Annotated in this window: 126 protein-coding genes, 2 tRNA genes and 9 pseudogenes (1 of these 137 running past the window's edge); 130 read left to right on the top strand and 7 right to left on the bottom strand. The window is 35.5% G+C overall.

From position 1 onward, the window contains the following. The 7 genes from tcpF to BQ7400_RS05140 all read left to right on the top strand — a co-directional run. Positions 1–1,903, top strand: the 3' portion of a protein-coding gene (gene tcpF / locus BQ7400_RS05170) for a conjugal transfer ATPase TcpF (protein WP_002368314.1). The gene continues 545 nt to the left of window position 1, outside the view; only the last 1,903 of its 2,448 coding nucleotides appear in the window; the start codon falls outside the window, past its left edge; its stop codon occupies positions 1,901–1,903. A 2-nt stretch (positions 1,904–1,905) separates the two neighbouring features. Continuing rightward, the gene (locus BQ7400_RS05165; RefSeq protein ID WP_000804748.1) at positions 1,906–4,083 is read left to right on the top strand and encodes a CD3337/EF1877 family mobilome membrane protein; all 2,178 of its coding nucleotides are present in this window, start codon (positions 1,906–1,908) and stop codon (positions 4,081–4,083) included. Positions 4,084–4,085: 2 nt separating this feature from the next. Then, positions 4,086–5,081, top strand: coding sequence for a bifunctional lytic transglycosylase/C40 family peptidase (locus BQ7400_RS05160; RefSeq protein WP_425445224.1), 996 nt, complete (start codon positions 4,086–4,088; stop codon positions 5,079–5,081). Next, the gene (locus BQ7400_RS05155) at positions 5,078–6,013 is read left to right on the top strand and encodes a conjugal transfer protein (RefSeq protein WP_001224320.1); all 936 of its coding nucleotides are present in this window, start codon (positions 5,078–5,080) and stop codon (positions 6,011–6,013) included. The genes BQ7400_RS05160 and BQ7400_RS05155 overlap by 4 nt, the downstream gene beginning before the upstream one ends. 274 nt (positions 6,014–6,287) lie before the next feature. Then, positions 6,288–6,374, top strand: a complete 87-nt coding sequence (locus tag BQ7400_RS05150; protein ID WP_011058339.1) for a tetracycline resistance determinant leader peptide — start codon at positions 6,288–6,290, stop codon at positions 6,372–6,374. Positions 6,375–6,389: 15 nt separating this feature from the next. Then, positions 6,390–8,309 (top strand): tetracycline resistance ribosomal protection protein Tet(M), encoded by a 1,920-nt coding sequence (gene tet(M), locus BQ7400_RS05145; RefSeq protein ID WP_000691736.1) that lies wholly within the window; start codon positions 6,390–6,392, stop codon positions 8,307–8,309. 118 nt (positions 8,310–8,427) lie between these two features. Then, positions 8,428–8,595, top strand: coding sequence for a cysteine-rich KTR domain-containing protein (locus BQ7400_RS05140; protein WP_000336323.1), 168 nt, complete (start codon positions 8,428–8,430; stop codon positions 8,593–8,595). Positions 8,596–8,654: 59 nt separating this feature from the next. Here BQ7400_RS05140 and BQ7400_RS05135 read toward each other — a convergent pair whose 3' ends face one another. Continuing rightward, complete coding sequence (locus BQ7400_RS05135; protein ID WP_001227347.1) at positions 8,655–9,008, bottom strand: helix-turn-helix transcriptional regulator; 354 nt, start codon at positions 9,006–9,008, stop codon at positions 8,655–8,657. A 504-nt stretch (positions 9,009–9,512) separates the two neighbouring features. On the opposite strand from BQ7400_RS05135, the gene BQ7400_RS05130 reads away from it, so the two are divergent. The 4 genes from BQ7400_RS05130 (at position 9,513) to BQ7400_RS05110 (ending at position 12,129) form a co-directional block, all read left to right on the top strand. After that, positions 9,513–9,938 (top strand): sigma-70 family RNA polymerase sigma factor, encoded by a 426-nt coding sequence (locus BQ7400_RS05130; protein WP_005957428.1) that lies wholly within the window; start codon positions 9,513–9,515, stop codon positions 9,936–9,938. Continuing rightward, positions 9,935–10,165 (top strand): helix-turn-helix domain-containing protein, encoded by a 231-nt coding sequence (locus BQ7400_RS05125; RefSeq protein WP_001224508.1) that lies wholly within the window; start codon positions 9,935–9,937, stop codon positions 10,163–10,165. Before BQ7400_RS05130 ends, BQ7400_RS05125 begins: the two co-directional genes overlap by 4 nt. A 461-nt stretch (positions 10,166–10,626) precedes the next feature. Then, positions 10,627–10,830, top strand: coding sequence for an excisionase (locus BQ7400_RS05115; protein WP_072469709.1), 204 nt, complete (start codon positions 10,627–10,629; stop codon positions 10,828–10,830). Positions 10,831–10,911: 81 nt separating this feature from the next. Beyond that, complete coding sequence (locus tag BQ7400_RS05110) at positions 10,912–12,129, top strand: tyrosine-type recombinase/integrase (protein WP_001291569.1); 1,218 nt, start codon at positions 10,912–10,914, stop codon at positions 12,127–12,129. 471 nt (positions 12,130–12,600) lie between these two features. On the opposite strand, the pseudogene BQ7400_RS10455 reads toward BQ7400_RS05110, so the two are convergent. Beyond that, a pseudogene (locus BQ7400_RS10455) lies at positions 12,601–12,672 on the bottom strand (IS200/IS605 family transposase); the annotation flags it as partial. 317 nt (positions 12,673–12,989) lie between these two features. Between BQ7400_RS10455 and BQ7400_RS10915 the strand changes: the two are divergent. From BQ7400_RS10915 to BQ7400_RS05075, 7 genes are all read left to right on the top strand, one after another. Then, positions 12,990–13,121 (top strand): hypothetical protein, encoded by a 132-nt coding sequence (locus tag BQ7400_RS10915; protein WP_094230611.1) that lies wholly within the window; start codon positions 12,990–12,992, stop codon positions 13,119–13,121. A gap of 36 nt (positions 13,122–13,157) precedes the next feature. Continuing rightward, entirely contained in the window at positions 13,158–13,298 is a 141-nt protein-coding gene (locus tag BQ7400_RS10610) for a hypothetical protein (RefSeq protein ID WP_156101873.1), read from the top strand. A 315-nt stretch (positions 13,299–13,613) separates the two neighbouring features. Beyond that, entirely contained in the window at positions 13,614–13,928 is a 315-nt protein-coding gene (locus tag BQ7400_RS05095; RefSeq protein WP_034439112.1) for a PadR family transcriptional regulator, read from the top strand. Then, positions 13,925–14,527, top strand: coding sequence for a DUF1700 domain-containing protein (locus BQ7400_RS05090; protein WP_052099115.1), 603 nt, complete (start codon positions 13,925–13,927; stop codon positions 14,525–14,527). Before BQ7400_RS05095 ends, BQ7400_RS05090 begins: the two co-directional genes overlap by 4 nt. Beyond that, positions 14,524–15,234: a hypothetical protein gene (locus tag BQ7400_RS05085; RefSeq protein ID WP_034439109.1), complete on the top strand. Its 711-nt coding sequence runs from the start codon at positions 14,524–14,526 to the stop codon at positions 15,232–15,234. The genes BQ7400_RS05090 and BQ7400_RS05085 overlap by 4 nt, the downstream gene beginning before the upstream one ends. Positions 15,235–15,285: 51 nt before the next feature. Then, the gene (trmL, locus tag BQ7400_RS05080) at positions 15,286–15,747 is read left to right on the top strand and encodes a tRNA (uridine(34)/cytosine(34)/5-carboxymethylaminomethyluridine(34)-2'-O)-methyltransferase TrmL (RefSeq protein ID WP_034439106.1); all 462 of its coding nucleotides are present in this window, start codon (positions 15,286–15,288) and stop codon (positions 15,745–15,747) included. Between the two features lie 8 nt (positions 15,748–15,755). Beyond that, a complete protein-coding gene (locus BQ7400_RS05075; RefSeq protein ID WP_034439103.1) occupies positions 15,756–16,388 on the top strand; it encodes a class II aldolase/adducin family protein in 633 nt (210 codons plus the stop codon). Between the two features lie 99 nt (positions 16,389–16,487). Here BQ7400_RS05075 and BQ7400_RS05070 read toward each other — a convergent pair whose 3' ends face one another. After that, a complete protein-coding gene (locus BQ7400_RS05070; RefSeq protein WP_034439100.1) occupies positions 16,488–16,841 on the bottom strand; it encodes a class II SORL domain-containing protein in 354 nt (117 codons plus the stop codon). 199 nt (positions 16,842–17,040) lie between these two features. Between BQ7400_RS05070 and BQ7400_RS05065 the strand changes: the two genes are divergently transcribed. The 34 genes from BQ7400_RS05065 (at position 17,041) to BQ7400_RS04910 (ending at position 44,401) form a co-directional block, all read left to right on the top strand. Beyond that, entirely contained in the window at positions 17,041–18,177 is a 1,137-nt protein-coding gene (locus BQ7400_RS05065) for a THUMP domain-containing class I SAM-dependent RNA methyltransferase (protein ID WP_034439096.1), read from the top strand. A 14-nt stretch (positions 18,178–18,191) separates the two neighbouring features. Next, positions 18,192–18,731 carry a cob(I)yrinic acid a,c-diamide adenosyltransferase gene (locus tag BQ7400_RS05060; RefSeq protein WP_034439094.1) on the top strand — a complete coding sequence of 180 codons (540 nt, stop codon included), beginning with the start codon at positions 18,192–18,194 and terminating at the stop codon, positions 18,729–18,731. Between the two features lie 23 nt (positions 18,732–18,754). After that, the gene (locus BQ7400_RS05055; RefSeq protein ID WP_072469707.1) at positions 18,755–19,861 is read left to right on the top strand and encodes a PP2C family protein-serine/threonine phosphatase; all 1,107 of its coding nucleotides are present in this window, start codon (positions 18,755–18,757) and stop codon (positions 19,859–19,861) included. A 290-nt stretch (positions 19,862–20,151) separates the two neighbouring features. Then, positions 20,152–21,297: an acyl-CoA dehydrogenase gene (locus BQ7400_RS05050; protein WP_072469706.1), complete on the top strand. Its 1,146-nt coding sequence runs from the start codon at positions 20,152–20,154 to the stop codon at positions 21,295–21,297. 22 nt (positions 21,298–21,319) lie between these two features. Beyond that, a complete protein-coding gene (locus tag BQ7400_RS05045) occupies positions 21,320–22,114 on the top strand; it encodes an electron transfer flavoprotein subunit beta/FixA family protein (RefSeq protein ID WP_034439090.1) in 795 nt (264 codons plus the stop codon). A gap of 27 nt (positions 22,115–22,141) precedes the next feature. Beyond that, positions 22,142–23,152 carry an electron transfer flavoprotein subunit alpha/FixB family protein gene (locus BQ7400_RS05040; protein WP_034439088.1) on the top strand — a complete coding sequence of 337 codons (1,011 nt, stop codon included), beginning with the start codon at positions 22,142–22,144 and terminating at the stop codon, positions 23,150–23,152. Positions 23,153–23,410: 258 nt separating this feature from the next. Next, a tRNA-Pro gene (locus BQ7400_RS05035) sits at positions 23,411–23,487 on the top strand. 9 nt (positions 23,488–23,496) lie between these two features. Continuing rightward, positions 23,497–23,573 (top strand) — tRNA-Pro (locus BQ7400_RS05030). Between the two features lie 188 nt (positions 23,574–23,761). After that, entirely contained in the window at positions 23,762–24,163 is a 402-nt protein-coding gene (locus BQ7400_RS05025) for a MaoC family dehydratase (RefSeq protein ID WP_072470452.1), read from the top strand. 20 nt (positions 24,164–24,183) lie between these two features. Then, positions 24,184–25,275, top strand: coding sequence for a poly(R)-hydroxyalkanoic acid synthase subunit PhaE (locus BQ7400_RS05020; RefSeq protein ID WP_245759437.1), 1,092 nt, complete (start codon positions 24,184–24,186; stop codon positions 25,273–25,275). An 11-nt stretch (positions 25,276–25,286) separates the two neighbouring features. Continuing rightward, positions 25,287–26,351: a class III poly(R)-hydroxyalkanoic acid synthase subunit PhaC gene (gene phaC, locus BQ7400_RS05015; protein ID WP_245759416.1), complete on the top strand. Its 1,065-nt coding sequence runs from the start codon at positions 25,287–25,289 to the stop codon at positions 26,349–26,351. A 136-nt stretch (positions 26,352–26,487) separates the two neighbouring features. After that, positions 26,488–27,372, top strand: a complete 885-nt coding sequence (locus tag BQ7400_RS05010) for an epoxyqueuosine reductase (protein WP_072469704.1) — start codon at positions 26,488–26,490, stop codon at positions 27,370–27,372. Between the two features lie 4 nt (positions 27,373–27,376). Then, positions 27,377–28,042 (top strand): endonuclease III, encoded by a 666-nt coding sequence (gene nth, locus BQ7400_RS05005; RefSeq protein WP_072469703.1) that lies wholly within the window; start codon positions 27,377–27,379, stop codon positions 28,040–28,042. Next, positions 28,030–29,400 carry a VanW family protein gene (locus BQ7400_RS05000; protein WP_072469702.1) on the top strand — a complete coding sequence of 457 codons (1,371 nt, stop codon included), beginning with the start codon at positions 28,030–28,032 and terminating at the stop codon, positions 29,398–29,400. Before nth ends, BQ7400_RS05000 begins: the two co-directional genes overlap by 13 nt. Before the next feature lie 12 nt (positions 29,401–29,412). Continuing rightward, on the top strand, positions 29,413–30,027 hold the full coding sequence (locus BQ7400_RS04995) for a hypothetical protein (protein ID WP_072469701.1): 615 nt from the start codon (positions 29,413–29,415) through the stop codon (positions 30,025–30,027). After that, positions 30,024–30,836: a CvfB family protein gene (locus tag BQ7400_RS04990; protein ID WP_072469700.1), complete on the top strand. Its 813-nt coding sequence runs from the start codon at positions 30,024–30,026 to the stop codon at positions 30,834–30,836. The genes BQ7400_RS04995 and BQ7400_RS04990 overlap by 4 nt, the downstream gene beginning before the upstream one ends. A gap of 7 nt (positions 30,837–30,843) precedes the next feature. Beyond that, entirely contained in the window at positions 30,844–32,184 is a 1,341-nt protein-coding gene (gene rlmD, locus BQ7400_RS04985; protein ID WP_072469699.1) for a 23S rRNA (uracil(1939)-C(5))-methyltransferase RlmD, read from the top strand. 250 nt (positions 32,185–32,434) lie between these two features. Then, a complete protein-coding gene (locus BQ7400_RS04980) occupies positions 32,435–32,806 on the top strand; it encodes a helix-turn-helix domain-containing protein (protein WP_002834913.1) in 372 nt (123 codons plus the stop codon). 2 nt (positions 32,807–32,808) lie between these two features. Then, positions 32,809–33,594: an ImmA/IrrE family metallo-endopeptidase gene (locus BQ7400_RS04975; RefSeq protein ID WP_002834912.1), complete on the top strand. Its 786-nt coding sequence runs from the start codon at positions 32,809–32,811 to the stop codon at positions 33,592–33,594. A gap of 72 nt (positions 33,595–33,666) precedes the next feature. Next, positions 33,667–33,831, top strand: a complete 165-nt coding sequence (locus BQ7400_RS10605) for a hypothetical protein (RefSeq protein ID WP_002834910.1) — start codon at positions 33,667–33,669, stop codon at positions 33,829–33,831. A gap of 334 nt (positions 33,832–34,165) precedes the next feature. Next, positions 34,166–34,684, top strand: a complete 519-nt coding sequence (locus tag BQ7400_RS04970; RefSeq protein WP_002834908.1) for a sigma-70 family RNA polymerase sigma factor — start codon at positions 34,166–34,168, stop codon at positions 34,682–34,684. Between the two features lie 194 nt (positions 34,685–34,878). Further along, the gene (locus BQ7400_RS10600; protein WP_002834906.1) at positions 34,879–35,043 is read left to right on the top strand and encodes a hypothetical protein; all 165 of its coding nucleotides are present in this window, start codon (positions 34,879–34,881) and stop codon (positions 35,041–35,043) included. Further along, the gene (locus tag BQ7400_RS04965; RefSeq protein WP_002834905.1) at positions 35,006–35,281 is read left to right on the top strand and encodes a hypothetical protein; all 276 of its coding nucleotides are present in this window, start codon (positions 35,006–35,008) and stop codon (positions 35,279–35,281) included. Before BQ7400_RS10600 ends, BQ7400_RS04965 begins: the two co-directional genes overlap by 38 nt. Continuing rightward, entirely contained in the window at positions 35,281–36,405 is a 1,125-nt protein-coding gene (locus BQ7400_RS04960; RefSeq protein WP_002834904.1) for a DUF2800 domain-containing protein, read from the top strand. The genes BQ7400_RS04965 and BQ7400_RS04960 overlap by 1 nt, the downstream gene beginning before the upstream one ends. Then, complete coding sequence (locus tag BQ7400_RS04955; protein ID WP_002834903.1) at positions 36,395–36,937, top strand: DUF2815 family protein; 543 nt, start codon at positions 36,395–36,397, stop codon at positions 36,935–36,937. The genes BQ7400_RS04960 and BQ7400_RS04955 overlap by 11 nt, the downstream gene beginning before the upstream one ends. A 9-nt stretch (positions 36,938–36,946) precedes the next feature. Next, the gene (locus BQ7400_RS04950) at positions 36,947–37,147 is read left to right on the top strand and encodes a hypothetical protein (RefSeq protein ID WP_002834902.1); all 201 of its coding nucleotides are present in this window, start codon (positions 36,947–36,949) and stop codon (positions 37,145–37,147) included. Further along, positions 37,122–39,053, top strand: a complete 1,932-nt coding sequence (locus tag BQ7400_RS04945) for a DNA polymerase (RefSeq protein ID WP_072469698.1) — start codon at positions 37,122–37,124, stop codon at positions 39,051–39,053. The genes BQ7400_RS04950 and BQ7400_RS04945 overlap by 26 nt, the downstream gene beginning before the upstream one ends. Positions 39,054–39,066: 13 nt before the next feature. Further along, positions 39,067–39,267 (top strand): hypothetical protein, encoded by a 201-nt coding sequence (locus BQ7400_RS04940; RefSeq protein ID WP_004835125.1) that lies wholly within the window; start codon positions 39,067–39,069, stop codon positions 39,265–39,267. Continuing rightward, on the top strand, positions 39,260–39,646 hold the full coding sequence (locus BQ7400_RS04935) for a DUF7768 domain-containing protein (RefSeq protein WP_002834899.1): 387 nt from the start codon (positions 39,260–39,262) through the stop codon (positions 39,644–39,646). Before BQ7400_RS04940 ends, BQ7400_RS04935 begins: the two co-directional genes overlap by 8 nt. Beyond that, the gene (locus tag BQ7400_RS04930; RefSeq protein WP_002834898.1) at positions 39,647–41,848 is read left to right on the top strand and encodes a phage/plasmid primase, P4 family; all 2,202 of its coding nucleotides are present in this window, start codon (positions 39,647–39,649) and stop codon (positions 41,846–41,848) included. A gap of 263 nt (positions 41,849–42,111) precedes the next feature. After that, a complete protein-coding gene (locus tag BQ7400_RS04925) occupies positions 42,112–42,369 on the top strand; it encodes a sterile alpha motif-like domain-containing protein (RefSeq protein ID WP_035109046.1) in 258 nt (85 codons plus the stop codon). Further along, positions 42,327–42,608, top strand: coding sequence for a VRR-NUC domain-containing protein (locus tag BQ7400_RS04920; protein WP_035109044.1), 282 nt, complete (start codon positions 42,327–42,329; stop codon positions 42,606–42,608). Before BQ7400_RS04925 ends, BQ7400_RS04920 begins: the two co-directional genes overlap by 43 nt. Further along, positions 42,609–43,952, top strand: coding sequence for a DEAD/DEAH box helicase (locus BQ7400_RS04915; RefSeq protein ID WP_002834893.1), 1,344 nt, complete (start codon positions 42,609–42,611; stop codon positions 43,950–43,952). A gap of 47 nt (positions 43,953–43,999) precedes the next feature. Beyond that, positions 44,000–44,401, top strand: coding sequence for a DUF1492 domain-containing protein (locus BQ7400_RS04910; protein WP_002834892.1), 402 nt, complete (start codon positions 44,000–44,002; stop codon positions 44,399–44,401). A gap of 76 nt (positions 44,402–44,477) precedes the next feature. Here the strand turns inward: BQ7400_RS04910 and BQ7400_RS04905 are convergent, their stop codons facing one another. Together BQ7400_RS04905 and BQ7400_RS04900 are read right to left on the bottom strand one after the other, a co-directional pair. Then, positions 44,478–44,744: a type II toxin-antitoxin system RelE/ParE family toxin gene (locus BQ7400_RS04905; protein WP_002834890.1), complete on the bottom strand. Its 267-nt coding sequence runs from the start codon at positions 44,742–44,744 to the stop codon at positions 44,478–44,480. Then, positions 44,744–45,001 (bottom strand): AbrB/MazE/SpoVT family DNA-binding domain-containing protein, encoded by a 258-nt coding sequence (locus tag BQ7400_RS04900; RefSeq protein WP_002834889.1) that lies wholly within the window; start codon positions 44,999–45,001, stop codon positions 44,744–44,746. Before BQ7400_RS04900 ends, BQ7400_RS04905 begins: the two co-directional genes overlap by 1 nt. Positions 45,002–45,147: 146 nt before the next feature. Here BQ7400_RS04900 and BQ7400_RS04895 point away from each other — a divergent pair, with 146 nt between their 5' ends. The 20 genes from BQ7400_RS04895 (at position 45,148) to BQ7400_RS10595 (ending at position 58,343) form a co-directional block, all read left to right on the top strand. Then, positions 45,148–45,546, top strand: a complete 399-nt coding sequence (locus tag BQ7400_RS04895) for an HNH endonuclease (RefSeq protein ID WP_002834888.1) — start codon at positions 45,148–45,150, stop codon at positions 45,544–45,546. 53 nt (positions 45,547–45,599) lie between these two features. Then, the gene (locus tag BQ7400_RS04890) at positions 45,600–46,247 is read left to right on the top strand and encodes a P27 family phage terminase small subunit (RefSeq protein WP_002834887.1); all 648 of its coding nucleotides are present in this window, start codon (positions 45,600–45,602) and stop codon (positions 46,245–46,247) included. 9 nt (positions 46,248–46,256) lie between these two features. Further along, positions 46,257–46,769 carry an NUMOD4 domain-containing protein gene (locus tag BQ7400_RS04885; protein ID WP_002834886.1) on the top strand — a complete coding sequence of 171 codons (513 nt, stop codon included), beginning with the start codon at positions 46,257–46,259 and terminating at the stop codon, positions 46,767–46,769. A 3-nt stretch (positions 46,770–46,772) separates the two neighbouring features. Continuing rightward, positions 46,773–47,555, top strand: coding sequence for an S-adenosylmethionine synthetase N-terminal domain-containing protein (locus BQ7400_RS04880; RefSeq protein ID WP_002834885.1), 783 nt, complete (start codon positions 46,773–46,775; stop codon positions 47,553–47,555). After that, positions 47,555–48,805 carry a site-specific DNA-methyltransferase gene (locus BQ7400_RS04875; RefSeq protein WP_002834884.1) on the top strand — a complete coding sequence of 417 codons (1,251 nt, stop codon included), beginning with the start codon at positions 47,555–47,557 and terminating at the stop codon, positions 48,803–48,805. The genes BQ7400_RS04880 and BQ7400_RS04875 overlap by 1 nt, the downstream gene beginning before the upstream one ends. A 43-nt stretch (positions 48,806–48,848) precedes the next feature. After that, positions 48,849–49,064, top strand: coding sequence for a DUF4314 domain-containing protein (locus BQ7400_RS04870; protein WP_002834883.1), 216 nt, complete (start codon positions 48,849–48,851; stop codon positions 49,062–49,064). A gap of 71 nt (positions 49,065–49,135) precedes the next feature. Continuing rightward, a complete protein-coding gene (locus BQ7400_RS04865; protein ID WP_035109042.1) occupies positions 49,136–49,504 on the top strand; it encodes a DUF7698 family protein in 369 nt (122 codons plus the stop codon). Between the two features lie 93 nt (positions 49,505–49,597). Continuing rightward, complete coding sequence (locus BQ7400_RS04860; RefSeq protein WP_072469697.1) at positions 49,598–49,885, top strand: transcriptional regulator; 288 nt, start codon at positions 49,598–49,600, stop codon at positions 49,883–49,885. 98 nt (positions 49,886–49,983) lie between these two features. Further along, positions 49,984–51,573: a terminase large subunit gene (locus BQ7400_RS04855; RefSeq protein ID WP_072469696.1), complete on the top strand. Its 1,590-nt coding sequence runs from the start codon at positions 49,984–49,986 to the stop codon at positions 51,571–51,573. A gap of 116 nt (positions 51,574–51,689) precedes the next feature. Then, complete coding sequence (locus BQ7400_RS04850) at positions 51,690–52,733, top strand: Fic family protein (protein WP_070699882.1); 1,044 nt, start codon at positions 51,690–51,692, stop codon at positions 52,731–52,733. Positions 52,734–52,917: 184 nt separating this feature from the next. Continuing rightward, entirely contained in the window at positions 52,918–54,033 is a 1,116-nt protein-coding gene (locus BQ7400_RS04845; RefSeq protein WP_245759415.1) for a phage portal protein, read from the top strand. Beyond that, a complete protein-coding gene (locus BQ7400_RS04840; protein WP_072469694.1) occupies positions 54,023–54,709 on the top strand; it encodes a head maturation protease, ClpP-related in 687 nt (228 codons plus the stop codon). The genes BQ7400_RS04845 and BQ7400_RS04840 overlap by 11 nt, the downstream gene beginning before the upstream one ends. Positions 54,710–54,711: 2 nt before the next feature. Then, the gene (locus BQ7400_RS04835) at positions 54,712–55,902 is read left to right on the top strand and encodes a phage major capsid protein (protein WP_072469693.1); all 1,191 of its coding nucleotides are present in this window, start codon (positions 54,712–54,714) and stop codon (positions 55,900–55,902) included. A 10-nt stretch (positions 55,903–55,912) separates the two neighbouring features. Next, positions 55,913–56,185, top strand: coding sequence for a head-tail connector protein (locus BQ7400_RS04830; RefSeq protein WP_068370105.1), 273 nt, complete (start codon positions 55,913–55,915; stop codon positions 56,183–56,185). Next, positions 56,185–56,517 carry a phage head closure protein gene (locus BQ7400_RS04825; protein ID WP_070611487.1) on the top strand — a complete coding sequence of 111 codons (333 nt, stop codon included), beginning with the start codon at positions 56,185–56,187 and terminating at the stop codon, positions 56,515–56,517. Before BQ7400_RS04830 ends, BQ7400_RS04825 begins: the two co-directional genes overlap by 1 nt. After that, a complete protein-coding gene (locus tag BQ7400_RS04820; protein ID WP_070611488.1) occupies positions 56,514–56,894 on the top strand; it encodes an HK97 gp10 family phage protein in 381 nt (126 codons plus the stop codon). Before BQ7400_RS04825 ends, BQ7400_RS04820 begins: the two co-directional genes overlap by 4 nt. Continuing rightward, complete coding sequence (locus BQ7400_RS04815; RefSeq protein WP_070611490.1) at positions 56,887–57,213, top strand: hypothetical protein; 327 nt, start codon at positions 56,887–56,889, stop codon at positions 57,211–57,213. The genes BQ7400_RS04820 and BQ7400_RS04815 overlap by 8 nt, the downstream gene beginning before the upstream one ends. Beyond that, positions 57,206–57,802 (top strand): major tail protein, encoded by a 597-nt coding sequence (locus tag BQ7400_RS04810; protein WP_009431460.1) that lies wholly within the window; start codon positions 57,206–57,208, stop codon positions 57,800–57,802. The genes BQ7400_RS04815 and BQ7400_RS04810 overlap by 8 nt, the downstream gene beginning before the upstream one ends. 2 nt (positions 57,803–57,804) lie before the next feature. Next, positions 57,805–58,161, top strand: a complete 357-nt coding sequence (locus tag BQ7400_RS04805; protein ID WP_072469692.1) for a hypothetical protein — start codon at positions 57,805–57,807, stop codon at positions 58,159–58,161. Positions 58,162–58,178: 17 nt separating this feature from the next. After that, positions 58,179–58,343, top strand: a complete 165-nt coding sequence (locus BQ7400_RS10595) for a hypothetical protein (RefSeq protein WP_004816339.1) — start codon at positions 58,179–58,181, stop codon at positions 58,341–58,343. Here the strand turns inward: BQ7400_RS10595 and BQ7400_RS04800 are convergent. Beyond that, positions 58,340–58,669 (bottom strand): type II toxin-antitoxin system RelE family toxin, encoded by a 330-nt coding sequence (locus BQ7400_RS04800; RefSeq protein ID WP_019125123.1) that lies wholly within the window; start codon positions 58,667–58,669, stop codon positions 58,340–58,342. The genes BQ7400_RS10595 and BQ7400_RS04800 overlap by 4 nt on opposite strands. Continuing rightward, a complete protein-coding gene (locus BQ7400_RS04795; protein WP_019125122.1) occupies positions 58,666–58,989 on the bottom strand; it encodes a type II toxin-antitoxin system Phd/YefM family antitoxin in 324 nt (107 codons plus the stop codon). The genes BQ7400_RS04800 and BQ7400_RS04795 overlap by 4 nt, the downstream gene beginning before the upstream one ends. An 89-nt stretch (positions 58,990–59,078) precedes the next feature. Between BQ7400_RS04795 and BQ7400_RS04790 the strand changes: the two genes are divergently transcribed. The 58 genes and pseudogenes from BQ7400_RS04790 to BQ7400_RS04495 all read left to right on the top strand — a co-directional run. Further along, positions 59,079–62,144, top strand: coding sequence for a phage tail tape measure protein (locus BQ7400_RS04790; protein WP_072469691.1), 3,066 nt, complete (start codon positions 59,079–59,081; stop codon positions 62,142–62,144). A gap of 101 nt (positions 62,145–62,245) precedes the next feature. Beyond that, the gene (locus tag BQ7400_RS04785) at positions 62,246–62,608 is read left to right on the top strand and encodes a hypothetical protein (protein ID WP_072469690.1); all 363 of its coding nucleotides are present in this window, start codon (positions 62,246–62,248) and stop codon (positions 62,606–62,608) included. Next, the gene (locus tag BQ7400_RS04780; RefSeq protein ID WP_072469689.1) at positions 62,608–64,473 is read left to right on the top strand and encodes a hypothetical protein; all 1,866 of its coding nucleotides are present in this window, start codon (positions 62,608–62,610) and stop codon (positions 64,471–64,473) included. The genes BQ7400_RS04785 and BQ7400_RS04780 overlap by 1 nt, the downstream gene beginning before the upstream one ends. Beyond that, positions 64,466–65,842 carry a hypothetical protein gene (locus BQ7400_RS04775; protein ID WP_072469688.1) on the top strand — a complete coding sequence of 459 codons (1,377 nt, stop codon included), beginning with the start codon at positions 64,466–64,468 and terminating at the stop codon, positions 65,840–65,842. Before BQ7400_RS04780 ends, BQ7400_RS04775 begins: the two co-directional genes overlap by 8 nt. Before the next feature lies 1 nt (position 65,843). Further along, positions 65,844–66,245 carry a phage holin family protein gene (locus BQ7400_RS04770; RefSeq protein ID WP_034439180.1) on the top strand — a complete coding sequence of 134 codons (402 nt, stop codon included), beginning with the start codon at positions 65,844–65,846 and terminating at the stop codon, positions 66,243–66,245. Then, a complete protein-coding gene (locus BQ7400_RS04765; protein WP_072469687.1) occupies positions 66,246–67,055 on the top strand; it encodes an N-acetylmuramoyl-L-alanine amidase in 810 nt (269 codons plus the stop codon). It begins immediately after the preceding gene. A gap of 208 nt (positions 67,056–67,263) precedes the next feature. Next, positions 67,264–67,473, top strand: coding sequence for an SHOCT domain-containing protein (locus BQ7400_RS04760; RefSeq protein ID WP_072469686.1), 210 nt, complete (start codon positions 67,264–67,266; stop codon positions 67,471–67,473). Between the two features lie 59 nt (positions 67,474–67,532). Next, complete coding sequence (locus BQ7400_RS04755; protein WP_072469685.1) at positions 67,533–69,095, top strand: recombinase family protein; 1,563 nt, start codon at positions 67,533–67,535, stop codon at positions 69,093–69,095. Continuing rightward, a complete protein-coding gene (locus BQ7400_RS04750) occupies positions 69,088–69,504 on the top strand; it encodes a recombinase family protein (RefSeq protein WP_072469684.1) in 417 nt (138 codons plus the stop codon). The genes BQ7400_RS04755 and BQ7400_RS04750 overlap by 8 nt, the downstream gene beginning before the upstream one ends. After that, positions 69,497–71,059: a recombinase family protein gene (locus tag BQ7400_RS04745; RefSeq protein ID WP_072469683.1), complete on the top strand. Its 1,563-nt coding sequence runs from the start codon at positions 69,497–69,499 to the stop codon at positions 71,057–71,059. The genes BQ7400_RS04750 and BQ7400_RS04745 overlap by 8 nt, the downstream gene beginning before the upstream one ends. A 71-nt stretch (positions 71,060–71,130) precedes the next feature. Continuing rightward, positions 71,131–71,769, top strand: coding sequence for a TetR/AcrR family transcriptional regulator (locus tag BQ7400_RS04740; protein ID WP_004835143.1), 639 nt, complete (start codon positions 71,131–71,133; stop codon positions 71,767–71,769). Positions 71,770–71,891: 122 nt separating this feature from the next. After that, positions 71,892–72,488 (top strand): MptD family putative ECF transporter S component, encoded by a 597-nt coding sequence (locus tag BQ7400_RS04735; protein ID WP_019125108.1) that lies wholly within the window; start codon positions 71,892–71,894, stop codon positions 72,486–72,488. Further along, entirely contained in the window at positions 72,478–73,191 is a 714-nt protein-coding gene (locus BQ7400_RS04730) for an energy-coupling factor transporter transmembrane component T family protein (protein WP_034439161.1), read from the top strand. The genes BQ7400_RS04735 and BQ7400_RS04730 overlap by 11 nt, the downstream gene beginning before the upstream one ends. After that, on the top strand, positions 73,176–74,645 hold the full coding sequence (locus BQ7400_RS04725; protein WP_019125106.1) for an ABC transporter ATP-binding protein: 1,470 nt from the start codon (positions 73,176–73,178) through the stop codon (positions 74,643–74,645). Before BQ7400_RS04730 ends, BQ7400_RS04725 begins: the two co-directional genes overlap by 16 nt. Further along, on the top strand, positions 74,635–76,425 hold the full coding sequence (locus BQ7400_RS04720) for an ABC transporter ATP-binding protein (RefSeq protein ID WP_072469682.1): 1,791 nt from the start codon (positions 74,635–74,637) through the stop codon (positions 76,423–76,425). The genes BQ7400_RS04725 and BQ7400_RS04720 overlap by 11 nt, the downstream gene beginning before the upstream one ends. Next, on the top strand, positions 76,418–78,163 hold the full coding sequence (locus BQ7400_RS04715; protein WP_072469681.1) for an ABC transporter ATP-binding protein: 1,746 nt from the start codon (positions 76,418–76,420) through the stop codon (positions 78,161–78,163). The genes BQ7400_RS04720 and BQ7400_RS04715 overlap by 8 nt, the downstream gene beginning before the upstream one ends. 26 nt (positions 78,164–78,189) lie before the next feature. Next, entirely contained in the window at positions 78,190–79,542 is a 1,353-nt protein-coding gene (locus BQ7400_RS04710) for an MATE family efflux transporter (protein ID WP_019125103.1), read from the top strand. 311 nt (positions 79,543–79,853) lie between these two features. Next, positions 79,854–80,269: pseudogene (locus tag BQ7400_RS04705) on the top strand (sigma-70 family RNA polymerase sigma factor). Between the two features lie 442 nt (positions 80,270–80,711). Continuing rightward, positions 80,712–81,485 (top strand): replication initiator protein A, encoded by a 774-nt coding sequence (locus BQ7400_RS04695; RefSeq protein WP_072469679.1) that lies wholly within the window; start codon positions 80,712–80,714, stop codon positions 81,483–81,485. Then, the gene (locus BQ7400_RS04690) at positions 81,482–82,309 is read left to right on the top strand and encodes an ATP-binding protein (protein ID WP_072469678.1); all 828 of its coding nucleotides are present in this window, start codon (positions 81,482–81,484) and stop codon (positions 82,307–82,309) included. Before BQ7400_RS04695 ends, BQ7400_RS04690 begins: the two co-directional genes overlap by 4 nt. Next, entirely contained in the window at positions 82,302–82,787 is a 486-nt protein-coding gene (locus BQ7400_RS04685) for a PcfB family protein (protein WP_000606597.1), read from the top strand. Before BQ7400_RS04690 ends, BQ7400_RS04685 begins: the two co-directional genes overlap by 8 nt. After that, entirely contained in the window at positions 82,784–83,518 is a 735-nt protein-coding gene (locus BQ7400_RS04680) for a phage antirepressor Ant (protein ID WP_000625112.1), read from the top strand. The genes BQ7400_RS04685 and BQ7400_RS04680 overlap by 4 nt, the downstream gene beginning before the upstream one ends. Further along, positions 83,511–83,849, top strand: a pseudogene (locus tag BQ7400_RS04675) (VirD4-like conjugal transfer protein, CD1115 family); the annotation flags it as partial. The gene BQ7400_RS04680 and the pseudogene BQ7400_RS04675, both read left to right, overlap by 8 nt. Positions 83,850–83,909: 60 nt before the next feature. Further along, positions 83,910–85,748, top strand: coding sequence for a recombinase family protein (locus tag BQ7400_RS04670; RefSeq protein ID WP_019134463.1), 1,839 nt, complete (start codon positions 83,910–83,912; stop codon positions 85,746–85,748). Between the two features lie 80 nt (positions 85,749–85,828). Beyond that, positions 85,829–86,020 (top strand): transposon-encoded TnpW family protein, encoded by a 192-nt coding sequence (locus BQ7400_RS04665; protein ID WP_070607654.1) that lies wholly within the window; start codon positions 85,829–85,831, stop codon positions 86,018–86,020. Between the two features lie 89 nt (positions 86,021–86,109). Continuing rightward, entirely contained in the window at positions 86,110–87,588 is a 1,479-nt protein-coding gene (locus BQ7400_RS04660; RefSeq protein ID WP_072469677.1) for an Lsa family ABC-F type ribosomal protection protein, read from the top strand. Positions 87,589–87,695: 107 nt separating this feature from the next. Further along, entirely contained in the window at positions 87,696–88,016 is a 321-nt protein-coding gene (locus BQ7400_RS04655; protein WP_019134460.1) for a DUF3847 domain-containing protein, read from the top strand. A gap of 241 nt (positions 88,017–88,257) precedes the next feature. Beyond that, the gene (gene mobQ / locus BQ7400_RS04645; RefSeq protein WP_072469675.1) at positions 88,258–89,718 is read left to right on the top strand and encodes a MobQ family relaxase; all 1,461 of its coding nucleotides are present in this window, start codon (positions 88,258–88,260) and stop codon (positions 89,716–89,718) included. Positions 89,719–89,799: 81 nt separating this feature from the next. Further along, a complete protein-coding gene (locus BQ7400_RS04640; RefSeq protein ID WP_070607958.1) occupies positions 89,800–90,603 on the top strand; it encodes a class I SAM-dependent methyltransferase in 804 nt (267 codons plus the stop codon). Between the two features lie 138 nt (positions 90,604–90,741). Next, positions 90,742–90,981: pseudogene (locus tag BQ7400_RS04635) on the top strand (type IV secretory system conjugative DNA transfer family protein); the annotation flags it as partial. A 54-nt stretch (positions 90,982–91,035) separates the two neighbouring features. Then, positions 91,036–92,706 carry a recombinase family protein gene (locus tag BQ7400_RS04630; RefSeq protein ID WP_072469674.1) on the top strand — a complete coding sequence of 557 codons (1,671 nt, stop codon included), beginning with the start codon at positions 91,036–91,038 and terminating at the stop codon, positions 92,704–92,706. Positions 92,707–92,774: 68 nt separating this feature from the next. Continuing rightward, positions 92,775–93,527 (top strand): alpha/beta fold hydrolase, encoded by a 753-nt coding sequence (locus tag BQ7400_RS04625; RefSeq protein WP_018370703.1) that lies wholly within the window; start codon positions 92,775–92,777, stop codon positions 93,525–93,527. 131 nt (positions 93,528–93,658) lie between these two features. After that, positions 93,659–93,979, top strand: coding sequence for a DUF3847 domain-containing protein (locus BQ7400_RS04620; protein WP_072469673.1), 321 nt, complete (start codon positions 93,659–93,661; stop codon positions 93,977–93,979). 242 nt (positions 93,980–94,221) lie between these two features. Further along, positions 94,222–95,682 (top strand): MobQ family relaxase, encoded by a 1,461-nt coding sequence (mobQ, locus tag BQ7400_RS04615; RefSeq protein WP_072469672.1) that lies wholly within the window; start codon positions 94,222–94,224, stop codon positions 95,680–95,682. A 71-nt stretch (positions 95,683–95,753) separates the two neighbouring features. Beyond that, on the top strand, positions 95,754–96,572 hold the full coding sequence (locus BQ7400_RS04610) for a class I SAM-dependent methyltransferase (protein ID WP_219306810.1): 819 nt from the start codon (positions 95,754–95,756) through the stop codon (positions 96,570–96,572). A 108-nt stretch (positions 96,573–96,680) separates the two neighbouring features. Next, the gene (locus BQ7400_RS04605) at positions 96,681–96,845 is read left to right on the top strand and encodes a transposon-encoded TnpW family protein (RefSeq protein WP_004831908.1); all 165 of its coding nucleotides are present in this window, start codon (positions 96,681–96,683) and stop codon (positions 96,843–96,845) included. A gap of 41 nt (positions 96,846–96,886) precedes the next feature. Then, positions 96,887–97,381, top strand: a pseudogene (locus BQ7400_RS04600) (type IV secretory system conjugative DNA transfer family protein); the annotation flags it as partial. 39 nt (positions 97,382–97,420) lie between these two features. Beyond that, positions 97,421–99,210, top strand: a pseudogene (locus tag BQ7400_RS04595) (DUF4368 domain-containing protein). Between the two features lie 200 nt (positions 99,211–99,410). Then, positions 99,411–100,121, top strand: a complete 711-nt coding sequence (locus BQ7400_RS04590; protein WP_072469671.1) for a lantibiotic protection ABC transporter ATP-binding protein — start codon at positions 99,411–99,413, stop codon at positions 100,119–100,121. Beyond that, complete coding sequence (locus BQ7400_RS04585; protein ID WP_072469670.1) at positions 100,114–100,863, top strand: lantibiotic immunity ABC transporter MutE/EpiE family permease subunit; 750 nt, start codon at positions 100,114–100,116, stop codon at positions 100,861–100,863. The genes BQ7400_RS04590 and BQ7400_RS04585 overlap by 8 nt, the downstream gene beginning before the upstream one ends. Positions 100,864–100,868: 5 nt before the next feature. Further along, on the top strand, positions 100,869–101,609 hold the full coding sequence (locus tag BQ7400_RS04580) for a lantibiotic immunity ABC transporter MutG family permease subunit (protein ID WP_072469669.1): 741 nt from the start codon (positions 100,869–100,871) through the stop codon (positions 101,607–101,609). A 124-nt stretch (positions 101,610–101,733) separates the two neighbouring features. Continuing rightward, a complete protein-coding gene (locus BQ7400_RS04575) occupies positions 101,734–102,396 on the top strand; it encodes a response regulator transcription factor (protein ID WP_040397490.1) in 663 nt (220 codons plus the stop codon). After that, positions 102,387–103,829, top strand: coding sequence for a sensor histidine kinase (locus BQ7400_RS04570; RefSeq protein ID WP_072469668.1), 1,443 nt, complete (start codon positions 102,387–102,389; stop codon positions 103,827–103,829). The genes BQ7400_RS04575 and BQ7400_RS04570 overlap by 10 nt, the downstream gene beginning before the upstream one ends. Before the next feature lie 310 nt (positions 103,830–104,139). Next, entirely contained in the window at positions 104,140–104,361 is a 222-nt protein-coding gene (locus BQ7400_RS04565) for a hypothetical protein (RefSeq protein WP_002839698.1), read from the top strand. A gap of 22 nt (positions 104,362–104,383) precedes the next feature. Continuing rightward, positions 104,384–104,473: a helix-turn-helix domain-containing protein gene (locus tag BQ7400_RS10970; RefSeq protein ID WP_232500932.1), complete on the top strand. Its 90-nt coding sequence runs from the start codon at positions 104,384–104,386 to the stop codon at positions 104,471–104,473. A gap of 1 nt (position 104,474) precedes the next feature. After that, positions 104,475–105,500: an alpha/beta fold hydrolase gene (locus tag BQ7400_RS04555; protein ID WP_002839676.1), complete on the top strand. Its 1,026-nt coding sequence runs from the start codon at positions 104,475–104,477 to the stop codon at positions 105,498–105,500. Positions 105,501–105,576: 76 nt separating this feature from the next. Further along, positions 105,577–105,866 (top strand): annotated as a pseudogene (locus BQ7400_RS04550) (DUF3847 domain-containing protein). Between the two features lie 241 nt (positions 105,867–106,107). Continuing rightward, positions 106,108–106,851 carry an ABC transporter ATP-binding protein gene (locus BQ7400_RS04545; RefSeq protein ID WP_002839679.1) on the top strand — a complete coding sequence of 248 codons (744 nt, stop codon included), beginning with the start codon at positions 106,108–106,110 and terminating at the stop codon, positions 106,849–106,851. Beyond that, entirely contained in the window at positions 106,832–107,557 is a 726-nt protein-coding gene (locus BQ7400_RS04540; RefSeq protein WP_002839700.1) for an ABC transporter permease, read from the top strand. The genes BQ7400_RS04545 and BQ7400_RS04540 overlap by 20 nt, the downstream gene beginning before the upstream one ends. Before the next feature lie 8 nt (positions 107,558–107,565). Beyond that, positions 107,566–108,333, top strand: coding sequence for an ABC transporter permease (locus tag BQ7400_RS04535; protein WP_002839692.1), 768 nt, complete (start codon positions 107,566–107,568; stop codon positions 108,331–108,333). A gap of 11 nt (positions 108,334–108,344) precedes the next feature. After that, the gene (locus BQ7400_RS04530) at positions 108,345–109,025 is read left to right on the top strand and encodes a response regulator transcription factor (RefSeq protein WP_002839685.1); all 681 of its coding nucleotides are present in this window, start codon (positions 108,345–108,347) and stop codon (positions 109,023–109,025) included. Continuing rightward, the gene (locus BQ7400_RS04525) at positions 109,015–110,091 is read left to right on the top strand and encodes a HAMP domain-containing sensor histidine kinase (protein ID WP_040397482.1); all 1,077 of its coding nucleotides are present in this window, start codon (positions 109,015–109,017) and stop codon (positions 110,089–110,091) included. The genes BQ7400_RS04530 and BQ7400_RS04525 overlap by 11 nt, the downstream gene beginning before the upstream one ends. A 79-nt stretch (positions 110,092–110,170) precedes the next feature. Then, on the top strand, positions 110,171–110,461 hold the full coding sequence (locus BQ7400_RS04520; protein ID WP_040397481.1) for a DUF3847 domain-containing protein: 291 nt from the start codon (positions 110,171–110,173) through the stop codon (positions 110,459–110,461). A 334-nt stretch (positions 110,462–110,795) separates the two neighbouring features. After that, positions 110,796–112,436, top strand: a complete 1,641-nt coding sequence (mobQ, locus tag BQ7400_RS04515; protein ID WP_072469667.1) for a MobQ family relaxase — start codon at positions 110,796–110,798, stop codon at positions 112,434–112,436. 429 nt (positions 112,437–112,865) lie between these two features. After that, positions 112,866–113,393 carry a PcfB family protein gene (locus BQ7400_RS04510; protein ID WP_072469666.1) on the top strand — a complete coding sequence of 176 codons (528 nt, stop codon included), beginning with the start codon at positions 112,866–112,868 and terminating at the stop codon, positions 113,391–113,393. Between the two features lie 74 nt (positions 113,394–113,467). Next, positions 113,468–113,791: pseudogene (locus BQ7400_RS04505) on the top strand (phage replisome organizer N-terminal domain-containing protein); the annotation flags it as partial. A 302-nt stretch (positions 113,792–114,093) separates the two neighbouring features. Continuing rightward, on the top strand, positions 114,094–115,167 hold the full coding sequence (locus BQ7400_RS04500) for a PDDEXK nuclease domain-containing protein (RefSeq protein ID WP_002839693.1): 1,074 nt from the start codon (positions 114,094–114,096) through the stop codon (positions 115,165–115,167). A gap of 71 nt (positions 115,168–115,238) precedes the next feature. Next, a pseudogene (locus BQ7400_RS04495) lies at positions 115,239–115,343 on the top strand (replisome organizer); the annotation flags it as partial.

The following is a 115,343-nucleotide window of genomic DNA, read 5'->3' as shown; positions in this document are numbered from 1 at the left end:
TAGACTGGATAAGGACGACTTCGGCTATCTGATTGAACATCTTTATGGACAGACAGGTACAGCTTATGAAGATTATGAGTACCATCTATCAAAGAAGAAGCTGGATAATGAAACGCTGATTAAATATTATGACCTTATTAAACCGACCCGTTGTCTGGTGGAAGAAAAACAGCGATACCTAAAAATTCAACAGGAAGACGAAACCGTCTATGTGGCGTACTTTACCATCAACAGCATTGTCGGCGAATTGGACTTTCCGTCCTCTGAAATCTTCTACTACCAGCAACAGCAATTTACATTCCCGATTGATACTTCTATGAATGTGGAAATCGTGGCAAACCGTAAAGCACTAAGCACCGTTCGTAATAAAAAGAAAGAACTAAAAGACCTAGATAACCACGCATGGCAAAGTGATAACGAAACCAGCTCTAATGTGGCGGAAGCTCTGGAAAGTGTCAATGAGCTGGAAAATAATTTAGACCAAAGCAAGGAATCCATGTATAAGCTCTCTTATGTGGTGCGTGTTTCCGCAAATGACTTGGACGAATTGAAACGTCGTTGTAATGAAGTGAAAGATTTTTATGACGATTTAAGTGTCAAGTTGGTACGACCATTTGGAGATATGCTGGGCTTACATGAAGAATTTTTACCATCAAGCAAGCGTTATATGAATGACTATATTCAGTATGTAACCTCTGATTTCTTAGCTGGACTTGGTTTCGGTGCTACTCAAATGCTTGGCGAAAATGAGGGTATTTATGTTGGCTATAGCTTAGATACAGGACGCAATGTCTACCTCAAACCTGCTCTTGCCAGTCAAGGGGTTAAGGGTTCAGTAACCAATGCATTAGCGTCTGCCTTTGTAGGTTCGCTAGGCGGTGGAAAATCCTTTGCGAATAACCTTATCGTCTATTATGCAGTGCTTTATGGGGCACAAGCAGTGATTGTTGACCCGAAAGCGGAACGTGGCAGATGGAAAGAAACCTTGCCAGAAATCGCTCACGAAATTAATATTGTCAATCTGACTTCTGATGAGAAAAATAAAGGCTTACTTGACCCTTACGTGATTATGAAAAATCCCAAAGATTCTGAATCACTGGCAATCGACATTTTGACGTTCCTTACGGGGATTTCATCACGAGATTCTGACCGTTTCCCTGTTCTACGAAAAGCCATTCGTGCTGTAACTAATAGTGAAGTGCGAGGTCTTCTGAAAGTGATTGAGGAATTACGGGTTGAGGGAACTCAAATAAGCACCAGCATAGCCGACCATATCGAAAGTTTTACAGACTATGACTTTGCACATCTGCTCTTTAGTGATGGATATGTGGAGCAGTCTATCAGTCTTGAAAAACAACTGAACATCATACAGGTTGCCGACTTGGTACTTCCCGATAAAGAAACCTCCTTTGAGGAATATACCACAATGGAGTTACTATCGGTGGCAATGCTGATTGTCATTAGTACCTTTGCGTTAGACTTTATCCATACAGACAGAAGCATTTTTAAAATTGTTGACTTAGACGAAGCGTGGAGCTTTTTACAGGTAGCACAAGGAAAAACACTATCTATGAAGCTGGTTCGGGCTGGTCGTGCTATGAACGCTGGGGTATATTTCGTGACCCAAAATACAGACGACCTCTTAGATGAAAAACTGAAAAATAACCTCGGCTTAAAATTTGCATTTCGTTCCACTGACCTTAACGAGATTAAAAAGACCTTAGCCTTTTTTGGTGTAGACCCAGAGGACGAAAACAATCAGAAGCGATTGCGTGATTTGGAAAACGGGCAATGCCTTATCAGTGATTTATATGGTCGTGTCGGTGTGATACAGTTCCACCCTGTATTTGAAGAACTGCTCCATGCCTTTGATACCAGACCACCTGTGCGAAAAGAGGTGTAAATGTGAAACCATCAATAGTAAACAGAATAAAATCAAACTGGACGCTGAAACGTCTAGGTAAAGTGGCAATGACAGTGGCTTTCACACTTGTGATTGCCATTTTTCTTTTAGCCATGCTGGGAACGGTGGTTCAAGCTGCGGGCTTGGTAGATGATACGGTCAATGTGGCAAATGAATACAGCCGATACCCACTTGAAAACTATCAACTGGATTTTTATGTGGATAATAGCTGGGGCTGGCTTCCGTGGAACTGGTCGGACGGGATTGGAAAACAGGTCATGTATGGACTATATGCCATTACCAATTTTATTTGGACAATCAGTTTGTATGTTTCCAATGCGACAGGTTACTTAGTACAGGAAGCCTATTCCTTAGACTTCATTTCCGCTACAGCAGATTCCATTGGTAAGAATATGCAGACCTTAGCTGGTGTGAGTGCAAACGGATTTTCAACAGAGGGTTTCTATGTTGGATTCCTCTTACTCTTGATTTTGGTTCTTGGGGTTTATGTTGCCTATACGGGACTGATAAAGAGAGAAACCACAAAGGCAATTCATGCCATTATGAATTTTGTGCTGGTGTTTATCCTATCGGCTTCCTTTATTGCCTACGCTCCCGACTACATTAAAAAAATCAATGACTTTTCATCAGACATCAGTAATGCCAGTTTATCACTTGGCACGAAGATTGTCATGCCCCATTCCGATAGTCAAGGCAAGGACAGCGTGGACTTAATCAGAGATAGCCTGTTTTCCATACAGGTTCAGCAACCGTGGCTACTGCTTCAATACAACAGTTCAGACATTGAAAGTATCGGTATTGACCGTGTGGAAAGCCTGCTCTCCACCAGCCCAGATTCCAACAATGGCGAAGACAGAGAAAAAATTGTTGCGGAAGAAATTGAAGACAGAAGCAATACCAATCTAACCATTACAAAGACCATTAACCGTTTAGGTACAGTCTTCTTCCTATTTGTCTTCAATATTGGGATTTCCATATTTGTATTCCTATTAACAGGAATCATGATTTTCTCGCAGGTACTTTTTATCATCTATGCTATGTTTCTGCCTGTGAGCTTTATTTTAAGCATGATTCCATCATTTGATGGTATGTCAAAACGAGCCATAACAAAGCTCTTTAATACCATTTTGACACGAGCTGGAATCACATTGATTATTACGACAGCATTTAGTATTTCAACCATGCTCTATACCTTATCGGCTGGTTATCCGTTCTTTTTGATTGCTTTTCTACAGATTGTGACCTTTGCAGGAATCTACTTCAAGCTGGGCGATTTAATGAGTATGTTTTCTCTACAGAGTAACGATTCTCAAAGTGTGGGAAGTCGTGTGATGAGAAAACCTCGTATGCTTATGCACGCTCACATGCACCGTCTACAGCGGAAACTTGGACGTTCCATGACTACTCTAGGGGCTGGGTCTGCCATTGTTACAGGTAAAAAAGGACAGTCGGGTTCGGGGAGTTCTGCAAGGACACAAGCAGATCACTCCCGACCAGACGGAAAGGAAAAATCAACACTTGGAAAACGTATCGGTCAAACCATCGGTACAGTAGCTGATACCAAAGACAGAATGGTAGACACTGCTAGTGGTTTGAAAGAACAGGTTAAAGATTTGCCGACCAATGCAAGATATGCAGTATATCAAGGAAAATCCAAAGTAAAAGAGAATGTCCGTGATTTAACCAGTAGTATTTCTCAAACCAAAGCGGACAGAGCCAGTGGACGCAAGGAACAGCAGGAACAAAGGCGAAAAACCATTGCGAAGCGTCGCTCTGAAATGGAACAGGTCAAACAGAAAAAACAGCCTGCTTCTTCTGTTCATGAAAGACCGACTACAAGACAAGAACAATATCATGATGAACAGACCTCAAAACAGTCTAATATTCAGACTTCATATAAGGAATCTCAACAAGCCAAACAAGAGCGTCCAGCAGTTAAGTCCGATTTTTCAAGTCCAAAAGTGGAACGCCAAGGCAATACCGTTCAAGAAAAAACCGTTCAAAAGCCAGCAACTTCAACCACTACAGCAGATAGAACTTCACAACGTCCAATCACAAAAGAACGTCCGTCTACTGTTCAAAGAGTACCACTACAAAATACAAGAAGTAGACCACCAATCAAAACCGCCACCATTAAGAAAGTCGGTAAGAAACCATGAAGTTGAAAACTTTAGTGATTGGTGGTTCTGGATTATTCTTGATGGTCTTCTCACTGCTTCTGCTTGTTGCCATTTTATTTTCAGATGAACAGGACAGCGGAATTTCCAATATTCATTATGGAGGTGTGAATGTTTCCGCAGAAGTGCTGGCTCATAAGCCTATGGTAGAAAAATATGCCAAAGAATATGGCGTTGAAGAATATGTCAACATACTTCTTGCGATTATACAGGTGGAATCGGGCGGTACTGCGGAAGATGTTATGCAGTCCTCGGAATCCCTCGGTCTTCCACCTAATTCATTGAGTACAGAAGAATCCATTAAGCAAGGTGTGAAGTATTTCAGTGAATTATTAGCCAGTAGCGAAAGGCTCAGTGTAGATTTAGAATCGGTTATCCAGTCCTACAATTATGGTGGTGGTTTCTTAGGGTATGTGGCTAATCGTGGAAATAAATATACCTTTGAACTGGCTCAAAGTTTCTCAAAAGAGTATTCAGGTGGCGAAAAAGTGTCTTACCCCAATCCCATAGCCATACCTATCAATGGGGGCTGGCGATACAACTATGGCAATATGTTTTATGTGCAACTGGTAACGCAGTATCTTGTCACAACAGAGTTTGATGATGATACGGTACAAGCCATCATGGACGAAGCACTGAAATATGAGGGCTGGCGATACGTTTACGGTGGAGCTTCCCCGACTACTTCTTTTGATTGTAGCGGACTGACACAATGGACGTATGGAAAAGCTGGAATTAACTTACCACGAACCGCACAACAGCAATATGATGTGACCCAGCATATCCCACTATCGGAAGCACAAGCTGGCGATTTGGTTTTCTTTCATTCTACCTATAACGCTGGCTCTTATATTACTCATGTTGGGATATACCTTGGCAATAACCGTATGTTTCATGCAGGCGACCCAATCGGTTATGCCGACTTAACAAGCCCCTACTGGCAACAGCATTTAGTGGGAGCAGGACGAATCAAACAATGAGAAAGGAAGATTTAATGATGAAATTTAGAAAAAATCAGAATAAAGAAAAACAGATACCAAAGGAAAAGAAACCTCGTGTCTACTATAAGGTCAATCCTCATAAAAAGGTTGTGATTGCCTTGTGGGTACTTTTAGGGCTTAGTTTCAGCTTTGCGATATTCAAGCACTTTACAGCTATAGATACTCATACTATTCACGAAACAACTATCATAGAAAAGGAATACGTTGATACTCATCATGTAGAAAATTTTGTAGAGAACTTTGCGAAAGTCTACTATTCATGGGAGCAATCCGATAAGTCCATTGATAATCGAATGGAAAGTCTAAAAGGCTATCTGACAGATGAACTTCAAGCTCTCAATGTTGATACAGTACGCAAAGATATTCCTGTATCGTCTTCTGTAAGAGGATTTCAGATATGGACGGTAGAGCCAACTGGCGACAATGAGTTTAATGTAACCTACAGTGTAGACCAGCTCATTACAGAGGGAGAAAATACAAAGACCGTCCACTCTGCTTATATAGTGAGTGTCTATGTAGATGGTTCTGGAAATATGGTACTGGTTAAGAATCCGACCATTACCAACATACCTAAGAAATCAAGTTATAAACCAAAAGCCATTGAAAGTGAGGGGACGGTTGATTCCATTACAACCAATGAAATCAATGAGTTTTTAACGACGTTCTTCAAGCTCTATCCTACAGCGACAGCCAGTGAACTTTCCTACTATGTGAATGACGGGATATTAAAACCAATCGGAAAAGAGTACATCTTTCAAGAACTGGTAAATCCTATTCACAATCGTAAGGATAATCAAGTCACGGTATCGCTGACAGTGGAGTATATCGACCAGCAGACCAAAGCAACGCAGGTATCTCAATTTGATTTGGTACTTGAAAAGAACGGGAGTAATTGGAAGATTATAGAATAACAAATATTGGTACATTATTACAGCTATTTTGTAATCACGTACTCTCTTTGATAAAAAATTGGAGATTCCTTTACAAATATGCTCTTACGTGCTATTATTTAAGTATCTATTTAAAAGGAGTTAATAAATATGCGGCAAGGTATTCTTAAATAAACTGTCAATTTGATAGTGGGAACAAATAATTGGATGTCCTTTTTTAGGAGGGCTTAGTTTTTTGTACCCAGTTTAAGAATACCTTTATCATGTGATTCTAAAGTATCCAGAGAATATCTGTATGCTTTGTATACCTATGGTTATGCATAAAAATCCCAGTGATAAAAGTATTTATCACTGGGATTTTTATGCCCTTTTGGGTTTTTGAATGGAGGAAAATCACATGAAAATTATTAATATTGGAGTTTTAGCTCATGTTGATGCAGGAAAAACTACCTTAACAGAAAGCTTATTATATAACAGTGGAGCGATTACAGAATTAGGAAGCGTGGACAAAGGTACAACGAGGACGGATAATACGCTTTTAGAACGTCAGAGAGGAATTACAATTCAGACAGGAATAACCTCTTTTCAGTGGGAAAATACGAAGGTGAACATCATAGACACGCCAGGACATATGGATTTCTTAGCAGAAGTATATCGTTCATTATCAGTTTTAGATGGGGCAATTCTACTGATTTCTGCAAAAGATGGCGTACAAGCACAAACTCGTATATTATTTCATGCACTTAGGAAAATGGGGATTCCCACAATCTTTTTTATCAATAAGATTGACCAAAATGGAATTGATTTATCAACGGTTTATCAGGATATTAAAGAGAAACTTTCTGCCGAAATTGTAATCAAACAGAAGGTAGAACTGTATCCTAATATGTGTGTGACGAACTTTACCGAATCTGAACAATGGGATACGGTAATAGAGGGAAACGATGACCTTTTAGAGAAATATATGTCCGGTAAATCATTAGAAGCATTGGAACTCGAACAAGAGGAAAGCATAAGATTTCAGAATTGTTCTCTGTTCCCTCTTTATCATGGAAGTGCAAAAAGTAATATAGGGATTGATAACCTTATAGAAGTTATTACTAATAAATTTTATTCATCAACACATCGAGGTCCGTCTGAACTTTGCGGAAATGTTTTCAAAATTGAATATACAAAAAAAAGACAACGTCTTGCATATATACGCCTTTATAGTGGAGTACTACATTTACGAGATTCGGTTAGAGTATCAGAAAAAGAAAAAATAAAAGTTACAGAAATGTATACTTCAATAAATGGTGAATTATGTAAGATTGATAGAGCTTATTCTGGAGAAATTGTTATTTTGCAAAATGAGTTTTTGAAGTTAAATAGTGTTCTTGGAGATACAAAACTATTGCCACAGAGAAAAAAGATTGAAAATCCGCACCCTCTACTACAAACAACTGTTGAACCGAGTAAACCTGAACAGAGAGAAATGTTGCTTGATGCCCTTTTGGAAATCTCAGATAGTGATCCGCTTCTACGATATTACGTGGATTCTACGACACATGAAATTATACTTTCTTTCTTAGGGAAAGTACAAATGGAAGTGATTAGTGCACTGTTGCAAGAAAAGTATCATGTGGAGATAGAACTAAAAGAGCCTACAGTCATTTATATGGAGAGACCGTTAAAAAATGCAGAATATACCATTCACATCGAAGTGCCGCCAAATCCTTTCTGGGCTTCCATTGGTTTATCTGTATCACCGCTTCCGTTGGGAAGTGGAATGCAGTATGAGAGCTCGGTTTCTCTTGGATACTTAAATCAATCATTTCAAAATGCAGTTATGGAAGGGATACGCTATGGTTGCGAACAAGGATTATATGGTTGGAATGTGACGGACTGTAAAATCTGTTTTAAGTATGGCTTATACTATAGCCCTGTTAGTACCCCAGCAGATTTTCGGATGCTTGCTCCTATTGTATTGGAACAAGTCTTAAAAAAAGCTGGAACAGAATTGTTAGAGCCATATCTTAGTTTTAAAATTTATGCGCCACAGGAATATCTTTCACGAGCATACAACGATGCTCCTAAATATTGTGCGAACATCGTAGACACTCAATTGAAAAATAATGAGGTCATTCTTAGTGGAGAAATCCCTGCTCGGTGTATTCAAGAATATCGTAGTGATTTAACTTTCTTTACAAATGGACGTAGTGTTTGTTTAACAGAGTTAAAAGGGTACCATGTTACTACCGGTGAACCTGTTTGCCAGCCCCGTCGTCCAAATAGTCGGATAGATAAAGTACGATATATGTTCAATAAAATAACTTAGTGTATTTTATGTTGTTATATAAATATGGTTTCTTGTTAAATAAGATGAAATATTTTTTAATAAAGATTTGAATTAAAGTGTAAAGGAGGAGATAGTTATTATAAACTACAAGTGGATATTGTGTCCTGTATGTGGAAATAAAACACGATTAAAGATAAGGGAAGATACTGAATTAAAAAAATTCCCCCTCTATTGTCCGAAATGCAGACAAGAAAATTTAATTGAAATAAAGCAGTTCAAAGTAACTGTGATTACAGAGCCAGACGCAAAGACGCAGAGCCGATAAAATGAGATTAATACAATCTCATTTTATCGGCTCTTTCCGTTATGTATGGATTCTTTTAATTAGTCTTCGATGTTTCTTGCTTCGTTGATACCGCTGGCTAAAGATTCCATTAAGGATAGTTCTTTGTCTGTAAAGCTATCCATGTATTTCTCTATCTGTAATCGTCGGGTGCTTTTTACCAAGTTATTAGCAGGTAAGAAAAATTCATCAACGGAAACATGAAGTAACGATACAAGGTCATAAAGAACTTGTATGCTGGGGTGTTGCCCTTTATTTTCAATATTAGTTAAGTACCGTGGGTCAATTTCAATCAATGCTCCCACTTGTTCACGAGTTAAACCTCGTTTCAATCGAGCTTCTTTAATGGCTAAACCAAAGGCTCTAAAATCATATTTATCTTCTTTTTTACGCATAGTAGACCACCTCTATACATTTTATTGTTCCTACTGAATTAAAAACAGGTATAGAAAAACGTGTTATATGGTTTATAGGTTTATATTTAATAAAAAGCACTACTAAACGCCAATAAAAAAAACCGTTATATGGTAGTGCTATTTACGCTGTTAAAATATTGTATATTACTTCCAAATGGCGGTTTGTTGGAGGTCAACGTCGCCATGAAGTACATCATATACAATAAATTTCCTTACATTGGGTTCTTGTCAAAAAAAGTCGTCTATCTGCAATAGATAAGTACGTCCACCAATGTGGTTTTATAAATCATATAGATAGAATAACAGAAGCATGTAAACAGAGAAATAAATCTGTTTATATGCTTTTTTGGCTATTCAGAACTTTTTTACAAAGTTTATTTATCAGTAATGCAACAAATCCCCCTTTCACATTGGGACTAAGAGTGAAAGGAGATAAACGAGCAAGGCTCACTTCCTTTCCTAGACAGAAAGGGGGTGAGAAACATGAAACCATCTTCTTTTCAGACCACAATAGAAAATCAGTTTGACTATATCTGTAAACGTGCTATGGAAGACGAGCGAAAGAATTATATGCTTTATCTTTCAAGGATTGCAAAGCGTGAGGTGTCCTTTTCGGATGTTGGCGATTATCTTGTTAGCCAGTTTGCGACAACAGATAACTATTCAACTGACTTTCAGATTTTTACACTCAATGGGTTATCAGTAGGCGTTGAAAATGATTTGTTGAGTGAAGCATTACGTGAGTTGCCAGACAAGAAACGTGAAATTCTACTGCTGTTTTACTTTATGGACATGAGCGATTCAGAAATTGCAGACCTGTTGAAATTGAACCGTTCTACTGTCTATCGGCATAGAACCAGTGGACTAGCCTTAATCAAGAAGTTTATGGAGGAGGAAAACGAAGAATGAGAAAAGAATATTCCAGAATTCCATTCCCATTGATTGTAAAGGCTTGTGATGGCGATACAGAAGCGATTAACCAGATTCTACATTATTACAGAGGGTACATTGCTAAACGCTCTCTACGGTTGATGAAAGATGAATATGGCAATCAAAGTATGGTCGTTGATGAGGTCTTACGTGGACGAATGGAAACCAGGTTGATTACAAAAATCCTGTCATTTGAGATTGAGTAGCACCGATTTATCTCTCTTTTCGTGGAAGTGCGGACGAGCTTTCCATACTTCCCGATTGGGGAGGTTTGTTATTCCATCAAAGCATATTGTCTTTCAGTATGTTTTGATAGGCTGACAAGCCATCTGTTCTTTGAAAACTGAATAACAGCAGTCGAATACATTTCGATAAGAAAAGAGCCAACGGAGCTGACCGCCATGACCTGCCCTGTAAAGATAGCGAGCGATTCATGTCAGTGATCCGAGAAGTAATCTTTAGCAGGATTGCCAGCGAAGACATTCTTATCGTAATAATGATACTCCTGTATCGTCATAGTCCGAGCGTTAAAAGCGTCGCAGGCAATGAGTACAGTTGGACGAGAACCGTGCAAGGGTGGAACTCCCGTGAGCTTTGCTAAAGCTGTTCGATTGCTTGTAAAACTACTTTTATGAAATCTAACGTGTGATTGGGAAAGGAGGATTTTATGAAGCAGACAGATATTCCTATCTGGGAGCGTTATACCCTGACCATTGAAGAAGCGTCTAAGTATTTCCGTATTGGCGAAAATAAGCTCCGTCGTTTGGCAGATGAAAATAAAAATGCTGATTGGCTGATTATGAATGGCAATCGTATTCAGATAAAGCGAAAACAGTTTGAAAAAATTATTGATACATTGGACGCAATCTAGCGTCGCCAAAGGGTCTTGGATATGATAAAATAGCATTAAGTCGTATCAAGGCTCTTTCCATTTTGGAAAGGAGCGAAAGCCATGTCAGAGAAAAGACGTGACAATAAAGGTCGCATTTTAAAGACTGGGGAGAGCCAACGAAAAGACGGAAGATACTTATATAAATATGTAGATTCATTTGGAGAACCGCAATTTATCTACTCATGGAAACTGGTGGCTACAGACAGAGTACCAGCAGGAAAGCGTGATTGTGTTCCTCTTCGGGAAAAAGTTGCGGAGCTACTGAAAGACATTCATGATGGCATTGATGTTGTAGGAAAGAAAATGACACTTTGTCAGCTTTACGCAAAGCAGAATGCTCAAAGACCCAATGTGAAGAAAGGCACGCAAACTGGACGGAAATATCTGATGGATATTTTGACAAAGGACAAGTTAGGTGCAAGGAGCATAGACAGCATTAAACCGTCTGACGCTAAAGAATGGGCGATTAGAATGAGTGAAGATGGATATGCTTATCAAACCATCAATAACTATAAGCGTTCTTTAAGGGCTTCATTCTATATTGCGATTGAAGACGATTGTGTTCGGAAGAATCCCTTTGACTTCCAGCTAAATACCGTCATTGATGATGATACTGTTCCTAAAGTCGCATTGACAACGGAGCAGGAAGAAAAGCTGTTATCCTTTGCGAAAGCTGATAAGACCTACAGCAAGAATTATGATGAAATCCTGATACTCTTAAAAACGGGTCTTCGTATTTCAGAGTTTGGCGGTCTGACACTTCCAGATTTGGATTTTGAAAATCGTCTTGTCAAGGTAGACCATCAGTTACTACGAGATACTGAAAATGGATACTACATTGAAACTCCCAAGACTAAAAGTGGCGAACGACAAGTTCCTATGGTTGAAGAAGCCTATCAAGCGTTTCAGCGAGTGCTGGCGAATCGGAAGAACCGTAAATGTGTTGTGATTGATGGTTATAGTAATTTCCTTTTTCTCAATGGGAAAGACTATCCTAAAGTGGCAAGTGATTACAATGGTATGTTGAAAAACCTTGTCAAGAAATACAATAAATATCATGAGGATAAGCTACCCCATATCACTCCACACATTTTGCGTCATACGTTCTGCACTAACTATGCAAATGCAGGAATGAACCCAAAAGCATTGCAGTACATTATGGGGCATGCGAATATAAACATGACGCTGAACTATTACGCACATGCTACATTCGATTCTGCTATGGCAGAGATGAACCGCTTGGAAAAAAAGAAACAGCAGGAACGTCTTGTTGCTTAGTAGTACAGATGAATTTACTACTAATTTACCACTTCTGACAGTCAATTCATGAGGAAATATATAAGGAAACGTGAAGTATCTTCCAACAGTAAAAATGCTCGAAGCCCTTTAGAATAAGGATTTGCGAGCATTTAATGAGATTTAAAAGGATAATTAGAAATCTATGTTTTGTTTATTTTTATAAATTAATTATGGATATGTATTCTGATAAGATAAATATAAGGACTTTTAAACAAAAATCCAAAATCTAACTTTTACATTACATAATTTTTGCTTGAATTGTTACGAATAAATTGCTTTAATTAAAATGAAAAAAGTGAAAGACAAGTTAAATTGTAAACTTTTATTATATGAATAAAACAGATATAATCATTTTGCTATTTTCGTAATAAACTCATCAACGGAGGAGAAGCGTGTATAGTTTATATCAGAAAAACGAGGTATTATTTGCAGTTGTCTGGATCATAACATTCTGTATTTCGGAGCAAATACTATATGATACTTACAATTCCAAGATGTATGTGATAAACTATTTTTATTCATGTGGATGCCTCCCTTTTCTAAATATGCTACTGCCAGTAACTTATTTAGTATATCATGGGAGGCTTTCTTACTTGAAGCTAAAGCTTATTTTCCTACCACCAGCATAGCTGGTGGTTTTTTCATGCTAAAGCGTACAATAAAAAAGAGGGATTGTCATTAATGACAATCCCTCTTCTGATAATAATGGCCAAACGTTAATTGTCCCCTTGGTACAGATCAAGGGCCATAAGAACAAGATTTTTTAAATAAACAAAAGAATAGGAAATGACTTGACAAGATATACCTGAGATCAGCCTATGACCATGGGGAGATAAAAAGTGATAGAAAGAGTAATAGCCCTAGCTATTGCAATCCTAACGATTTATCAAATGGTGCTAACAAACAAAAAGATAAAATTAGAGATTGAAAAGCTAAGGCTAGAAAACAAAAACCTTAAAGGCGATGGTTAATTCCATCCCTTTAAGGGATATTCTATCACAAAGTATATGTTAAATCAAATTTTAAATATCTTGCTTGCCCTTTCAGTAGTGGTGATGATTACACTTGCTATAAAGAACAGGCGACTAGAAAAGGAAAAGGAAGAAGTAGAAAGAGAGTTAAAAGATGGTAGAAAAGAAAACCAGTGAAGCACAAAGACGAGCATCAAAAGAGTGGAAAAAAAGGAATCCTGAACACGCAAGATATTTAAGTGTACGGTCGGCCGCTCGAACATTCTCCCGAAAATATGCTAAAAATAGGGAGGAGGTAGAAGAGTTATTGACTATTTTTGATACAGAAAACATAAATAGACAAAATTAGAGCCTAAAAAGGCTCTTTTTTATACAATTTTAAAAACTGGGATAAATTAAAAAGTCTAGGCCTAGGCAAAGTTTTTTCTAAAATATAAAAAGCTACCTTGCAATACACAGTAGATTGCAGTATACTATAGCAGAGGTGAGGAGATGAATGTTCAATTTAAAAAGGGTGTCTTAGAACTTTTAGTCTTACATTTACTATCCTTGAAGGATTTTTATGGCTATGAGTTGGTAGACCGGATCTCCCAGAAAATTTCAATTTCAGAAGGGACGATTTACCCCCTATTAAGGCGGTTTAAAACAGAGGGCTATGTCTTAACCTACTTACAAGAATCAGAAAGTGGACCGCCGAGAAAGTACTACCAATTAACCCCCCGGGGGAAATTGGAAGTGGAGAGTCAAAAGGAAGAGTGGAAATCTTTTCTAAAGGGCGTTGAAGAAATTTTAGGAGGGCAGGAATGAGTCAAAAAGAATACTTAGATTTACTCCGCTATTATTTAAGGAAGCTGCCGGACAATGTGGTGGAGGATATTATTGCTGATTATGAAGAACACTTTCGACTGGGAAAAGAGGCGGGAAAGAGTGAGGGGGTTATTTCAGCCGAACTAGGCAGCCCCATTGAAATTGCTCGAGACTTTAAGGCCTCGGAATACCAATTTACCCCTAGAGAGCCAGGAAAAACTTCCTCAGGAAGCCAGGTGGGCAAGGTTCTTTTACTTGTCTTGGGGCTTTTAGTCCTAAGCCCTGTTATTCTGACAATCCTGTCCTTGGTGTTTGCCGTATTTGCAACAGTCCTATCCCTAATTGTTGCAGCGGTGGTTTCTTTCTTTGCCATAGGGTCCAGCCTCTTTTTAAAGGGCCTGGGTTTTGCCACTCCCTGGGCGCAGCTAAATGTTAGCCTTCACCCCCTGACTCAAATTTTTACATCCCTGGCCTGTCTTTGCTTGGGCCTGTTGAGTCTGGTTATCTTTCTTTATTTTCTAAAGTTTATCTACTCAATTTGCAAACGGATTTTTGTTGCCATCCACTGGGAAATTAAAAAAAGGAGGGCCCGGAGATGAAAAAACTTTTAACCATTATGAGTATTTTGAGTCTGGTCTTTACGGCAGGGGCTATTCTTGCCTTTACTAGCCTAGACCTTCCAGGACTAAAGGCCCAGGCCCAAGAAAAAAATATCTCCCTTTGGGAGGTGGTTTTTCCCAAAGAAATTGACTTTTCTAGAAGAGTAGCGGACCAAGTCTTGGAAGATGACCTATCCGGCATTGAAAGAATTGAACTGGACGGGGGCAACTTAAATATCCGCCTGGTTAAGGGGGACCGCTTCCAAGTCAAGGCTTCAGACCCCAAGGCCAGTCGCTACTATACAATAGAGGATGGTTGCTTGGAAATTCAAGGGGGGAAAAAGGGCATTTCTTATGAAATCTCCAGCCCAAATCCGGAAAAGCTGACCCTGTCGGGGGACTTTGACAACGGGTCTTGCCAGATTGAAGCAAGTTTGGCCCAAGGAGATGTGAGTCTGGCCAATGGAGAAGTTAAGGTCAATGTGGACCAATCTTTTCCCCTGACGGTTGATGTAGACAATGGAAGTATCCAATACCACGCCCAGGAACTCAACGCCAAATTTACCACCAGCGTGGATGTGGGATCCATCAAATTCTTTGACAACACCCACTCCGGTATTGGCTTTGATGAAATTCGGGAAAGCTTCGGCCAAGGGAGAGATGACATCCAACTGACCCTGGATGTGGGAGAAATCTCTGTGGAATAAGATTGTCAGCAGGGGAAATATTTCCTATAATAAATAGGAAAGGAAGTGCCTATGTTAAATATAATTCTATACCAACCGGAAATTCCATATAACACGGGAGCCATTGCCAGGACCTGTGCCCTGACTAAGACCAGGCTCCACCTGGTAAAGCCTTTGGGCTTTTCTGTAGATGACAGCCACCTGAAAAGGGCAGGCCTGGACTATTGGCCCCTGGTGGACATCTCCTACTATGATTCCTTTGAAGATGTAGTGGACCTAATGGAGGGGGACATTTACTTTGCCTCTACCCATGGCCACAAACGCTATACCGATGTGACCTACAAGGATGGAGACGCCATTGTCTTTGGCCGGGAAACTTCCGGTCTTCCCAAGGAAATTATGGACAAGTATAAAGACCAACTCATCCGGGTCCCCATGCGGACAGAGTTGAGACGGTCTTTAAACCTGGCCAATTCAGCCAATATCGTCCTCTTTGAAGCCCTGCGGCAAAATGACTTTTTCGACTTGGACTAGGAGGGGCCATGGATCCTGTTATTGACTATTCAAAAACCATGTTAAAAGACGGGTTGACCTTTGGTACAGGAGGCAACATCAGTCGACGGTTAAGTCCCGAGACCTATCTGATTACTCCTTCAGGCCAAGCCTATGAGAGTTTGGAGGATAAGGACCTGGTAGAGATGGAAGTGGGAGGAGAAAAAAAGCCGGGACAAAACCCCTCTAGCGAATACCACCTCCACTCCCTGATCTATGAAAAATATAGCCAGGCCCAGGCCGTAGTCCATACCCATTCCAACTACATCAATGTTTTGGCAGCCTTGGAAAGGCCCTTGCCCACCATGCACTACCTTATGGCTTCTGCCGGTCCGGACCCCATCCAGGTGGCTTACTATGCCTCTTTTGGCACCCAGGACCTGGCCCGAGAAGCTTGTAAGGCCTTTGGGCGCAACAAGGCTGTCATCCTATCCCACCACGGCCTGGTGGCCTATGGGGCCAACCTGAAAGAGGCCTATGACCTGGCCAAGACCTTGGAGTTTTGTGCCTTTGTCTATGTTCAAGCCTCAGCCTTGGGGCCGGTGAAAAACCTCCCTAAAGAGGAAATGGAAAGGATGGTTTTGGCCTTTCAAGACTATGGAGTTCGGAAGAAACTGGATTAGGGGGACTTAAAAAATTTTCGGCTGGAAAGTAGATGTTTATAAGCAATAAAAAAAGGAAGGCAGTCAATCTACCTTCCTTTTTCTTATAAGCAACTGGTTTTAAAGTTCTTGAGAATTTTCCCATAGGCCATGGATGTTGCAATAGCTTAGGGCATAAATTGTTCCAGAATAAGTTCCGCTTAAGCAAGCATGAACACATGGTTTGGTACAAATTTCATCTTCGCCATGGGCAGAGAATTGGTAGGAGCCAATTTCAACAGGGAACTTGGATCCTTCTTTTTGTAAGAAAACCTTAATCCATTGGATGTGGTGTTCTAGGGTATTTGGATGTTCAGTTTCTTCGCCAACACGAACGTTAATCATGGTGTTGCCATCCTTGTTTTCAACATGGATTACAGGAACGTGTTTTTCATTTTTCCAATCGCCGGATTGGACGGTTTCAGTTAATTTCATAGTTAATAAGCCTCCTTAACATAACTTTCTTCGAACATCTTTATTTTAACAGATTTATATAAAATTTTAAAGTAAGAAAATAAAATCTTTCCAAGCCCGAGGAGAATCTCAGTTTTGAAAAGAAAAGACACCCAGGTCTTTTTTGAAAGGCCTAGAAGTCTTTATAAATATCTTGTATAATAGCTTACAGAGGTGAAGTGTGAAAAAATATACGTGTCTGGCGACGGCGAATTTTGGGGTCGAAGCCATTGTAAAAAGAGAGCTTGAAAAAATTGTGTCTTCTGAGATTCAAATCCAGGATGGCCGGGTCTATTTTGAAGCCAACCTGGAGGAAGTCTACCGGGCCAACCTTTGGCTTCGGTGTGCCGAAAGGGTCCACATCCAGCTGGCTTCTTTTCCGGCCAAGACTTTTGAAGAGCTCTACCAGGGGGTTCTAGCCCTGCCTTGGGGGGAAATCCTCCCCAAGGATGCCAACTTTATGGTCCAGGGCCGGTCGGCCAAGAGCAAGCTCTTTAGTGTGTCGGATTGCCAAAGAATCACGGAAAGGGCCTTGATTGACAAACTAAACCAAAGCTATTCCATGGCATGGTATCCCAAGAGTGGAGCCCGCTACAAGATAGAGGTCATCCTCTTTAAGGACCAGGCTCAAATTCTCCTGGATACTTCAGGAGAGGGTCTTCACAAGAGGGGTTACCGGCTAGAAACAGTGGAGGCACCCTTGACAGAAACCCTGGCAGCCTGCCTGGTGGACTTGAGCTATTACAACAAGGACCGGGTTTTGTGGGACCCCTTTTGCGGGTCGGGAACCATTGCCATTGAAGCCTGTATGAAGGCGAGAAATATTGCCCCGGGCCTTAACCGCCACTTTGATTGCGAATACTTTCAAGGTATGGATTCGGACCGGGTCAAGGAAATCCGCCGGGAGGCCTTTGCCGCCATTGATGCAGAAAGCGACCTTAAGGTTTATGCCTCGGACATCAACCCCCAGGCCATTCGGGCCGGGAAGAAAAATGCCGAAGCAGCCGGGGTAGATACCGACATCCACTTTGTCTGCGCCGGCATTGAGGACTACAAGCCCCGAGAAGCCTATGGCGTTTTAATCACCAACCCACCCTATGGCCACAGGATTGGCAGCCGGGAAGACAATGAAAAAATCTACCAGGCCCTAAGAGACTATGCCCTGGCAGACCCCACCTGGAGCTACTATGTGGTCACCAGTGATGAGGACTTTCCAAAGGCCTTTGGCCAAAAACCATCGAGAAAGAGAAAACTATACAACGGGCGGATCAAGGTCGACTACTACCAATATTATGGACCAAGACCCCCAAGAAAGTAAAAAGGAGTGAGAAAATGGAAATTTATACTAAAACCGGAGATAAGGGAACCACATCCCTCTTTGATTCTGTTCGTGTCAGCAAGGACGATGTTCGGGTTGAAAGCTATGGAACCGTAGATGAACTCAGTGCAGCCCTGGGCGTTTGCAACAACTATATTGAGGATGCAGACTTGAGAAAAGAACTCATGGCCATTCAAAACAAACTTTTTGTCGTCAGTGAAAACTTGGCTACCTCCAACCAAGACAAGGTCCGCCATTTTATCACAGAAGAAGACATCCATGTCTTGGAAAAACTCGTAGACAAGTACATGGAAAAGGCAGGAAAATTCACCGGATTTGTCCTTCAAGGAACCAGCAAGGCAGCAGCCTTTTTACACCTGGCTCGGACAGTTTGCCGCCGGGCAGAACGCCGGATTGTCAGCCTCCAAGGCCAAGCCTATGTAGACCCCAATGTGGTAAAATTTGTCAACCGCTTGGCGGATACCATCTATGCCTTTGCCCGTTATTGTGAAGACGAAACCATTATGGTTGATTTTGAAGCTGACCTAAAATAAAATCAGACATTCGGAGGGCTGGTATGGATTCAAAAAAGCAGAGGCGGAGTCGTTACTCCTCAGAATTCTTTTTTCAAATCATCAACAGCATCGCTGATTTCGTCCGGGTGGTGGATGTAGATAATGATGTAATCTATATGAATGGAGCTATGGAAGATACCCTGGGAGGGGACCTGTCCGACTATGAAAAGGACAAGCTTGCCCAGCAACTCTTAAACGACTTTTCCGTGACCCGACGGACTCTTGAAACCGGCGAAGTAATCCAACAAGACCAATACTATAAAAACCAGTCCTATTCAGTAAAAACTTCCCCCCTATGGAATGGAAATGGAGAGTTGGTAGGGGCAGTGGAAGTTTTTCGAAGAAACACCAGGGACCGGATCCTCCATGAAAAGTTGGTGGAAAGAAACAAGACCATGAACCATGAAATGGCTATGGCCTCCTTGATTCAAAGGGCCCTGCTTCCACAAAAGGGTTTTTTGAAAAACCTGAAAATTGACTACCTCTACCTGCCTCAAGACACCATTAGCGGGGACTTGTTTGATTTTTTCCCCATCCAGGACAACAAGTTTGCCTTCTATATCAGCGATACAGTAGGTCACGGCTTTGCTTCCGGTATGACTACCATGTTTATCAACCAGGCCATGCGGACCATGGATAGGAAAGTCCTTCTGAATCCGGGGAAAACCCTGGAACTGCTCCATAAAAAATTTTTAGACCTCCACTTGGAAATGGGCTTTTACTTTACCATCTTCTATGGGGTCTACGACAACAAGAACCATAAGATTTCCTATGCCAATGCAGGCCACAACTGCCCGCCCATCCTCTATAGGCAGGGGAGTGGAGAAAGCCTCCAAAGCTCCGGCCTACCCATTATGACCTACTTTCAAGAGGTCAACTACAAGGGGCAAGAAATTTCCGCCTACCCAGGAGACCATCTTTTCCTCTATACCGATGGTCTTATTGAATCCACCAACAAGGAAAGGGAAGAATATGGCCTGGACCGGCTAAAGAAAGTCTTGCTTAGGGACCCTTGGAACAGCATCAGGGGAGTCCGGGAAGACCTGGAGAACTTTGCAGGTAAAAAATTAAATGACGACTTATCCATTTTGGATGTAAAAATATTCTAGCTGAGCTAGGATATTTTTTTGTCCATTTTAAGATTTGATATTTTTTATCAATTTATTTAAAACATTTTTTGAAAACAGCTTTACAATAAAATATATTGTTATATAATTAATAATGGAATGGTTTTCAATCGACCTCTAGACGAATTGAAGAATGTATTTTAGGGAAAAAGGAATTCTTCAGGCCAAGGGGTTGAAAAGTTTTACCATCTATGTTATGTTATTAACAGTGCAGTTTGGTATTTTATGCAAAAGAAAATATCAGAAAAAATTACGTACAAGGGGGATATCAAATGGATTTTAAAATGGATAAGGAGCACATTTTACTTCGTAAATTATATGAAGAATTTGCTCAAACTGAAGTTGAACCGATTGCTGCAGAAGTTGACGCAGACGAAAAAGTTCCATACGAAAACATCAAAAAAATGGCCAAGGCTGGATTCTTCGGAATTCCCTTCCCAAAAGAATATGGTGGACAAGGGGCAGACTACATTGCCTATGCAATGGCTGTTGAAGAACTTTCCAAGGTTTGTGCAACTACAGGTGTTATCGTTTCAGCACATACGTCTCTATGCGCAGCACCAATCTACGAAAACGGGACAGAAGCACAAAAGAAAAAATACTTACCTGACTTATTATCCGGTAAAAAAATCGGTGCCTTCGGTTTAACTGAGCCAAACGCCGGAACAGATGCATCAGGCCAACAAACTTATGCTGAACTTGATGGAGACGAATGGATCCTAAACGGAACAAAAATCTTTATCACAAACGCTGGATTTGCTGATACCTTTATCGTTATCGGAAAAACCGACCGTAAAGCTCCAGGAAACCACGGAATCAGTGCCTTTATCGTAGAAAAAGGAACTCCGGGCTTCTCTGTAAGTGAACCAGAAGACAAGATGGGGATTCGCGGATCTTCCACTTGCGAATTAATTTTTGAAAACTGCCGTATTCCAAAAGAAAATCTTCTTGGCCGTGAAGGCAAGGGCTTTGCTCTAGCAATGAAGACTCTTGACGGTGGACGTATCGGAATCGCCGCTCAAGCTTTGGGTATTGCAGAAGGTGCTATTGACCAAACTGTTCAATATACAAAAGAAAGAGTCCAATTTGGACGTCGTATTTCTCAATTCCAAAATACACAATTCCAATTAGCAGACATGAAGGCTAAAACAGAAGCTGCTCAATTGTTAGTTTACCGTGCAGCAGACACTAAGGGCCGTGGAGAAAAATATGGTCACTATGCAGCAATGGCTAAATTATTTGCTTCTGAAACATCAAGTGATGTAACAAGACGTTGTCTACAATTATTTGGTGGATACGGATACACTAGAGACTATCCAATTGAACGTATGATGCGTGATGCGAAGATCACTGAAATCTATGAAGGTACGAGTGAAGTAATGCGTATGGTCATCAGTGGTTGGATGGGCGTTAAATAAGAGACTAATTGGAGGTTAAACTATGAAAATAATTGTTTGTGTAAAACAAGTACCAGATACAACAGAAGTGCGTTTGGACCCAAAAACAAACACATTAATTCGTGAAGGGGTTCCAAGTATCATCAACCCAGATGATAAGGCAGCTATTGAAACAGCACTTAGAATTAAAGACCAAAACCCAGATACTCATGTAACAATCCTATCCATGGGACCCCCACAAGCTGAAGATGCTTTAAGAGAAGCTTTAGCTATGGGCGCTGACGAAGCAATCCTATTAACAGACCGTGCTTTCGGTGGAGCAGATACATGGGCAACTTCCTGTACTATTGCAGGCGCTCTAGAAACTATTGGAGACTATGACCTAATCATCACTGGTCGTCAAGCAATTGATGGGGATACAGCACAAGTTGGTCCACAAATTGCAGAACACTTGAATATTCCTCAAGTAACCTATGCAGAAGACCTATCTGTAAATGGAGATACTGTAACTGTAAAACGTCAATTTGAAGACCGTTACCACATCATTGATGTAAAGACACCATGTCTTGTAACTGCCTTAACTGAACTGGCAGAACCAAGATACATGACTGTTGGTGGAATTTTTGATGCCTACAAACACGAACTGAAGGTTTGGGGTCTCGAAGATATTAAAGACCACCTTGATCTTGCAAATATTGGACTTAAGGGTTCTCCAACAAAGGTTAAGAAATCCTATCCAAAACAAGGTAAGGGTGCCGGCGTCAAGTTAGAAGACTTATCACCGGAAGAAGCAGCACGTGCTATCATCGCTAAGATGAAAGAAAAATATATTATCTAAGAGTCGAACCAATAGGAGCGTGATAAAATGAGTAAAAATGTATTTGTCTTTGCAGAACAAAGAGACGGCGTATTGCAAAAAGTTGGGATCGAACTTTTAGGTAAGGCCAACGAACTTGCAAAAGATTTAGGTCAAGAAGTTGTAGCTATGTTACTTGGCGACAACATCAAGGGCCAAGCAGATGTTTTGTTTCATCATGGGGCAGATAAAGTTATCGTAGTAGATGACCCAATGCTAAAAGAATATGTAACAGAACCCTATGCAAAAGCTATTTTCCAAATTACTGAAAAATATGACCCTGAAATTGTTCTTTACGGAGCAACTTCCATCGGTCGTGACCTTGCACCAAGACTTGCTGCAAGAATCCACACCGGTTTAACAGCAGACTGTACCAGCCTTGAAATCGACGAAGAATCTAAAAACCTTATGATGACTCGTCCAGCTTTCGGCGGAAACTTAATGGCAACCATTCTTTGTGAAGAACACCGTCCACAAATGGCCACAGTACGTCCAGGCGTAATGACTCCCCTGGCTACAGACCATGACCGTAAGGGTGAACTCATCGAAGAAAAAGTTGAATTCTCTGATGCAGACATGAACGTAACTGTTCGTGAAATCGCAAAAGAAGAAGAAAAGAAAAAAGACATTACCGAAGCAAACATCCTTGTATCCGGTGGTCGTGGAATTGGTGGACCAGAAGGATTCAAACAATTACAACAATTGGCTGAAGAACTTGGCGGAGAAGTTTCCACTTCCCGTGCAACTGTTGATGCTGGCTGGATCGAAAAAGATCGTCAAGTTGGTCAAACAGGTAAGACAGTTCGTCCAGACCTTTACTTTGCCTTTGGTATTTCCGGAGCCATCCAACATTTAGCCGGTATGGAAGAATCTGACTTAATCATTGCAATTAACAAAAATGACACTGCACCAATCTTTGATGTAGCTGATCTAGGAATCGTAGGAGACTTAAATGCCATTGTTCCTAAGTTAATTGAAGAATACCAAAAAGAAAAAGCCCTTAAAGAAGAAATCGATTAATGATTTATTATGGAGCTTGAAAGATACAGGGGAAACCCTGTATCTTTTTATCTCTATATAAAAGCCATAAGCTTGGGAAAAGTCCCTTTTCAGGGCAAGAAAGGAATTGCAATTTTTCCCTAAATAAGGTAAGATAATAAATGATCTTAAAAACTTCTTGCCAAGAAATCTTTTTAAGATAGGTAAAAAAACTTGCAAGAGTGAGAAAGTTTTGCTATAATATAGAAGATTGCTCGGAAAACTACATTTAAATTTCGTCGGGGTGTAGCGCAGTTTGGTAGCGCACATGGTTTGGGACCATGGGGTCGAAGGTTCGAATCCTTTCACCCCGACCATTTTTTTTACGGGGTGTAGCGCAGTTTGGTAGCGCGCATGATTCGGGATCATGAGGCCGGAGGTTCAAATCCTCTCACTCCGACCAAATTTAAAGAAAATAAGAGAAACCTGCCTAGGCAGGTTTTTTTGTATAAAATTATGAACAAAGTTTTATGATGATTTATCAAAATAAAGAAATAAAAGATTCCAAATAGGGTATACTATGGATAAGATAGTCGGAAGATTAAAAAGAAAGAAGGGGAGACAGTAGTGAGTGTAAACTATGTAGAAAAAATGTACGATGAAATTAAAATCGGCGATGAAGCAGAGATTTCAAAAGTTGTTACAGAGGAAGACATTCAGAAATTCAGTGAAGTCTCCCTAGACACCAATCCTCTTCATCTAGATGAAGAATTTGCAGGAAAAACTATCTTTAAAAAAAGAATTGCCCATGGCATCATTGGAGCATCATTAATTTCAGCAGTTCTTGGAACAAAGTTACCTGGCGTAAACACCATATATATGTCCCAAACATTAAATTTCCTAGCTCCAGTTCATATAGGTGATGAAATTACAGCCAGAGTAAAGGTTGTGAAAAAAAGAGATGACAAGCACATGATTTTCTTTGAAACTGTGGTTGTCAACCAAGATGGAAAGAAAGTAATTACTGGAGAAGCACTTGTAAAAAAAGACTAGGAGGATAGAACGTGAATTTTATGAATAATATGTTTGCAGACTATTTGGACGCACAAAAGAAATTAATGGAAGAGTGGAAAGAAATGACCCAAGAAGCCACCAAGAACCAATGGGGGTCCATGGAAGAATTTAAAGATTTATGGAAGTGGTGGGACCAACCAAACTTTAAGGCCTTTGCTGACTACACAGGAAGTCCTAAGGAAGTTTGGGATAAAATGACCAAGGCTTCCGAAGTTTACTACAATATGTATGAAGCTTACAAAAGCTTTATCGATCAAAGTATCCAACCTAAAGAAAAAAATATGGAAAATATCATCAAGGGATGGATGGAAAAAAGTGGAAAGTATTTAGAAGAAATCTATCTCCCCTTCCTACCCAATGACTTGGCAGAAATGTGGAAGCAAACCATGAAGTTAGGGAAGAATATGGAAAAGTCCTTCACCTACTTCTATGAACCCTGGATGGATAATTTCCGTCCCCTAATGGATGCCTTTATGAAGGGGATTTATAAGGATCCCGAAGGATTTTTAGACTTCTTTGAAGAATGGCAAAAAGACTATTCTAACACAATCAGTCGAATCCTAGACCTACCAGCTATGGGAATTTCTGGACAAAAACAAGAAGAAATTTTAAAGGCAACAGATCGTTTTATCAAAATGGTTAGTTACCAAATGGAACTTGTAGCTAGAATTTTAATCCTGGCCAATAAAAATACTCTGGATGTTTATGAAGAGGCTCTGGAAAGAGTTCAAGAAGGAGAACAACCCAAGACCATGGAAGAATTCTATGAACTTTGGCGGTCTTCTTTAGACAAGGCTTTTGATGGTCTTTTCTATTCTGATGAATTTTCTAAACTACTGAGTACCTATATGGAAGCTGCCATGGACTTTAAAATTGCCAATGATAAAATTTTAGAAATGCAATTAAGTCCCCTACCTGTAGCCTTAAAAACAGATATAAACAGTCTTTACAAGACAGTCTATGACTTGAAAAAAGAAGTACGCAGCCTTAAGAAAGAACTGGAAGAAATAAAGGGTGAAAAGCAAGAAGAAAAGCCAGCAAAACCGGCTACTCGAACTCGCAAAACTACAGCCACCACTACAGATAAATAGGAGGAGAAGTTTTGGAAAACTTGAATGAAACAATGATGGATAGTATGGAAAAACTTTTTGAAAGCCAACAAAAAATCTTAGCTGGATTAACCACCATGATGGATGTAGACTATTCAGGCTCCAATGAAACTGAAAAAGAATTGGTTTTTGAAATGGATAAGATGAAGCTCTACCACTATAGTCCTCGGGTAAAAGACCCCAACAAGTATCCTATTTTGATTGTTTATGCCCTAGTGAACAAGCAATATATGATGGATATTCAAGAAGACCGGTCCTTGATCCGTAAGCTCTTAGATGGCGGTCAAGATATCTATATTATCGACTGGGGCTACCCAACCCAAGAAGACCAATACCTAACAATGGGAGACTATATCAACGGCTATATTGACAGTTGTGTGGACTTCATTTTAAAAGAAAAGAAAATTGACAAGGTCAACCTCTTAGGTGTTTGCCAAGGGGGTACCTTCTCCTTGATTTATACAGCCTTGAACCAAGACAAGATTAAGAACCTAGTAACTCTAGTTACTCCTCTTGACTTCTCTACCGATGATGGCCTCCTCTTTAAGTGGGGTAAATACCTAAATATGGGTAAGGCAGCAGAAGCCTATGGAGTTGTTCCTGGAGACTTTATGAATGCAGGTTTCTTAATGTTAAAACCCTTTGACCTGGCTGTTGGCAAGTATATCAACTTGATTCCAGACCTAGATGACCCCATGAAGATGGCGAACTTCATGAGGATGGAACAATGGATTTTTGATTCTCCCGGCCAAGCAGGAGCTACTATTCGAGAATTTACAGAAGAAATGTACCACAAGAATGCCCTCTATAAGGGAGAGTATAAGCTGGAAGGTCAAGAGGTAGACTTAAAGAAAATCACCTGTCCAATCCTGGTTATTTTAGGTCAAAAGGACAACCAAGTACCACCAGCAGCTACTAGACCCATTATGGATGCAGTAGGATCCAAGGACAAGGAACTAGCAGAATTTAACACAGGCCATATTGGAATCTTTGTCAGTGGACGTAGCCAAAGAGAAGTTGCACCTAAGATTAACGACTTCTTAAATGAACGGAAATAAAGTACCTTAAAGGAAAAGTTTTAAAGAATACAAAAAAGAATAAATTCCAAGCTTCTTGGGAATTTATTCTTTTTATTTTGCCCAGTCCGTTTAAATCCCAAGCTATATCCAGTATAATAGAAGGACGGAGGAAAAAATGGATCGGAATCAAGTCTTGAAAAAATGTGGCCTGGATGTTTTGGGCTTTTGTCCCGGGACAGCCTTGAAAGAGGAAAAAGCCTACCTATTGGACCGGCAGGCTCATTTTGGCCTGTGTAAATACGAGGGACAAAACATTGAAGAAAGATTGGATCCTTCTCTGCAATACAGTCCGGTAAAGAGTGTTCTGGTTTTTGGTATCAACACCAAGACCCGGCCCATTCAACTTAAAAAAGGCCAGGGACTTCTGGCGGGGATCAGTCGGATTCCAGACTACCATTTCCTCTTAAAAGAAGCGGGAAATAAGCTTTGTGGAATTTTAGAACTGGAAGACCAGGCCAAGGTCCTAGTGGATTCCCATCCCTTGATGGAAAGGGCCTTTGCCCAAAGGGCCGGCCTGGGTTATATTGGGAAAAATACAGCCCTCATCCACCCAGTCTATGGGACCTACCTGGCCCTGGGCCTAATATTAACAGAAAAAATCTTCCCCTATGACAAGGAAGAGAAAGGGACCTGTGGTTCCTGCAATCTTTGCATAAAAGCCTGCCCAGGAGGAGCCCTAAAGGGTGGGGGCATCCTGGACCCCGGGGCTTGTCTTTCCTACCAAACCCAAACCATAGAAACAAGTCCCGGCCAAGTGGGGCCCAGGCTCTATGGCTGTGATGTCTGCCAGGAGATTTGTCCGAAAAATAAAGCAGTTCCCCTGACCCGTATGGAACAAGTGGTGGACCGGGGAATCAGTAAGGAAGAAATTCAAGACCTGTCCAACCGGGAGTTTAAAAAAAGATATGGCCACCTAACTGGGGCCTGGCGGGGAAAGAAACAATGGATGGAAAATTTTAAGTCTGTAGAGGCCTATTGGGCCCGGAAAAGTAAGGAGTAGACCATTGGCAAAAAAATTCACCAAAAAAGAAGTCAGCTGGATTTTAGACCGCTTAGAAGAAACCTTTCCGGATGCCAAACCCGAACTTGTGGCGTCCAATCCCTTTGAAATGCTGGTTTCCACCATTTTGTCTGCCCAATGTACCGATGTCCGGGTCAACATGGTTACCAAGGAAGTTTATAAAAAATACAAGACCCCCCAAGACTTTGTGGACCTGGGAGTCCAGGGCCTGGAACCCCTAATCCGGTCTTGCGGATTTTATAAAAACAAGGCCAAGAATATTATAGCTACGGCAAAAATTTTAGTAGAAGACTACCAGTCCCAAGTGCCGGAGACCATTGAAGAGTTGGTCAAGCTTCCGGGGGTGGGACAAAAAACTGCCAATGTGGTGGCCTCTACTTGTTTTGGAGTAGATGCCATTGCCGTAGACACCCATGTCTTTCGGACCAGCAACCGGATAGGCCTGGCCAAGGCCAAGACAGTAGAGGAAACAGAAGTCCAGCTACAAAAAGCCATCCCCAAAGATCGGTGGACCAAGACCCACCACCTGCTCATCTTCTTGGGTCGCAGAATTTGTGCCTCAAGAAGCCCCAAGTGCGAGATTTGTCCCCTGACAGAAGTCTGTCGCTATTATCATAAAAACCAGGAGTCGAAAACATGCAATGGATAAAAGACAAGCTACTAGGAAACCTATGGAGAAAGATTGCCCTAATCTTTTTAGCCTTTCTAGTCCTGGCCCTAGGCTACGGCCTGCTTGTTCATCAATCAGATAAAATCTATCCCGGAGTCCGGGTCGGAAAGTTGGGCCTTGGCTCTATGACCAAGGCAGAAGCCAAAAAGAAACTGGAAGAAGGTCTGGATGCCAACCTGGACAAGACCCTAGACCTGACCTACCAAGACAAACACTACCGCACCAGCCTAAGAGACTTGGGCTATAGCTATCAAATTGATGCCATGGTGGACCAGGCCTATGGAATTGGTCGGTCTGGCCACAAGGGATCTGATTTTTTTGCTGCCTTTTATAGCCTCTTCCGCCAACCCCTTCCCATCCAGGGAGCCTTTAGGGGGGACAAGCTGGACGACTACCTTCATGGCCTGGCAGATGACCTCTTTATCCTGGCAAGGGACGCCCAGCTCTCCATGAAAGATAACAAGGTCCACCTGGTGCAAGATCGGGATGGGCGCTACCTGGACACCAACCTAACCAAGGAAGCCTTGGAAAATTGGGATGGGATCCAAGCCATTAACCTTCCTGTCTTTAATCGGCCGGCAGATGTCCAAGCCAAGGCTTTGGAAAAAATGGACTCCATCTTGGGAGAATTTACCAGCGACTATGGCAGTAGTGAAAAAAATCGAAAGTTTAACATTGCCCTGGGGGCAGAAAAATTAGACCACACTATCCTAAAGCCTGGAGAAAAAATTTCCTTTAATGATAGGATGGACCAAATTACCAAGGAAGCCGGTTTTAAGGTGGCGGGAGTCATTCGAAACGGTGAATTTGACCGGGGAGTTGGGGGAGGCATCTGCCAAGTATCCACCACCCTCTACAATGCCCTGATTCGGGCAGATGTCAACATTCTTGAAAGACACAGCCATTCCAGACCCATAGGCTATGTAAAAAATGGAACCGATGCAGCTGTAGCTACAGGGCATAAAAACCTAGTCTTTCAAAATGACTTCAACCACCCCATTTATATTAGGGCCCAAGCCGATGGAAGTGACTTGACCTTCCAGGTCTTTGGGTCAAAAGAAGACAAGGACTATGAAGTAAAAATCATTCCAAAACTGGTTTCCACTAGTAAGCCCAGGACAAAAACCATCTATACTGATTCCCTGGCCAAGGGGGAAACAGAAGTCAAAGAAAGTGGCAGTAGCGGGTATAGCTATCGGACCTATAAAGAAATTATCAAGGATGGGGAAGTTCTTGAAAAGAAGCAAATTTCCACGTCCAATTATATTGGCCGAGACCGGGTCCTTTTGGTAGGGACAAGGTCCGGTGGAGGAGATAAAAACCGAGACGATGAATAGGGGGCAAGAAAGATGAAATGGCCATGGTCAAAAAAGAAAAAAGCCACCATCTATAAACGGATGACCGATTGGGAAAAAAGACCCGTTCAATTGGAACAATACGTTCCCATGCGGGAACTCTACCATTCAGACCCAGGTGAACTGGAATACCGGGTTATGAGGGGAGAAAAAGTAAATCCAAGCAAGGATACAGACGCCTTGGATGCAGCCATCTTGTCCTATTTTTACAAGGAAAGTACCAGTCCAAGTCAGATCAATGACTTTTTTAAAGGCCACAAGGCCCTGGAAGTTCTGGCCCACTACCACCAATGGATGTACCGGGAAGAAGATGCAGGAGACCTGCCCTATCTGGGCTTGAGCCTTTATCTTATGCGGTATTCAGAAGAAATTGAAGCCGTAAAATTCGGCATTATTCTGGCCCGCTACTATGACCTAATGGAGGCCAAGGGAGCCTTGGAAACCATCACCCTCCTGGGCCAATGGCCTGATTTCACCTACTATGCCATCCAGGTCTTAAAAGACCTACCCAAGGGTAGCCTCTATATCGGACAGATGAACCAAGCCACCTTTGGCTATGGGAAAATGTGCATTGCCCAATACTTAAAAGAAAAAGGAGTCCTAAAATGAACGCATTAGGAAAGCAAGTTGAAGTAGAAGTAAAAAAAGAAGGAAAAAACTTTTATTGTGACCTGGACGGTCAAAGGATTCCTTTTCGGGAAAGTGACTTGAAAGAAAAGGACAAGGTCCTGGCCTTTATCTATAAAGACCACGACAAGGAATTCCAAGCCACCATCCAAGAACCCAAGATTAGCCTGGGGCAAATCCGGCCCCTAAGAGTGGTCAGTGCCACAAAAATTGGAGCCTTTGTGGATATTGGCATTGACCGGGATGTTTTGTGCCCCTTTACCGAGCAAGTCTACCCCCTAAAAGAGGGATCAGTCCAGCTCTTTTACCTCTATATTGACAAGTCCAACCGTCTGGCCTTGACCACCAAGATTAAGGACCACTTAAAGGGCAACAAGACCTTTCATCCTGGAGACCAAGTCAAGGGCGTTGTCTACCACCACAAGGCCAAACTAGGCTACTTTGTGGCTATTGACTACCAATACGACGGCCTGATTCCCGAAAAAGAAGCCACAGGAATCTACATTGTAGGAGAAGAAGTCCAAGGACGGGTGATTTTTGCCCATGAAGATGGAAAAATCACCATGACCACCAAGGCCTCCGTGTCCAACCGCCTGGAAAAAGATTCCCAAACCCTCCTAACCATATTAAAGCGCAACAAGGGCCACCTGGCCCTGGGAGATAAATCCTCGCCAGAAAAAATCTACCAGGCCACCAAACTATCCAAAAAAGCCTTTAAACGGGCTGCTGGTCGCCTCTATAAAAACCGTCTAGCCACCATTAAAGACTACAGCATCGACCTCATTAAGTAGGACCACCATGAAAGAATACCTAGAAGGACAAGTTGAAAATATGACCCATGACGGGCGGGGAGTCGTTAAAGAAGACCGGTTTCCCATCTTTATTCCCGGGGCCCTAGCGGGAGAAAGAATCCTCTACCAAGTCACGAAAAAAGGGAAAAAATTCGCCTCAGGAGACCTAGTGGAAATTTTGCAAGTAAGTCCCCAAAGACAAGAGGCCAAAGATCCCACCCTCATGCCCATTATGCCCCTACAAATCCTCAATGCCCAGGGGCAAAAAGCCTTTAAAGAAAATGTCGTCAAGCAAGCCTTGGAAAGAATTGCCGGCCAAAGAAACATTAAAATCAAGCCCCTTAAAACCATGGACCATCCATGGTTTTATCGCAATAAAATGACCCTGGCTGTAAAAGACATCCAGGGTCAGTTGGAATTTGGCATCTTTGGCCGTAAAAGCCACGACTTCATCCCCGTAGACCAGACCTACCTGGCGGAAAAGTCCCTGGAAGAAAGCATCTTCAAGGCTCGAGACATCTTGAGAAAACATAAGATTCAAGCCTATGACCCCCTAAGCAAACAGGGTAACCTCCACCATATTATCCTAAAAAGAGGCCACTATAGTGGGGAGACCATGATTCTCTTTGTCTGTAAAAATGAGACCCCTCTGGGAGACCAGGCCCTCTACCAAGACCTGAAGGACCAAATATCCCAGCTGGTTTCCATAGCCCAAAATAAACAGGAAAAAGACCACCAGGAAATATTGGGGAGAAAAACCAAGATCCTTTGGGGCGACAAGTACTTAAAAGACCAGCTCCTGGGCTTGAGCTTTTACCAAAGCCCCCAAGCCTTTTACCAGGTTAATACTCCCCAAACAGAAGTCCTCTACCAGCTGGCCCTGGACTATGCCCAACTCCAAGGGACAGAAAGAGTTTTGGACGCCTATTGCGGCCTAGGGACCATTAGCCTCCACTTGGCAAAAAAAGCCAGACAAGTCCATGCCATGGAAATTTTAGAGGAAGCCATCCAAACAGCAGAGGAAAATAAAAAAATAAATCAAATTACCAATGTCTATTTCCAAGCTGGTAAGGCGGAAAAAATCCTGCCCCAATGGCAAAAGCAAGGATTGGAATTTGACCTGGCCCTTGTAGACCCACCGAGAAAGGGCCTAGATCCCAGCTTCATCCAAAGTCTGGGCCAATTAGCCCCAGGAAAGATCATCTACATCTCCTGCAACCCCGCCACCCTGGCTCGAGACTGCAAAGAATTCGTAGACCTGGGCTATCAAATCCAAGAAGTTCAACCAGTGGATTTATTTCCTCAAACGCCACACGTGGAGAGTGTAGTATTGATGTCAAGAAAATAGAATAACAAGCTATAAGACTGTTGAAATCAATGGCTTTTAGGATTTTAGAAGAAATCTTAAAAGCCATTTTTTTATTTGGAAAACACCTTGTGGGAACATATCAATAGTAAAAATCGTAGGGGTGTGTAGGCAGGATAGATATTTATAGGGAGAGTGAACAGAATAGATATTAGGACTTGACACATCAATTAATAAGTTGTAAAATATAAACAAGTTAGCATATTAGCTAATAAAGTAATAGGAGGTAATCATGAACAATCACGAACTGACTTTTGGGGATTTTATTTCTCAGAAGAGAAAGGATTTAAGAATCACCTTAAAGGATATGGCGGACAGGCTTAATATTTCCTCACCGTATCTAAGCGATGTAGAGAAAGGAAAAAGAGATTCTTTTGACTTAGATAGGTTGAACCAAATTGCTAAAATATTAAACTTGGATGAAGAAGAATCATCCATTATGATGGATTTAGCTGGAAAGCAAAGAAATACGGTGGCACCTGATTTGCCAGAGTATATTTTAAAGACTAAAGGCTTAAGCGTAGCTTTGAGAAAGGCTAGAGACTTAGATGTTAAAGAAGAAGAGTGGATAAAATTCATTGAAGAAATTGAAAAAGAGAGGTAGGCATGTATCAATATAACTTCAACAAATCAAGTACAGGTGCTCCATTTATCACTTTAGATCAAATTGAATCACTGACCGAGCAAATTCTCAATAAATATTGTCCTTCTGCAATCGAGAATTTTGAAGCAGTAGATATTGAGGGACTGGCAGAATTTGATTTAGGGTTTAATGTTGAATATGCCTACTTATCTCATAACGGATGCTATGCAGGGATGATGGTCTTTAATGATGACCAAGTAATACGAACAATGAAAAGCCTAATACCAAATGTTGAAACTGGGCAATGGGAACTAGAATATCTTACAGATAGAGCCAATACTATTCTAATAGATAAGCAATTGGACAATCCAAGAGATAAAGGATTTAGAAGATTTACCCTAGCTCATGAATGTGGCCATGGTGTAATTCATCCGTGTGTATTCTATAGAGATCCAAACCAACTAACTTTTTTTAATGAAGAAGAAAAGCCTGCGTCACTAGCTTGTAGAACTGGCGATGTTAATAAGAAGAAAAATAAACGCTGGGGATTTATGGATACAATAGAATGGCAGGCAAACACATTTGCTTCTTGTCTTTTGATGAATAAAAAAGCGATTATAAAGTATCTATACTATCTAGGTTATGATAAGCACATTAAGGATGAGACTTATCTATTTGATTTCATCATGAAAGTATCAGAGCAATTCCAAGTATCAAAAACAGCAGCATTAGTTCGATTAAAAGTATTAGGCTATGCACCTAATGACTTTGAATTAACAAAAGAACTATATAACGAATTTAGTTTTTAAAATATAGCTTAGCTATATTTTTTTAAGAAAGAAATTAGCAAAGAAGCTAACAAGGAAAGATAAGGAGGTATTATGGAACAAATGGCATGTCCAGTCTGTAAAAAGAGATTTTTTGATGTATCAAGAATTCCTTTAGAGAAAATAGAGATAGCAGCAAAATGTCCACACTGTGGGAAAATCTCAACACTGGAAATATCAAACAAAAATAAGAAAAAACCATACCGAGCAAAGAAGTAAATGTAACTATCAAATGGCCGGATGAGTATTCAAAAGGAAACTCATCTGGCTATTTTTATATTAAGGAGGTGATCCTATAGAAATAAGAAACAAAGAAGGAAAAAGAGTCTGTGATATTAGTGAAGACAAGAAAAAGCTAACTATCAGGCGAGGTAAAAGTACAACCATAGCCTATGTAGTTAAAGGCGAAATTAAAATTTTAAATAAGTAAAAGATATCCGCAAGAACGCTAGACGGCAGTCGGAAAACCAAATCATGGTTTTCTATTGCCGTCTTTTTTTGTTTTTACGGATGGCCTTCTTGCGGATCTAGAGATTTTGCAAGGAGGCAAAAGATGGCAAAGAAAAGATATTTAGAAATAAATGGCAAAGAAATCGAAGTTAGTGAAGAAGTCTACAAAGAATATATGAAACCAATCTGGAGAGAAAAAAAGAGAATCCAAAGAGCCTACAAGAATTTAGAAGAACTACAAGATAAAGACAGAATTAAAACAGTGGCTGAGAAAAATGGAAACTACGTCCAAGCAGGAAGTTTAGAAACAGGCTTTGTCGAAACAAAAGAATATGGTCTTCCCTTATCCCTTGATGTTGCTGAAGAAGAATACGACTTTGAAGTAACTAGCGTTAAAAATACTGAGGAAATAGTAACGTACAAACTTTTAGAAGAAGCATTCTTAGAAGTCATTAGTGAATTTTCTGAAAGAGATAAAAAAGTTCTAAAACTACTTTTCCTCTACGAAATGAAAGAAAGAGAAGTCGCAGAAGTAGTAGGAATATCCCAAAAAACAGTTAATAACATCAAAAATAAGCATTTACCAAAGATTCAAGAAAAATTAAGACCCTGGAAAAAATAATTACTCAAAAACTTACTAGATGTCCTAAGGAATATGAGGGAAGAAGTCTTACTCAAATACAAACAGGATGTCCTAAGAAGTATGAGGAGATACAACTTACTCAAAATGAAGGCAAATGTCCTAAGGAGTATGAGAGGAGAAATCTTACTCAAAAATTTAATGAATGTCCCAAGGAGTATGAAAGGAGGAACAAAGTGGACTTAGTAAAAAACGAACAGATGGCAGAAAGTTTAATAGCCATCTCAATTGTTGCCAAGAAGATAGCTATGGAATTAATGCAACCAGAGAAAGGAGAAAAAAGTGCCAAGAATAAAGCTACTAATGGAAATCAAAGAAGATGCAGAGAATCTTGCATCTAGTATAGGTGTCCTTCTAACAGCACTAGAAAGTGATGAGGAACTACCTAAAGAAGAGAAGGCAAAACAAGAAGAAAAGACCTATGAGATTGAAGATGTTAGAAAGATACTAGCCGACAAATCAAGATTAGGCCATACAGCTAAGATAAGAGAACTCTTAGAAAAGTATGGAGCTAAAAAGTTATCTGAGATTGAACCAAGTAACTATAAAGACTTGGTAGCAGACGTGGAGAAGTTGTAATGGGTGCTCACGCAATACTATCAGCATCATCTTCTAATAGGTGGATTCACTGTCCACCAAGCGTTAGGCTTTCTGAAAAATATGAAGATGAGGTTAGTCCTTATGCACTTGAAGGCACATCGGCTCATGCCTTAGCAGAATATAAACTAAAGAAGTTATTAGGTTTAGATACTAAAGACCCGACAGAGGATTTAGATTTTTATGATGAGGAAATGGATGAGCTAACTGAGGGATATGCTTCATATGTGACAGAAGTAATAAGTAGGTACGAAAGCCCAGCCGTCTTTGTGGAAGAAAGACTTGACCTATCAGACTATGTTAAGGAGTCCTTTGGAACTGCTGACTGTGTAGTTGTTGGAGGAAAAGAACTTCATGTAATAGATCTAAAGTATGGTCAGGGAGTTTTAGTAGATGCTAGGGAAAATACTCAACTAATGTTATATGGGCTTGGTGCTCTAATTCTCTTTGATGGAATTTATGATATCGAAAATGTAATACTTCACATCTATCAACCAAGAAGATGTAACATATCAACTTATGAAATTAAAAAGACAGAACTATATGAGTGGGGAGAATCTGTACGAGAGATTGCTGAGAAAGCATATAAAGGCGAGGGGGAATTCTCTTGTGGAGAATGGTGCATCTTCTGTAAAGCTAAGAATAAATGTAGGAAAAGGGCAGAAGAAAACCTAAAACTGGCACAAGAAGAATTTATCCTACCACCAGAACTATCTGATGATGAAATTGAAGAGATTCTACCAAGATTAGACGAACTGGAACAATGGGTCAAAGATATCAAGGCTTACGCTTTAGAAAGAGCAATGAAGGGTCATAGATGGAAGGATCTAAAACTTGTCGAAGGTAGGTCTAATAGAAAATACCGAGATGAAGATGAAGTTGTAAAAAAAGTAAAAGAACTGGGATTTAATCCCTTTGAAGAGAAGTTACTTGGCATTACAGCTATGACTAAGTTACTAGGTAAGAAAGTCTTTGATGAAAATATCAGCGACTTATTAGAAAAACCAAAAGGCAAACTTACCTTAGTGAACATTAATGATAAAAGAGAAGAAGTTGTAATTGAAAATGTGAAAGAAGAATTTGGAGGATTTAATAATGCAAAATAAAACAAAAGTAATTACAGGTGAAGTTAGATTATCATATTTTAACGGATGGGAACCAAAGTCAATCAATGGTGGTAAAGAAAGATACTCAGTATCTGTCATTATCCCAAAGAGCGACCAAAAGACAATTGAGAAAATTGAAAAAGCAGTAGATGCTGCTATTGATGAAGGACTTTCTAAATTCAATGGAAAGAAACCAAATAAGAAAGCTATCAAACTTCCATTAAGAGATGGTGACACAGAAAAAGATGATGAGGCTTATGCAGATGCATACTTCTTAAATGCCAACTCTATGACAGCACCTCAAATTGTGGATAGAAATGTAGAACCTATTCTTGATAGAAGTGAAGTCTACTCAGGAGTTTATGCGAGGGTATCTCTTAACTTCTACGCCTACAATGTAAATGGTAATAAAGGAGTGGCCGTTGGCCTTGGAAATATTCAAAAACTAAGAGATGGTCAACCTTTAGGAAATAGGTCTAATGCAGCAGATGACTTTGATGCTATGGACGATGATGAAGATTTCTTAGCATAGGAGGTAGAAATGGACTATTTAATTACAGCAATAGTTTTAGCTATTTGGTCCTTTTTATGGTATAAGCTTGGATTTTTACAAGCTCAGCTAAAAGAACTAGATAGAGATATCAGAAAAATAGAAAAGCAAATAAAAGAAGATAGAAAAAATAATTTAGCAGAATTAACAAAGCTTAGTGATAGCTATGAAGAAATTGTCCATAGATCTTGAGACCTATTCTTCAGTTGATTTAGGCAAAAGTGGTGTATACAAATATGCCGAGAGTGAGGATTTTGAAATCCTCCTCTTTGCCTATTCTATTAATGATGGAGAAGTTAAGGTCATAGATTTGGCAAATGGAGAGATTATTCCTGAAGAAATATTGTCAGCCCTTAGTGATGAAAACGTAGAAAAGTGGGCCTTTAATGCAAATTTTGAAAGGGTGTGTCTATCTAGGTTTTTAGGTAAGAGACTAAAACCTCAAGGTTGGTACTGCACTATGATTTGGTCAGCCTATCTAGGGTTACCTCTATCGCTTGAAAAAGTAGGAGAGGTTTTGAAACTTGATAAGCAAAAGATGAATGAAGGCAAGGCCCTTATTAGATATTTTTCTACTCCCTGCAAACCAACTAAGACTAATGGTATGAGGATAAGAAATCTATCACATCATGATTTAGAAAAGTGGTCTACATTTAAGGAATATAACCAAAGAGATGTGGAAACAGAAATGGCTATTAAGAAAAAACTATCAGCCTTTCCTATGTCTCATTCAGAATGGGAAAACTACTGGATAGATCAAAACATCAACGATAGAGGAATTTTAATTGATGAAGTTTTAGTCGATTCAGCTATTAAATTTGACGGAATCTTACGAGAAGAAAACATGGATAGAGCCATAGAACTAACTGGCCTTGAAAATCCAAACTCTCCATTACAGCTAAAAGAATGGCTTAATAAAAAAGGCTTAGAGATAGACTCCTTAGCTAAAAAAGATGTAGAATCTGCTCTTAAAAATACTGAGGGAGATATAAAAGAGGTCTTGGAACTTAGACAGGAATTATCTAAATCTTCAGTTAGAAAATATGATGCTATGAAAAATGTAAAAGGAAAAGACAATCGAGCAAGAGGGCTGATCCAATTTTATGGTGCAAATAGAACTGGAAGATATTCAGGAAGGCTTATTCAAGTTCAAAACTTAAGGAGAAACAATCTAAAAGATTTAGACCTAGCTAGAAGTCTTGTAAAAAATAGAGATTACGAAACTATGGAAATTCTCTATGAATCTCCTTCTGATATTTTATCCCAATTAATAAGGACAGCCTTTATAGCAAAAGAAGGCACCAGGTTTATTATTTCAGACTTTTCAGCAATAGAGGCTCGTGTCCTTGCATGGCTTGCAGGAGAACAATGGGTATTGGATGCCTTTGAAAATGGAGAAGATATCTATTGTAGAACAGCATCGAGGATGTTTGGAGTGCCAGTTGAAAAACATGGAGTTAATGGACATCTCAGGCAAAAAGGAAAGATAGCGACTTTAGCTTGTGGTTATCAAGGGGCCTTAGGTGCTCTTAAAGCAATGGGTGGTATTGAGATGGGTTTGTCTGAAGATGAACTTCAATCAATAGTTGATTCCTGGCGAGAGGCTAATCCTAACATCGTAAGCTTGTGGTGGGATATAGATTCAGTCGTAAAAAGAGTTGTAAAGACTAGAACTAAAGAAAAATATAAGAGCCTAGTTATTAGCTATGAAAAAGGCATTCTTTTCATAGAACTTCCTTCAAAAAGACGACTTGCTTATCCAAAAGCAAAAATAGGGATGAATCGATTCGGTGGTGAATCAATAGTCTATGAAGGAATCGTAGTTGGAAATAAGTGGGACAAGATTGAATCCTATGGTGGAAAATTTGTAGAAAATATAGTTCAAGCTATCGCAAGGGATATTCTCGCTGAGGCTATGATGAGAATTGAAAATGAAGGATTTAATATCGTCATGCACATCCATGACGAAGTTGTAATAGAAAGTGATTCATCTAGCATAGAAGAAATAAATCAAATTATGTCTTTAGTTCCTAGTTGGGCACCTGGACTTATCTTAGATGCAGATGGATTTGAAAGTGAATTTTATAAAAAAGACTAATGGAGGGTTATTCATGTTTTATGTTAAAGAAAAAATAAATGATTCTATGGAAATAAGCATTGAAATAAATGATGAGAATGTCTTTTGCACCTGTCCAAAGTGTGGAAAAGAAGTTCGAGTAGAATTAAATAAAGTATTGGAAGATGGCGATTTATTTTCTACTCAAGTTTGCTGTAATACTTGTAGTGAAACAATGAGGGATATTTATGAATAAGGAACTATACAACGGGAGTGGGTGCAAGGATCCCACTCCTTATCAAGCAATTAAAAATGCAGAGAAGAGATACTATCCCCTGGTATATATCTGCAGTCCATTTTCTGAAGATCTAGAAAATAATGTCATCAAGGCACAGAAGTATTCTCGATATGCCTTAGATAAAGGAAATATTCCCATAGCACCACATCTTTTATTTCCTCAGTTTATGAGTGATGAAAGTGAGAGAAGACTTGCCATGCATTTTAATTATGTCCTTCTTGGAAAATGTGAAGAAGTCTGGGCTTTTGGTGATCATATAAGTCCTGGAATGGCAGAAGAAATAAAAATTGCTAAGAAGAGAAAAATGAAGATTCGTTATATAAAGGAGGTATCCTAATTGAAAATATACACCTCAAACTTAATGGGAGTGGAGTCAAACTGTGTTTATCCAAATGAAGTTAATGCAGTAGATGTTAGGTCATTTGAGAAAGCCGCAAGTTTTGATCATGTAATGGCTAAGTATAAAAACTCCTACAGGTCCAATGATAATTTTATAGAGTCGGAATGTGTTCCCATGGATATAGACAACGATCATTCAGAAAATCCAGATGACTGGATTTCAGCTAATGATTTAAAAAGAATCTTTGACGGAGTTAAATTTGCCATAGTTTACAGCAGAAACCATAGAAAAGAAAAAAATGGAAAAGCTGCAAGACCAAGAATGCACATATATTTCCCAATTCCTAAGATCACAAATTTAGCTGAATATGTAGGAATAAAAGAAAGGCTGGCGCAGACTTATACTTTTTTTGATGGGAATGCCTTAGATGGAGCGAGGTTTTTCTTTGGAGTTAAGAATCCTGCCGTTGAAATAGTTAGAGGGAGAAAATATGTGACAGAAATCCTAAAAGACGACTTTGAGGATTTTGATAACTCTCAAGACTTGATTCAGCAAGGCTCTAGAAATTCAACTATGAACCATTTTGCTGGTAGGATTCTAATTCGATATGGAAATACAGATGAGGCAAGAGAACTATTTGATAAAAAAGCTAGTCTTTGTTCACCACCACTCCCAGATGATGAACTGGAACAAATATGGAGGTCAGCTTGTAAGTTCTATAAAAAGGTGGCGGCAAGTGAAGATTATGTGCCACCTGAAGAATACAATGAAAGATATGAGGAATATAAGCCAGAGAAACTTACAGATATAGCAATGGCTGAAATCTTTACTAAGCATAACAAAGATAAAGCTATCTACACGATATCTCAAGGCTGGCTTTATTGGACGGGCAAGAAGTGGGAAGATTCTGAGCTAAAAGTAATGAGTCTTTATATGGAGACTGCCAAAAAAGTTTTAGAAAATGCAAGCATTGAATTTAAAGAGACCTATCAAGAATTAGCAGATGCTGAAATGATGGGAAGTAAGGAAGAAAAAGCACAAGCAAAATTAAAAATAAATAGTGCAAAAGCTTATCTCAATTTTGCTAAAAAAATGAACGACCACGGAAAAGTATCTGGAATATTAAAACTAGCTAAGTCTTTGTTAGAAGTTAAAAATGAAAAACTTGATGCAGATGCTTTTATTTTAAATACACCTGTTGGAGTTATTGATTTAAAAACAAGTGAAATAAAAGAGCATGACCCATCTTACTATTGCGCGAAGATTACTGCCCTAGCTCCAAGTAAGGATAATATGGATATGTGGATAGCTACTTTAAGGGATGTAACTGGTGGAGATGATGAGTTTATTAATTTCTTAAAGTTCCATGCAGGGTCGACATTAATAGGTCATGTTTATGAAGAAGCACTCCTTATAGCTTATGGAGATGGAGGAAATGGGAAGTCTACAGTCTTTAATTCAGAGGCTCACGTTCTTGGAGACTATGCAGGTAAAATCCCAGCTGAGTCTTTAACAACAAGAGCAAAGAATGTGAAGGTTGATCTTGCAGAGTTATGTGGTAAGAGATTTATTCTAGCCTCTGAAACAGAAGAGGGTCAAAGACTGTCAAGTTCAATGCTAAAGCAGATAGCAAGTGTTGATGATATTTCAGCAGAAAGAAAATACTATGCACCATTTTCATTTACGCCAACGCATTCTACTATTCTCTATACAAATCATTTACCAAAGGTAGGATCTAATGATCGAGGTACCTGGAGAAGAATTGTGGTGGCTCCATTTTCTGTCGCCATTAAAAATCCTAAGACAGACTATATAGATAAGCTCCTAGAAAAAGCAGGTGAGGCAATTCTACAGTGGATGATTGAAGGAGCAAAAGAATATATAGATGCAGGCTTTAAATATCCAAAGTGTAATGTAGTAGATGATGCAAAAAAATCATATAAAGAAGAAAATGACTGGATAAACCATTTTATTTCAGATAAATGCATAAAAGGAACAAATTATAAAGAAATGAGTGCAAGGTTATATCAAGTTTATCGTGAGTGGGCTGGTTCAAATGGAGAATACATTAGGAATAATAGAGATTTTTCACGAGCCCTTATAGCAGAAGGTTATGAAAAGAAAAGGACAAATAGGGGAATTGAATGGGGTGGTATAACCATCAATGATTTAATGGAGTCGGAAGACGACTTTTTATAAATGCATCTTAGTGTAGCATTTATAGGCTAAATAAAGATGATTGTAGAGAAAAAAGTTTTTCTTAATTAATGAAAAATGTATACACTAAACTACAAAAAGACATGACTATTTACACTTGACTTAACAGTAAAATGGCTTAATATACGCATTTTGTATGGTGTGAATAGTTATAGCCTACTTTCTTTTATATATTATTTTTATTCTCTCGTGTAAAAGGTTTATATAAAGCTACACTATACAACACTTAAAAAAATGGAGGATTTATGAATTTCTATAATTACATGATGAAAAATCACTTAAATGAAAAGTCTCCAAGAGGAGATTTAGCAAGAGATATGAAGCAAGATAGAGACTTTCCTAAAAATAAAACAGGGAAATTTAAGGGCTGGAAAAGACTGATTAAAAATTATTTAAAAAGCCAGGGTGCTTGTTATGATTGTATGATGACTTTTGAGAACGCATGGAGGGAGTATGAAAATTGCGAGAGAAAGAGATTGAATCTGCCCTTGTTAAAAGAGTAAAAGAGAATAAGGGTCTATGTCTTAAGTTTACATCTCCTTCAATGACGGGAATACCAGATAGGATAATACTTCTTCCTAAAGGAAAGGTTGGATTTGTTGAAACAAAAAGACCTGGAGGAGAACCAAGACCAATCCAGAAAAAGAGAATAAGGCAATTTAAAAACTTAGGTTTTAAGGTTTATGTTCTTGATTCCAAAGAAAACATTGATGAAATAATAAAGAGGATTGGAGGTGACTAATTGAAATACACTCCACACAAATATCAAAAATATGCTACTGAGTTTATTAAAGAAAATGAAGAATCAGCACTTCTACTGGACATGGGTCTCGGCAAGACGGTTATAAGCTTAACGGCTATAAAAGACTTACTCTTTGATTCTTTTGAAATTTCTAAAGTTTTAATCATAGCACCACTAAGGGTTGCGAGAGATACCTGGAAGGAAGAGATAGAAAAATGGTCTCACCTTGATATCTTAAAATATTCAGTAGCCATAGGAAGTGAAAAAGAAAGAATAAAAGCATTAGAAGAACAAGCAGATATTTATCTAATCAATAGGGAAAATGTAGACTGGTTAATAAATAAGAGCGAACTACCATTTAACTACGACATGATCGTAATTGATGAACTATCATCCTTTAAATCTCATAGGTCAAAGAGGTTTAAAGCTTTGATGAAAGTTAGACCAAAGGTAAAAAGAATAGTTGGTCTTACTGGAACTCCATCATCTAACGGTCTAATGGATTTATGGGCTGAGTTTAGACTGCTTGATATGGGAGAGAGACTTGGAAGATTTATTGGTCAGTACAGGGAAATATACTTCAAACCAGATAAGAGAAACGGACCAATCATTTATTCCTATAAGCCACTTCCTTTTGCTGAAGATGCAATCTATGAAAAGATATCAGATATCACAGTTTCTATGAAAGCTGAAGATTACCTAAAAATGCCAAAGAAGATAAATAATGAAGTCTTTGTAAATCTATCAGATAAAGAAAGAGATATCTACGAAACCTTAAAAAAAGACTTGGTCGTTAGTATTAAGGATAAAGATATAGATGCAGTTAATGCTGCAGCCCTTTCTAATAAGTTACTTCAAATGGCATCGGGTTCTGTTTATGATGAAGATAAAAATATGATTCATATCCATGATAGAAAGCTTGATGCCTTGGAAGATTTAATAGAAGGTGCAAATGGTAAACCAGTATTAATAGCTTATTGGTATAAGTCAGATTTGAAAAGAATAAAAGATAGGTTTGATGTAAGAGAACTTAAGGCAAGTGAAGACTTAAAAGAATGGAATCAAGGTAATATTCCAGTTGCCATTATTCATCCAGCTTCTGCTGGTCATGGGCTTAACCTACAAGCTGGAGGTTCAACACTTATTTGGTTTTCCCTTACATGGTCATTAGAACTTTATGAACAAACCAATGCCAGACTCTATAGGCAGGGTCAGAAAGAAACAGTTGTGATTCATCATATCCTAGCTAAAGGAACTATTGATGAAGATGTGATGAAGGCGTTGGAAAATAAGAATAAAACACAAGCTGCACTTATAGATGCAGTAAAAGCAAATCTAAAATGAGTAGAGGTTCTATAGAGAACTTACCTCAAAATATATGGAGGTAAGAAATGAATGCAAAAGAATATTTAAAACAAGCTTTTTATTTAGACAAAAGAATTAACAGCAAGCTGGAGCAAGTTGAGTCACTCAATGCACTAGCTACAAAAGCTACATCAACCTTATCCGATATGCCTAAGAGTCCTAATAGAGGAACATCTAAACTTGAGGATACTATTATTAAGATTGTAGATCTCCAAGAAGAAATCAATAGGGATATAGATAAGTTGGTAGACTTGAAAAAAGAAATCGTAAGAACAATAAAAAAGATTGAAGATAAAGAACTTCAAGTGGTTTTAGAAAAAAGATATCTTTGTTTTGAATCTTGGGAGAAGATAGCAGTTGAAATGAATTACTCAATTCAACATATCTTTAGACTTCATAGTAAGGCTTTGAAAAATATAGAGATATAAAAAAATCGGGTGACGCATCAATGCATCACCCGCAAAACTTTCGTTTTCAATTCGTGTTTTTATTATAGTACTAATTTTAAAACTTATCCAGGATATCATGGTGTCCAATATCTAAAAGGAATATCAGCTCATTGTTTTCATAGAACCAAATAATGCGAATATCCATGTTAACAGAGGACTCCCATATTCCATCTGTACCTTGTATTTTCTTAGTTCTTAAAGATGGATGGGTAGGATTTTCTACGAAAAATTTAAGTTTCTTTTTCGTTTGTTTCTTTTCAGTATCAGATAGTTTTTTGTAATGTTTTTTAAAGGCTTTCGAATAAGTAATTTTATAGGACATTACTTGTCTAACTCCTCGAATAGAGAGTCGATAGAATCAAAAACAGGTTGAGTCCCATTTTTTATAGATTCTTTAATTTCTTTTACTTCAGCTTTTAAATTTTTTATGACGTGTTCTGGATAGATTGCAACTGGAACAAGTACAATTTTTCCGTTATCTTCTATGACTTCAAATTGGTCGCCTTGATTTAATTCCATAGAGTTTACTATGTCTTTTGGGATAGTAACTTGTGATTTAGCTTTTAGTTCAACTAACATAAAAAACCTCCTTAGTTAGAAATTCATACTTTCTAACTAAATTATATTTTCTTCTGAGAAAAAAGTCAAGTGGAGAGTAAAGTTGATAGAATGAGAGTAAGTAGTTGTAGTATAGTTAGAATAGCAAAAGAATAATAAAACGAGCCTTGGAGATAAAATCTTCAGGGCTTTCTTTATGGAGTGATAAAGTGCCAAGAAAACCTAAGAGACCATGTTCACATCCAGGTTGTCCTGAATTAGTTGATGGACGATTCTGTAAGAAACATGAGAAAGAATACAACAGAAACTATGAAAAATATAAACGAGATCCTAAAACTCATAAGCGTTATGGAAAAACGTGGAGAATTATTAGAAAAAGATATGTAGCAGAGCATCCACTTTGTGAGATGTGTTTAAAAGAGAATAGAATGACAAAGGTAGAGGAAGTACATCACATACTTCCTCTTTCTCGTGGTGGAACTAATAACGAAGACAATCTTATGAGTCTTTGTAAATCTTGTCACTCAAAGATTCATGCAAAGAGTGGAGATAGGTTTGGAGGATAGTTTTACGTGGGGAGGGGGAGTCGTTACCTTAAAAGCTGATTTCCATACCAACGGTGCCGCCCTCTCACGCACAAAAAAACGGGTTCAAAGGCCCTATTAAAGAAAATAATAAACTAGGAGGTGATACTATCGCTAAAGACGGAACATACAGAGGTGGAAGAAGAGTAAAAGCAGGAGGGAAACCACAGCCTGCTGCTGAAAAAATAGAAAAAGGTAAAAAAGTAGAAATACTAATGAATGATATTCCAACATTTACTCCAGAAGAAATAGATGCAGTTGACTTACCAGACGGTGCTGTTCTTGATGGAACGGATATGCCAGCTCCTAGTGACTATCTATCTGCAAAGCAAAAAAATGGTATACCACTTGGTGCTGATGAAATATATAAAGAGACCTGGGGATGGCTAAAACAGAGAAACTGTGAAAACTTAGTAAATCCAAGATTATTAGAATCCTACTCCCAGGCTTTTGCAAGATACATTCAATGTGAAGAGGCAATAAGTCAATTTGGACTTTTAGGAAAGCATCCTACAACTGGTGGAGTTATTGCCTCTCCCTTTGTACAGATGTCTTCACAATTTCAAAAGACGGCCAATCTTCTATGGTACGAGATTTATGACATAGTTAAAGAAAACTGCACGGAAGTATATGAAGATTATGGAGAAGATATGATGGAAAAACTTCTAAGAAGTAGAAAGTAAGAGGTTTCATTGAATTCAATAGAAGTATGGAAAGATATTCCTGGATATGAAGATGAATATCAGGCATCTACTCTAGGTAATATTAGAAGCATAAAAAGTAATAATTTAATATTAAAGGGAGATTTTCAACCTAATGGATACAAAAGAGTTTACCTCTGGAAGAATGGTAGCAAAAAAAATTTGCTCGTTCACAGATTGGTGGCTCTTTCTTTTTTGCCTAATCCAAATAACTATGAGGAAGTAAATCATCTTGATGAAAACAAAGCTAATAACAAATTAGAAAATTTAGAATGGTGTACTCATTCATACAATATGAATTATGGAGATGTTAAGAAGAAAATATCTGAATCACATAAAGGAAAAGTGATTTCTGAAAAAAGTAGAAAAAAACTTTCTGAGAATAGCAAAAATAGGAAATGGATAAATAACGGGAAATTAGAAAAATGTGTAAAAGAGAATACGTTGAACAATTTTCTAATTAATGGTTGGAATTTTGGAAGGATAAAAAACATGGAGGTGTAATATATGTTTGAAAAAGTGAATCCATCACACGTTGATAAAATAGCAGATTGTATTGCTGGTGCAATTGTAGATTTAGCATATAAAGAAAAAGATAATCCTAAAATAGCAGTTGAAGTTTTACTGGGACATGGAGACTGTCATGTGATTATAGAAACGGACTGCAAGTTAGATGTTGAAGAAATCAAATCAGCTATTAATAGAATAGCAGGAGAAGTAAAAGCCGATGTAAAAATTGTAGAGCAAGACATTCACTTATCGAACAATCAAAAAGAAAAGATTAGATGTGGGGATAATGGAATATTTAAAGGAGTGCCTACATCTGAAGAAGAAAAGAAACTCTCAACTATAGCCAGAGAAATTTATAGGGACTACCCATATGATGGGAAATATATTCTCGATGGGGATAAACTTATTATTTGTCAGTCAAATGTATCTACGGAAATTTTAAAATCAATTTATCCAAGAGCAATTGTAAATCCATTAGGAGATTGGACTGGAGGATTTAATGTAGATACTGGAGCAACCAATAGAAAGCTAGGTTCAGATATGGGTCGAGCTGTAACTGGTGGTGGACTACATGGTAAAGACCTATCTAAGGCAGATGTATCGGTCAATATCTACGCCCACCTAAAAGCACAAAAAGAAAATAGGGATATAGAATTATCCTGTGCCATTGGAGATGAATTTGTTGGTGATAAAGCCTATGAAGAAATAGTAGAAATTGCCGAAGACTATGTAAAATCTATTGGTGGTTTTGAGGAATTTGCAAAGTGGGGGCTCATCTAATGAAAGAAGGACTATTACAATATGAATTAAAAAATGTAGATGAACTCATCCCATATATTAGTAATGCTAGAACGCATACTGACGAACAAGTAAATAAGGTAGCTGCATCTATAAAAGAATTTGGATTTTTAAATCCTATCTTAATTTCAGATGAGAATGTTATTACAGCAGGACATTGCAGACTTCTAGCGGCTAAGAAACTAGGACTAAAGAAAGTTCCATGTATTTTAGAAAATCATCTCACAGAGGCACAAAGAAAAGCTTATGTTCTTGCTGATAATAAGTTAAGTCTTGATGCTGGTTGGGATGAAGAATTACTAAAAATCGAACTAGAATCATTAGAAGAATATGGATTTAACGTAGAGCTGACAGGTTTTTCGGAAGAAGAACTGGGTCAGCTTTTTGATTTAGGTAGTGAAGCAAAAGAAGATGACTTTGATATTGAGGGAGAACTAAATAAACCAACTTTTTCTAAAGAAGGAGATATATGGGCTCTAGGAAGACATAAAGTTATCTGTGGAGATTCTACTCTATGGGATACTTTTGAAAAGTTACTAGGTGAAACTAAGGTCAATTTAGTATGTACAGATGCACCATATTTTGTAGATTTGAAAAATAAATCGGGAACAATTAAAAATGACAATCTTAATGATAAGGAAGCCTATGAATTTTTAATGAAGGTATTTACTAACTTCAAAGATGCAATGGCCAAAGATGCATCTATTTATGAATTCTATGCAACGATGAAGGCAAGAGTTTTCTATGATGCTTTTGAAGATGCTGGATTTAAAGTTGGTGCAGGACTGATTTGGAAAAAACCAAGAGCTCCTTTCATGAGAACAGATTGGAAATTTAATATGGAGCCTATTATCTTTGGTTGGAGAAAAGATGGAAAACATAACTGGTATGGAGATCAAAAGCAAACAGCAGTCTTTGAATTTGATGGAATTAAAGATTCTGAAAAAGAAGGATGTGGTCATCCATCATCAAAACCAGTACCACTTATTGCTTATTTAATAAAGCAATCAACTCAAACAAATGGCTTAGTCCTTGATGGATTTTTAGGAAGTGCATCTACATTAATTGCCTGTGAGGAGCTTAATCGAATCTGCTATGGAATAGAAATAGAACCTAAATTTGTTGATGTAGCAGTAAAAAGATATTTAAATTTAGTGGGTAGTGATGAAGATATAAGCCTTTTAAGAGATGGAAAAAAATATAAGTATGAAGATGTTATTAATCTGACTTGATATAAATCCTAGATTGAGTGATATATGTATGTGAGGTGATTAGATGATTTCAAGGGAAATTATACAAAAATTGAAAGAGACGTATCCAGTAGGTACAAGAGTGAAACTAATCCAAATGGAAGATGACCAAGCACCTCCAGTTGGAACTTTAGGTACAGTTTATGGAGTAGATGCCCTTGGATCAATCCTAGTAAAATGGGATAATGGTTCGATGTTAAATGTAATTTTTAGGGAGGATATTATTGAAAAATCTAATTAAATAACCATACATTGCTTGACTATTCCTCTATTGTACGGGAATATGTGTACAACAAAAGAGGAGGTACAAAAATGAAAAAGATTGAATTGTTAGAAAACATTAAAGAAAAAGAAGAATTCGAAGAAAATAAAATCAGTTACAGATTTTATTGGGCATATAGGGAATCCCAAAGGATAGGGCGAGACATCATAAACTTTGATGACATTGGATTTGTAGATAATCACGAAGATATGATAGAGAATCTTGAAAGATTTGGAATACAAGAATTTACAATTTCAGACCAGTCAACAGGTCTTATGAAAGGATTAAAAAGTTTTAAAAGAAAAGGTTACTTTCCTATAGACTTAATTGAAATAGATACAGGAAGGACTAATTGGAATTTCAAAGAGAGCAAAGAGGAAAAAGAATATGCACCAGCCCTCCTTTTCAAGAGAAATTAATAATAAAAATAGAGAGTTGAGCAAGATAATTGCTTGACTTATCTCTTCTTGTACGGGAATATGTGTACAACAAAAGAGAAGGAGAACATTACCATGAAAAAAGACCTTTTAGAAAGATTAGAAGCAGAAGTTAAAGCTTGCAAAAGATACGCAGAAAGCTCAATAAAAAAATCAAAAGAAGGCAAGATTGGAGCAGCCATTAACCTTTTAGACATAGCAGGAACAGCAAAGAAATGTGCAGATCAAGTTCATGAAGAACTTTGGAAAGAGTCACAAGGGAACCTAAATGAAGAAGAATTTCAACTTTTTGCAGAATCAGAAACACTAGAAAGAGAACTTAAAAAAGCTTACAAAGAATTAAACATAGCAAGAAAAAGATAAAAATAAAATTCTAAATAGAGTTTAGGCTCTATTTGTCGTAGTAGAAGTCACAATCAGGTGGCTATTTTTTATGTCCATTTTTCAAGGAAGGAGGTCAAATGAAATATAAACCAACAAAATTTATGCTACCTACATCTCAATATGATAAAAACAAAGCAGACTATGCCGTCACCTTTATAGAATGCCTTAAACACACAAAAGGTAGATGGGCAGGTAAAGACTTCAAGCTTATTGATTGGCAAGAAGAAATCATTAGAGATTTGTTTGGCATTGTGAAAGATACAGGATATCGACAATTCAATACTGCATATATTGAAATACCAAAGAAGATGGGAAAGTCAGAACTGGCAGCTGCTGTAGCACTTCTCCTTACCTGTGGTGATGGAGAAGAAAGAGCAGAAGTTTATGGTTGTGCTGCTGATAGACAACAAGCAACCATTGTCTTTGATGTTGCAGCTGATATGGTAAGAATGAGTCCAGCCCTATCTAAAAGAGTAAAAATTCTAGCATCTCAAAAGAGAATGATATATAAGCCGACCAATTCTTTCTATCAAGTTTTATCTGCAGAGGCGTATTCTAAACACGGCTTTAATATTCATGGTGTTGTTTTTGATGAACTTCATACTCAACCTAATAGAAAGTTATTTGATGTCATGACAAAGGGTTCTGGCGATGCGAGAACCCAGCCTCTATATTTTCTTATAACAACTGCAGGAACAGATACAAAATCAATCTGCTACGAAACGCATCAAAAGGCAGTGGACATACTTGAAGGAAGAAAAACGGATCCAACTTTTTATCCTGTGATTTATGGAGCAGATAGAGAAGATGATTGGACAGATGAAAAAGTATGGCATAAGGCAAATCCATCTCTTGGAATTACAGTTCCTATAGAAAAAGTAAGACAAGCTTGTGAATCAGCTAAGCAAAATCCAACTGAAGAAAATGCTTTTAGGCAACTAAGACTTAATCAATGGGTCAAACAAGCAATAAGATGGATGCCTATGGAAAAATGGGACCTCTGTAATTTTGCTGTTAATGAAGAAGAACTAAAAGGAAGAGTTTGTTATGGTGGACTTGACCTATCATCTACAACAGATATTACAGCCTTTGTTTTAGTCTTTCCTCCAATAGACGAAGATGATAAATATCAAATATTACCCTACTTTTGGTTACCAGAAGATAATCTCGACATAAGAGTAAAAAGAGACCATGTAAACTATGACCTGTGGAAAAAACAAGGCTACATTCAAACAACAGAAGGAAATGTAGTTCACTATGGATTTATTGAAAAATTTATAGAGGACTTAGGTGAGATATATAATATTAGAGAAATTGCCTTTGACAGGTGGGGAGCAGTTCAGATGGTTCAAAACTTAGAAGGCATGGGTTTTACAGTAGTTCCCTTTGGGCAAGGATTTAAGGATATGTCTCCACCAACTAAAGAACTCATGAAACTAACCCTTGAAAGAAAAATAGCCCATGGGGGTCATCCAGTACTAAGGTGGATGATGGATAATATCTTCATACGAACTGATCCCGCTGGAAACATTAAGGCAGATAAGGAAAAGTCTACAGAAAAGATTGATGGGGTTATTGCTACAATTATGGCACTTGACAGGGCTATAAGGTGTGGTAATGATACAAGTGAATCTGTTTATGACGACAGGGGTCTGATTGTATTTTAATCTCGCTATTTTTGCTTTATCATAGCCAAATCTATTAAAATGGCGAAATTAATCTCGCCAGCATTGATTTATATACGCCATATACGATATAATGGCGAGGAAGGTGGTGATAGAACATGAGAGAATTTAATTATTCAAAGCTTTTAAATTTAAATATACCTGCAAAAATGTATGATTTAATATCAAAGATCTATGAATATAAAGGAAAACAGGAGCTATACGTAGCTAATTTTTCCGATGTTCTCGATAAAATGATAGAGGTTGCAAAAATTCAGTCCACTAAATCATCTAATGCAATAGAAGGTATTTCAACAAATGATACCAGACTAGAAGAGTTGATGAATAAAAAAAGTGAACCTAAGAATAGAAATGAAGAAGAAATATATGGTTACAGAGAAGTTTTAGATATCATTCATGAAAACTATGACAATATAGAATTCACAAAAAACAATATTTTGACCCTACACAATAGGCTTTATTCTTATTCAGGGGAAAGCCATAAAGGAAAATTTAAAACAATGGATAATAGCATCGTTGAAGTAAATTCCCTTGGTCAGAAAAAAGTAAGATTTCAGCCTGTATCAGCTTTTGAAACAGAAATATATATTGATAGAATGATTGAGGCTTATAATGAAGCTGTTAGTTTAGAAATCCCGCCATTACTTCTAATACCAACTGTGATTCATGATTTTTTATGTATCCATCCATTCGCTGATGGAAATGGTAGAATGTCAAGGCTATTAACGCTGCTACTACTCTATAAAAATGGATTTTTTGTAGGAAAATATATTTCACTAGAAATGATTATTGAAGAGACAAAAGATATTTACTATGAAGAATTGCAAGCTTCAAGTGAAGATTGGCATGACGGTACGAGTGATGAATTACCATTTATAAGATATATGCTTTCGGTCATCTACAAAGCATATAGCCAGTGTGATGAAAGATTTAAACTAATAGCAGAAAAATCTATAACTTCTTCAGATAGAGTGATGAAGATATTTGATAATTCCTTAGAACCATTATCTAAATCAGATATAGTAGTACTTTGCCCAGACATTTCTCAAAGAACTATAGAAAGAGCATTAAAAGAATTAAAAGACAGTGGCTTAATTAAACAATTAGGTAGCGGTAGAGCAACTAAGTATATTAAATTTTAAAGCTATTAGCATCTACAAAAGTAGGTGCTTTTTTCATACCTACTTTTAAGGAGGTGGTAATATAAACATTTTAAATTTAATATTTAAGTCGAGAGACAAACCTAAAGACGGGGAGAGGATATCTTCATCGTCTTTTTTATTTGGGAGAACAACAGCAGGCAGGAATGTAAACGAATTTACTGCCATGCAGATGACGGCAGTTTATTCATGCGTGAGGGTTCTTGCTGAAACCTTAGCAGGACTTCCTCTTCATCTATATAAAAGAGGAGACTCAAACTCAAAAGAAAAAGCAAAAGACCACGTCATATATTTTCTTTTGCACGATGAACCAAATACAGAGATGACTTCATTTGTATTTAGGGAAACATTAATGACTCACCTTCTTTTGTGGGGGAATGCCTATTCTCAGATAATACGTAATGGAAGAAATGAAGTTATTGGACTCTACCCATTAATGCCAAATAAGATGACTGTAATGAGAAGTGAAGATGGAGAAATCTTCTATAAATACAATCATAAATCAGAAGAAGTTTATCTTTTAAAAGAAGATGTCCTTCATATACCTGGACTTGGTTTTGATGGCCTTATTGGATACTCGCCAATTACAATGGCTAAGAATGCTATTGGTATGGCTATGGCTTGTGAAGATTACGGAGCGTCATTCTTTCAAAATGGAGCACAACCAGGTGGAGTTTTAGAGCATCCAGGTATTATTAAAGACCCAGAAAGAGTTAGAGCGTCATGGAATGCTGCCTTTCAGGGACCTAAGAACGCCAACAAAGTGGCTGTACTTGAAGAAGGGATGAAGTATCAACCTATAGCCATAGCACCAAGTGAGGCCCAGTTTTTGGAAACTAGAAAGTTTCAGTTAAATGAGATAGCAAGGATATTTAGAATACCACCTCATATGATTGGCGACTTGGAGAAGTCATCATTTTCAAATATAGAACAACAGTCACTTGAATTTGTTAAATACACTCTTGATCCTTGGATTGTTCGTTGGGAGCAATCCTTGGAAAGAGCACTATTAACAAAAAAAGAAAAAGAAAACTACTTTATTAAATTTAATCTTGATGGACTTCTAAGAGGAGACTATGAATCAAGAATGAATGGTTATGCAGTAGGAAGACAGAATGGGTGGATGAGTGCAAATGACATAAGAGAATTAGAAAATCTTGATAGGATTTCAGCTGAAGAAGGTGGTGACTTATACCTTGTAAATGGAAATATGCTACCACTTGATAAAGCAGGTAGTTTTTATCAGCAGAAAGGAGAAGAAATAAGTCCTAATGAAGAATAATAGAATATTTTGGAATTGGAATAAGAATTCAAATGAACTCTATATAGATGGAGTTATAGCAGAAGAGTCTTGGTTTGATGATGAAATCACACCAAGGCTCTTTTTTGAAGAATTAAAAAACAAAAGTGGAGATATAACTGTGTGGATCAACTCCCCTGGTGGAGATTGTATTGCAGCATCAAGAATTTACACCATGCTTTTAGAACACAAGGGAAATGTGACCATTAAGATAGATGGGCTTGCAGCATCAGCAGCATCGGTCATTGCTATGGCAGGAACTGAAGTATTGATGAGTCCTACATCATTAATGATGATTCACAACCCTTTAACTGTAGCTATTGGTGACTCGAAAGAAATGCAAAAAGCTATAGATATGTTAAAGGAAGTTAAGGAATCAATCATCAATGCTTATGAGATTAAGACAGGTTTATCCAGAGAAGAGATTTCAAATCTAATGGACGGGGAGACTTGGTTTGATAAGAACAAGGCTATTGAGATGGGCTTTTGCGATGGAACTCTCACTGATAAAAGAAAAGATGAAAAAGTTACGAACATGGTCTTCTCAAGACGAGCAGTTACAAACTCACTTTTAACAAAGATAAATAAAGAGGTAAGGACTCATTCAATGAGCGAAGTAGAAGAAAGATTAAACAAAATTAAAAACACTTGGAGGTAATTATGAATATTAAAGAACTAATGGAAAAGAGAACTAAGGCTTGGGACGAGGCAAAGGCATTTGCCGAATCTAAGAAAGATGAAAATGGTCTAATGTCTGATGAAGACTTTAAGACATATGAAGAGATGGAAAGAACTATCGAGAATTATACTCGTGAAATTGAAAGAAAGAAGAGGGAAGAAGAAATGGATAAAACTTTAGAAAAACCTACTAGTCAAGCATTAACAAATGAACCTGCTACTTTTAATGAAGAAGAAAAACCAATGAGAGCAAGAAATGTCTATAAGAAATCTATGATGAAAGCATTAAGAACTAACTTTAGAGATATTTCCAATGAATTAAAAGTCGGTACAGATGAAAGTGGTGGATATTTAGTTCCTGAAGAAATGGAAGCAGATATTGTAAATGGTCTTGAAGATGAAAATATTGTAAGAAAATTAGCTACAAAAGTTCAAACTTCTGGACTTCATAAAATTAACATTGCAGCTACAAAACCAGCAGCCCTATGGGTAGAAGAAGGTGGCCAACTTACATTTGGAGATGGCACATTCGATCAAGTATCTCTTGATGCACACAAACTCCACGTTGGAATTAAAGTTACTGAAGAACTTTTATATGATTCAGCCTTTAATTTAGAAAAATACATCACTGAAGAATTTACTAGAGCGTTAGCAAATGCTGAAGAGGACGCTTTCTTAAATGGAGATGGAGTAAATAAACCTACAGGAATTTTTGACTCTAAAAAAGGTGGAGAACTTGGGGTAACAACAAAGGCTCAAACAATTACTGCAGATGAACTCATTGATTTAGTTTACTCTTTAGACAGACCTTATAGAAAGAGAGCAGATTTCATTTTAAATGATGCAACAGTTGCTCAGATTAGAAAGCTTAAAGATGTTAATGGTGCATATATTTGGCAACCATCACTTAAAGATGGAGAACCAGATAGACTTTTAGGTTATCCTGCTTATACATCAGCCTTTGCTCCAAAAGCTGAAAAAGGAAAATTGGCAGTAGCATTTGGCGATTTTTCTTACTACAAGATTGGAGATAGAGGAAATAGGTCTTTCCAAGACTTAAAGGAACTATTTGCTGGTAATGGCATGGTTGGTTTCTTAGGTAAAGAAAGAGTAGATGGAATTTTAGTTTTAAGAGAAGCAGTTAAACTTTTAAAAATCGGTGCTACTGCCTAAGGAGTAAATTATGATTACTCTTGAGGAGGCAAAGTCCTATTTAAGGGTGGATTTTGATGATGAGGATGAGATGATTAATTCTCTCATCCAATCATCAATAAAGCACTCCATGGATGTAGCAAGGGTTGATAGTGAAGAAGATCTTTCTAAAAATCCAAATGGAAAGATAGCCGTCTTATATATGACCGCTTATCTTTATGAACACCGAGAAGAGGCAGACTATTCTGAACTAAACTTAACTCTAAGGGCTTTATTGTTTGGAATGAGAAAGGCTGAGTTTTAGTGAAGATATCGGATTTAAATAGAAAAATAACCTTTCAAAAGAAAAATGTTGAGGTAGATGGAATTGGTAACCATAAATCAGTATGGATAGATTATCTGAAAACTTCAGCCTATATATCTTTTCAAGGTAAGGGAGAAGAAGTTTTTCTTGGGATGGAAGTAGACAGGTCAGATATTTCTTTTACTGTAAGATTTCAAAATAGTCTAAAGAACATTAATACTTCAGAATACAGAATTCTATTTGATGATGAAAAGTACAACATCATCTCAAATGACTTTATGAACTATAAAAATAGATTTATAAAGTTTAGGTGTAGGAAGGTGAGTAGATGAATGTAAAAATTGAAAACCTCGCCAGTGAAATAATGAAAGGCTTAGAAGAATATTCTGATATGGCAACAGATGAAGTCAAAAAGGAAGTCAAAAAAGCTGGTAGCAATATTAGAAAAGATATACAAGAAAATGCACCTGTAGGAGAAACAAAGAAATATTCTAAGTCTTGGTCTGTCAAAACTATGAAAGAAACTTCAAACTCAATAGAACTCGTAGTTCACTCAAGGAATAGATATCAACTGGCTCATTTACTTGAGAAAGGCCATGTTCTTAGGCAGGGAGGAAGAGTATCTGCTAAGCCACACATTGGACCAGCTGAAGAGAAAGGAGTAAGAGAATTGGAAGAAAATATAATGAGGAAATTACAAGATGGATAGGCTATTAAAAATAATTGAAAAGATAGGACTTCCATTTGCATACTCGCACTTTGCTGAGGGAGAAAGTCCAGACCCACCATTTATGGTCTATCTATTCCCAAAGAATAAACACTTTGGTGCAGATGGAGTAGTTTTCTATAAGAACACCCAGATAGACTTAGAACTTTACACTGATAAGAAAGATTTAAAATTAGAAGAAAAAATAGAAGAGATACTTGATAGAGAAAAAATCTATTATGAAAAATCTGAAGTTTGGATTGAATCAGAAAGACTTTATGAAGTTCTCTATGAATTTACTATGGAGGTAAAAAATGGCTAATAAAGTTAAATTTAATATTTGTAATGTTCACTACGCTCTCTTCGATAAAGCTGAAGAGGGCGTTATTAAATATAAAACACCAGTGCCAATGCCTGGTGCTGTTTCAATTTCATTGGATCCTAATGGAGAGCCTGAAAGCTTTTATGCAGATGGAATTGAATACTACACTATTTCAAACAATATGGGATATGATGGAGATTTAGAAATCGCTCTTATTCCAGAATCTTTTAGGACGGATGTTTTGATGGAAAAATCAGATTCAAATAAAGTTCTTATTGAGTCTTCAAATTCTGAAACTGCAAACTTCGCACTTCTTTTTGAGTTTGATGGAGACCAAAAGAAAATCCGTCATGTCATGTATAACTGCTCAGCAGCAAGACCAACCCTTGAAGGAGAGACTAATGAAGAATCAAGAGAAGTTCAACCAGAAACCTTATCTATTCAAGCAAGACCACTTCCAAATGGAAATGTAAAGGCTAGAACAGGTGAAGAGACTACAAAGGAAACTTATGATGGTTGGTATAAGTCAGTCTATATGCCAACAGAAACTACAGTAACACCTTCAAGAGCAAGTGTTGGAGGTAAATAAATATGGCACTAACCAAGAAAATTCAAATCGATGGCCAAGAAGTTGTTTTCCGTGCATCAGCAGCTATCCCAAGAATCTATAGGCTTAAATTTGGAAGGGATATCTTTAAAGACTTAATGGAACTAGAAAAGTCCATGAAGAAAAACGATGAAGATAAATCTAATCTTGATATAGGCTCATTAGAACTATTTGAAAATATAGCCTATGTAATGGCAAAGCATGGGGATAAATCTGTGCCAGATAGTCCAGAAGAATGGTTGGATAATTTCTCAACCTTTTCAATTTACCAAATTCTACCTCAACTAATTGAGTTGTGGGGACTTAATATAAAATCGGAAGAAGTTCCTAAAAAAAAGTAAGACCAACAGAAAGACCAATGACTACACCCTTGTTTTTACTAAGGGCAGTGGAACTTGGTCTTTCTGTTTCTGATTTATCCCTACTAACGATTGGACTTGTAAATGATATGTTCACAGAAAAGAATAATGACGACTATAAATACAAAGAAGTAGCTACACAAGAAGACTTTGATAAATTTTAATCTTCAAGTTTAGCTACTCTTTTTTCAGCATCTTTATAGACTTTGGATTCCGCTCTTGCACCGATAATAATGACAAGAACTTCATCATCTGATTTTTCCAATTTATAAACGATTCTAAGACCTGAACTCTTAAGTTTAATTTTCATAAGACCAGCAAGCTTAGAATCAGAAAGGTTAGAAAGAGGCTTGCCATAGCCACCTTCAGTATTAGGAAGAGGATTTATTAAGATCCTCTTAAGTGCTTTATCGACAATTTTTCTTTGAGATCCATCTAAGGCTTGATAGTCTTGGATGGCTTCTTTTATAAAGGATAGTTTATAGTTCATTCGATTTCGTCCTCATCAAGAGGAGAGACTTCATTTAAATCGATATGGAAGGCTTTTTCAAATTCACCTTGAGAAATTAAATCGGATTTATCCATTGATGACATCCTTGTATTGGCAAGCATAAGATCTCTTGCATCTTCGAGCTCATCAATGAGTTTCGTATATTCATCAGGGGAAAGAAGAATGCACTCAGGAGTGTTGTTCTTTAATACGACCTTAGAACCGTTCACTTTGACATCATCGAAAATACGTCCAGCTAGGCCTCGATTAAATTCAGAAATGGATACAGTCTTATTGGATAATTCTTTTACAAAATTCATACTTATCACCTCAAGATAAGTATAGCAAAAATTGATAAAAACATCAATAAAAACACTGATAAATATATCTCTAAAGAGGAGGTGAGATATTGGCAAATAGAATAAAAGGGATAACTGTTGAGATTGGTGGGGATACTACCAAATTACAGACTGCACTAAAACAAGTAAATACGGAGATTAAACATACTCAATCTGAACTTCGTGATGTTAACAAACTTCTTAAACTTGACCCTGGAAATACAGAACTTATCTCCCAAAAGCATAAGCTATTAGGTCAGACCTTAGAAGAAACAAAGAACAAATTAACATCTTTAAAAGAGGCACAGAAACAAGCTGAACAGGCTCTTGCAGAAGGAAAGATTTCCCAAGAGCAATATGATGCCCTTAAACGTGAAATTATTGAAACAGAACAAGCCCTAAAGTCTCTAGAAAGACAAGGGGCAACCACAAATCAGACTCTTCAAAACATAGCTATTACTGGAGAAAAATGGCAAAACACAGGGCAAAATATAGAAAACGTGGGAAGAAAAATGATGCCAGTATCTCTTGCAGTAGCAGGTCTTGGAGTAGCAGCTGTAAAGACTGCATCAGATTTTGATTCTGGCATGTCAAAGGTAAAAGCAGTATCTGGTGCAACAGGGTCCGACTTTGATGCCCTAAGGGAAAAGGCCCGTGAAATGGGAGCCAAGACCAAGTTCTCAGCATCTGAAGCGGCAGAGGCTATGAATTATATGGCCATGGCTGGTTGGAAAAGTAAGGACATGATTGGTGGTATTGAAGGAATTATGAACCTTGCTGCAGCCAGTGGTGAGGATTTAGCAACTACTTCTGATATTGTCACAGATGCCCTTACAGCCTTTGGTTTAAAAGCTGAAGACTCTTCTCACTTTGCTGATGTTCTTGCTGCCGCATCATCTAATGCCAATACAAATGTTTCATTAATGGGTGAGACCTTTAAATATGCAGCTCCTATTGCTGGTGCCCTTGGATATTCAGTTGAAGATACTGCAGTAGCTATAGGTCTAATGGCAAATTCAGGAATAAAGGGTTCACAAGCAGGGACAGCTTTAAGGTCTGGACTAACAAGACTCGCATCACCAACTAAAGAAGTTATTAATGGAATGTCCATGTTGGGATTATCTATTGAAGATGTACAGGGCCTTTCACTTGATGAAACTCTAAGCACCTTTAGAGTTGCCTTTGCTAATTTAGATGGAACTCAAAAAGCACAAGCAGCATCCATGATATTTGGTAAAAATGCCATGTCTGGAATGTTGGCAATTATAAATGCCAGTGAGAAAGACTATAACAGTTTGAGTGATGCCATCTATAACGCAGATGGAACAGCAGAAAAAATGGCTGCTACTATGCAGGATAACCTAGCTGGTCAATTAAAGATCCTACAATCTGCCTTAGAAGAATTAGCCATATCTTTTGGAGAACTTTTGATGCCTGCTGTTAGAAAAGCAGTAGATATATTAACAAAAATGGTAAATGGACTTAATGCACTTCCAGGTCCAGTAAAAGGTATTATTGCAGGTATTGGTCTTTTTATAGCTGCTCTTGGTCCAGTTCTTATGATTATAGGAAAGCTTGTCTGGTCAATAGGAACTATAATGACCAAAGGGCCTCTAATAGTAGGAGGAATAACTAAGATAGTAAGAATATTTACAGGTACACTTATTCCAGCAATCACTGCAGTAGTATCAGCTATAGGTATTGTCCCTATTGCTATTGGTGCTGTAATAGCTGGACTTGTTCTTTTATGGAAGAAGTGCGACTGGTTTAGAGAAGGAGTCATCTCCATATGGGAAACAATAAAAGAATCAACAGTTGCTATTTGGAATGGAATAAAAGAATTCTTCGTAAACTTATGGCAAGGAATATCAGATTCATGGACAAGCACCTGGACTGAAATCACAAGTTTTCTATCAGAATTTTGGTCTGGATTTATTGAAGGAGTTAAAACTACTTGGAAAGGCATCAAGGACTTCTTTGCCAATCTATGGAATGGACTTTCTGAAGAGTGGAACAGTATATGGGCATCTATAACAACTTTTCTAACTGAATCTTGGAATACCTTTATTGAGGGATCAAAGAGTCTGTGGCAAAGTTTAGGAGAATTCTTTACGAGCCTCTGGACGGGAATTCAAACTACTTTTACCAATATATGGACAGCTATTTCAACTACAACTACAGAAGTATTTACAGCAGTTGGAGAGTTTATCAAGACTACTTGGGAAGGTATTAAGACTTTAATTTCAACAGTTCTTGATGCAATTAAAGTAAAAATAGAGACTATTTGGAATGGACTAAAAGAGTTTTTAACAACAGTCATTACTGCCATTGGAACATTTATATCCACATCCTGGACCAATATAAAAACGACTATTGAAACTATATTGACTTCTATCAAGACAGTCCTTGAATCAATCTGGAATGGGATAAAGACTTTTATCTCATCAACAATGAATAATATTAAGACCTTTGTTTCATCTGCTTGGAATTCCATAAAGTCGACTATTTCATCTGCAGTGAATACTGCGAAGTCAGCAGTCACATCTGCCTTTAATTCGATGAAGTCAGCTATTTCTTCTAGTATGTCGAATATTTTATCTAGCATTAGAAATGGATTTAATAATGCAGTTAATCACATTAAGAATTTGGCATCCCAAGCTTATACATGGGGAGCCGATATGATTAACGGAATTGCTAGAGGGATTAGAAGTGCAATTAGCAATGTGACATCTGCTGTATCTAATGTAGCATCAACTATTAGATCTTACCTACACTTTTCAGTTCCAGATGTTGGCCCACTTACTGACTATGAATCTTGGATGCCAGACTTCATGCAAGGCTTATCAAAAGGAATTGAAAAGAGTAGGAGATTAGTTCAATCTTCAATGAAGAATGTAGCAAGCGATATGGTTTTAAGTCCTAATATATCAGCTGTAGGTATGGCTGGATTTGATAAAGAATCTGCTGTAAATGGAATTGATATAGGAAGGCAAATATCTGATGCACTTGCAAACATCAATTTAAAATCGGAAAATTCTGGAGATATAGTTATACCAGTTTATCTTGGAGGGACTCTCCTTGATGAAGTTATTGTCAATGCATCTATGCGTAAGAATTTAAGGAGTGGAGGTAGATAATGACCTAACCCAAAATCTATGATTTTGTTGGTAGGTCAGATGCAGTCTCACCCCATGAACAAGGAGCAAAGCGACGCAGTGAATGGAGGTGTAGTCGTATAATGAAATATCAATCATATTTAATTATTGAAGGAGTAGACCTACCTCTACCAAATTCTTATGATTTGGAGTTTAGAGATATAGAGTCAGATACTGGAGGAGAAACAGAGGCAGGTACTATTCAGAGAGATATCGTTAGAAATAAAGTAGCAAGTATTTCTGTAGGTTTTTCTTGTAGTCCTAAGCTTGTGAAGATATTGAGTGCTCTTGCTAATAAGCCTAATCTTAAAGTTAAATACCTAGATACAGAAACGTTGGAACTAAAAGAGACACAAATGTATATAGACAAGTTTCAAGTCAAACTAATAAAAGATACTTCTTATAAAGGATTGTGGGAAGTATCTTTTTCATTGGAGGAGTATTGATGTATCCAACAAGCAATGAATATAAAAAAGCAATCAAAAAGAATTCTCGTAAATTTTACTGGACGGGGAATATCATCTTAAAAGATGAAATCATTATTCCATTTACAAATAAAGATATTCTTAAAGGGTCTGGATACATTCATCGTTCATGCTCTGGATCTTCTGAACTTGAAATAGGTACAGTTTATGCTGGAGAGTTTGGAATCAGCCTTTTTTCAAATATAGATAGGTATTCTTTAGAGGATTCAAAGCTAGAACTTTTTTACCATCAAGAATTAGAAAGCAAAAAGATAGAAACCATACCGATGGGAATATTTGATGTCACTGAAGCGAATAGGTCTAAGAAGATTTTAGAACTAAAAGGCTATGACTATATGCTTAGGTTTGATAAGAATTTTCCAGTTACAGATACCTTTGGTACAGCTTTTGAATTACTAAGTTTTTCATGTGAGAAGTGCAAGGTAGAACTAGGCATGACAGAAGATGACGTGAAAGCTTTTGTTAATGGTGAGGAAGTTTTGGCGATTTATCAAGACCATGATATAGAAACTTACAGGGACTTTATTCACTATATAGCATCTACCCTTGGCGCTTTTGCTGGGATTAGTCGTGATGGAAAATTAATTTTAAGAAAGTATGCAGGAAACATATCAACTGAAATTAAAACAAGAGAAAGATTTTCTTCATCAATATCAGATTTTAAGACAAGATATACAGCCATCAACTCAACAAATGCAAAGACTAAAATAGCTGAATACTACTCTTTAGAAAATGACGATGGACTAACTATGAATCTTGGAATAAATCCACTTATGCAATTAGGACTTCCAGAAAAAAGAAAAAGAATGTGTGAAGGCCTATTAACAGAAATTTGTAAGATTCATCACACACCTTTTGACATGGTAACTATAGGAGATCCAAGTCTTGATGTAGGAGATAGGATAGCTATTTCTTACGAAGAAGAAAAGATTGAAGGCCTTATCACTGACATAGAATATAAAATAAATAGCAAGCATAGAATTCTTGGCGTAGGTAAGAATCCATATTTATCTAAAGCTAAGAGTAAGAATGATAAGAATATAGTAGGACTGTTAAATCAAATTGAATCTGAAAAATTAGTAGTTCATGCCTACTCAAACTATTCTGCCTTTAATCTTTCCACAACGGATACACCAATAATTCGTATAGAATTTGCCTCCAATAAAGAAACGGAGGCAATTTTTAATGCCTCTATCTTGTTAAATATAATTTGTGATACTGAAGAAAAAACAAGAAAGATATCCAGAAAGTTCAAGAAACAAGTAGAGGTTTTAAATAAAGATGGAAAATCCTATGATCCTCCAAAGTATGAAGAAAAAGAGGAAGTAGAAGAATTAGACTTTATTGAAAACATAGAAATACCAACAAGGCTAGTTATTACTTATGTTTTTAATGATACGAAAATAGAGCATCACATTCCAAAAGAAACCTACCTCAGTGGTGACCACATTCTAAATCTTTTTTATCCATTAACCAAACTTCAAGAAAAGACGATGAACAACTTCTCGGTATTAATTAGGCTTGAGTCTGGTCAAGCAATGATTGGAAAAGACAATGCTATCGCTGCTATCTCTGGTCAATCCTTAGGTTCTACAGAGGCTTGGGATGGAAAGCTTAAGATTGATGAATCTTGGAAGAGAATAGAACTTAGTCATTCATTTGTGCTTAGGAAATTGAAGGCTGAATACAAAGTAGAAAGACAAGTCCCAAGGCCACTAGTTTTTAATGAAAAGGTAGGAAGATTTAAATATCAAGGATTGATGCTAGAAAAATATAAGGAAGAAATTACTACAGAATTTAAAGATAAGGAGGAAGGAAATGCTTAAGGGTAAATCAGTCATTGAACTAACTGATGTGAGGACAAATAAGAAGGAGATTTATGAAGATGAAAACCTAATAACTAATGCAGTCCCAGATTTATTAAGACTGAATCCATCAGGGCTTATGTATCCGATATTTAAAACCAATGCAGAGGAATACAAGGAAGAAATATTCCCAATAGCAAATAAGTGTTATGGGGGTATTTTATTATTTGAAGCTCCTCTCGATGAAGATTCAAATAAATATATAGCACCTGCAAATAATAAGATAATTGGATATGCATCGAATGATGTTAATTCAACAGATGCACCAAAAAGAGGCTCTGCCAATTTAACTGAATCTACTCCTATAGAAAACGGATATAAATTTGTATGGGATTTCTCAACATCGCAAGCCAATGGAAGAATATCTGCTCTTGCACTAACTCATTATAGAGGAGGGAGATATTTTTATGGAGATGCTTATGGCAGGCAGGCTTGCTTAAGGTTAAATTACACCTATACATCCATAGATAATGAAATTTTGAGAGTTTACGTAGGTATGGTAGAAGCTGATGCTGTCCATAATACAATTACTTCTATTTGGCCATTGGAAAACAAAACATTAGAAATATTAAAAATGCAAGAATCATTAACCAGTCTTGGATTAAATGATCCAATTTATAAAAATGCTCCTCAAAATATAGAAAAGACGACAATCTCTATAGAGGATTTTTATAAAAATATCGGAACGTATGACTGGTATGAATCGGGGTTTTTTGATGGTAAAGATGGCTATTACTATGGCTTCATAAGAAATCTTGAAAACAATTATACTGACTTAAACAGGATAAAGATAAAAAAGGATGATTGTAGCTATAAGATAGATCATTGGAAATTAAATAATATTAGGCTCTATAGAATTGGATCATACCCATCAAGTTCTAATAGTGCCTATAAAAATGGTTATAGCTTGCTAAAGAATGGATATCTATATGTCCCTGATACTGACTGTAATAAAATCTATAAAATTAATGCTAATAATCCAGTTGATGTTTCAGAAATAGCCGTTGATTTTGAAATGAAATACACATCTGGAGAAAGTACAAGTTTAGGAATTTATGAATGGGGTGACTATATACTTGGATATAAATTTGTGATTGATAGAGACGATAATATAATTCAAACGAGCAATGCAACTTTTTATGACATGATGACTCCATCAATTGAATTAGGGCCGTTTAGGGTTGGATATGGGGCTTTTAGAGGAAATCTCTATAAGAATTTATATTTGCACACTCCGTATCTTGGAACAATTAATAACCTATCAAGTCCAATATTAAAAACAGCAGATAAGACAATGAAAATAACTTATACATTAACTGAGGAGGAATAAAATGAACAAATTCTTTGAAATACTAAAAGTATGTTTTACAGCGATCGGAGGATGGTTGGGATTTTATCTTGGAAGTGTAGATGCTTTTATTTACACACTACTTGCTTTTGTAATAGCCGACTATTTGACGGGTGTTTTAAGAGCGGGCGTAGAAAGAAAGCTATCCTCATCCATAGGATTTAAAGGAATAGCTAAAAAGATTATGATTTTTATAGTTGTAGGTATCGCAAACCTATGTGATGTAAATTTAATTAAAGGTGATGGAACAATGATAAGAACAGCCATCATCTTTTTTTATATAGCAAATGAAGGGCTTTCTATCTTAGAAAACTCTGTAGCTTTAGGTTTGCCAGTACCAGAAAAATTAAAAAGAGTATTAGAACAATTCAAGGAGGAAAAATAAATGAGTAATAGTCCATTAGTACAAGCAAGAATTCTATCACCTAACCATAGTGGAAGAAGAAATCAAAAGATTACCAAAATAGCAATCCACCATGCTGCTGGAGTTATAAATGGTAGAAATCTTGCTGGAGTATTTGTGCCAAGGTCAAGACGAGCATCAGCTAACTATAACTTAGGATCCGATGGAGTCATTGTTTTAGGAGTTGATGAATCTAACAGAGCGTGGACAACCTCATCTTCCTGGTGTGACAACCGAGCAGTCACAATTGAAGTAGGGAACTCTACGAGAGGTCCTCAGTGGTTAGTTTCTGATTACGTTTTAAATAGACTAATTGATTTAGTTACAGACATCTGCAGAAGAAATGGAATCTATCCTTGCACCTACACTGGAGGTAAGGATGGTGTCCTTCAAAAACACGAGTGGTATAAAAGTACTAATTGTCCAGGACCCTATCTTGGTAGTAAGTTCCCATATATTGCAAGAGAAGTCAATAAAAGACTAAGAGGAAATAATACTATTGGTAAACCAACAGGTGGACTATACAGAGTTAGAAAATCCTGGTCTGATGTAAAAAGTCAGAAAGGTGCATTTAAGAATTTAGAGAATGCTAAAAGATGTGCCTATAGATTTAGATTAAAAGTATTCGATGCTAATGGTAAGATAGTATATCCAGTTGGGAAGTCAATCGATGATTTAGCAAGAGAAGTTATAAGTGGAAAATGGGGGAATGGAGAAGAAAGAAAAAGGAGATTAACTCAAGCTGGATATGATTATTATGCTATTCAGAGAAGAGTGAATCAATTAGTTTAATAAAATGATTATGGCTTAATGGATTTTTAAATTAGAAATCCATTAAGCCTTTTTTTATTTTACCATCCTATTTCAGTATTTCTTATGGCATATATTAAGACCTTAATATTACTCAAAAACACTCTCTTTGTCCTAAGGAATATAGAGGAAAGAAAATTAAGGTTAAAAATAGCCTTAATTTCTTAGCCTGTGATATAGGAGGTGAAGTATGAGAGTACAAAAGTTTGAAGGTGAAAAAGAAGTTATAAAAACTGAATACACTGAAAGAGATTTAAAGGCAGAGCTTAACTTTTATCTATCGGATAAGTTTATCCAGGATCTTTTTCTTTTAGATGAAATTAGCCTTGAAGAATATAGAAAAATTAGGAGAGAAAACATTAAAAAATTCAAACCTATTCTTTCAGAATTATTGCTATAAGACTTGATATATACTCATTTGTACGGGAATATAGCACTAAGAGAAAGAGAGGTGAGACAATGAAAAAGATAACAAAAATAGAAGCGAATCAAAAAGAAGGATCCATATTAAGAGTTGCTGCCTATGCAAGAGTATCGACAGATGAGGAAGCTCAGCTTGTAAGCCTTAAAACACAAAAAGCACACTACGAAAAGATTATATCTGAGAACAAGTCATATGCTTTTGCAGGTTTATATTTTGACGAAGGCATCACTGGAACAAAGAAAGAATGCAGGGATGGACTTCTAAAAATGTTAAATGACTGTGAAGACGGAAAAATAGACTTTATCCTAACTAAATCCATCTCAAGGCTTGCAAGAAACACGACAGATTGTTTGGAAATCGTAAGAAGACTCCTTGACTTAAACATTGGTATCTATTTTGAAAAAGAAAACATTGATACAAGAACCATGGAAAGTGAGTTGATGTTATCCATACTTTCATCCCTTGCAGAAAGTGAGTCCAGGTCTATTTCAGAAAATAACAAATGGTCCATAAAGAAAAGATTTCAAAATGGAACTTTTATTATATCAAGCCCACCCTATGGCTATGAGAATATAGATGGAAAGATGGTAGTGAATGAAGAAGAAGGAAAAATAATAAAAGAAATATTTGAAAAGTATCTTTCAGGTAAGGGAACGCACAAAATAGCAGAAGACTTAAATAAAAGAAAGATTAAAGGGCAAAAAGGATCAAACTGGCATGGGTCGACTATAAATGGAATCTTAAAAAATGAAAAATATATAGGCGATGTCATCTACCAAAAGACCTATACAGACGATACTTACAAGAGGCATAAAAATAAGGGAGAAGAAGACCAGTATAAAATAATAGACAACCATGAAGCCATTGTAAGTAGAGAGGACTTTGAGAAAGTTCAAGACCTAATAAAGATAAGGGCTATAGCAAAAGGAAACGGAAAAGACACTAAAAGATATCAAAATAGATATAGCCTATCGGGGAAAATCAAGTGTGGCGAGTGTGGTTCAAGCTTTAAGAGAAGACATCACTATAATGGCAAAGATAAATATATAGCCTGGACTTGTAGTGAACATCTAAAAGATATCAATAAGTGCTCCATGAAGTTTATTAAAGATAAGGACATTAGACTAGCTTTTGTAACTTTAGTCAATAAGCTAATCTTTAGAAAAGATAGCATCCTTACACCACTCTTAGAATCCTTAAAGAGAGTGGACAGCAAGGAAGAAGTTGAGAAGATAAATAAAATAGAAGAAAGTCTAGAACAACTAAAGGAAAGAAAAGAGGTCCTAAACAAACTAATAACTTCGGGAGTTTTAGATGCAAGTATTTATACAAAAGAAAGCAGTGAAATTTCAAGCGAAGAAAGAAACCTACTTATGGAAAAAGAGAGAAGCAAAAAAGCCATCCTTGGAAATGATGAAGAAATAAGAGAGCTTGAAAAGCTAATAGGAATCTTAGATAAAAGTGAAATGATAGATCACTTTGAAGATGACTTGTTTGAAGAAATCATTGCCCACATACAGGTTGTCAATAGAGAGACTCTTGATTTTCATTTAAAGTGTGGACTTGTATTAAGAGAGGAAGTGAAAGAAGATGTCTAGACTATGCTATGGCTATACCATAAGAGACGGAAGAGTAGAAGTTCAAGAAAAAGAAGCGGAGAATATAAGAAAAATCTTTAAAAACTATCTTGCTGGCAATGCCCTTATAAAATCGGCAGACCTTGTAGGTGTGAAGAAAAACAGCTCCAGTGTAAAAAGAATCCTTACCAATAAAAAGTATTTAGGAAATGAAATCTATCCTAAGATAATAGATAGAGAAAGCTTTGAAAAGGCAGGCCAAATGTTAAAGGAAAGGGCATTAGCTATGGGACGAGTTTGGGAAAAAGAAGAAGAGATTATTAAAGTTCCTTGTAAGTTTAGATATAAGAAAGAAGGGACCTTGCCACTAGATCCTTTTGAGAGAGCAAGTTATAAGTATAGGTTAATCGAGGTGATAGATGATGAATAGTAAGGTCATAGTCATACCAGCGAAAAAGAAAAAGGGAAACTCAATCAAGGAATCAGAAAAAAAGAAACTAAGAGTAGCAGCCTATGCGAGGGTATCAACAGATAGCGATGAACAGGCAACTTCTTATGACACTCAAGTAGACCATTACACAAATTATATTAAGAAAAATCCAGATTGGGAATTTGCGGGAGTTTTTTCTGATGAAGGAATCAGTGGAACTTATACCAAGAAAAGAGCTGGCTTTAATAAAATGATAGAAGAAGCCATGAAAGGAAACATCGACTACATCATCACGAAGTCCATATCGAGGTTTGCCAGAAATACGCTAGACTGCTTAAAGTACATTCGTAAGCTAAAAGAAAACAACATACCAGTTTACTTTGAAAAAGAAAACATCAACACCATGGATGCCAAGGGGGAAGTCCTCCTTACCATTATGGCATCTCTTGCTCAACAGGAAAGCCAGTCTTTATCACAAAATGTGAAGTTAGGCTTTCAATATAGATTTCAACAAGGTCAAGTCCAGGTAAACCATAATAGGTTCTTAGGCTACACAAAAGACGAAGACGGAAAACTTGTCATAGTTCCTGAAGAAGCAAAAATTATAAAAAGGATCTACAGAGAATACTTGGAAGGAGCAAGCCTACGAGATATAAAGGTAGGACTTGAAAAAGACAAGATAGTAAATGGAGCAGGAAATAAGAAGTGGCATGTATCGAACCTCAATCAAATATTAACTAATGAGAAATATATGGGGGATGCCCTCTTACAAAAAACATACACCGTAGATTTTCTAAATAAGAAGAGAGTTAAAAATGATGGAATAGCACCTCAATATTATGTAGAAAATAGCCATGAAGCCATCATACCAAAAGAAATCTTCATGCGAGTTGGAGAAGAAATGTACAGACGATCTAATATGGTAAGTGGCAAAGGAAAAAGAAGAATTTATTCCAGCAAATACGCCCTTTCAAGTATTGTCTACTGCTCTAAATGTGGGGATATTTACAGGAGAATTGCTTGGAACAACAGGGGAAAGAAATATACCGTTTGGAGGTGTTGTACAAGAGTAACCCATGGACCAGAAGCATGTGAAGCAAGAACCATAAAAGAGACTGATCTACAAGAAGCAGTCGTAGAAGCCATCAATCAGCTTATATCGGAAAGTAGTGAATTAGAAGAAATAATAAAAGAGAATATAGAAAAAGCCATCACAGGTAATGGAAGTAGCAGAATCAAAGAAATAGACCAAGAAATGCTAAAAGTTCAAGAAGAACTTTTAAAAGTAGCTAATGCCAAAAAAGACTTCACAGACCTCGCAAAAAGGGTAGAAGAATTAAGAAATGAGAAAGAAAAGATACTCCTGAGTATTGCAGAAGAGAAGAATGAACAAAGCAGGCTAAAGGAATTAGAAGAGTTTTTAGACAATCAAGAATTAGAAATAGAAAGCTATGATGAAGACTTGGTAAGGAAACTTGTAGATAAGGTAGTTGTATATGATGAGGAACTAAAGATAGTGCTCAAGTCAGGAGTTGAAGTCAATGTATGTGTATAAATATTTTGACTTTCAAATATAACATGTGCTACAATGTAACTAAGTTATATTTGAAGAAAGGAGGGCAAATCGTGGCAAACGGAGATTATGAAGTAACTCATAATAGGATTCTTAATAGCGGTAAGAAAATTTTCAAAGAACAAGGATTTGAAAAGGCAAATTTAAGAGCTATTTGCAAAGAAGCAGGTGTTACTACTGGGGCGTTTTATGGTCATTTTGAGGATAAGGAAGCACTTTTTTCTGAGTTAGTTGAGCCGATTGTAAGCCAAATACGAAAATACTATGCTATGTATGAGGATGAGAGTTTTGAGACATATAAAAAGGAAGTTCCACTTGGGAAAGAAACCATTTATAAAATTTTAGACTCTAAAGCACATGGTGCTGTTAAGATGGTCTTGTATTTTTTTGAAAATAAAGATGCATTTGAGTTATTAGTGTTTGGTTCTTATGGAACAAAATACAGTAATTTTTTAGATGAACTCGTGGAAATAGAAGATAAAAATCACATCAAAATATTAAGCATGATTTATGGTGAAGATGGTGTCGGTAGTGTAATAACCGATATGGGAATTCACTTAATTAACCATGCATATTATTATGCTTTATCTGAAGTTGCTGTTCATTCTAAAAGCAGAGAAGAAGTAGAATTAAATGCCAAACTAATTTCAAAATTCTTTAATGAAGGATGGGGCAAAATACGAGGTTTGTAAAATGGAAAAATTTTTGCATCAAATATAACTTAGTTATATTAAAGATTTAATTTTATATAAATTGGCAACATGCTGTTTTATAAGCAGATAAAAAATATTATATGTATTCAAGGAGGAGAAAAATGAATTTAAAAAGTATTGTAAAAATAGCAGTATTTTCTGTTATTGGTTTTGTATTAACAATGGGATTGGGACTTTTGACAGGATCGTTTGGAATGATTCCGAGTTTGTATTTATCATCGGCACTTCCAACAATAATTGCCGCGCCAGTTTTTGTAATAATGTGTAAACAAGTCGCACAAAGAGGAACAGCATTCTTATATTTCTTATTACTCGGCGTGTTCTATGCTCTTATGGGAATGTGGCCTGTAATAGTAGTTTGTGCAATTGCAGGAATATTAGCAGAGCTTGTGATTGGTAAAAAGGAAAATTACTCAGACAAAACTATGAAAGTAGGTCTTGGTTTTGGTGCTGGTATGTTTATATATTCGCTTCATGCGATGTATTTCACATTCGTATTTGGTGTAGAAGGTCTTACAAAACAATTCCCTAAGATGTTTACAACAGACTATGCAACATTTCTTTATAATTTTTACACCCCTAAAAACATTGCAATTTGCGTAGTGATCGCAATCGTTGCATCAATTATTGGTGCTAATTTTGGAACATATATTTACAACAAATTCTTTAGCAACAGGAAGAAAAAAAGTGTTTTGTAAAGGTGAAAAAAATAATATAAACGAATACCAACTATCAGATAAAATCAACCCGCTTACTATAGTTGGGTTGATTTTACTATTTTCAGTTATTCTAACTGTTGGAGAGCAATCACAATATTTATTTTCCCTTATTTTTGTCTTAGGACTATTATTCTTATTTTCTATAAGAAAGGCATTTAGAACGATATGTTCATTGCTTATAGTATGGGGGCTTATTTATTTGCTGAAACCACACTTAGGAAATGTTTTGGTTGGTTCTATATATACAATGCTACTTATAGTGTTGAAATTTGCTCCACTTTTCATTTTGGGAAAAGTTCTGTCCTCATATAGTTCTTCGCATCTAATGGCTGCATTTAGAAAAATTGGAATTGATGGTGGAATAGGGATAGGAATTACAGTATTCTTTCGTTTTATTCCGGAAATCTCTATTAGGATGAAGGAAATAAACAATGGCATGAAAATTAGAGGATTTAAAGCAAGTATTTTCAAACCAATTAAAACATTTGAATTATATTTTGTTCCTCTTATGTATAAGTGCATAGATATAAGCGATACCTTAACTTGTTCAATCATATCAAAAGGTATTGAATATGATGGACAAAAAACAAGTTTTCATGAGGTGAGATTTACATTTATTGATATAGCAATGATGATCGGAGGAATGATTTTGTTGGGGGCGAGTTTATGGAAAATATTTTAGAGGCAGAAATCAAATCCTTTCATTATGGAGAAGATTTGATTTTGAAAGATTTAAAAATGTCTGTAAAGAAAGGCGAAATTATAGTCTTAACAGGTCTTTCAGGATGCGGAAAAACGACACTTTTAAGACTACTAAACGGGCTTATTCCGTCATTTTATGACGGTGATTTGGACGGCGAAATTAAGATTTTAGGGAAGGATATAACTACTTATAAAAAGGGAGAGTTAGCTAAATATATTGGCAATGTATTTCAAAATCCTAAGGATCAATTTTTTTGTGATGTAGTTGAAGATGAAATTGCTTTAGTAGGTGAAAATTTGGGATTAGACAGGGACACCCTAAAAGAAAAAGTTGAAAAAGCAATGGACTTGTTAGGAATAAATCATATTAGCAAAAAATCCATTTTTGAATTATCAGGGGGAGAAAGGCAAAAGGTGGCGATAGCAGGAACACTTATTTATGATACAGACATTATCTTTTTCGATGAACCTTCAAGTAGCCTTGATTACGATAGTATAAAACATTTCAGTGAAATACTTATCAGATTGAAGACGATGGGAAAGACAATAATTATAGCGGAACATAGGCTCTATTATTTAAAAGAGATTTTTAGCAGATTGATTTATATAAAAGACGGTACAATATGTGATGTTTTTCCGAATGGTAGTCTTAGTAATGATAAATGTAAGGAACTTGAGTTAAGGACACTTAATGAAAGAGAATTGATATCAGAAAAAGAACCTATTGTGGCTAAAAGCTGTATCAAAGTAAATAAAGCCTGCATTCATCAAGGCAAAAGAACTTTGATAGAAGAATTAACTTTTGAGCTTGGAGAAAGCGAAATAATGGGAGTGATTGGTTCTAATGGTATTGGGAAAAGTACTTTGGCAAAAGCATTATGTGGTTTATCTGAAAAATATTTGGATGTCAGCTATGGACAGAAACAAAGAGAAAGACTTAGAAATTCATATTGCGTGTTACAAGATGTAGATGCTCAGATTTTTTTAGACACAGTAGAAAATGAGTTGATATTTTGTAAAGATAAAAACTCGGAAAATGATTTAGAAAAGATACGAGAATATCTGAAAGATACAAACCTGTGGCATAAAAAAACCAATCATCCGCAGAAACTATCCGGTGGACAAAAACAACGACTGGCAATTATTACTTCATTTTTATCCGGTCGTAAGCTGATAATTTTGGATGAACCAACATCGGGACTTGATTATAAAAGTATGAAAATTATGTCCGATTTAATTACAGAAAAAGCAAAGGAGATTCCAATTATAATAATTACTCATGATTTAGAACTGTTATTTAAAACCTGTCATTCCGTCTTAATGCTCGGTGATAATGGTTATAAAAAAATATCTGTAAAGGGAAATGAAGCGTTAATCATGAATTTTATGGATAAAAAAGGAAATTTATTGAAGGAGGAGAATGATGTTAAATAAGGTTTTTGAGTATGCTGGTTCGCATAAGAAAACAATACATTTAGCGAGTTTTATTATGCTATTAAGTGTCATTATGGGAGTTGTGCCATTTCTATTTGCTTATCAGATTATAAATTCCTTGATTTTAGGACAAAATTTGGAATTCACAAGGTTAGTTATTTTGCTTGCCGGTATTTTGATATGTTTGGTTTTGCAAGCATTATTAGGTGGTTTGGGTCTTAATATGTCCCATAAGGCAGCATATAACACATTATTTGGACTTAGAACATCTCTACAAAAAAAGATGGAGAATCTTCCCTTAGGAGCTATTGAAGAAAAGGGAACAGGTGCTATTAAAAAGATGTTTGTAGATGATATTGGTAGTTTGGAAGTTCTTTTGGCACACTCATTGCCTGAAGGAATTGCCAATTTAATTGTGCCTGTAATGGTATATATTGCAATGTTTTTCGTTGATTGGAGACTGGCACTTATGTCTTTTGCATCCATTCCACTAAGCATTGTCGCTATGATGATTATGTATTCCGCAGGAATGAAAAAAATGGGACCATATTATATGGCGAGTGGAAAAATGAATAATACCATTATTGAATATGTGAATGGTATGGAAGTAGTAAAAGTGTTTAACAAGCAAACGGAATCATATAAAAGATTTTCTAAAGATGTTGGAGATTATAGAGATTATGCACTCGCTTGGTATAAGACTGCATGGCCATGGATGGCATTATACAGTGCCTTACTTCCATGCACGATTATATTAACATTGCCGCTTGGAGGTTACTTTGCTTACATGGGCTATGTTAGTCTTTCTGATTTGATATTGGTATTATGCCTATCTTTGAGTATTGGCTTACCACTCTTAAAGGCTTTGGGATTTTTACCAACGATGCCACAGCTTAATTATAAAATATCTGCATTGGAAGATGCTTTAAATATAGAACCATTAAAACAAGGTGAAAACAAGTTTAAAGGTATAGATCATACTATTTCCTATGACAATGTTACATTTGGTTATCAACTAAGCAAGATGGGAGAGAATGGACAACCTGAAACATACATTAAAAATGTGATTCATAATGTGAGCTTTACAGCAAAAGTTGGAGAAAAGACAGCCATTGTTGGAGAATCAGGCTCAGGTAAAAGCACCTTAGCGAAACTCTTAATTCATTACTATGATGTTTTAGAGGGAAGTATTAGCATTGGAGGACAAAATTTACAGGATATGAGTCTTAAGGCACTGAATAAAGAGATTTCTTATGTGTCTCAAGACCAATATTTATTTAATACTTCACTCTTAGAAAATATTCGTATCGGAAATTTGTCAGCTACCGATGAAGAAGTGATAGAAGCTGCAAAGAAAGCTCAGTGTATGGAATTTTTAGATAAGCTCCCAAATGGTATTTACTCTTTGGCTGGCGAGGCAGGAAAGATGTTATCAGGTGGAGAAAGGCAAAGAATATCATTAGCGAGAGCTATTTTGAAAAATGCTCCGATTGTTGTACTTGATGAGGCAACAGCCTACGCAGATCCGGAAAATGAAGAAAAAATGGAAGCAGCTATTCGTGAACTTGTAAAAGGAAAAACATTGATTGTAATTGCTCATAAACTTCCGGCAATTGTAGATGCAGACCAAATATTGGTAATGAATCATGGTCGTTTAGTTGCAAATGGAAAACATAATGACTTGTTAGAATCATCAGCAGACTACCGTAAATTATGGGATGCGACACTATTTAGTAAAGATTGGAAAATCAGCAGAAAGGAAGGTGAAATGAATGTTTAAACTAATATCAAGAATTTTAAACTTGTCAGGAAAGTATAAAAATAGAATTAAAGGGGCATTTGTTTTTGCCTTTATTGAATCTGTTTTAAGTAAAATGCCTATTTTTATTGCATTTACTGTATTGATAGGATTTTATGAAAAGACAATATCACCGAAAACATTCTTGTATGTAGGAATAGGACTTGGTTTGGTAGTGTTGGTACAGGCATTGGTTCATTTTTTAAGCGATAAATTGCAAAGTGCTGCTGGCTTTCTGATTTTTGCAGATAAAAGGATGGAGCTTGGAAATCACCTTAGAAAACTTCCTATGGGATATTTCACATCAGGAAATTTAGGAAAAATCAATTCTGTTTTAAGTTCAGATATGTCATTCATTGAGGAAGTATCCATGAGCACCATAGCTAATATGATGAGTTATGTGCTTTCAACCGTTGTGCTTACTATATTCATGTTTGTTTTAGATTATAGAATAGGTCTTGTGTCTGTGTGTGTAACTCTAATAGCAACATTACTTGCAAGCAGAATGAATAAAATGTCTTTATCTGAAGCTGTTATCAGGCAAGAGCAAGGAGAGAAGCTAACAGATGCAGTTTTGTCATTTGCAGAAGGAATTAGTGTAATCAAAAGCTATAACCTTTTAGGAGACAATTCAAAGGCTCTTACAGATAGCTTTGCTTCATCAAGAGACACTTCTATAAAGTTTGAAAAGAAGATGACACCTTGGACAAGCGGATTGAACATTATTTATGGTATCGGAATTACTTTTATTTTGGCACTTGCTTTGTATCTTCATTTACAAGGAATGTTGAAACTTCCTTATGTGTTAGGACTGATACTATTTGTATTTGACTTATTCAGTCCATTAAAAACTCTTTATGGAGAAGCAAGCAGGCTAACAGTTATGAATGCTGCTTTAGATCGTATTGAAGAAGTATTAAATGAAACAGAACTAGAGGATACAGGTAAAAAACATCTCTTAAAGGCTAAGTTTGGTGAGCCGGAAATTAGTTTTAATCATGTGAAATTTTCTTATGGAGAAAAAGAGGTTTTGCATGATATGAATTTTGAAATGAAAAAGAATACAATGACAGCTTTAGTTGGACAGTCCGGAGGAGGAAAATCTACAGTAGCAAATCTTTTGGCAAGATTTTGGGATGTAGACTCCGGTGAAATTTTGATTAGAGGGGTGAATATAAAGGATGTTTCGCTATCTGAATTGATGTCGGAAATTAGTATGGTTTTCCAGAGAGTGTATTTGTTTCAAGATACGATTTTTAACAATATTGCCATGGGGAAAGAAAATGCGACGAAAGAAGAAGTTATAGAAGCTGCAAAAAAAGCAAGATGCTATGATTTTATTATGGCACTTCCTGATGGATTTGACACAATGATTGGAGAAGGCGGAGCAACTCTATCCGGTGGTGAAAAACAAAGAATTTCTATTGCTCGCTGCATATTAAAAGATGCTCCTATTGTAATTCTTGACGAGGCAACAGCAAGTGTTGATGTGGACAATGAAAGCTATATACAGGAAGCAATCAGTGAATTGGTAAAGAATAAAACATTATTAGTTATCGCCCATAGATTAAATACTATTAGAGATGCCGATAGTATTATTGTAATCAAGGAAGGGAATATTGCAGAACAAGGAACCCATAATGAGCTAATTGCTTTAAATGGGATTTATAAAAATATGGTAGAGCTCCAAGAAAAAAATAAAGGACTAAAAATTATATAAAAATTGGTCTAAGAGAGGAGAAGGCAATGAAACAAGATATGAAAGAACAATTATTAACAAAAAGACCGATAGATTTACTCTTTCAGTTATCTATTCCGGCAGTTATCGGAATGATTGTTATCGGTCTGTATCCGTTAATGGACGGAATATTTGCAGGGAAAATTATAGGACAGACAGCAATGACTGCCTGTGGTGTCGCAATGCCACTTACCTTTTTCAACAGCGGTGTTTCAACTTTACTTGGTGTAGGTTCTGCATCTGTACTTTCAAGAGCAATCGGTAAAGGGGATCAAAAAACTGTAGATAAAATTATGGGTAACCTAATCTATTGGGTGATTTTCTTCTCTGTAATTATTACAGTTGGAGGAATACTTCTTGCTCCGCATTTTTTAGATATGGTCGGTGCAACGGGTGAAATCAAAGCCTATGGTATTAGATACCTTAGAGTAATTTTTATAGGTTCTCTATTTGTAAACTTCACACAGTCCGCAAACATGGTTATGCGTGGCGAAGGACTGATGAAAAAAGCTATGACGATTATGGGACTTGGAGCATTACTGAATATCATTCTTGATCCGATTTTAATGACAGTTATGGGTGAATATGCGATTGAAGGTGCTGCCCTTGCAACCATCACAGCACAATTTGTTCAGGCAGTGGCAACACTACATTATTTCTTGAAAAAGAGTAAAGTTGTTAAAATCCATAAGATAAAGTCTGATGCGGGAATTAAAAAAGAAATGTTTTCTGTCGGTTCATCCGCTATGATGATGCAGCTTTTGTTTATGATTCAACAGACTATGCTCTATAAAATGGCATTTAAGTATGGCGGAGATACCAATGGAATTTTGATGGCGGCATCACTTCGTGTATATGCCTTTTCATTTATTCCTCTTTGGGGAATGAGTCAAGGCTTACAACCTGTTGTTGGAACAAACTTTGGAGCAAAGCAGTATGACAGAGTAAGACAGGCTATGAAGGTCTTTTCTATTGGCGGTTTAGTTCTTGCAGCAATCTTTTGGATTCCGTCTTTATTGCTTTCAAGTCAAATACTATCTTTATTCGGTGTAGAAGCAAACATCATTGCACAGGGTGTTGGAAACTTTAGATTGTTCTATTCCGTATTTATTTTGTATGGAGTAATGGTTATGACTGTTACTTTCTTCCAATCAATCGGAAACGGAAAGAAAGCTGGGATAATCGTAATGCTTAGACAACTGTTTTTGTTTGTTCCTGCCATGATTTTATTGCCAATGATATTTGGAGTAAAAGCTGTTTGGTTTACACAGCCACTTGTTGATTTCATTATGATTGTTGTTGGCGTTTTCATGATGATTGGGGAACTGAATAAAATGGGGAAAGAAAAAGTTCAAGCGTAAAATTTCTTATTAGGTGTTTAGAATTTGAAACATTAGAAGGACTTAATTTATGGAAAATAGTTAGCTATAAAATGGAGGGATAGAAATGGAAAAGTCTATATATTTATTTGAAAGAATAAACCACAATAAAAATAGTCCTTTTTCCTATAAGCTTTATAGCTGTTTGTCTTTCCATATGCTCGTCTAAACAATTAAATATAATTAAAGGAAGAACAAGTTTCTTTCGTTTTAGAGGACTTCTTATGCCAAGGTGCAGGAGTCCTCCTTTTTTTGTTTTAAAACGCAGACAAAAAGAAATGGAGGAAGCATATATGCCAAAAAAATATTACCTTTATATCAACGGACAAAAGGTCAAAGTCAGTGAAGATATTTATAAAGTCTACTGGCGAGAAAGAGAACACGAAAAGTATTTGGAGCAGGTGGAAAGAAAAAACCACTTGCTCTTTTTTCATCATTGGATCATGACGGACATTTTGTAGATAATATTGTTGATGAAAGTGTTGATGTAGAAAAGATTGTTGAAACACAGATGATGATTGAAGCAGTCAGAAATACAATTTCAAGACTCAATGCAGAAGAAAGGGGCATCATTGAGCGTTTGTACTTTCAGGATGAAATTCTTTCGAGTATTACAAGAATAAAGAAAGTGAGTTATCAAGCTATACAATGGCGTAAGAATAATATATTGAAAAAACTGAAGTTGTTATTAGAAGATTTTTTAAGATAATCGACTTGTAGATAAGGGCAGATTTTCCATTATAAAGTAAAGGTGATATAGGGCTATTTTTCTTTGCTTATTAATAGTATATTATGTAATGAGAGAAGGAATTTATATCATAGATATATTCCCACATACGAGGCTTTTGAAAAATCTCAAATTTTATCCATACAGACCACTCAAGCCATGTGGAAGCTATAGCGTTGATACAAAAGATATAAATTTAGAAATCCTGCATTTTAAGCAGTTTTATAAGCATTTTGTCTTTGATAAAGATGAAGAAGGATACGTCAAAAAGACTCAAAAAAACTACATGGACGTAAGAGTAGTTTTGCAACTGGTATGAGGAGACACAAAGAAAAATATAATAAGAAAAAACCCATTTTATACTTTCTACAAGAGTAGCTTAAATAAGGCTGCTCTTTTTTTATTTCGAAGAAAGGAGGCAGGGATGAATTTTGATTATTTTTATAATAGGCAATCTGAGATGTATAACTTCATTAGGTTACCTATGGTATTAATGGAAGATGAAATTTTTGAGAGTATTTCTATTGAAGCTAAAGTTTTGTATTCATATATGCTTAATCGAATGGGTCTTTCATATAGAAATGGTTGGATAGATGAAGATGGAAAAGTCTTTATTTATTACACAATTGAAAGTATAAAAGATCAATTTAATTGTGCAAGTGAAAAAGCAAATAAATTAATAGCCGAACTTGATATTAAGTCAGGAATAGGACTGATTGAAAAGAAAAGGCAAGGACTTGGAAAGCCTAACAGAATTTATGTTAAAGACTTTATGAGCATATTTAATAATATGGAATTAAAAAATCAAGAAGTTCGAAAAACAAAATTCCAGAAGTTCGATAATCGAAATTCAAGAGATTCGAATATCGAAAGTCAAGATTTTCGAAAATCGGAAGGTAACTATAACAATATTAGTAATAATGAGTTAAGAAAGAATAATTTTAGTAAAGGGCAAAAGCCTTATGGAATATATAAAAATATATTTTTGACTGATGAAGAATACAAGGACTTAACAAATGAGTTAGGAAGTAGAATTAGTGACTACATTGATAGGTTGTCGTCATATATGAAAGCAAATAACAGAGAGTATCAAGATCACAAGGCAACGATAATCAATTGGTATCTTAATGATCAGGCAAAAAACATTAATGATAATACAACAAGGAAAATGAATTACGATATAGGAGAGAGTTTATGAAGAACTTAAAAGATTTTGTATTAAGAGAAAATGATGTTGAAAGAAATGGACATATCTATTGCAAGCTATGTGGTAAAAGAGTCGATGGAGAATTACTTGACCTTGGATTTACAAAGTTTATTCCCAGAATTAAATGTGAATGTGAAATAAAAAGAGATAAGGAAAATGAAGAAAGAGAAAGACTGATGAAAATATCATCGCTAAAAAGAGATTGTTTCTCATCGCCACTCCAACACCAATATAATTTTGAGAGATTCTTAAATGAAAAAGGTCAAGCTTACAAGGTTGCTTACAATTATGCTAAAAGTTTTGAACAAATGAAGGAAGACAATGTTGGACTTTTATTTCATGGAGATGTTGGCAGTGGAAAGACTTATCTTGCTTGTTCTATTGCAAATGAATTAATTGAAAGAGAACAAGTTAAAGTTAAGATTATGAATTTATCTCAGGTTATAAATCAAATACAAAAATCAGCATTTAAGCTAGATTCAAATGAAATTATAGATAACCTATCAAACATTCCGTTGTTAATTTTAGATGATCTTGGAATTGAAAGGGATACATCTTATGCAAGAGAACAAGTATATAACATTATAAACTCAAGATACTTAAAAGGTAGGCCGACAATTTTTACTACAAACTTATCATTGGAAATTATTCAAAATCCTAATATTGAACTTGAGTATCAGAGGATATATTCAAGAATACTTGAAATGACAATACCAGTTAAAGTTACGGGAGAAGATTTTAGAAGAAAAATCCATCAAGAGAAGTTAAGAAAATACAAAGAGTTACTTTTATATGGAGGTGGAATAGATGATTAATGAAGAAGTATCTAGGTCGAGTCTTAACCTTGAAGTAAGGCTTGCAAAAGCAACAAGTAAAGCAATTCTTGATGCCTTAAAGAAAGTTCACAAGCAAATAGAAGATCAAGGAGGCTTGAAAAATGTAATAAAAAATAATGGAGAAGAAGTAAAACTAAAAGATATGGTTAAAAAGGGACAGTTAGAAGAAATTAATCTAAAAGATCCTGAGTTAAAAGAATTAAAGAAAATTTTAAACAAACACGGAGTGAAGTTTTCTGTTATGAAAGATAAGGAAACTGGTAACCACTCTGTGTTTTTTCAATCTAAGGATATAAAAGTAATGGAACACGCCTTTAAAAAAGCAGTTAAGGCTTCTGAAAAAAAGGCCGATAGAAAAGATTCAATAACGAAGACTATAAATAAGTTTAAAGATATGGCTAAGGACACCATTAGTAAAGATAAAGTTAAAAATAAACATAAGGAGCAAAGCTTATGATAAGTAATCTAAAAACATTTGAAAATAAGAATTTTGGGAAACTCACTGTTATTGAAAAAGATGGTGAGTTTTTCTTTATAGCAAATGAAGTAGCAACTATGCTAGGATATGTCAATCCCAGAAAAGCTATTTATGACCATGTAGACGAAGAAGATAAGGGTGTAACGAAATGGAACACCCCTGGAGGAATACAGAATATTTCAATAATTAACGAATCAGGATTGTATTCACTTATCCTCTCATCAAAACTACCACAAGCAAAAATATTCAAAGCTTGGGTAACTAGAGAAGTCTTACCAAGTATTAGAAAAAACGGAGGATATATAGTAGGGCAAGAAAAGAAAACTAATGAAGATCTACTTGCAGATGCAATTCTTGTAGCCAATAGAATTATTGCTGAAAGAGAAGAAGAAATTGAAGAATTAAGACCAAAGGCAGATTATTATGACAAATTAGTAGATTATAACCTACTTACAAACTTTAGAAATACTGCCAAAGAGTTAGGAATACCACAAAATCAATTTATAAGTTTTCTAATGGATAAGGGATTAATTTACAGAGATAAGAAAAAGAAACTCTTACCTTATGCAGATAAGAACAAGGGATATTTTGAAGTAAAAGAATGGATTGATCCACTAGGTACACTTGTAGGAATACAAACATTAATAACACCAAAGGGAAGACACTACCTACTAATTTTATTAGATAGTGAAGGTTTCTACGATGAATAAGGTATTAGAAGCCATTCTTTCTGATATTAAAAACCTAATTAAAATAGACAACCCAAAGAAATTTATATTATCAAACATTCCCTATCTATCATTCTTCTACATTGGAAATATCTTTTCTAAGCACATCAATTCTTATGTAGGAGGAGATATTATTGATAGATTAATGGTGGGAATTTCTGATATAGGAACTTTATCTTATATACCAAGCCTTAATCCAAGGGACTTGTTAGTAGGTATTTCAGTTGCTGGTCTTGTTAAGTTAATTGTTTACAGCAAAGGTAAAAACAAAAAGAAATATAGGCAAGGTAAGGAATATGGATCTGCAAGATGGGTTGCATAATATTAACTGAACAGGAGTGATATATAGACACGAGAAAAGGAGGATAATGCCATGATAGAATATCACAATAAAATTACAGCACTATACTCCCGCCTTTCAGTTGGTGATGAAGATAGAGACGGTGGCGAGAGTAATAGTATTGTAAATCAAAAAGCCTTTTTAGAAAGGTATGCAAGAGATAAAAAGCTGATAAACATTCGCCACTATATCGATGATGACGAAAGCGGTAGGTTCTTTGACCGTTCAGCCTATACACAGATGATAAACGATGTAGAACAAGGCAAAATCGGTATTGTCATCATGAAAGATATGACAAGATGGGGAAGAGATTATCTTCAAGTCGGAAACGCTATGGAGATATTTCGAAGAAACAATGTACGCTTTATCGCCATCAACAACGGTATAGATAGCATAGACCAAAATACATTGGAATTTGCTCCCTTTATCAACATCATGTCAGAGTGGTATGCAAGAGACATCAGCAAGAAAGTAAAGACAGGAATTAAGACCAAAGGAGCAGACGGAAAGCCTGTCGCAACAGAAGCCCCATACGGCTATATAAAAGACCCTGAGAACAAAGATTATTGGATCGTCGATAAAGAAGCTGCCGAAGTTGTAAAACTCATTTTTAGGCTATTTATGGAGGGGAAAAACAGAAATCAGATAGCTGTTTACCTGAAAGAAAAAGAAATACTAACTCCAACCTTTTATATGAAACAGCAAAACAGAGGAACAGCAAAAAACAAACCACTAAATGAAGAAAACAGATATAACTGGAACAAAGCAACTCTAACACGCATACTGAAAAGACAAGAGTATTGTGGTGATGTAGTCAATTTTAAGACCGAAAAGCATTACAGAGATAAGAGAAACCATTATGTAGATAAAAGCAAATGGCAAATAACAGAAAATGTGCATGAGCCAATAATAGATAGAACTACCTTTGAAAATGTAGAGCGTATGTTAAAAAATGCACCTGTAAAAAGACCAAACGGAGATGGAGAAATTCACGCACTTTCAGGCTTGATGTACTGTAAAGATTGCGGAACAAAAATGCACATTCGCACCATACACAAAAATGGAAGAGTACAGCATGTAACCTATTGCAGTGAATATGCCAAAGGGAAAGCAAAGCACCCCAAATGCAACTCCCCACACCGCATTGATGTTGATGAGGTTATGGAAAATATCGCAGAAGTCTTGCGAAAGATAGCACAGTATTCTTTGGAAAACAAAGCAGAATTTGAGAAACTTGTAAAAGGGAGTCTGTATAAAGAACAGACCGAAGAATTCAAGAAAAATCAAAAGCGTATGCCACAAATCACAGATCGAATGGAACAGATAGAAAGAGTGATGAATAAACTCTATGAAGATAATGCACTTGGAAATATGGATACAGAACGCTATGAACAGTTATCAAGAAAGTATGCAGAAGAATACTACACCTTAAAAGCAGAAAAAGAAGAAATCAAAGAACGCTTATCCGAATGTGAAAATGCAAACCAAAGAGCAAAGAAATTTATCAGACTTGCAGAAAGCTATTCCAACTTTGAAGAACTTACCCCTACCATTATCAATGAGTTTATCAGTAAAATCGTAGTGCATGAAAGAGATGTAAAAAGAGCAAAATATGTAGTTCAACGAATAGAGGTTTATTTTAACTATATCGGAAAATTTGAAAATGAACTTACAAAACAGATAGAGCCGACAGAACAAGAAATGCTACAGATGAGGGAAGAAATAGAAGAAGCAAAGAAAGAAAAATCACGAGCTTATCATAGGGCATATTCTAAAGCATACAGAGCCAAAAATCTTGAAAAGTGCCGAGAGTATGAGAAATTAAAAGCAAGAGAATACAGAGCAAAAAAGAAGTTACAGGCAACAACTTAAAACTAAATATCAACCAATCGCAAAATAGATTTCCTAATTACAGGAAATCTTTTTTTGTGCAAGTCGAAAGGAGGAACTAAATGGCAGAAAATACGAACACTCAAGTAAACGAAACACACGAAGAAGAACAAGAAGAATCCCAAAAGCCTGACGGCATTCTTACAAAAAAGATAAATGGAAAGACTTTTGTAACAGAGATATATTTTGACAAAAAGAGCAAGGAAACATTTCAAGATAAGCTGTTTAAGGTAATACACTCAAAGGATAAATAGTAGCTAGTAAGTGAGAAATCTGGCAGTAGAAAAAATGCCTAAAAAATGATATAATGATAAATAAAATAGGCTTGTGAGGGGGTGTTTTTATGTCGCTAATTAAAATTGAAAACCTCACTTTCTCATATTATGGATATGTAAAACCTATATTTGATAATGTATCATTTTCATTTGATACGAACTGGAAAACAGGGCTAATAGGAAGAAACGGAATTGGAAAATCAACTTTATTCAAGCTACTTCTAAACCAAGAAGTTTACAAAGGAAAAATTAGTAAAAGTGTTGACTTTATTAAGTTTCCACCCAATATAAGTGATACCTCAAAATTGGGAATTGAGTTATATAAAGAACTAATATCAGATGAGGAAGAATGGAAATTATTTAAAGAACTTAACTTACTAAATGTAGATGAAAATCTCCTTTATAGAAAGTTTGAAACACTCTCTAAAGGAGAGCAAACAAAAATCCTTTTATCTATTTTATTTACAAAGGAAGATGGATTTTTACTTATTGACGAACCAACAAACCATTTAGATATGAACGGAAGAAAAGCTGTAAGTGAATATCTGAAAAGTAAAAAGGGATTTTTGCTTATATCTCATGATAGGGATTTTTTAGATGGTTGTATCAATCATGTTATTTCTATTAACCGAAATTCTATTGATGTCCAATCAGGAAATTTTACATCATGGTATGAAAATAAAGTGATGAAAGACCAGTTTGAAATCAGTCAAAATGAGAAATTAAGAAAAGATATTAAACGATTAAAAGAAGCAGCAAGACAAAGTCAAATTTGGTCTGATAAAATTGAAAATACTAAAAATGGTGTAAAAGTATCAGGCGTAAAACCTGACAAAGGTCATATAGGTCATCAGTCAGCCAAGATGATGAAGAAGTCAAAGAATTTAGAAAATAGACAAAACAAGGCAATAGAAGAAAAACAGAGTTTACTAAAAGATATTGAAACAAAAGAAAATCTATTATTACATCCATTACGCCATCATAAAAATTCTCTAATATCGGTTAGCAATTTATCATCAATCTATGGAGAAAGACAGATATTAAGTAATGTAAGTTTCGAGATAAAACAAGGTGATATAGTGGCTATATATGGTCAAAATGGTAGTGGAAAATCAACCTTGATTAAAATTTTGTTAGGGTTACATCATGAGTATATTGGTGAAATAAAATCAGCAAGTGATTTGGAAATATCGTATATCCCTCAAGATACATCTAATTTGACAGGAAGCCTAAATGAGTATATTCATAAGCAAGGTGTTGATGAAACATTGTGCAAAACAATTCTTAGGAAATTAGATTTTGCAAGAGAATTATTTGAAATGGATATGAAAAACTATAGTGATGGACAAAAAAAGAAAGTTTTAATTGCTGTAAGTTTGTCAATGCCAGCTCATATATTTGTTTGGGATGAACCAATGAATTATATAGATGTAATATCAAGAATACAGATTGAGGAAATTATAAAAGAAGCAAAGCCTACACTCATATTTGTGGAACACGATAAGAGATTTGTGGAAGATATAGCCAATAAAATCATACAATTATAAATGAAATAAAAAATCAAAGTTTAGAAAAAAACTAACACAGAAACAGTAAATCAAAAAAGGTTTACTGTTTTTCTTTACTCAAAATTAGAAAGGGAGGAAATGAGAAAATGAAGAACATAGAAGAAAAAATCTTAATGGCAGATGAAGAAATCAAGCAGTTACAAAACAAAAGAAAAAAGCTCATCAGTCAGCAGAAACAGGAAGAAAGAAAAAAGAGAGATAAAAGGATATATGAAAAAGGAGCAGTCTTTGAAAGTATCTTTACCGAAAGTAAAAATTTAACCAAAGATGAATTTTATCAGTTAATCACATCTCTAATTCGTAAAGAAGAAGCCAATATCAAAATACTAAAAATTATAGAAAGCAGAGAAGAAACAGAAAATCAAAATATAGAAAACCAAGAGGACGAAACGGACATCGAAGAATAGTCCCTTGTTTACAAGGGCGCACATATACACCTTAACAGGTGCGTGCGTTCTCCGAAGGCTCTTAGCAGAGGGCATATCAGCTAACGCTGATACAGGGGAACTACATTCCCCTACGGAAATAAATTTCCTACCCCTTGTGTACTTCCCAAAAGAAATCGGATATAAAGCTATCCGATTTTTTTAGGAAGTCTTATCTATCGCCACATCAACGTATCAGAAAAACGAAAGGAGGTTTTTGACTATGGCGATATATCATCTTTGCATAAAGATTATTTCAAGAGGCAAAGGCAAAAGTGCAGTAGCAGCTTCCGCCTATCGAAGTGGCGAAAAGATAAAAAACGAATATGACGGCATAGTCCATGACTTTACAAGAAAAGGTGGAATAGCCCATACAGAAATTCTTTTACCACAAAATGCACCACAGGAATTTTCAGATAGAGGAACATTATGGAACAGTGTTGAAAAAATAGAAAAGAGTAAAAATTCTCAACTTGCAAGAGAAATTGAAATTGCATTGCCTAAAGAATTAGACAGGGAAAAACAGATTGAACTTGTAAGGAACTATGTGAAAGAAAATTTTGTAGATGTCGGTATGTGTGCAGATATTGCCTTACATGATAAAAATGACGGAAACCCACATTGTCATATCCTACTAACCATGCGACCACTAAATGAAGATAAAACATGGGGAGCAAAATCAAAAAAGGAATATGTCCTTGATAAAAATGGCGAAAAAGTAAAACTAAAAAATGGTAATTACAAAACAAGAAAAATAAATACAACCGATTGGAACGAGCAAGACAAAGCGGAAGAGTGGAGAAAAGCATGGGCAGACATTACAAACAAATATCTTGAAGAAAATAGTATACAGGACAAAGTAGATCACCGTTCTTATCAAAGACAGGGTATAGAGCAAATCCCAACCATTCATTTAGGAGTATCAGCAACACAAATGGAGAAGAAAGGCATAGCCACAGACAGAGGAAATATCAACAGAGAAATCAAACATCAAAATTCGATTTTAAGAGAAATCTCAAGAAGAATAAAGGCATTACTAAATTGGATAAGAGGAATTGGAAAAGAAGAAAAAACAGAAAAAGAAAATACAAAATCCACCCTCCCACCCAAAGAGAACCTGTTATTCATCTTTGAAAAGCTTATTCGTAAAAATGCAGATAACAACAATGCAGACTTGGAAAAATATATTGAGAGTTGTCAATTACTAAAAGAGAAAAACATCAATTCATTATCTGAACTAAAAGAAAGCATTACTAATTTACGAGATAAGAATTACAAGACCACAAGAGCCTTAAAAGATACTGAGAAAAAGATTGATGAAAAAACACAACTCATCGACCAATCAGAAAAATATTTGAAGTATAAGGACACCTACAAAGCCTATACCAAGACAAAGAAAAGCAAACAGGAAGATTTTTATAACGAGCATACAGCAGAACTTATTTTATTTGAAAGTGCAAAGAAACATCTGAAAGAGCATTTAGGAGAAAGTAAGACCTTAGCCATCAGCAAATGGAAATCAGAACTTGCTACTTTGAAGAAAGAGAAAAAGAGCCTATATAATCAAATATTAGAGATACGAGAAGAAGTAGAACAGGCAGAAAAATTTAAGGTTTGTATAGAGCAATTACAGGTACAAGAAAAGCAACTATCACAGGCAAAGCAGAACGAGTTAGACCTATAAAACTAAGTGGGAAAGTGGTATAATGAAAATAATTAGTTTCACATAACTTGCAAAATAAAATGAGAAAGGAGGGACATGGAGATGAACAAAAATGAGTTGCTTAGTGGTGTTGCAGATACTCTATATATTCCTCTTATAGCAAGAGTTTATGCGTCTGAAAAATTTCCTGATTTTTTTTATGATGAAAAAGCATTATCCTTAAAACAACATATACCCACAAACAGTATAGAAAGTAATACTACTGAATATTTTTATATGGCAAGTGTTTGCAGACAACAAACGATGGACAAAAAAATTATTAGTTTCATCGAAAAAAACAATGAATGTAATATTGTCTTTTTAGGTGCAGGATTGGAAACAGCATATAATCGCATAAAAAATGTTAAAGTTAATTTCTATCAAATCGATTTGCCGGATGTCATAATACTAAGAAAAAAAGTATTAGGAAATGCCGATAATGAAAGATTGATAGCAGGGGATATGTTTACTCTTGATTGGATAAAAGAAATAGATACTTCTTTGCCGACAATGATTGTAGTTGCAGGAGTATATCAATATTTTGATAAAGAAAAAATTGTAGATATGATTAAGGGCATGAAATCATTGATTCCTAACGGAGAATTGATATTTGACGCAACAAATTCCAAGGGATTAGAGCTTGCAAATAAATATGTAAAACAAACGGGAAATGAAGACGCACAAATGTATTTTAGCGTAGATGACCCAAAAGAATTTGCAAGCTGCACGAATACAGGGTTAGTAGAAGTTACAGGCTTTTTTGATGGAGCATTAAAGCATTGTAAGAGATTGAAATTAAAAACAAGAATATATATGTATTTTGCGGATAAGTTAAACAGAACAAAAATTATACATTTGAGTTTCTAACCCAATATCTAACTAATAAATTTTAATAAAGCTAACAGCAAAACAGTAAATCAAAAAAGGTTTACTGTTTTTTTCTTGTCTAAAAGTTAAAATTCTTTATAGAAAAAGCGTCCATAAATATAAAAAGATACTTGACAAAACGCTTCCTGGGGAGAAAGTAAGGATATTGCTCCATACATTGATCCTAAGTTTGAAAACAATGTTCTAATAACTAATACCGAAAGACTAACAATGAACTCAAGACCCAGAAATCCTAAATATGCTAGAAATAAAAATGTATTAGTAATAGGTGGTTCTGGATCAGGTAAAACAAGATTTTATGTAAAGCCAAATCTAATGCAAATGCACTCTTCCTATGTAGTAACAGATCCTAAAGGATTAACCTCTTAGGGACAGAGAAAATAATAAAAACTTGGAAAGGAGGTAATTCTCATGTCAAATACGAAAAGAACAGGACAAACGGCACTTTATGAGCGTTTAAGTCGTGATGATGAAATGCAAGGAGAAAGCAATTCCATCACCAATCAAAAACAGCTGCTTGAAAGCTATGCGAAAAGAAACGGTTTTGTAAATATCTATCACTATACCGATGATGGAGTAAGCGGAACGACCTTTGATAGAGAGGGATTTCAAAAGATGATAAAAGCAGTAGAAGAAAACAAAGTATCTACTGTGATAGTAAAAGATATGAGCAGGTTTGGCAGAGATTACCTCAAAGTAGGTTTTTATACCGAAATACTTTTCAAAGAAAAGGGAGTAAGATTTATTGCCATCAATAACGGAATAGATAGCGAAAAACAAGCAGAAAGCGACTTTACCCCATTTCTAAATATTATGAATGAATGGTATGCAAGAGATACCTCAAGAAAAATACAATCCATCTTTAGAGCAAGAATGGAAGAGGGTAAAAGAGTATCACCCAGCGTTCCATACGGCTATTATAGAAACCCTAAGAACAAACAGGAGCTACTTGTCGATAAAGAGAGTTCAAAGGTCGTAAAACGCATTTATAGGCTTGTAATAGAGGGATATGGAGTAACTCAGATAGCAGATATACTAACCAAAGATAAAGTCCTTATTCCATCAGCCTATGCAGAAATACACTATCCTGAAAATAACCACAGCTCCAAGAAAAGAGGAATAGAAGACCCATATTTTTGGACACCAACCACAGTAAGCTATATCTTAGAAAAGCAAGAATATATGGGACATACTGTATTGGGAAAGACAATTAGTGTAGACTACAAAACCAAGAAACGCAGAAAGGCGAAAGCAGATGAACTCATTATCTTCAAAAACACCCATGAAGCGATTATTGACGAAGAAACATGGAATAATGCTCAAAGGTTAAGAAAAACAGTAAGAAGAAGCCCAAAGTATGGTACAACCTCCCACCCATTTACAGGACTTTTAATCTGTTCTGATTGTGGAGGAAAGTTAAGTTACAGAGAGCCGGCAGAACATAAAGAAAAGAAATACGATTGTGATTATTGTTTTGTGTGCCAACATTACAGACACAGAAAAGGCACTTGCAGTATGCACTACATCAAAGTAAAGACAGTGAATGAAATTCTCTTGAAATCAATTAAAGAAATCACAGACTTTGCCAAAGAAGATAAACAAGAATTTCTAAAAGTGATGAACAAATTGTCCGATGAAAAAAGAGAAGAAAAGTATCAAGGGGATAAAGAAAAGTTAGAGAAACTGTCATCAAGAAATGCAGAATTAACAACCCTTATTACAAAGCTATATGAAGACCACGCACTTGGAAAAATTCCTGTAAAACACTTTGATAGATTATTTAATACCTATGATACGGAGCAACAAGACTTAGAAAATCAAATACAGTATTTTGAAGATGAAATAGAAAGTTATCATCAGAGAAAAGTTGATACTGATAAATTCTTAAAGATGATAGAAAAATATACCGATATTGAAGAACTGACAGTACCAATGATAAATGAGTATATAGAAAAAGTTGTAGTCCATGAAGCCACAGGGGGAAGAAAAGGAAAAGATAGAAAACAACAAGTTGATGTGTATTTTAACTTTATAGGCAACTGTCAAGTACCACAAAAAGCCGATATAGAAAAAATGGCTTAAAAATGGTATAATATTGTTAATTATTTAGAGAGAAAAATTAGAATTTGTACACAGGATGGATTAGACTAATGAATATACATGAATTTGGAAAAGGTAATGAACAAGCAATTCTGCTGATACATCCTTCTGTTGTAAGATGGGATTATTTTGAACATTTAATTCCGCTTCTCAAAAACAAATATCATCTGATTATTCCGGCTCTTCCCGGATATGATTCTGAGGATGAAAGTGACTTTACAAGCATTGAGAAGATCGCTGCCGAATTGAATGAGTGGCTTCAGGCTGAAGAGATTGCCGAATTGTATGCAGTATATGGGTGCTCGATGGGCGGCTCCGTTGCTTTAATGGTAACGCTTGGACAACTTATTCCAATCAGACACTGCATTATGGACGGAGGCATTACACCATATCAGCTACCATGGCTTGTCACACGCTTTATCGCCTTGAGAGACTATCTCATGGTGATGCTGGGCAGGACAGGTGGAGTGCGCTTGCTTGAGAAGGCTTTTGCTACCGATGAATATTCGAAGGAAGATCTTCAATATGTTGCAGATGTTTTGAAGTGCTCCAGTAGAAAAACGTTATGGAGAACTTTTGACTCATGCAACAACTATAAGATTCCACAGCCCATTCCGAAGGTCGATACGCAAATGCATTACTGGTATGCCGATGGCGAAGAAAAGGAGCGAAAACTTGATATCGCCTACATGAATCAGCATTTTCCGCAAACAGAATTCAAGGTTTTGCCTAAACTGGGGCATGCAGGTCTTGTTTTATTGAAACCGGATTTATTTGTGACAATGATAAACGAATTGTTTTGAGACAGACAAATTCCAGTTTGTCGAAATGAAATAATTAAATAGAAACAATAGTATAGCAGCTTACGAAACAGTAAATCAAATCGGTTTACTGTTTTTTCTTTGCTCAAAACATAAAGAAAGGAAAACAGAAGATGAAAAACATAGACGAAAAAATTTTAATGGCAGAAGAAGAAATCAAGCAGTTACAAAACAAAAGAAAAAAACTCATCAGTCAGCAGAAACAGGAAGAACGAAAGAAAAGAGATAAAAGGCTTTATGAAAAAGGAGCAGTTTTTGAAAGTATCTTTAACGAAAGCAAGGATTTTACCAAAGATGAATTTTATCAGCTAATTACATTCCCAAATATCAAAGAAGCAGTCAATCAAAAAATCCTAAAAATTATTGAGAAGCGAGAACAAAGCGAAAACAAAATTACAGAAATACAAGAGGAAGTAATGGAAACAGAGGAATAGTCCCTTGTTTACAAGGGCGCACATATACACCTTAACAGGTGCGTGCGTTCTCCGAAGGCTCTTAGCAGAGGGCATATCAGCTAACGCTGATACAGGGGAGCTACACTCCCCTACGGAAATACATTTCCTACCCCTTGTGTACTTCCCAAAAGAAATCGGATAAAAAGCTATCCGATTTTTTTAGGAAGTCTTATCTATCGCCACCATAACCATACCGAAAAATGGAAAGGAGGTTTTTTCTTATGGCGATATATCATCTTTGCATAAAGATTATTTCAAGAGGCAAAGGCAAAAGTGCAGTAGCAGCTTCCGCCTATCGAAGCGGCGAAAAGATAAAAAACGAATATGACGGTATAGTCCATGACTTTACAAGAAAAGGTGGAATAGCCCATACAGAAATTCTTTTACCACAAAATGCACCACAGGAATTTGTAAACCGTTCTATCTTATGGAACAGTGTTGAGAAAATAGAAAAGAGTAAAAATTCCCAACTTGCAAGAGAAATTGAAGTTGCTTTGCCTAAAGAATTAGACAGAGAAAAACAAATAAATCTTGTACGAGAATATGTAAAAGAGAATTTTGTAAAAGTAGGTATGTGTGCTGATATTGCTCTACATGATAAAAATGATGGAAACCCACATTGCCATATCTTACTTACTATGCGACCACTAAATGAAGATACAACATGGGGAGCAAAATCAAAAAAGGAATATATCCTTGATGAAAATGGCGAAAAAGTAAAACTAAAAAATGGTAATTACAAAACAAGAAAGATCAATACAACAGATTGGAATGAGCAAGACAAAGCAGAAGAATGGCGAAAAGCATGGGCAGACATTACAAATAAATATCTTGAAGAAAATAGCATACAGGATAAGGTGGATCACCGCTCTTATCAAAGACAAGGTATAGAACAAATACCGACCATTCATTTAGGAGTATCATCAACCCAAATGGAGAAGAGAGGCATAGCTACAGACAGAGGAAATATCAATAGAGAAATCAAACATCAAAATATGATTTTAAGAGAAATTTCAAGAAGAATAAAAGCATTGCTAAATTGGATAAGAGGAATAGGAAAAGAAGAAAAAAGAGAACATGAAAATACAAAGTCAACCCTCCCACCCAAAGAAAATCTGCTATCAGTTTTGGAAAATCTTATCCGTAAAAATACAGATAAGAATAATACAGACTTAGAAAAATATATTGGAAGTTATCAGCTACTCAAAGAGAAAAACATTACAAGTATCAATCAATTAAAAGAGAGCATTACAAACTTACGAGATAAGAACTATAAGACCACAAGAGCCTTAAAAGATACCGAGAAGAAGATTGATGAAAAAACACAACTCATAGACCAGTCAGAAAAATATTTGAAGTACAAGGATACCTACAAAGCCTATATCAAGACAAAGAAAAGCAAACAGGAAGATTTTTATAACGAGCATACGGCAGAACTCATTTTATTTGAAAGTGCCAAGAAACATCTGAAAGAGCATTTAGGAGAAAGTAAGACCTTAGCCATCAGTAAATGGAAATCAGAAGTTAGCACTTTGAAGAAAGAGAAAAAGAGCCTATATAGTCAAATATTAGAAATACGAGAAGAAGTTGAACAAGCAGAAAAAGTTAAGACCTGTATAGAGCAATTAGAGGGACACGAAAAGCGACTATCACAGGTAAAGAGGAATGAGTTAGACCTATAAAACTAAGTAAAAAAAGTATATAATATTAACTAGTGAAGACAAAAAATAAAATTTGAAGGAGGCGTTTACATTTGGGGAAAATAGAAATGCAAGAGAAAATAAAACCTGTTTTGAACGGCACTGCAGAAACCATGCTTCAAAGTTTTTATGCACGTGCAGAGTATTCACAGAGAAAGAAGCATAAATTCTATGATGCAAAAGCAGTAGAACTTGTAAATAAGATTGATTATGACTTTTCAACTGCATCAAAAGATCGCACCATGAGTAGTGGTGTAATCGCACGTACACTCGTCTTTGACGAACTGGTCAAAGAATTTATTGGGCGAAACCCGACTGCTACAATAGTGAACATTGCCTGTGGACTGGACACAAGATTTTATCGTGTGGATAATGGTACTATCACTTGGTATAATCTGGATCTGCCTGAAGTTATAAAACTCAGAGATCAGATTTTTTTAGAAAGCGGGAGGGTTTCATCTATCAGTGCGTCTGCTTTGGATCCAAATTGGTTCAAGGAAGTAAAAAACAGAGAGAATGTACTTTTTATTATAGAAGGACTGTCAATGTATCTCACTACCGAAGAAAATGCCAAGATACTTTCTATCATTCATAAAAACTTTGACACCGCTACGGTCATAATGGAATGTATTGCAAAGATGTGGGTAAAACGAGAAGGGGTTGAAAAATCCATTCAGCAAACCGGAGCCAGATTCGTTTTCGGTGCAGACAGCTTTGATGATATAAAGAACATTGCTCAGGGGTTTCATAAGATTAAAGATGACAACATATTACGTGGTATGCGTGTTCTTATGCCTACATTAAAGCTAATCGACTGGCTTCCGATTGCGAGGAAGATTACGCAGAAGATTCTTGTTTTTAGTAAAGATTAAAGCAAACCACAGTTTGTATAACTAACAATTTAATAAAAACTAACACAGAACAGTAAATTGAAAAAGGTTTACTGTTTTTTCTTTGTCTAAAATCGGAAAGGAGGACTTATGAAAGAAGAAAAAAGAGAAATACAAGCACCACCCAATAAACAGTTAATAATGGATATTGGGAAGACAAAATATACTGTAAACCTACATTTCAAACAAGGTACAGGAGAAACATACAAGGATAAAATACTGAAGTTAATCAAGAGAGAAACAGAAAAGATATAAATTTGTCAAAGAAATTTTGTTTATGTCCTTGACAAATCTTCCCAAAAGGAACATTAGTCTTGGAATGCGGAAAAATGTTGGAAAGAAATGGATATGAGATAAAAATACTAAATACAATAAACTTTAAAAAATCCATGAGATATAATCCCTTTGCATACTTGAAAAGTGAAAAAGATATTTTGAAATTAGTACAAACAATAATTGCAAATACTAAGGGAGAAGGAGAAAAATCAACTGAGGATTTCTGGGTAAAAGCTGAAAAACTCTACTATACAGCCTTAATTGGATATATTTTTTATGAAGCTCCTAAAGAAGAACAGAACTTTACAACTCTACTTGCTATGATAGATGCAAGTGAGGTAAGAGAAGAAGATGAAAATTTTAAAAATGCAGTAGACTATATGTTTGAAGCATTAGAAAAAGAAAAGCCAAACCATTTCGCAGTAAAACAATATAAGAAATACAAACTTGCAGCAGGAGTAATAGAATTAAGGAGAACACTTAATCACTATTTTAGTGAAATATGTACTTCTTAATTCTTTTTTTATTGAAAAATTAAGAGAAAGGGGGTAAAAATGAGGAATTTTGAAAAGATAACAGCACTCTATGAGAGATTAAGTCGTGATGATGAACTGCAAGGAGAAAGTAACTCCATCATCAATCAGAAAAAAATACTGGAAGAATACGCAAGCAAAAATAACCTGTCAAACATCATTCACTTTACAGATGACGGAATCAGCGGAACGCAGTTTGACAGACCGGGATTTATGGCAATGATGAACGGAGTCAATCAAGGAAATATTGGTTGTATCATTGTAAAAGATATGAGCAGACTTGGCAGAGATTATCTCAAAGTCGGTCAATGTATGGAGATACTAAGACAAAAGGGCGTAAGACTAATCGCTATCAATGATAATGTAGATAGTTTTTACAGAGAAGATGATTTTACTCCCTTTAGAAATATCATGAATGAATGGTATGCAAGAGATACATCAAGAAAAATACAATCGACTTTCAGGTCAAAAGGCGAAAGTGGGAAACATACTGCAAGCACACCGCCTTATGGCTATATCAAAGATGAAAAAGATAAAAACAAATGGATAGTAGATGAAAAAGCAGCAGAGATAGTAAGGCGAATATTTAACCTGACCATGCAAGGCAATGGTCCGTATCGAATAGCAAAGATATTGGAGAGTGAAAAAGTAGATATACCCGCCTATCATCAACAGAAATTAGGCTATGGACTATATCAAAGCAAAAACTTTGAACATCCCTATCGTTGGTGCAGCTCAACAATAGCAAGCATTTTAAAGAAACAGGAATACTTGGGGCATACAGTCAATTTCAAAACAAGAAAGCACTTCAAGGACAAGAAAAGCAAATATGTATCCGAGGATAACTGGCTTATTTTTGAAAATACACACGAGCCAATCATAGACCAAGAAACCTTTGATAATGTGCAAAGGATAAGAGGAAATGTAAAAAGGTATCCTGACGGTTGGGGTGAATATCACCCACTAACAGGATTGATGTATTGTGCAGATTGTGGGAGCAAGATGTATGTTCATAGGACAAGCAATTATAAGAATATTCCCTATTACACTTGCAGTGCCTATACCAAAACACCTTGTGGCACACTTTGTCCATCAGCACACAGAATAAAAGCAGAAGCGGTCTTAAACCTTATTAGGGAAACACTAAAAGATATTAAAAAATACCTTAATGAAGATAATGAAGCCTTTATCCGTTCCATTCAAAATGAAATGGAAGAAAAGGAAAAAGTAGAGATAGAAAAACAAAGAGTAAGGCTAATTAATAATAAGTCGAGGATACAAGAGTTAGAAAGGCTTATGTGCCGTATTTACGAGGATATGATACTAGAAAAAATACCAAGCAGTAGATATGAGATACTTAATAGCCAATACGAAACAGAGCAAAGAGCTCTAAGTAAAGAGATTGGAGACTTAGAACTTGAAATATCAAGATATGAAAATGAAACAGATAGGGTAAGAAAATTCATGTCCCTTATTAGTCGTTATGAAAACTTTGATGATCTAACAAACACAATGATAAATGAGTTTGTAGAGAAGATAATCATTCATGAAAGGGATAGAAAAGGCAGTCAAACATCAAAGCAAAAGATAGAAATATATTTTAACTTCATCGGAAATTATGAAGTTCCAAAAGAAGAATTAAGCGAAGAAGAACGATCAAAACTTGAGGAAGAAGAACGAAAAATTAATGAGAGAAGGGACAGACTTCATCAAAATTATCTAAAGCGTAAAGCAAATGGAAAACAACAGGAGTATGAGGAAAGGTATAAGGCAAGACGAGAGCAGAAAAACAGGAGAATTTAAAGGTTTAGAAAAAAATAGGTATATTAGTCAGCTATTATGAGAAGATTAAAAGTGATACGTTTACTATATAGTTTATATGATGATTATATGTCGAAAAATAAAAGGCTCACTTACTACCTACTATGGAAATTCTTAAATCCTTATAATTTCCTTATTTTTTTCTCCTAAAATTACATACGTAAAGAAATGATAAGGAGGAAAATATACTATGGATGATTTTATATTACAAACTAGAAATCTATCAAAGCAGTTCGGGAAACAAAAAGCGGTGGACTGCGTTAATATCAATGTTCCAAGAGGAAAAATTTATGGATTATTGGGACCAAACGGAGCCGGAAAGTCTACTCTTCTCAAGATGATTTGCGGTATGATTACGCCTACATCTGGTGAAATCATATTCAATAATAATCCTTGGGATCGTTCAAATCTCTCTGAAATTGGTGCATTGATTGAAAATGCACCACTATATCCAAACTTAACTGCCTATGAAAATTGTCGTGTACGATCAATAGCTTTAGGGATTGAAGAAGAGCGAATTCAAGAAGTTTTACAAATTGTAGGTCTTACTAATACAGGTAAAAAACGTACTGGACAATTTTCAATGGGAATGAAGCAGAGATTAGGAATTGCTTTGGCTTTACTTAGTAATCCAAAACTTTTAATTCTAGATGAACCAACTAATGGTCTTGATCCCATTGCAATAAAGGAATTGAGAGAACTTATTAGAGGTTTTTCACAACAAGGAACTACTGTAATTCTGTCTTCTCATATTTTATCTGAAGTCGAACATATTGCAGATCATATTGGAATCATTGCATCAGGACATTTAGGTTATCAAGGTGCATTTGATTCAAAAATGGATTTGGAGCAACTTTTCATGAAAGTTGTTAGTAATCAGCAAGGAGGCTTCAATGAGTAATTCAAATATATTAATGGCCGAATTCTTGAAAACAAAAAGAACTGCAACGAGAAGAATTGCTATTGCTAGCCCTCTTTGCTTAGCACTAATGGCTATTGTTCAACAAGGTTATTTTTCCTTGAATTTATTCAACTGGTACTATGTAGTTTTTTTACCTGCTACATTCGCATTGATCAGTGCAACAGCTGTTAATATAGATAACGGAAAGCACGGACTTCGTGCAATCCGTTGTCTACCTGTTTCTCAAGGAAAAATATGGAGCTCTAAACTTTTGGTTGTATTAGGATATGCTCTTCTTTCCTGTTTTCTATTAAGTGTTGCTGTGGTTTGTATTCCATTTATTTTTAGTTTGTTTGGAATTAATCAAATTAAGCAATTAAGTATTGCTTCGATATTTTTAGGGATTATAGTCGTGTTTATTACAACCATGTGGCAAATCCCTTTTAGCTTTATACTTTCAAAAAAATTAGGGGTGATCTTTTCGGTATTGGTAAATTTAGCTATTTCTTTTTCAGGTGTGTTTTTAGCACTAAAACCATATTGGATGTTTTGCCCATGGGCATGGGTAAATCGTTCCATGATTTCTATTTTAGGGCTTTTACCTAATGGTTTGCCTGTTGAAGAAGATTTGATTTATACACAATCTTATGATGTTTTAATTGCAATTGTTGCATCTGTGGTACTAACGATGGTTTTGTCCATTGTTTCCACCACCCTTTATAAAAAATCAGAAGCGAGGTGATTTTGATGTTGAAATGTTTACATTCGCATATTTATAAAATAGTAAAAAGTCCGCTATTTTATATAACCATTCTTTGGCCAATTATTTGTGTAGGACTTTTTATCTCTTATTATTCCGTTTCTTCATGGAGTATTGAACAAAATATATCTGGATTTTTTCAAGCCTTATCCTTATTTATGGATTGCTTGGTTGTCATGTTGTGTACTGGTATTGTTCAGCAGGAACAACGTGCGGGTTCTTCTTTTAATATTTTATGTGTTGGAAAATCAAGAATTCAAATGCTAATATCACTTGTTATTTTATTGGTTATTATGACAGGTCTTAGTTTGATCATAGCTGTTGCTGGATTTGCTTTGCTATATGGAAAGATGCTTACCATATCCTACGTCTTGGCTACTATTCTTATGCTTATTCCACTTATTTGCCTAGTTTCTATCCATCTATTTATCGCTTTTAAATTTGGTACGTCATGGTCAATAGGTTCTGGAGTAATTTTTATTCTTGTTGGGGCTTTAGGATGTACTGGACTTTTGGATAAGTTTTGGTATTACCTTCCGCCAACATGGGCAGCTAGATTTTCATCTCTAATGATTCTAGATACTTTTCATACAGATTATATTCTTAAGATTGCAGCTGAGCTGAGATATGGTCTATTGATATGTATCATAGTAACCATTGCACTTGTTACTTTAATTCCTATATGGTTTAATAAATGGGATGGTAGAGCCGATAATAGTGATGAATAATATTAAATTATTTAAAAGTTCAAGATCTCCATATCATACTATGATTTTGAATGTTAAGAGTGCTCTAATAATATAAGTACTCTTTTTGGCTCAGACTAGATTTAATGAAAGGAGAGGTGAATATATGGGTCAAAACATACTTGTAGTTGATGACGATGAGCAAATTAGATCTGTTATTGAAACAAGTTTAAAGCGTGCTCAATTCTCTGTATATACTTGTGCCTCAGCAAAAGAAACTTTAAGTTTATCTCTCGATCAATTTGATTTGATGATTTTCGATGTGATGATGCCCGATATAGATGGCTTTGAACTTTGCAGAAATGTCCGTGAAAAAGTAGATTGTCCAATATTATTTCTTACAGCCAAATCCAAAGAAGCAGATGTCGCTGAGGGATTAGCGCTTGGCGGGGACGATTACATTCGCAAGCCTTTCACACCATTGGAATTAGTCAGTCGAGTAAAAGCACATCTAAGAAGGGAAGAGCGTGTTCATCATTCTTACCTATCTTTTGGAGATATTCGTTTTCTCTTGAATGCCAAAGAAATACAAATAAAGGGAGAAACTATCAAGTTCACAAAAATGGAATATGAAATTTGCGAACTCTTAGCTAGACATAAGGGACAAGTTTTTTCACGAGAACATATTCTCGAACAAGTCGGTGGATTTTGGACAGAATCTGAGTCTGCAGCTATAGTTGAACATATAAAAAATATCAGAAAAAAATTTTCAACTTATCAACTTGATCCAATTAAAACAATTTGGGGAGTCGGTTACAAATGGGAATAAAAAATATATATTCTAAGAAAAATACACTAAGGAAAATATTATCTATATATTCCTTAGTGTTCATAGGTATAATTTGTTTTCTTTTTCTTTTATTGGTTATCGGTTTCCACTATGGAGTTAGACATGATTTATATACTTTTGCCAACCACGAAGAAAAACAAGTTGAAATCTTAAGGGAAAAAATCATTTCTAGCCAAAATTTCAACTCAACTTGGGTACCTGATAATATTGGCTACATTCAGCTAAATAATGAAAATGAAGTTATTAATTCAAATATGAAGATAGAGGATCAAGAGAATGCTTTAGACTATTTAGATGGAAAACAAATCCCTTTTTCTAAAGGCTATTTTTCAAAGGTTGTATACAATAATAGAGTCTGCGTATTTAAATACAGGATAGGTGTGTTATATTCTTCAGATTGGGCAAATGCACATCTTCCAAGAGTAGAATCACTTTTTATTTTCATAATTGCTCTTACGCTTCTTATTCCAACCATGTGGTTTGCAAAGTCTGTTACCAGACATATTTATAAAGATGTATTACCGCTACAAAAAGCTCTTGTTTCCATAGGAAATGGAGATCTAAATATACCTGTCCCTTCCTCCCTATCAATATCAGAGTTTAGAGAGCTAGGGAACCTTATGGACCACATGCGTGTTGATCTAAAAGCAACATTAGAAGAACTTTGGAATAGTGAGCATAAAATAAGAGAACAAACAACCCAAATGCTACATGATTATCGTTCTCCGTTGACCGTTGCTCGTGCAAATGCTGAGTTTATGAAAGAAGATCTTAGTCAATTAACTCTATTCCTATCTGACGATGATAAAGAAAAAATGAATGAAAATCTATTGAAATATACCGAATCCATTATTTTTAATTTGAATCGATTGGAAGAGGTAGCAGATAGATTGCAACTACAACTTAGTAATGAAAATAACGACCAACTTGTCAAGGAACCATTGCCATTAGATAGTTTAAATCTCAAAATAAATCAAGAAGGACATATATTAAGTGAGCAATATGGGAATGAGTGGAAAAGCCAATTTCAAGATACAGATGATTATACAACCACAGAGGAAAGTGCAATTCATCAAGCCTTAACTAATATTATTCTTAATGCCTGTGAGCATGGTCATTCACCCCAATCAATTCATCTAACATTTATCGTTTCAAACGGGAAAGCCGAATACAAAATCACAAATTCTGGATCACATTTTTCAGATGCTGCCTTAGTCCACGCAACTGACAAAGGCTTTTCTGAAAAAAAGAATTACACACAAAATATAAAAGGTGTCGGATTGTATTTCACAGCAAGAGTAATACGAGAAAATGGTGGAGAACTATATCTATCTAACACTCCAGAGGGATATGCCTGTGTACAAGTTATAATTCCAGTAGTTAAAAAAGCTAAGGCTTCAAACTCAATATAAGCGATACATTTTCCTGTTATAAAGAATAAATGGTATTAGGCTTATCAATAGTAAAAAAATACTTAATAATGTGGGGGGAACATCGTAGTAAGAATTGAGTTTGGACAATATACAGTATTTTTTGTAGAGATATCTATAGTTTGCAAAATTGAAAAGGCTGTAAAATAAAAATAAACAGGAACAGTTTGATTACAATATTATGAATTAACGTTAGGATAAAAATATTTTTGGTATAATATCTATATACAAACCACGGAGGTTGGCATATGAGGTATTATGAAAGTAAGGAAGAATTAAAAAAGGAGAATTTATGAAAAATACGAGAAAATGCCCAAAGTGTGGAGGAAGTGATATTTTATTTGTGCCAGGATCTGCTGGAGCTTATGGAACTGGAAATAATATTATGACTGGGCATACAATTATGTCGGCAGTGTCTGTTGATAGGTATATTTGTACTGCCTGTGGTTTTAGCGAGGAGTGGATTGACCTTGACTACATGGATAAATTAAAAAAGAAATATGATGAAATTTAATTAAATTTGCAAAAATTCTTATGTGAACTTAGAGTCATTAGAAAAGATTTGCCTGGCATTGGATTGCAGAATTGAAGATGTTATAGAAATTCATAGAAATGAGGTGGAATAAAATGAAGAAAATATTTTTTAGAATCTTTTTAATAGTTATTATTTTAGTAGTTTTAGTTTTTATTCTTAGAATATATAATGACTATAAGTATAAAGATACCAATGCTTTGAAATCTCCTGAATATTATAATGATGTTACTAATATAAGTTTATATCCTACAGATATTGACGGAGTTGATGTAACTTATGTAGATGAGGGTAGGATGCAAGGCTTTAGATTTGTACCTAAGGAAAAATCACATAAAGGTCTTGTAATTTGTTTTGGAGGTTCTGAGGGAAGTCCAAATTTTGAAACTGCTAAAAGATTGGCTGAAGAGGGATATGAAACCTTTGCACTATTTATGTTCGGCATGAAAAACCAAGAACAAACTTTGAGAAAAATCCCTTTAGAACAATTTGAAGATGTTATCAATTATATAAATAAAAATATAAAAGACAATAAACCAATAAGCGTTTTGGGAGCGTCAAAAGGTGCAGAATATGCCCTTAATTTGGCTAGCAAATATTCTGAAATAGATAATCTGATTTTAATAGCACCTTCATCTTATAATTTCGCTGGTCTAGATTTTAAAGATTATGGTTCATCATGGACATATAAAGGAAAGGAACTTCCATATATAGATATAAAAAAATCATCATTTAACTCATTTTTAAAAAATATTATTGTTCCGAATATTATTAAAAGTCCTATTAGTTATAAAGAAACTTATAATAGTGCAATAGAAAAAGACTCAACAAGCCAAGAAAAACTAATACCAATAAAAGATGTTGAGGCAAATATATTGATGATCGTGGGCGAGGATGATTTGATGTGGGATAGTTTTGCTATGGCAAATAAAATAAAAGAACAAAACCCTAAGGCAAAGATTTATTCATATAAAGGAGCAGGGCATATATTTGCTAGCAATGGTGTTTTAAATTTAGGAAAAATTAGAATTGCAACAGGTGGGACAACTGAAAGCAATGATAAAGCAGAAAGTGAATCAAGAAAAACTATTGATGCTTTCTTAAAAGAAAACCATAAATAAAAAAATGCTTGGATATTTAAGGACGGTAGAAAATTAAAATCTATCGTCTTTTTTTAATACAAGAAAGGAGTTTTATATGAAAAAATTAGAACAAATAAGACAAGAATCAAAGGAAATAAAAGATAAAATAGATGATACAGAAGAAAGATTAAGGCAACTAAAAAATCAAGAAAAGAAGATGTTAAAACAAGACATAGTGAAAAAAAGAAAAGAAAGAACTCATAGGCTAATAACAAGAGGAGCAATCTTATAAAGCCTTATAGAAAATGCAGAAGAAATATCAGATGAAGAAATAAAAATCTACTAGAAGAAGCAACAAAGACAAAAGAATTTAAAGAAACACTAAAAATAATGAGAGAAAATTAAGAAAAATAAAATAAACAAATCTTTTTATTAAGAATAACAATAGCAGGACTTGTAATAATGCCATTGCAATAGCTATGGCTTGTGAAGATAATGGTACGAGTTTCGTATTCATTAATATGAAATTTAAAGACCAATTAAAATAATATTACTGATTGTTATTCAATTATCAGTTAAAAATTATGTTGTTTTTATAGTTTTGTTATATTTACCTCTTATAATAGAATCATCAAAGGAGGAAATTATGTCCGAAAAAGTACTTGAAATAAAAAATTTATGTAAATCTTATGGTAAAAGAAAGATTATAAATGATCTGAATATGACTGTGTTTAAAGGAGATGTTTATGGTTTTCTTGGAGCAAATGGAGAGGGGAAAACAACTACTATTAGAATGATTACATCATTAATTAGGTCTGATTCTGGAGAAATTTTAATAAATGAAAAATCTGTAATAAAAAATAGAGATCAAGCAATTAAAAACATAGGTGCTATGGTAGAAGCTCCTAAGTTTTATGAAAATCTATCTGGATATGAAAATTTAAAATTGATGGCAAAACTAATTGATGGTACAAGTGATAAAGATATTGATAAATTACTTGAATTAGTAGGTTTAAAAGATAGAGGCAAAGATAAATTTGCCTCATACTCCATGGGTATGAAACAAAGACTTGGCATTGCTAATGCCTTATTAGGCAATCCAGATTTAATAATTTTAGATGAACCTACAAATGGACTAGATCCGTATGGAATGAGAGATATAAATGAACTTATAGTATCTTTGGCAAAAACTTCTAATAAAACGTTTATAATATCATCTCATCTTCTCCATGAAATGGAAGGTATTTGCAATAGAGTCGGAATTTTACATGACGGGAAATTATGTATAGAAGGTGATGTAAAAAAATTAGTTTCAGGAAATAATGTATCTAATCTTGAAGAACTGTTCTTTGATAAAGTAGGTGGGAAAAATGAAAGCATTAATTATTAATGAATTAGAGAAAATTATTAAATCAAAGATAGGATATGTATTTTTATTGTCAGCTGGACTTTTGATTTGGATGAATATTACCATGTATGATCCAAAAGAAGGCGTTTGGAATATTGATAGTTTTTATACTTTTCCTGCAAGCCTTTTAGATATTTATATGCAAATATTAATATTTTTTATACCAATTTTAGCAAATGCCTTAGTAACTAAGGACCTAGTAGCAGGCACAATGAAATTGAGCATATTGAAAGAACCGTCAAGAATTAAAAATTTAGTCAGCAAACAAATTGCCTTTATAATATTTTGTATAATGGCAACTACAATTTTTGTTCTTTTGTGCTATTTATTTGGAATCCTATATTTTAAAAATATGAGTGATTTATCTTTAATAAGACCAGGATTTACAAAAGCTAGTGATTTAATCTATACATTCTTAACTTATGGGAAGATTCTTTTTCCAACAATTACCTACGGATTATTAAGTATGTCAATAGGATTATTTATAGAAAATGTAAGTCTAGCAAATATCATTTCTATTGTTGGTCTTATATTTTTCTTTAATACAAGTATGGGAGAAAAATTTACAATGATAAAAAATGTGTCTGCTAATGAAATTAGTATTCTAATAATAGCAAGCGGGATATTATTAGCTTTATTTTTAATAATAAGCAATATTTATTTAGAAAAGAAAGATATTTTATACTAGGGTGAGATATGAAAAAGTTTATAGATTTTGAGTTATACAAACAAAGGAAAAATAAATTTTATTATCTATTTTTTCTAATAATTTTAATTTCTCATATAATAAAAGCGAATCAATTTATTCATACAGATATGAATTGGATGTCATTGCCCTTAGTTTCAGTTCCAGATACAGTTTTGTTTTTGGTCTTATTTGTGATTTATATATCCTCAGACTTAACAGCTATAGAGTATGAAAAAGGTCTTATCAAATTACCAATAATGGTAAATGGAGATCGAAAAAAATTTATAAAAGCAAAAATATTAACTATAATCATGTGGCTAATAGCCTTAGTGATTTTTGATATAATTTCATCTTTTTTGGTTGGAAAAATAATGCTTAATGATGGAACAGTTTTGATTTCTGATGGGCAAGCTATTTTGCTTGGAGGAGTAAAGTTAGAGGGAATAAGAGCCTTTGTTAGTGTATTTTTTAGTGAAATTTCTATTATTTTGCCACTAATATGTTTAGCTATGATTATTGTGTATGGTGGTCTTGTTTTAAAAAATGCTTCAAGTGTTATGGGAATGGGATTTTTATATTATATTCTAAGCTTAATAGGTCCTGAAAAATTAAAATATTTATTTTTAGTAAGACATGTTTATAAAATACCATCTCTATTAATCAAAGGGGAATTTGGTATTGAACTTAGCTTGTATATTTCAATATCTTTAATAGGTATATTAATCTTATATTTTGTCAATATTTCCTATTTTAAAAGGGTAGAAATATTAAAATAGGAGAAGATAGGATGAGTAGAATTTTAATCGTAGAAGATGAACTTGACTTGGCAAATATAATAAAAGATTATCTAGTAAAAGAGCTATATGAGGTAGAAATTTGTACAGAAGGTGATAAGGCAATAGAAATTTTTGATAAATTTAAGCCATCCTTAGTAATATTAGATTTAATGCTTCCAGGTATGAATGGTTATGAAATCTGCCAAAATATAAGAATAAAATCTACAATACCGATTTTGATTCTGTCAGCAAAAATTGATGAATTTGATAAGGTAAAGGGACTTAATCTTGGAGCAGATGATTATATTACCAAACCCTTTAGACCAAGAGAATTACTTGCAAGAGTTAATGCTCAACTAAGAAGAAGCCAAGTTTTCAATAAGGAAAATCTTGAAATAATAGACATAGAAAATATCAGAATATATACTAAAGAATATAAGGTAGAAAAAAATGGTAGGGATCTTGACTTAAGTAGAAATGAATTTGAACTTTTGGTATTTTTATCTAAAAATCCAAAACAAGTTTTTAGTCGAGAACAACTATATGAGAGAATCTGGGGCTTCGATAGTTATGGAGATTTAAATACTGTAACCGTTACTATAAACAGACTCCGCCAAAAAATCGAAGATAATCCAAAGAATCCAAAGTATATATTAACAGTTTGGGGAGTAGGTTATAAATTTGAAATCTAAATCACTTAAAAAAAACTTAATAGTATTTGTCATATCAATCATTCTAATACCAATTTTATTTTTGTTGGTCTTAGGAATACCAGAAAAAGAACCTAAAAGTCTTTTGTTATCTTTAACATCAATTTCTATATTAATAGCTATAGTAATTGTCATTATATCGACTATATTTTTAGCTTACGTCGATAAGATTATTATAAAGCCTATATATGATTTGCTAGATAATTTTAAAAAGCTATCTAAAGGGGAATATGATTTATATATAGAAAATGATAGGGTGGATGAAATAGGAGAATTATTAGATAATTTTAATAAAATGGTAGCGTCCTTAAAATCATATAGGGAAAGAGAAAATAAAGCAAAAGAAGAAAGAGAAGAGCTGATAGCCTCTATAAGCCATGATTTATCAACTCCCTTATCTGTAATACAAGCCCACATAGATGGAATAAGTGACGGAGTTGCTGATAGCCAAGAAAAAAAAGACGAATATATAAGGATAATAAACAAAAAGATCAAACAATTGAATAATCGAATCAAACAACTAAAAGACTATTCATTACTTGATATATATGACAAAAAAATAAATCATATCAAAGCTAGAGAATCTTTAGATAGAATTGTAGATGAATTAAATAGATCATTTACAATTGAAATAGAAAATTTATTTTATCAAAATAATATAAAAGAAAGTACAGTGATAGGTTTATCTGACAGGATGCTTGAAATCATATTAGAAAATCTGTTTTCAAATTCTATAAAATATAGAGGGGAAAACCCATTGGAAATTGATATAATTGCAAAAGAAAACCTAGATACTGTTATAATAGAATTTAAAGACAATGGAAAGGGCATAGAGAAATCTGAATTAGATAAAATATTTAATCCATTGTACACAGTGGATAAAGCTAGGACGACTGATAAAGAATCAATGGGATTAGGCTTATCAATAGTAAAAAAAATACTTAATAATGTGGGAGGAGACATAGGAGCAACAAGTGAGTTTGGACAATATACAGTATTTTTTATAGAGATACCTATAGCTTGCAAAATTGAAAAGGGTGTAAAATAAAAATAAATAGGAGAAATAACCTAGGCGATAGAAATTAAAAACTCTATCGTCTTTTTTTATTACAAGAAAGGAGTTTTGTATGAAAAAATTAGAACAAATCAGAAAAGAATCAAAAGAAATAAAAGATAAAATTGACCATACAGAAGAAAGATTAAGGCAACTAAAAAATCAAGAAAAGAAGATATTAAAACAAGACATAGTGAAAAGAAGAAAAGAAAGAACTCATAGGCTAGTAACAAGAGGAGCAATTTTAGAAAGCCTTATAGAAAATGCAGAAGAACTAACAGATGAAGAAATAAAAATCCTACTAGAAGAAGCAACAAAGACAAAAGAATTTAAAGAAACACTAAAAATAATGAGAGAAAATTAGGGAAAATAAAATAATCAAATCTCCCTTAGATTTTCTAAGGGCGCAATTATACACCCTAAAGGGTGCTTGCGTCTTGCGGAGCCAAACCCTGAAGCGACCAACAACCATTCGCTTTTTAAAAATCAAGGGTAAATAAACTCGCTAAGGCTCGCCCTTGACTTTTAAAATTTGAAATGAACAAAACAATTAAGCCGACATACTGAAACAACAAAAAATTAATTCAGTAGACGGCTTTTTCTATTCTATCATTTCAAAACGCTCATTCACAAAGTGGATATAAAAAATCTATTAAGCCTCCACCTAAAACAACAAAAAAAGAAAGGAAGTGATAAAAATGGCAGACAGTTTTCATTTTTCAGTAAACATAATATCAAGAGGAAAAGGCAAAAGTGCAGTAGCAAGTGCAGCATATATAAGTGGAGAAAAAATAAAAAATGAATGGGACGGAGTAACCCATGACTATACAAGAAAAGAAAAAGTATTAGTAAAAAATATAATATTGCCTGATCATATACCAAAAGAATTTAATGATAGGTCGACCTTATGGAATAAAGTAGAAATGGCAGAAAAAAATTCTAATGCACAACTAGCAAGACAATTCATAATAGGATTACCAAAAGAATTATCTTTAAGTGAAAATAAAAACCTAGTCGAAAGATTTATAAAAGAAAATCTAACATCACAAGGAATGATAGTAGATTATGCAATTCATGATGAAAGTAGAGAGGGAAATCAAAACATTCATGCTCATATAATGACCATAGTAAGACCAATAAATGAAGATGGAACATGGGGGCAAAAAAGTAAAAAAGAATATATCCTAGATGAAAAAGGAGAAAAGATTTTAAACAAAAATGGAAAACCTAAAACAAGAAAAGTAGAACTAACAACCTGGAATGATAAAGGCAATGTAGAAAAATGGAGAGAAAATTTTTCAGACCTTTGTAATGAATATCTTGCAAAAAACAAGATAGAAAAAAGAGTAGACCATAGGAGTTTTAAAAGACAAAATTCTGATTATCTACCGACAATCCATTTAGGATCAGCAGCAAGTGCAATGGAAAGAAAGGGAATAGAAACTGACAAGGGAAACTATAATAGAGAAATAAGAAAATATAATAACCTTGTAAAAACAATAAAAGAAGAGATAAAAACATTAAAGGGTTGGATAGGAAATTTATTAGATAACCTAACTACTGCTTATGAAAAATTTAAGGATATAGAAAGAGATAAGGTAATAGACAACCCTAAACTTTTCAATCTAACAAATTATCTATTAACTTATTCAGAAATTCAAAAAGAAAAAAGTAAATATCTAAAAGGATATGCAAAAACTAATAAAGAAAAATATGACTTTAAAAAGCTAACGAGTGTATATAGTTATTTAAGAAAAAATAACATAGAAACCATTGGTCAGTTACAAATAAAAATAGAAACTTTAAAGTCCAATAGTTACAAACTAAATAAAAAAGCAAAGACAATCCATAAAGAAATGGAAGATGTAGAAAAGAAAATTCTATACTATGAAATCTACAAAGCCAAAAAAGGAGTTTATGAAGAATACCAAAAGAAAAACATATTCACAAAAGACACATTCTATAACAAACATAAGAAAGACATAGACCAATATAAGGTAGTAAGCGGGAAATTAAAAAAACTCCTATCAGATAAGGAAAAACTAAGTCCTAAAAAATGGAATGAAGAAAAAGATCTTTTAATGGCAAATCTTGAAGAAATAAATAAAGAAAAAGACAAGATAAAAGATGAATACCAGGAAATTAATCATATAAAATATTCAGTAGATTTTGTAAACAAAGAACTTGGCATAGATTTATCCATAGAAATAGATAAGCTTATAAAACAAGGTGAAAAACCAAGTGTAATAGCACAGATTAAAAAATTCCAAGACCAAGTTATTAAAGATAATGAATTCAGAGAAATGATGAAAAACAAGAAAATGGATCAAGAAAGATAAGACCTGGTAAAAATATCTTATCCAAGCTATAATATGACCAAGAAAATAAAGGCAGATCTAGGAGGTAATAGAGATGAATAAAAGGCAAGAGATAATAGATGAACTCATATAAGCAAATGAAGATGGAACATACAAAACATACAAAAGCACAGAAGAAATAAAAGCGATGAACAATGAAGAAGTGCAGATTATATATTCCAACATGAAAAACTATCTATCAGACAAAAGAACACATATAAACTACTAAAGGTGGAAAGGTATTGTAAGCTATTTAAAATAATAAAAGGTACAAATACCTAAGTAAGCTATAAAAACATTTAAAATAAGCATTCCACCACCAAGAACAATAAAATAAAAACAAGCAAAGGGAAGTATAGAAAAATTAAAACCTATACTTCCCTTTTTTAATTCAAACAAAGGAGATAAAGCATGATAAACGAAGAAATAAGCAAAGAAGCAGGTCAAGCAGCACAAACCATAATAACATACACAATAAAGGCAGCAAAAGAATCAATCAACTTAGACAAAGAAATAAGAAAAAAGATGAATGAAACTTTAGAAAAAGCAAATGGAAACTTAAAAAGTCTTATGGGCGATGAAATAAAAATAAAAGACCTATACAAGAAAGGACAACTAGAAAATATAAGCATAGATCAAAGCGACCTCAAAGACTTAAAAAAAGAACTAAACAAACTTGGAGTAAGCTTTTCAGTAATTAAAAACAAAGAAACCCAAAACTATGAAGTATTCTTCCAAGCCAAAGACATAAAAGTAATGGAATATGCCTTTAAACAAGTCATAGCCAAAGAAAATAAAAAAGAAAAAGAAAGTATCCTAAAACAAATAAAGAAATACAAAGACCTATCCAATAACAAGGATAAGGCAAAAGAAAAAGTCAAAAGGAAAGTAAAAGAAAAAGTAAAACCAAACAAGAAAGATATGACCAGAGAAATCTAAGGGAGTAACGAAAAGTTACACCCTTAGACCCCCATAATAACAAGACTTCCGAAAATCGGAAATCAAGAATTTCGATTATCGAAAATCAAGAAAGGAGCAATAATGAAAAAGAAGAATTTTTCACAGACAAAAGGATAAAAAGACTAAGGAGAATATCGGGAGGAGATACCTACACGATAATCTACCTCAAACTTTTATTACTAAGCCTAAAAGATGAGGGCAAACTCTATTATGAGGGAGTAGAAAGTGATTTTATAAAAGAGTTAGCACTAACCATAGATGAAACAGACTATGATGTAATGGTTACGGTAAATTATTTAATCAATCAAGGCTTATTAGAAGTTTTAACAGAAAATGATGAATACTATTTAACTGAAATACCAAATTTAATCGGATCATAAACAGCCTGGGCAGAGAAAAAAAGAAGATACAGACAAAATAAACAGAGGACATTGTCCTTAATGAGTCCAACCCATGTCCGACAAGAGATAGAGATAGAGAAAGATATAGATATAGATAAAGAGAGAGAGGGAGAGATAGAAAAGATTTAAAATTTTTGGTATAATCACATTAATTAAACTAAATGTATAATGATAAAATGAGCTTGTTTACCGTAAGCTGATTGTGATAAAAAGATTAAAACTCCCACCATTGGTGCAAGAAATAGAATAAAATAAAGAATCAGATTGGAGTGATGAGAATGGATAAAAAAGATCTAGCTATTATAGGAGATAGTGAATATAAAAAATTACTTTTAGATTTAAAGGAAAAAGTTAGACGCAGTCAATTAAAAGCAGCAGTAAAAGTTAATTATGAGTTGCTTGATTTGTATTGGAACTTGGGGAAAGAAATTGTTGAAAAACAAAAGCAATATTCTTGGGGTGATAGTTTTCTAAAATTATTGAGTAGTGATTTAAGAAAAGAATTTCCAGACATGGGAGGATTTTCAGCCGTAAACTTAAAACACATAAGATATTGGTATAACTTTTATAATGATTATCTAATTGGGTTACAAGCTGTAACCCAATTGTCGGATGTTGAAAGAAGAATAAAAAGTATTCCTTGGGGACATAATCAAAGGATTATGTATAAGTGTAAAGATGTCAAAGAAGCTTTGTTTTATATAGATAAGACTATTGAAAATGGTTGGAGCAGGACGGTTTTGGAACATCAGATTGATGGAGATTTATATAAAAGGGTTGGGAATGCAGTTACTAATTTTGATAATAGATTACCGGCTGTCCAATCTGAATTAGCTAAGCAAACAATAAAAGATCCATACAACTTTGATTTTCTAACAATAAGGGATAAATATGATGAAAGAGAGTTGGAAGAAGCATTAGTAAATCAAATAACTTCTTTTCTCTTGGAACTTGGGACAGGATTTTCTTACATCGGTAGGCAAGTTCATATTAAGGTTGGAGAAAGTGATTTTTATATAGATTTACTTTTCTATCATGTTAAACTACACTCCTATGTTGTAGTAGAATTAAAGACAGAGAAATTTAAGCCGGAATTTGTAGGACAACTCAATTTTTATGTAACAGCTGTAAATAAGAATATGAAATCAAATAGTGATAATCAAACCATAGGAATACTAATTTGCAGAGATAAAGATAATGTAGTCGCTGAATATTCGCTTGAAAATATCTCACAGCCAATAGGAATAAGTAAGTATGAAATTAGCAAATTACTTGAGCAGGAATATAAAAGTAGCTTACCATCTATTGAAGAAATAGAAGAGTCTATAAAAGAATTAGATTCAGAAAAATAAAATATGAACTTACACAAGGCGGTAGAATTAAAAACTATCGTCTTTTTTTATTTGAAGAAAGGTAGGAGAGCATGGCAGATAAAAGAATGTTTTCACTAAAGATAGTGGATAGCGACTTATTTTTGGATATGCCACTAAGTAGTCAATGTCTGTATTTTCATTTATCAATGAGGGCA

Source organism: Urinicoccus massiliensis (assembly GCF_900120405.1).
GTDB lineage: Bacteria > Bacillota > Clostridia > Tissierellales > Peptoniphilaceae > Urinicoccus > Urinicoccus massiliensis.
Note: the sequence above shows the minus strand (reverse complement) of the source record. Positions and strands in the feature narration are given on the sequence as shown.

Coding starts and splice junctions, on each gene's coding strand:
- BQ7400_RS05155 (WP_001224320.1), top strand. CDS start 5,078: ATGAGAAAGGAAGATTTAATGATGAAATTTAGAAAAAATCAGAATAAA.
- BQ7400_RS05150 (WP_011058339.1), top strand. CDS start 6,288: ATGCTTTGTATACCTATGGTTATGCATAAAAATCCCAGTGATAAAAGT.
- BQ7400_RS05135 (WP_001227347.1), bottom strand. CDS start 9,008: ATGCGTAAAAAAGAAGATAAATATGATTTTAGAGCCTTTGGTTTAGCC.
- BQ7400_RS05130 (WP_005957428.1), top strand. CDS start 9,513: ATGAAACCATCTTCTTTTCAGACCACAATAGAAAATCAGTTTGACTAT.
- BQ7400_RS05125 (WP_001224508.1), top strand. CDS start 9,935: ATGAGAAAAGAATATTCCAGAATTCCATTCCCATTGATTGTAAAGGCT.
- BQ7400_RS05115 (WP_072469709.1), top strand. CDS start 10,627: ATGAAGCAGACAGATATTCCTATCTGGGAGCGTTATACCCTGACCATT.
- BQ7400_RS05110 (WP_001291569.1), top strand. CDS start 10,912: ATGTCAGAGAAAAGACGTGACAATAAAGGTCGCATTTTAAAGACTGGG.
- BQ7400_RS10610 (WP_156101873.1), top strand. CDS start 13,158: ATGTTAAATCAAATTTTAAATATCTTGCTTGCCCTTTCAGTAGTGGTG.
- BQ7400_RS05095 (WP_034439112.1), top strand. CDS start 13,614: ATGAATGTTCAATTTAAAAAGGGTGTCTTAGAACTTTTAGTCTTACAT.
- BQ7400_RS05090 (WP_052099115.1), top strand. CDS start 13,925: ATGAGTCAAAAAGAATACTTAGATTTACTCCGCTATTATTTAAGGAAG.
- BQ7400_RS05085 (WP_034439109.1), top strand. CDS start 14,524: ATGAAAAAACTTTTAACCATTATGAGTATTTTGAGTCTGGTCTTTACG.
- trmL (WP_034439106.1), top strand. CDS start 15,286: ATGTTAAATATAATTCTATACCAACCGGAAATTCCATATAACACGGGA.
- BQ7400_RS05075 (WP_034439103.1), top strand. CDS start 15,756: ATGGATCCTGTTATTGACTATTCAAAAACCATGTTAAAAGACGGGTTG.
- BQ7400_RS05070 (WP_034439100.1), bottom strand. CDS start 16,841: ATGAAATTAACTGAAACCGTCCAATCCGGCGATTGGAAAAATGAAAAA.
- BQ7400_RS05060 (WP_034439094.1), top strand. CDS start 18,192: ATGGAAATTTATACTAAAACCGGAGATAAGGGAACCACATCCCTCTTT.
- BQ7400_RS05055 (WP_072469707.1), top strand. CDS start 18,755: ATGGATTCAAAAAAGCAGAGGCGGAGTCGTTACTCCTCAGAATTCTTT.
- BQ7400_RS05050 (WP_072469706.1), top strand. CDS start 20,152: ATGGATTTTAAAATGGATAAGGAGCACATTTTACTTCGTAAATTATAT.
- BQ7400_RS05045 (WP_034439090.1), top strand. CDS start 21,320: ATGAAAATAATTGTTTGTGTAAAACAAGTACCAGATACAACAGAAGTG.
- BQ7400_RS05040 (WP_034439088.1), top strand. CDS start 22,142: ATGAGTAAAAATGTATTTGTCTTTGCAGAACAAAGAGACGGCGTATTG.
- BQ7400_RS05025 (WP_072470452.1), top strand. CDS start 23,762: ATGTACGATGAAATTAAAATCGGCGATGAAGCAGAGATTTCAAAAGTT.
- BQ7400_RS05020 (WP_245759437.1), top strand. CDS start 24,184: ATGAATAATATGTTTGCAGACTATTTGGACGCACAAAAGAAATTAATG.
- BQ7400_RS05010 (WP_072469704.1), top strand. CDS start 26,488: ATGGATCGGAATCAAGTCTTGAAAAAATGTGGCCTGGATGTTTTGGGC.
- BQ7400_RS05000 (WP_072469702.1), top strand. CDS start 28,030: ATGCAATGGATAAAAGACAAGCTACTAGGAAACCTATGGAGAAAGATT.
- BQ7400_RS04995 (WP_072469701.1), top strand. CDS start 29,413: ATGAAATGGCCATGGTCAAAAAAGAAAAAAGCCACCATCTATAAACGG.
- BQ7400_RS04990 (WP_072469700.1), top strand. CDS start 30,024: ATGAACGCATTAGGAAAGCAAGTTGAAGTAGAAGTAAAAAAAGAAGGA.
- rlmD (WP_072469699.1), top strand. CDS start 30,844: ATGAAAGAATACCTAGAAGGACAAGTTGAAAATATGACCCATGACGGG.
- BQ7400_RS04980 (WP_002834913.1), top strand. CDS start 32,435: ATGAACAATCACGAACTGACTTTTGGGGATTTTATTTCTCAGAAGAGA.
- BQ7400_RS04975 (WP_002834912.1), top strand. CDS start 32,809: ATGTATCAATATAACTTCAACAAATCAAGTACAGGTGCTCCATTTATC.
- BQ7400_RS10605 (WP_002834910.1), top strand. CDS start 33,667: ATGGAACAAATGGCATGTCCAGTCTGTAAAAAGAGATTTTTTGATGTA.
- BQ7400_RS04970 (WP_002834908.1), top strand. CDS start 34,166: ATGGCAAAGAAAAGATATTTAGAAATAAATGGCAAAGAAATCGAAGTT.
- BQ7400_RS04965 (WP_002834905.1), top strand. CDS start 35,006: ATGGAAATCAAAGAAGATGCAGAGAATCTTGCATCTAGTATAGGTGTC.
- BQ7400_RS04960 (WP_002834904.1), top strand. CDS start 35,281: ATGGGTGCTCACGCAATACTATCAGCATCATCTTCTAATAGGTGGATT.
- BQ7400_RS04955 (WP_002834903.1), top strand. CDS start 36,395: ATGCAAAATAAAACAAAAGTAATTACAGGTGAAGTTAGATTATCATAT.
- BQ7400_RS04950 (WP_002834902.1), top strand. CDS start 36,947: ATGGACTATTTAATTACAGCAATAGTTTTAGCTATTTGGTCCTTTTTA.
- BQ7400_RS04945 (WP_072469698.1), top strand. CDS start 37,122: ATGAAGAAATTGTCCATAGATCTTGAGACCTATTCTTCAGTTGATTTA.
- BQ7400_RS04940 (WP_004835125.1), top strand. CDS start 39,067: ATGTTTTATGTTAAAGAAAAAATAAATGATTCTATGGAAATAAGCATT.
- BQ7400_RS04935 (WP_002834899.1), top strand. CDS start 39,260: ATGAATAAGGAACTATACAACGGGAGTGGGTGCAAGGATCCCACTCCT.
- BQ7400_RS04925 (WP_035109046.1), top strand. CDS start 42,112: ATGAATTTCTATAATTACATGATGAAAAATCACTTAAATGAAAAGTCT.
- BQ7400_RS04910 (WP_002834892.1), top strand. CDS start 44,000: ATGAATGCAAAAGAATATTTAAAACAAGCTTTTTATTTAGACAAAAGA.
- BQ7400_RS04905 (WP_002834890.1), bottom strand. CDS start 44,744: ATGTCCTATAAAATTACTTATTCGAAAGCCTTTAAAAAACATTACAAA.
- BQ7400_RS04900 (WP_002834889.1), bottom strand. CDS start 45,001: ATGTTAGTTGAACTAAAAGCTAAATCACAAGTTACTATCCCAAAAGAC.
- BQ7400_RS04880 (WP_002834885.1), top strand. CDS start 46,773: ATGTTTGAAAAAGTGAATCCATCACACGTTGATAAAATAGCAGATTGT.
- BQ7400_RS04875 (WP_002834884.1), top strand. CDS start 47,555: ATGAAAGAAGGACTATTACAATATGAATTAAAAAATGTAGATGAACTC.
- BQ7400_RS04870 (WP_002834883.1), top strand. CDS start 48,849: ATGATTTCAAGGGAAATTATACAAAAATTGAAAGAGACGTATCCAGTA.
- BQ7400_RS04865 (WP_035109042.1), top strand. CDS start 49,136: ATGAAAAAGATTGAATTGTTAGAAAACATTAAAGAAAAAGAAGAATTC.
- BQ7400_RS04860 (WP_072469697.1), top strand. CDS start 49,598: ATGAAAAAAGACCTTTTAGAAAGATTAGAAGCAGAAGTTAAAGCTTGC.
- BQ7400_RS04855 (WP_072469696.1), top strand. CDS start 49,984: ATGAAATATAAACCAACAAAATTTATGCTACCTACATCTCAATATGAT.
- BQ7400_RS04850 (WP_070699882.1), top strand. CDS start 51,690: ATGAGAGAATTTAATTATTCAAAGCTTTTAAATTTAAATATACCTGCA.
- BQ7400_RS04845 (WP_245759415.1), top strand. CDS start 52,918: ATGCAGATGACGGCAGTTTATTCATGCGTGAGGGTTCTTGCTGAAACC.
- BQ7400_RS04840 (WP_072469694.1), top strand. CDS start 54,023: ATGAAGAATAATAGAATATTTTGGAATTGGAATAAGAATTCAAATGAA.
- BQ7400_RS04835 (WP_072469693.1), top strand. CDS start 54,712: ATGAATATTAAAGAACTAATGGAAAAGAGAACTAAGGCTTGGGACGAG.
- BQ7400_RS04830 (WP_068370105.1), top strand. CDS start 55,913: ATGATTACTCTTGAGGAGGCAAAGTCCTATTTAAGGGTGGATTTTGAT.
- BQ7400_RS04820 (WP_070611488.1), top strand. CDS start 56,514: ATGAATGTAAAAATTGAAAACCTCGCCAGTGAAATAATGAAAGGCTTA.
- BQ7400_RS04815 (WP_070611490.1), top strand. CDS start 56,887: ATGGATAGGCTATTAAAAATAATTGAAAAGATAGGACTTCCATTTGCA.
- BQ7400_RS04810 (WP_009431460.1), top strand. CDS start 57,206: ATGGCTAATAAAGTTAAATTTAATATTTGTAATGTTCACTACGCTCTC.
- BQ7400_RS04805 (WP_072469692.1), top strand. CDS start 57,805: ATGGCACTAACCAAGAAAATTCAAATCGATGGCCAAGAAGTTGTTTTC.
- BQ7400_RS10595 (WP_004816339.1), top strand. CDS start 58,179: ATGACTACACCCTTGTTTTTACTAAGGGCAGTGGAACTTGGTCTTTCT.
- BQ7400_RS04800 (WP_019125123.1), bottom strand. CDS start 58,669: ATGAACTATAAACTATCCTTTATAAAAGAAGCCATCCAAGACTATCAA.
- BQ7400_RS04795 (WP_019125122.1), bottom strand. CDS start 58,989: ATGAATTTTGTAAAAGAATTATCCAATAAGACTGTATCCATTTCTGAA.
- BQ7400_RS04785 (WP_072469690.1), top strand. CDS start 62,246: ATGAAATATCAATCATATTTAATTATTGAAGGAGTAGACCTACCTCTA.
- BQ7400_RS04780 (WP_072469689.1), top strand. CDS start 62,608: ATGTATCCAACAAGCAATGAATATAAAAAAGCAATCAAAAAGAATTCT.
- BQ7400_RS04775 (WP_072469688.1), top strand. CDS start 64,466: ATGCTTAAGGGTAAATCAGTCATTGAACTAACTGATGTGAGGACAAAT.
- BQ7400_RS04770 (WP_034439180.1), top strand. CDS start 65,844: ATGAACAAATTCTTTGAAATACTAAAAGTATGTTTTACAGCGATCGGA.
- BQ7400_RS04765 (WP_072469687.1), top strand. CDS start 66,246: ATGAGTAATAGTCCATTAGTACAAGCAAGAATTCTATCACCTAACCAT.
- BQ7400_RS04760 (WP_072469686.1), top strand. CDS start 67,264: ATGAGAGTACAAAAGTTTGAAGGTGAAAAAGAAGTTATAAAAACTGAA.
- BQ7400_RS04755 (WP_072469685.1), top strand. CDS start 67,533: ATGAAAAAGATAACAAAAATAGAAGCGAATCAAAAAGAAGGATCCATA.
- BQ7400_RS04750 (WP_072469684.1), top strand. CDS start 69,088: ATGTCTAGACTATGCTATGGCTATACCATAAGAGACGGAAGAGTAGAA.
- BQ7400_RS04745 (WP_072469683.1), top strand. CDS start 69,497: ATGAATAGTAAGGTCATAGTCATACCAGCGAAAAAGAAAAAGGGAAAC.
- BQ7400_RS04735 (WP_019125108.1), top strand. CDS start 71,892: ATGAATTTAAAAAGTATTGTAAAAATAGCAGTATTTTCTGTTATTGGT.
- BQ7400_RS04725 (WP_019125106.1), top strand. CDS start 73,176: ATGGAAAATATTTTAGAGGCAGAAATCAAATCCTTTCATTATGGAGAA.
- BQ7400_RS04720 (WP_072469682.1), top strand. CDS start 74,635: ATGTTAAATAAGGTTTTTGAGTATGCTGGTTCGCATAAGAAAACAATA.
- BQ7400_RS04715 (WP_072469681.1), top strand. CDS start 76,418: ATGTTTAAACTAATATCAAGAATTTTAAACTTGTCAGGAAAGTATAAA.
- BQ7400_RS04710 (WP_019125103.1), top strand. CDS start 78,190: ATGAAACAAGATATGAAAGAACAATTATTAACAAAAAGACCGATAGAT.
- BQ7400_RS04695 (WP_072469679.1), top strand. CDS start 80,712: ATGAATTTTGATTATTTTTATAATAGGCAATCTGAGATGTATAACTTC.
- BQ7400_RS04690 (WP_072469678.1), top strand. CDS start 81,482: ATGAAGAACTTAAAAGATTTTGTATTAAGAGAAAATGATGTTGAAAGA.
- BQ7400_RS04685 (WP_000606597.1), top strand. CDS start 82,302: ATGATTAATGAAGAAGTATCTAGGTCGAGTCTTAACCTTGAAGTAAGG.
- BQ7400_RS04680 (WP_000625112.1), top strand. CDS start 82,784: ATGATAAGTAATCTAAAAACATTTGAAAATAAGAATTTTGGGAAACTC.
- BQ7400_RS04670 (WP_019134463.1), top strand. CDS start 83,910: ATGATAGAATATCACAATAAAATTACAGCACTATACTCCCGCCTTTCA.
- BQ7400_RS04665 (WP_070607654.1), top strand. CDS start 85,829: ATGGCAGAAAATACGAACACTCAAGTAAACGAAACACACGAAGAAGAA.
- BQ7400_RS04660 (WP_072469677.1), top strand. CDS start 86,110: ATGTCGCTAATTAAAATTGAAAACCTCACTTTCTCATATTATGGATAT.
- BQ7400_RS04655 (WP_019134460.1), top strand. CDS start 87,696: ATGAAGAACATAGAAGAAAAAATCTTAATGGCAGATGAAGAAATCAAG.
- mobQ (WP_072469675.1), top strand. CDS start 88,258: ATGGCGATATATCATCTTTGCATAAAGATTATTTCAAGAGGCAAAGGC.
- BQ7400_RS04640 (WP_070607958.1), top strand. CDS start 89,800: ATGAACAAAAATGAGTTGCTTAGTGGTGTTGCAGATACTCTATATATT.
- BQ7400_RS04630 (WP_072469674.1), top strand. CDS start 91,036: ATGTCAAATACGAAAAGAACAGGACAAACGGCACTTTATGAGCGTTTA.
- BQ7400_RS04625 (WP_018370703.1), top strand. CDS start 92,775: ATGAATATACATGAATTTGGAAAAGGTAATGAACAAGCAATTCTGCTG.
- BQ7400_RS04620 (WP_072469673.1), top strand. CDS start 93,659: ATGAAAAACATAGACGAAAAAATTTTAATGGCAGAAGAAGAAATCAAG.
- mobQ (WP_072469672.1), top strand. CDS start 94,222: ATGGCGATATATCATCTTTGCATAAAGATTATTTCAAGAGGCAAAGGC.
- BQ7400_RS04605 (WP_004831908.1), top strand. CDS start 96,681: ATGAAAGAAGAAAAAAGAGAAATACAAGCACCACCCAATAAACAGTTA.
- BQ7400_RS04590 (WP_072469671.1), top strand. CDS start 99,411: ATGGATGATTTTATATTACAAACTAGAAATCTATCAAAGCAGTTCGGG.
- BQ7400_RS04585 (WP_072469670.1), top strand. CDS start 100,114: ATGAGTAATTCAAATATATTAATGGCCGAATTCTTGAAAACAAAAAGA.
- BQ7400_RS04580 (WP_072469669.1), top strand. CDS start 100,869: ATGTTGAAATGTTTACATTCGCATATTTATAAAATAGTAAAAAGTCCG.
- BQ7400_RS04575 (WP_040397490.1), top strand. CDS start 101,734: ATGGGTCAAAACATACTTGTAGTTGATGACGATGAGCAAATTAGATCT.
- BQ7400_RS04570 (WP_072469668.1), top strand. CDS start 102,387: ATGGGAATAAAAAATATATATTCTAAGAAAAATACACTAAGGAAAATA.
- BQ7400_RS04565 (WP_002839698.1), top strand. CDS start 104,140: ATGAAAAATACGAGAAAATGCCCAAAGTGTGGAGGAAGTGATATTTTA.
- BQ7400_RS04555 (WP_002839676.1), top strand. CDS start 104,475: ATGAAGAAAATATTTTTTAGAATCTTTTTAATAGTTATTATTTTAGTA.
- BQ7400_RS04545 (WP_002839679.1), top strand. CDS start 106,108: ATGTCCGAAAAAGTACTTGAAATAAAAAATTTATGTAAATCTTATGGT.
- BQ7400_RS04540 (WP_002839700.1), top strand. CDS start 106,832: ATGAAAGCATTAATTATTAATGAATTAGAGAAAATTATTAAATCAAAG.
- BQ7400_RS04535 (WP_002839692.1), top strand. CDS start 107,566: ATGAAAAAGTTTATAGATTTTGAGTTATACAAACAAAGGAAAAATAAA.
- BQ7400_RS04530 (WP_002839685.1), top strand. CDS start 108,345: ATGAGTAGAATTTTAATCGTAGAAGATGAACTTGACTTGGCAAATATA.
- BQ7400_RS04520 (WP_040397481.1), top strand. CDS start 110,171: ATGAAAAAATTAGAACAAATCAGAAAAGAATCAAAAGAAATAAAAGAT.
- mobQ (WP_072469667.1), top strand. CDS start 110,796: ATGGCAGACAGTTTTCATTTTTCAGTAAACATAATATCAAGAGGAAAA.
- BQ7400_RS04510 (WP_072469666.1), top strand. CDS start 112,866: ATGATAAACGAAGAAATAAGCAAAGAAGCAGGTCAAGCAGCACAAACC.
- BQ7400_RS04500 (WP_002839693.1), top strand. CDS start 114,094: ATGGATAAAAAAGATCTAGCTATTATAGGAGATAGTGAATATAAAAAA.